We start from the raw sequence: 112,783 nt of genomic DNA on the forward strand, positions 1-112,783 counted from the left end.
CCGGCGAGAGCCGGGTGACCGGCACGGTGGCCACGGTGTCCGGCGCGCAGCTCGTCGTCACCAAGAAGGACGGCAGCACTGAGACGTTGACCACTGACTCGGCGACGAGGATCCAGGGCGGTCCGCTGCAGCAGGGCCAGCGCGTGACCGCCGTGGTCAAGGGCGCGCAGGCATTGAGCGTGCGCGTCGCGCAGCCGCGGAGCACCAGCGCCGCGCCGACGACGACGCCGACTTCCTGACGGCCTGGGTGCCTCACGGCCGCGTGTCTGGGACGATGGTCGCGTGGCGGCTCGGCAGACCCAGGTGCGATGGGTGCTGATCCTGCTGGTCATCGGGCTGGTCGGGATCGGTGCGGCGGTGCTCGTGTGGTGGCCGACGCTCGGCTTCCCGAACACCGACGCTCCGTCGGCCGTGCACACCAAGGCGACGGTGGTGACCTCGGCGCAGTGTGGCAGCGCGAACGCGCACGACACGGTCGAGGTCACCGTCGACGGCGGCAAGAAACAGGTGCCGCTGGACGGCTGCGGGCAGGCCAAGGGCACATCGCTGGACGTCGTCATCACGGGCGAGAACGGCCAGCTCAGCGCCCATCCGGCCGACGCGGCGCAGGTCGGCGGCAACCGCGACGGCCGGTTGACGGCGGTGCTGCTGTGCCTGAGCGCCGTGGCCGGCGCGCTGTACGCCTACTTAATCCGGTACCAGCCAGTTCCGAAAACCGCTACGGCAGCGCCCGCGCCCGTGATCGGGGCGGACGAGCCGGAGGTCCTGCCCGAGGCGCCCGCCGAACCGGCGGCCGTGACCGACGAGGAGCCGGCCGGCGAGGACGACAAGGTCGAGGAGAACGCGGAGCCGAGCAACACGCCGGCCAGCTGATCACGACCAGCGGACCTGGACCTTGTCGGACCAGAGCGACGCGAGCCCCTCGTCCCCGGTGAGGCCGTGCCAGGGACGGCGGTTCCAGAGCGACAGGTACAGCTCCTCGGCGGTGCCCGCGACGGTGCTATCAGCGTCGACGGGTGCCGGAACACGTGAGGCGACCGGGCGCTCGGGGCCGTAGCGGACGAGCCAGTTGTCGCCGGTGTCGGTGGCGCTGACCAGCACAGACCGTTCCTCGTCGGCGTGCAGCCGGCGGTTGCGGGGCAGGAAGCCGCACAGCATCTCGTCGACTCCGTCGGCGGCCAGCGGGGACGGGATCGGCGAGCGCAGCCCAGCGGCGGCCTCGGCGTCGACGCTGTGGATGGTGGTCTCGTGCGCCTGTCGACGGGCCCAGAAGGACGATCCCGACGGCGCGGTCCGCATGAACTTCCAGCAGTCGAGGTCGGCGGGCGCCGCGGTCAGGACGTCCACCAACCCGGTCACGCCGTCACGGAACCAGGCGATCAGGCCGCCGTCGTCGGGCAGCTCGTCGGCGATGTCGTGCGGCTCGGCGAGATCGATGGGCTCGGTCCGGGCCTGCCCGACGATCGTGGCGGCCCAGCGGTGCACGCCACCGAGGTGCAGCAGCAGGTCCCGAACGACCCAGTCCGGGCAGGTCGGCACGGGTGCGGCCAGGCCGGCCCGCTCCGCGGCGGCGGCGAGCCGCTCGCCCTGGCCGCCGACGGCGGCGATCCACTCACGCGTGTCCATGACCGCGAGCCTGCCACTCAGGCGACGTCGGCGGAGCTGGCCAACCAGGTGTTGCACTGGGCGAGGCTGTTGCGCTGGAAGCCCGAATTCCACCAGCCGCTGGCGTGCTCGTCGGTTCCGTGGTCGCGCGGCGGGCCGTTGTGGTCGCCGCGGTCCTGCGTGGTCTGCGCCTCGTGCGTGATGTTGCCGTCCACGTCGCCACGGCCGGACGTGGACGCCAGGAACATGCCGGAGAAGCACTGCGCCTCGAGTTCGAACCGGCGGGACATCTCCTGGCGGTCGTCGTCGGTGCGCGCGTTGTTGGCCTCCCGCCCGTATGCGGTGTCGATGCCGGACATGTCCTGCACGTGATGCCCGTACTCGTGCGCGAACAACGCGAGGTAGACGCCGGGGTGGGCACCGTACAGATCGGTCTGGATGGCGGCGAAGGGCATGTAGATGGTGTTGTTCGTCGGGCAGTAGAACGCGGCGACCCGGCCGCTGGCGGCGGACTCGGAGCCGCAGGGGCTGTTCCAGGTGGCGCCACCGGGGAAGGCCAGGTTCGCCTCGAAGAACGGCAGGCCGGCGGCCTTCATCACGGGTGCCCACGCGGCGTCCAGGCAGGGCAGCGCGCTGCGGAAGAACCGCTCGGCACCAGCCGGATCGGTCGTCCACCGCGCGAGCTTGCAGGTTGTCGCCGGCAGGCCGCCGACGTCGAACAGCGGATTGTCGGCCAGCCTGGCCACCGGCTGCGGCCCGGCCGGCTGGGTGCTGGTGGCCGGCGGTCGGGACGTCTGCCGGCTGGTCGTCGGCAAGGGCGTGGTCGTGGTCCGGTGCGTGGTGGTCCGCTTCGGCGACGTGGTGGCTGTCGTCGGTTCGGGCGTCCACGTCGTGGTCGCCGAGGCGCCGGAGTTGGCCGCGGGCTGGGAGCCGCCGAAGTGGCTCAGGCCGATCGCCGCAATGACGACCAGGACGACCGCCACCAGCACGATCGCCACGATGGGGCCGCGCGAAGGCCGCCTTGGTGGCGGCTGGCCGTGCCAAGCGCTCGTTGGTGGCGGCATCACTGGTGCTACGACGGGCGGCCGCGACCAGTTCACCGGCGGCGGTGCGACCGGCGGAGGCGGTGGGTAGCCCGGCGCGTACGGACTGCCGGGCGGATACGGACTGGGCACCGGCGGCGGCAGCGGGCGAGCCGACGGGACCTGTGGCGGCACGCCGCCGTAGCCGGGTTGCCAGCCGGGCGGCTGGGTCACTGACGTTCTCCCCCTGGATGAGTCACTGCACGTCGGCGCTGCTGGCCACCCAGGTGTTGCACTGGGCGACCGTCTTCTTCACGAAGCCCTGGGTCCACCACGCCGACGCGTGCTCGCTGGTGCCGTGGTCGCGGCGCTCGCCGGGCTGGTCGCCGCGGTCCTGCGTGTTCTGGGCGTCGCGCGCGACGGTGTTGTCGACGGAGCCGCGGCCGGCAGCGGCGGCGAGGAACAGCCCGGAGAAGCACTGCGCCTGCAGCTCGATCCGGCGGGACACCTCGAGGCTGGCGGGGCTGTCGGGGTCGACGCCGTCGTATTCCTGTTTGTGGGCGGCCGTCAGCACGCCGCTGAGGTCCTGCACGAAGTGGCCGTACTCGTGCGCGAACACGGCGAGGTAGGCGCCGGGCCGGTTGCCGATCTCGTCGGTCTGCAGCCCAGACATCGGCATGTACAGCGTCTGGTCGCCGTTGCAGTAGAACGCCGCGGCCTCTTCCTGCGACACGGAGCCGCAGGGGCTGCTCCACGTCTTGCCGCTGGGGAACGCCAGCTTCGGCTCGTGGAACGGCAGGTTCACGGACTGCAGCACGGGCTGCCACGCCCGGTCCAGGCACGGCAGCGCCGCGGTGAAGTACGCGTTCGACGCGGCCGGCACGGACTGCCAGCGTGGCAGCGTGCAGGTCACCGGTCCGGGCCCGGCGGCGGTGAACAGCGGGTTGTCGCCGAGCTTGTCGACGCCGCCGTCGGTGCTGCCGGCGCCGGGCGAGTTCGTCGGCACGGAGGTCGGCAGGTTGGTCGGTGTCGGCGCGGTGCGCTGCCGGCTGCGGCCGTGCCCGCTCAGGCCGATCACGGCGACGCCGAGTACCACGAGTCCGATCAGGAACAGCGTGACGAACGGGCGCCGCGAAGGCCGCCTTGGTGGCGGAGGCGGCGGGTAGGGCGACAGTCGCTGCGGCGGACCCAGCGGACCGTGGGCGTGTACCGGCGGCGGCATGACGGGCCGTGCCGGCGGCATCGGATAGGGGTTGTAGCTGGGCGGCGGCTGCTGGCCGTAGTACGGGTTGGGCGGGGGCGGCGGCTGCATTCGCGGCGGGTACGGGCTTGGGAGCGGCGGCGGCAACGGGCCCTGCGGCACGTTGCCGGAGTTCCACGGATTCAACTGACGTCCCCCTGCGGCGCCGACCACGTGTTGCACGCGGCGGTCTTGTTCTCCTGGTACCCGATCTGCGCCCACCGACCCTGGTGCGCCGCGGTGCCGTGGTCCTTCTCGCCGCCACCGTCGGCGAACGCGGCGGCGCCGTCGCCGGCCATCGACCGGCTGATCGAGCCACGGCCGGCAACGCTGGCGAGGAACATACCGGCGAAGCAGTTCGCCTGCAGCTCTAACCGGCGAGAAAGCTCCAGCCCGGCCTCGGTGTCGCGGCCGGCGCTCTGCTCGCGGCGAGATTCGGCGAGCAGGATGCCGCTCATGTCCTGCACGTGGTGCCCGTACTCGTGGGCGAGCACACCGAGCACCACCGCCGGGATGCCGTCGGTGCCGTCGAGCACGGACTCCACGGGCATGTGCAGCTCGTTGTCGGCGCCGCAGTAGAACGCGACCGGGGTGCCGTCGCCACGTGAGCGGCACGAGCCGGAGTTGTCGTCCATGGTCAGCTTCGTCGGCTCGAACGGCATGTTCAGCTCGGTGATGACCGGCTTCCACGCGGCGTCGAGACAGGTGAGCTCCGCCGTCAGGTACGCGCGTAACTGCTCCACCGCGCGGCCGAACTTGGGGAGCGTGCACGTGTTCTGCGCGAGCGACGTGGAGTAGGTCAGCAGCGGGTTGGTCGCCAGGGCCACGACCTGTCGCGGCGCCTCCGGCTGCGCGACACCGGCGACCGCCTCGGTCGGACGGAAGTAGTCGACGCCGAACACAAGCGCCAGCACGAGTCCCAGAGCACCGAGCGAGACGAACCGTTCCACGGGTGTCCGCTGTGGAATCCGTTTCGGAGTGGCACTCGGAAGATGACCGGGTTCCCGCAGTGGATCGTCGAACGCGCCCCGGTTGTCCATCTACGCCCTCTGCTCGTGGGCCGCATTCGCCCCGATCGTGGATATCGCCGCAAGGATAGGCGGGCTGCACTATTGTCCGCTCCCGTGTTCACCAACTGGGGCCTGGCCGTGGCCACCCTCACGTTCTCCGCAGGCGCGCTGTTCGCCCCGCACGCCGCGGCGCCGGCCGACGGCGGCGTGCAGTCGCAGGTCGCGCTGAAGGTCGAGCGGGACGGCAAGCTCACGGTCAGCGAGAAGGTCACCGTGCCGGCCGGCAGGTCCGCGAACCGGACCGCGCCGCTGCGGCTGACCGCAGGCCCCGACACCGAACGCGTGTACACCGTCGCGCAGGCGAAGGTGACCGGGAACGGCAGCGTGTCGGCGGACGACCAGAACCTGACGGTGCACCTGGGCGCGGGCGAGTCGACCGTCAGCTACGTGGTCGACGGCGCCGTCGCGGACCAGGGGTCGCACGAGGACGTGCGCTGGCAGGTGGCCAGCGGTTGGGACGTGACGATCGATCGGCTCACGGTGTCCGTGGTGACGCCGGCTGAGCCACAGTCCATCACCTGCCTGGCGGGCGATCCGGACTCGACGACCGCGTGCGGGCTGTCGCAGATCGGCGAGGGCGGCGTGCCGACCGCCGAGCAGGACACGCTGACGCCCGGCCAGCGTGTCGACTTCGCGGTCGGCCTGCCGAACGGCACGGTGCCGGTGAACGAGCGCGTGGAGGCGACCAACGCGCTGGCGTCGGCGTTCGCGCTGACCCCGGAGACCGGCATCGGCCTGCTGGTGCTGGTCGTGCTGCTGCTGGCGGGCCTCGGTCTGCTCTGGTATGCCCGCGGCCGCGACGCGAAGGCGCTCGCCGGTGACGTGGGTGCGGTGGAGGTGCTGGCCAAGGACACGGGCGGCCGCGTGGCGTTCGCCTCCCCCGACGGCGTGCTGCCGGGCCAGGTCGGCACCGTGATCGACGAGCACGTGGACGTCGTGGACGTGACGGCGACCGTCATCGACCTGGCCGTGCGCAACTACCTGTGGATCGACGAGGTGCCCGGCGACGGCGTGCTCGACTGGCGCATCGTGCGCCGCAACCCGGCCGACGACTCGCTCACGGCGTACGAGAAGGCGGTGTACTCGTCGCTGCTCGGTGACGCCGACCAGGTGCAGCTGTCGCAGCTGCGCGGCAAGGGCGTGGACCTCACGGCGGTGCGCAACGCGCTGTACTCGGACGTCGTGGCCAAGGAGTGGTTCGCGCGCCGGCCCGACACCGAGCGCAGCCGCTGGTGGTGGGGCGGCATCGGCATCGTGGCGCTCGGCATCGTGCTCACGGTGGTGCTGGCGTTGACGATCGGCCACGCGCTGCTCGGCCTCGCCGTGGTCATCGCGGGCGCGGCGCTCGCCGCGGGCTCGCGGTCCATGCCGGCGCGCACCCGGCGCGGCAGCGCGTTGCTGCACCAGGTGCGCGGTCTGCTGACGTACCTGACGACCGTGTCGCCCACGGACATCCCGGACAGCGACCGGGAGATGGTGTTCTCCCGGTCGCTGCCGTACGCGGTCGTGCTGGGCGAGACCGACCGGTGGCTGGCGGCGTTCCGCGGCCTCGACCCGGACGCCGACGGCACACCCGGCCTGTACTGGTTCGGCGAGGCGGAGCAGGCCCGCGACCTGGACCGCTTCGCGACCCGGTTCCCGGCGTTCCTCAGCTCCCTGGACGGGGTGCTGGCGCAGAGCGGTCACCTTCGCTCGTTGAAGGCTTAGGCGTCCAGTCCGGGTGGCCCGGCATCGGCGGCGTGGTGCTGCCGTACAGCCAGTCCCGCAGGAACGGGCCCAGGTCCTTGCCGCCGACGCTCGTCGCCACCCTGATGAAGTCGGCGCTGGTGGCGGAGCCGTCGCGGTAGCGGTCCAGGTAGGTGTCGACGATGCGGTGGAACACCTGGTCGCCGACCTTCTCGTGCAGCGCGTAGACCACCAGCGAGCCCTCGCCGCGGCCGACCCCCAGCAGCACGTCCGGCCGGGTCGGGTTCGCCGGCGTGATGCCCAGGGACCGCGCCTTGGGATCCAGCACCTCGTACGCCCACCTGAACGCGTCCGCGAGGGACTGGCCGCCGTGCTCGGCGCTGTAGAGGTGGTCGAAGTAGCTCGCGAAGCCCTCGCTGAGCCAGATGTCGTTCCAGTCGGCGATGCCGGCGGAGTCGCCGAACCACTGGTGCGCCAACTCGTGCACGACCACGTAGCCGTTCTCCGGCCTGGTGAGCGCGTCCGCCTCGAACACGGGCAGTGTCTGCGTCTCCAGGGCGTCCGTCTGCATCGGCCGGGTCGCGGCGCCGAGCACGCCGACCGTCTCGAACGGGAAGGGGCGGCCGATGCGCTCCTGGAGCCAGTCCAGGAAGCTCGGCAGCTGGTCCAGCATCGGCTTGGCGGCGGCCGGATCCGGCACCGCGCTGCGAAGTGGGAGGCCGTTCGGTCCGGTTCCCGCAACCAAGGCGTACTTGCCGGCGGCCACCTGTGCGAGCTGGGGCGCGAAGGGATGCGACGAGGCGTAGGTGAAAGTAGATGCGGTTTTCGTGTCGTGACGTGAGACAAGGGGGCCATTCGCCACAGCGGTCCAGCCGGCCGGGACCGTCACGTGGAACGTGAAGTACGCCTTGTCTTCGACGGCGTCGTTGCAGGGGAAGAAGAGGTGGGCGCGGTCGGGCTGCCCGAACCACGCGAAGCCGCCGTCGGGGCTGTTCGCCCAGCCCGCGGTGTCGTCCACGGGCGAGGGCACCTTGGCGGCGCGGTCGGCGGTGAAGTCGACGGTCACGGTGAACGGGCCCCGGATCGCCGCCGCCGGTTCGACGACCAGCTTCTGCTTGTCCAGGTGATACGCGGCGTCGCGGCCGTCGACCTGGACCTTGCCGACCGTGCCGCCGGCGTAGTCGAGCCGGAACTCGGACAGTCGCCGATCGGCGACGGCGGTGATCCGGGCGATGCCGGGCAGTAGCGAGGTGCTCGGGTCGACGTCGTAGGTGAGGTCGTAGGCGGCGACCTGGTAGCCGTCGTTGCCGAGATCGGGCAGCACCGGGACGGGAGTCGGTGTGACCGCGGACACAGCGAGTGCGGTCACCGCGGCCATGCTTGACAAGCTCATGCGGCAACAATCGCCAGTTCAGCCGTAGGCGGACATCGCACCAGGGGTTGATCACCACGGTACGACCGGGGGCTGACCTCGCGAGGTCGTAGTCTCTTCTCATGGCCGCACCGGAACTGCACAGGTTCACTCTCCCCAACGGCCTGCGCGTGGTGCTCGCCCCCGACCGCACAGCCCCCGTGGTCGGCGTGAGCGTGCATTACGACGTGGGCTTCCGCTCCGAGCCCGAGGGCCGGACGGGGTTCGCGCACCTCTTCGAGCACCTGATGTTCCAGGGCAGCGAGAGCCTGGAGAAGCTGGCGCACTTCCGGCACGTGCAGTCGTCGGGCGGCACATTCAACGGCTCCACGCACCCGGACTACACCGACTACTTCGAGACGCTGCCGTCGGCGGCGCTGGAGCGGGCGCTGTTCCTGGAGGCGGACCGGATGCGGGCGCCGCGGATCACCCAGGAGAACCTGAACAACCAGATCGACGTGGTCAAGGAGGAGATCCGGCTGCGGGTGCTGAACACCCCGTACGGCGGATTCCCGTGGATCTGGCTGCCGCCGGTGCTCTACTCGACCTTCCCCAACGCGCACAACGGCTACGGCGACTTCACCGAGCTGGAGCAGGCCAATCTGGACGACTGCGCCCAGTTCTTCGACACGTACTACGCGCCGGGCAACGCGGTGCTGACGGTGGCCGGTGACTTCGCCGTCGCGCACGCGACCGAGCTGGTGAACAAGCACTTCGGCGACGTGCCGGCGCGGCCGACGCCGGCGCGGCCGTCGTTCGCGGAGCCGCACCCGCAGGGCGAGCAGCGTGCCGTGCACGAGGACCCGCACGCGCCGCTGCCGGCCCTCGCGGTGGGCTACCGCCTGCCGGACCCGGGCACGGACCTGGACGGCTACCTGGCGAACGTGGTGCTGGCGGCGGTGCTGTCCGACGGCGACGCCTCGCGGCTGCAGCAGCGCATGGTGCACCGCGAGCCGCTGGTCACCGACATCTCGGTCGGCGCCGGCCTGTTCGGGCCGCTGGACGCGCGTGACCCCGACACGTTCACGGTGACCGCCATGCACTCCCCCGAGGTGTCCGAGGACCGGATCCTCGGCGTGCTCGACGACGAGCTGGAGAAGCTGGCCGCGACGGGGCCGCAGGAGGACGAGCTGGCGCGCGTGGCCGCGCGGTGGGCGGCGTCGATGCACCGCGAGCACGACCGCATCACCTCCCGCACGCTCTCGTTCGGCGCCTCGGAACTGCTGCACGGCCGCGCCGAGCTGGCCTCGGAGCTGCCGGAGCGGATCCGTGCCGTCACCACGGAGCAGGTGGCGGCCGCCGCCAAGGCCCTGCGGCCGGATTCCCGGGCCGTGCTCGTCGTTCCCGCCGCCGGAGGCAACAAGTGACCACCACCAGCTACCGCACGGCCGAGCAGATCGGCCACACCGAGCAGGGGCCGCGCCCGCTGCCGGCGCTCGGCGAGCAGACCGCGGCCGCGCAACCGTCCCTTGTGGACACCGTGCTGCCCAACGGGCTGCGGGTCATCGCCGTGCGCAAGGAATCCGTGCCGATGGTGGAGGTGCGGCTGCGCATCCCGTTCGCCGGCACAGAGCGGCTGCACTCGGCGCGCGCCGAGGTGCTGGCCAACACGCTGCTGACCGGCACCGAGCGCCGTGACCGCGCGCAGTTCGACACCGACCTCGCAGCGGTGGGCGGTGACCTGTCCTCCGTGGTCGACCCGGAGCGGCTCAGCGTCGGCGGCAGCGCCCTGGCCAGCGGCCTGGACGTGCTGTTGGACGTCCTCGCGGACGCGCTGACCGGTGCGGTGTACCGGGACGAGGAGGTGGCCCGCGAGTCGGAGCGCCTGGTCGAGCGCATCACCATGGCGCGGTCGCAGCCCAGCGTGATCGCGCGGGAGGCGCTGCAGAAGCACCGCTACGGCGACCACCCGTTCGCCAAGGAGATGCCGGAGGCGGCGGAGATCGGCGAGGTGACGCCGGAGCAGGTGCGTGCCCTGCACAAGGCGTCCGTGCTGCCGCGGGGCTCGCTGCTGGTGCTCGTCGGCGACATCGACCCGGACGCCGCCGTGGCGACCGTGGGCACCGTGCTGTCCGGCTGGCAGTCCGACGCGAGCGCCGTGGAACTGCCGGCGCTGCCGGTGTTGACGCCCGGCGACGTGCGGCTGGTGCACCGCCCCGGCGCCGTGCAGTCGCAGATCCGGCTGTCCGCGCAGACCTTGCCGCGCACGGACCCCGGGTACTCGGCGCTGCAGGTGGCGAACCTGGTGTACGGCGGCTACTTCTCCTCGCGGCTGGTGGAGAACATCCGTGAGGACAAGGGCTACACCTACGGCGCGCACTCGTACTTCGAGTTCACCAAGGACAACGCGACCGTGCTGGTCGAGGCCGACACCGCCAGCGGCGTGACGCCGGCGGCGTTCTGGGAGACCCGGTACGAGCTGGGCCGACTGGTGCTGTCGCCGCCGAGCGCGTCCGAAGTGGACAACGCGCGGCAGTACGCGATCGGTTCGCTGCTCACCTCCACCTCGTCGCAGGCGGGGCTGTGCGCGACGCTGGCCGCGCTCGGCGCGCTGGGCCTGTCCTACGAGTGGCTGCGCGACCAGCCGATGCGGATCGCCGACGTGACCGTGGAACAGGTGACCGAGGCGGCCGAGAAGTACTTCGCGCCGACGAAGTTCACCGGCATCGTGGTCGGCGACGCGGACGTGCTGGCGCCGCAGTTCCGGGCGATCGGCGGCGTGGTGCTCCCGTGACCGCCTGCACCACGTCGGCCGGGTTCCAGCTCGACGAACTGCCGGCGCTGTCTCGCACTGCCGTGCCCCGCAACGATGTGCTGCGGGACGACGCCGAGCAGCTGGCGCGACTGTGGCCGACGGCGCGTTTGCTGCCCGTCGACCGCCGCGGCCGGGCGCCGATGCGGCGCTCCGGCGACGTGCCGGTGCTGGAGTTCCGGTCCACGGAGCCGCTCGGCCCGGTGCCGCCCGTGGATGCCGTGTTGCTCGGCGAGCAGGACGGCGTCTGCTACTGGGCCGTGCGCGCCGAGCCCGACGGCCCCGTGCAGGAGGGCATGGGCTGGGACGCGACACTGCCGGACACCGACGAGCCGGTGTGGCAGGACCTGCGGTTGGCCGGTGGCCTGCTCAGCGCCGAGGACGCCGGGCTGCTCACCACCGCCGTGGCCGTGCTCAGTTGGCACGACAATGCCGGGTTCTGCGCGAAGTGCGGTTCACGGACGGAGTCGAAGCGGGCCGGGTGGGCGACGCACTGCACCGGCTGCGGGCGTGAGGAATACCCGCGCACCGACCCCGCCGTGATCTGCCTCGTGCACGACGGCGGCGACCAGGTTTTGCTGGCGCGCCAACCGATCTGGCCGCCCGACCGGTACTCAGTGCTCGCCGGCTTCGTCGAGGGCGGCGAGTCGCTCGAGGCGTGCGTCGTACGGGAGATCTGCGAGGAAGTCGGCATCACCGTCGAGTCCGTGCGCTATCTCGGCAGCCAGCCGTGGCCGTTCCCACGGTCGCTCATGGTCGGCTTCAGCGCCATCGGCGACCCGAGCAAGCCCCTGGTGCTCGCCGACGGCGAGATCGAGAACGCCCGCTGGGTCCACCGCGACGAGGTCACCGCCGCTCTCGCCGCCGGTGGCACCGGCCCCGGCCTGATCCTGCCCGGAGTCACGTCCATCGCCCGCCGCATGCTGGAGTCCTGGGCCAAGGGCTGACAGCTCGACAGGCCATGGGCAGCCCGGGCCGAGGGGCCGGTTGTCCGGCCTGTCAGCGACAAATCGGATCGAATGGCCGGTTCCACCGTCGGAACCGGCCATTCGGCCGAGTCGGGCACTGTCCGTTGTGGAATATCGTCCTTCAGTCTGAACAGCTCCCGACTTTCGTTGGTTGACCCCGCAACGCCCGCCACAAAGAGTGGTCTGGCACGGGATTACAGCGATGTTCGGAGTTGTCGGAGATGCGTTCGAGCCCACTGGCCGCGGTCGTGCCCCACCTGGGCGACTTCACCCGGTTCGCCAACGCCGGCGACTCGCTGCAGGCGTTCCCGTACAGCCACACCGTCAGGTGATGCCCGGCGCGGGCGGCGCCTACCTGCCGCTGGGGTTCAGGTAGGGCCGCCCGCGCCGCTTGTCGGACAAGGAAAGAAGGGGGGCCGGCGGACCACCCGCACCGGCCGCCGGCAGGAAGATGCGGGCGGGGTTCGGCCCGTGAACACGAAGAAGGGGCGGAGGCCGCTCGGCTTCCGCCCCTTCTTCTCGCCGGTTGGTATCAGTGGTTCTGGTACGGCGCCTTCGCCTGCTGCGCGGCGTAGACGAGAGCGGGGCGCATCTTGGGCCAGAAGAAGCTGTCCTGGCAGGAGTACTTCGGCAGGAAGCCGCTGCAGCCGCGGCCGGCGTTGTCGCCGACCTCGATGGTGAAGCTGGCCACGCCGAGCTTGTCGTAGGACCAGTCGTCGGTGCTGCCGGACGCGTTGTAGAGCACCTGCCCGGCCTGGCCGTACGGGTAGCCGGTGATCGCGCCGAGCTGCTTGCCGATCGCCCGCAGCGAGGCGTCGTTGCCGGTGTGCACCGAGGAGCTGTAGTCCCACGGGAAGATGACCACGCTGCCGTCGCTGTGCATCGTCATCATGATGCCCTTGGTGTCGGCGGGCGCCGGGTCGGTGACGCCGGTGCCGGTGCGGCGGGCCGGCCACAGCTCGCGGAACAGCTTCTCCATCGAGGTGTTCTCGATCTCGGAGTCGGCCGACGGTCCCTTGTAGACCTCGCTGCACGGATCGGTGGACGTGCTCGCCCCGCCGAAGTGGGTGTTGTAGTTGCGGTTGAGGTCGACGCCGATCTGGCCGCTGAAGCCGCAGTTGCTGCCGTGGCTGTTGTCGGCGTTCTTGCGCTGGAGCTTGGGCGAGTTGCCGCCCTGCTGCACGATGTCGACGCCGTCAGGGTTGGCGATCGGCACCACCCACATCTCGGTGGAGTCGAGCAGAGCGGTCACCGTGCTGTCGGTGCCGTAGCTGTTGACCAGGTAGTCGATCCAGCGGTACGCGACGTCGCCGGTGGTGATCTCACGGGCGTGGATCTGCGCCATCAGGAAGAACCGGGGCTTGGCCGAGTTCGGGTTGAGCGCGCAGTCGCCGGCCTGCTTCTTGGTGATGCAGATGCCCTTGAGGTCGTAGCCGCCCTGGCCCTTGGACTTCAGCCACGACTGGCCGTAGGTGAACGCCGTGGCGAGGTCGGGGTGCTGCTGGGCGACCTGGTCCATGTGCGCGTACTGGCCGTTGACCGTGTGGTAGCCGCCGTAGTACGTCTCGCCGGCGTCGGCGGCGGTGGGGCTGTTCGTCGCCCGCGGCTTGGGCGGCGTCCAGCTCGGCGGGTTCATCGCGCTCTCGGTGCTGACGGTGAAGCCGGCCGCGCGCAGCCGGTCGCCCTCGGCGGCGGCGCCGAGCACGAACAGGTCGTTGCCGTCGCGCTCCTCGAGCACGTCGAAGCCGTAGGAGAACAGCTTCTCCGCGGTCGCGGCGGCGCCGGAGACCCGGTAGACGAAGGTGGGCTGGGCGGACTGCGTGCTCTCGGTGGCGGCCACGGTGCTCGTGGCGGCGGCCTGGGGCAGCAGCAGTACGGCCGCGGCGGCGAAGGCCGCCGCGACGCCGCTGATGGGCAGGGGCAAGCGCCGTGCCATGTGTCCTCCCGCAGGGTGAAGGGGCCAGCACGGACGGTAGCGCCGCCGTCTGACGGACATAACCCAACGAAGGGCGGGAATCAGGCGTGGTCGCGTCAGAGGCAGGAACCAGACGCCGGCGGGTCAGGCCGGGGTGACCTTCTTGACGTAGAGCAGGCGGTCGCCGGTCTCGATGGCGTCGGCCTCCGGGGCGTCGACCCGGTGGAGCACGCCGTTGCGGACGACGCCGAGCACGATGTCGGACAGGTGCCGCGGCGAGCCGCCGACCTCGCCGTCCTCGACCTCGCGCTCGGCAATGGCCAGGCCGACGTCCGGGGTGAGCAGGTCCTCGACCATGGCGACGACACTCGGCGTGCTGGTGGCCATGCCGAGCAGCCGGCCGGCCGTCTCGCTGGACACCACGACCTGGTCGGCGCCGGACTGGCGGAGCAGGTGTTCGTTCTCGGCTTCACGCACCGAGACCACGATCTGCGCCTTGGGCGCGAGCTCGCGGGCGGTGAGCGTGACGAGCACGGCGGTGTCGTCGCGGTTGGTGGCCACCACGATCGCGCGGGCCTTCGGCACGCCGGCGACCCGCAGCACGTCGGAGCGGGTGCCCGAGCCGGTGACGGTGACCAGGCCGCGCGACCCCGCGGCCTCCAGCGCCGCCTTGGTGGTGTCGACGACGACGATCTGGCTCGGCTCGACGCCCTCGCCGAGCAGGGTGACGACCGCGGCGCGGCCCTTGGTGCCGTACCCGACGACGACCACGTGGTCGCGCACCTTCGACCTCCAGCGTTGGATCTTGAACGACTGCCGGGAGCGCTCGGTGAGCAGCTCGAGCGTGGTGCCGACCAGCAGGATGAGGAACAGCACGCGAATCGGCGTGACGACCAGGACATTGACCAGGCGGGCCGCGGTGGTGACCGGCACGATGTCGCCGTAGCCCGTGGCGGTCAGCGAGACCGTCGCGTAGTAGAGGCAGTCCACCAGGCTCAGGCCCTGGGCGGCGCCGTTGGCGTCCCGGTAGCCCTCGCGGCCGAGGTAGACGACCACGACCGTGACGACCAGCGCCAGCAGTGCGAACAGCACGCGGCGGGTGATCGTCCGGACCGGGCTGCCGCCGGACGCCGGCATCCGCACCACGCCGACGAGGGCGTGCCCCGGGCGGTCCGCGAGCCCGTCGACGCTGCTGCTCATGCTGCCGCAGGGTAATGGGCGGCCCACTCCGTGATCACCTCCCCCGGATAGGTAAGTTTTCCACCGATCATGGGCACACCGTGGTAACTTCCCCACCATATCGCGTTCGACCTGCTAGGACCCGCATTGTCTCGCCGCGAAGGGACCCTTCGTGTCACTCTCGGTCCATGACTTCCCGCCGTCCGGCGCTCGCACTGTCCACCCTGTTGGCGATCGCGGGCGTGACCCACTTCGCCTGCCCGAAGCCGTACGACCGGATCGTGCCGACCGTGCTGCCGGGCGAGGCTCGGACCTGGACGTATCTCTCCGGCGTCGCCGAGCTGGCGGTGGCCGTCGCGGTCGCCGCGCCGCGCACCCGGCGGCTGGGCGGACTGGCGGCGGCCGCCCTGTTCACGGCCGTCTTCCCGGCCAACATCAAGATGGCCCTGGACGCCCGTGGCCTGTCCAAGGGCGAGCAGCTGGCCACTGTCGCCCGCCTTCTGCTCCAGGTTCCATTGGTGATTTGGGCCCTTCGGGTGAGCCGTTCGGCCGCCTGAGCCGTATGTTTCCTGCAATTGGCTATCTGCAAGACCCTGTCGCCGCGGCGACCCTGACCATAGGATGATCGCGTGCAGTCGCGAACCCAGCACGCTGTGTCCGCCCTCGGGTGGCAGGGCACGGTGATCTCGGATGTGGCCGTGCTCGGTCAACGAGTGTCGGCGGTGGTTCGGCTGCGCGCGGACGTGCACCGCTGGCGCACCGAGAACGGCTGGCCACCCGCGCCGGACCCGTCCTGGTTCCACTCCTGGTTCGAGCCCGCGTTCCACGACGTGGTGCCGGTGTCGGCCATCGAGCTGATCGGCATCCTGGTCACCGAGTCGACGGTGGAGCAGGCGCTTGAGGCCTGCGGCACGCTCATGACGCTCGCGCCGTGCGCGGTGGTGGTGCCCGAGAGCCCCGACTACGACCCGTGGCCGCTGATCGAGCTCGACTACTACGGCGTCGGCCTCGTCCGCGCCGGCGACGACGGCCCCGCCCGGGTCGAGGTGGCGCCGGAGGACCGGGCCAGCGAGTTCGGCCCCTCGCCGTTCAGCCGGTGGCTGCTCGAGGTGCTGTACGCGCACGTCACCGCCCCGGGCGCGATGCTGCTCCAGCACTGGGACGGCGCCGAGCAGCTGCCGTAACCGGGCGCCGGGATCGGCGGGCCCGGCGTGCGACGAGTTCGGCCTCAGGCGCGGGGCACCGGCTTGACGGCACCGCCGAGACCGACGGGCTCACCGTACGGCGAGTTCGACCTCAGGCGCGGGGCACCGTGCTCAGCAGGAGCTTGAGGCCGTCGGCGTCCAGAAGGTCGGCGGGTCGCAGGGTGTGGTCGTGCCGCACGTAGTGGAACGCTGCGCGGACCCGGTCCACCGGCACGTTCTTCAGCGCCGCCCACGCCAGGCGGTAGGCGGCCAACTGGACGGACAGCGCCGGCAGCTTGTCCTCGTCCGGAACGGCGCCGGTCTTCCAGTCGACGACGGTCCAACCACCGTCGGGGTCGGCGTAGACGGCGTCCATCCGGCCACGCACGGAAACGCCGTCGACCTCGGTCTCGAAGGCGACCTCGACGTCCACGGGGACACGGTCGGCCCACTGGCTGGACAGGAACGCCGAGCGGAGGCGAGCGAGGTCGGCGTCGGTCTCCTGACCGACGACGTCATCAGCGGCGCCGGGTAGCTCGTCGAGGTCGAACAGCCGGTTGGACTTGAAGCGCTGCTCCAGCCAGGCGTGGAACGCGGTTCCCCGGCGAGCCAACGGATTCGGGGGGAACGGGAGCGGTCGGCGCAGGCGTCGGGCGAGCGCGTCGGGGTCGTCGGCCAACTCGACGAGCTGGCTGACGGTGAGCTGGTCGGGCAGCGCCACGAGTTCACGCCGGCTGCGCGCGGCTTCCCGTTCCGCGAGCAACACGTCGACGTCGGCGGCCCAGCCCTCGGGGTCGTCTTCCTCCTCTGTGTCCTCCTCACGTTCGGCATCGGGATTGGAGAGATCAGCGAGCGCAGCGAGGACCATTGTGGCCCCTTCGGCGACCGCTTCGCGGCGAGCGGCCAGCGGATCGACCGGCCAGCGCGCGGTACGCACGTCGGCGGTCAACGGGTTGGACTCGTCCTCGGCCGGCGCGGGGGCCCAGTGATCGATCATGCCGGGCGGCCGGTCGCCGGTGCTGAGCACGGCGTGGACCTCGTCGAGGAAGTCCGACGGGCCGCGCGGCTTCTCCCCCGTCTCCCCCCACCAGTGCCCGGAAACGAGCAACACTCGCTCCGACCGGGTCAGCGCCACATAGCACAGTCGCCGCTCCTCGACCAGGCGCCGCTCCTCGAACTCCTCGTTGTGGATGGCGATGGCCTCCTCGACCTCCTTGCGGTTCGAGGCGCCGTCGAGGTTGAGCCGAGGCAGGTCCTGGCTGTCGCCGCGAAGGTCGGCCGGCAGCTCGGTGACGTTCTTCAGCCACGACGACGACTTCCGCGGCCCGGGAAAGACGTTGCGCACCACGTGCGGCACCACGACGATCTCCCACTCCAGGCCCTTCGCGGCGTGCATGGTGAGGATCTGCACGCGGTCCTCGGCGACCTCGACCTCGCCGGGTTCCAGCCCGTCCTCGGCGTTCTCGGCGGTGCGCAGATAGTCCAGCAGGGACGGCAAGGTCGCGGACGGGCTGGCCGAGGCGTAGTCGGCGACCACGTCGGCGAACGCGTCGAGGTGGGCGCGGCCGACGCGGCCGGGCCGGGCGGTGGCCTCGATGTCGAGCAGCAGCGTGCGTTCCACGTCGGCGACGAGGTCGGGCAGCGGCTGGTCCTGCCGGCGGCGCAGCGTCGCCAACTCGTTGCCCAGGCGGCGGATCCGCTTGTAGCCGGCCTCCGAGTAGTTCTCGGGATCGCCGGGATCGTCGATGGCGTCGACCAGCCCGGCCTGCTCGGCGTGCTCACCGGGCAACGCGTCGGTGATCGCCGCCAACGGGTCGTCGCCGCTGCTGGGACGCTGCCGGCCGGCCAGCTCGCCGGCACGCTCCCACAACGCGGCGATGTCCGCCGCGCCGAGCCGCCAGCGAGATCCCGTGAGCAGTCGTGCGGCGGCGGTGCCGGCAAGGGGTTCGATGAGCACGCGCAGTGCACTGACGAGGTCGCGCACCTCGGGCTCGTCGAGCAGCCCGCCGAGGCCGACGACTTCCACCGGCAGCCCACGCTCGCGTAGGGCATGGGCGATGGCGCCCATGTCGGCCCGGCGGCGCACCAGCACGGCGGCGGTCGGCGGCTTGCCGGTGGCGTCGTACTGCGCCTCCCAACGCGCGGCGAGCTCGTCGGCGAGCCAGGTGACCTCAGTGCGCACGTCGGGCAGCAGCGCGCAGTGCACATCGCCGGGGTTCGCGCCGGGTCGAGCGCGAAGCTCGTCCACGTCGAGACCGGCGGCGCGCAGCGGCCCGGACAGCGCGTTGGCCACGGCCAACACCTCGGGCGGGTTGCGGAAGCTGGTGAGCAGCCCGTACTTCGCGGCGGGCCGCTTGTCCGCCAGCGGGAAGTCGGTGGTGAACCGGGGCAGGTTGGCCGCGCTGGCGCCGCGCCAGCCGTAGATCGCTTGTGCGGGATCGCCAACGGCCGTCACCGGCATCGGGTCGCCGGTGCCGAACAGCGAGCGCAGCAGCACGCGCTGGGCGTGGCCGGTGTCCTGGTACTCGTCGAGCAGCACCGCCCCGTACCGGTTGCGCTCGCCCTCGGCGACCTCCGGGTAGCCGCTGGCCAACTGCGCGGCGAGCGCCATCTGGTCGGCGAAGTCGAGCGCCGCCTCCTTGCGCTTGCGCAGTTGATACGCGTCGAGCAGCGGCAGCATCGCGACCCGGAACCGCTGCGCGGCGATGATCTCCCGCAGCGTCGTGGACAACTCGGCCCGCTGCCGGGGGCCCTTCGGGGCGGACTCGATCGTGCGCTGCAGCCACTCGGCGTGCCGCCTGATCTTGTCCGGGTCGACGAGGTGCTCGGCCAGCTCGCCGGCCAGCGCCAGCAGGTAGCCGGTGATGGTGGCCGGCACCTTGTCGGTGTCGAGGTCCTCGGTCCACGTCGACACCACGCGGTGCGCGAGTTGCCACGACGCCGTGCCGGTGAGCAGCCGCGCTCCGGGTTCGACCGGCAGCCGCAGGCCGTGCTCGCCGACCAACCGACCCGCGTAGGCGTGATAGGTGAGGACGGTCGGTTCGGTCGCCAGGACCAGCGCACGCCGGTCACCGCCGGGGTCGAGCCGGTCCAGCAGGGGTGAGCCGGCCAGCCGCCGCAGCCGGGCCCGGACGCGCTCGCCGAGCTGGCGGGCAGCCTTGCGGGTGAAGGTCAGTCCGAGCACGCGATCGGGCGTGACCAGGCCGTTTGCCACCAGCCACACCACGCGGGCGGCCATCGTCTCGGTCTTGCCCGCGCCGGCGCCGGCGACGACGAGCGCCGGCTGCGCCGGGGCCGCGATCACCGCGGCCTGCTCGTCCGTCGGCGGTGGCAGGCCGAGCGCGGCCGCCACCTCCTGCGGGCTGACCAGTTGCACGTGCACCACGCTAGGTCGTCGCACCTCAGGGACCGAAACGGACCCGCCGTGCGGCCGATCGGCGCAGCCATTGTCCGCGACCGACAATGAAGAAGTTTCACATTGGTCCGGTCGCGGCTATCCGGGTCACACCGATTTAACCCAAACTAGGCCGATGCCGACCGTGCGCATCCTCCTGGCCGCCGCGGTAGCCGCGGCTTCCGTCGCCGCCCCCGCGGCCTCCGCCAGCCCTGCAACGCCGCACGTCACCGGGCTCAAGAACGTGTTGCTCGTGGGCAACAGCCAGACGGGCTCGGTGAGCTTCATCGACGAGAACGGCTTCGCCAACCTGGGCAGCTTCAACGTCATCCCCGACCTGCAGCAGCGCATCAACGAGATGGACCCGATCCAGCGGATCGGCTACGAGACCGTGAAGGGCATCGAGGGCGGCGACCGCTTCGTCGACGACGCCGCGCTGTCCCCCGACGGTCGCCGGCTCTACGTCTCCCGCGGCAACCTCGACGACGTCGCCGCCTTCGACCTGGCCACCAAGCAGGAGCTGTGGCACACCCGACTGGAGGGCTTCCACGCCGACCACGCGGCGCTGTCCCCGGACGGCACCAGGTTCGTGGTGTCCGCGACCACGGCAAACAAGGCGCAGTTCATCGACACCGCCAACGGCAAGATCGTCAGCTCCGCCCCGACCGGCAACTACCCACACCAGAACGACTACACGCCCGACGGCAAGTACGTCTACAACTCCAGCATCGGCAACATCTCGCTGCCGCAGTCGATGGAGTGGGCCAAGGGCGCGTTCCAGCTGACCAAGATCGACGCGTCGACCATGCAGGTCGTCAAGACCTGGACGTTCCCGCACGGCATCCGGCCCAACCTGGTCGCGCCGGACGGCAACACCTTCTACGCGCAGCTGTCCTACCTCAACGGCTTCGTGAAGTACGACCTGAACGCCGGCAAGATCGTCGCCACGGTGAACCAGCCGTTCAGCGAGCACGCCAAGTCGCTCAAGCCGGACGACTACCCGAAGAACTCGGCGCACCACGGCCTCGCGCTGTCCGGTGACGGCAGCACGCTGTGCGACGTCGGCACCATCGACGACTACGTGGCGCTGGTGAGCACCGACGGCCTGGTGGACAAGGCGTTCGTCAACTACCCGACCAACAGCCTGCCCTACTGGGGCCAGACCAGCACCGACGGCAACTACTGCTACGTGTCGCTGAGCCAGGCCAACGCCGTGTCGGTCGTCGACTACCGCTCCGGGACCGAGGTCGCACGGGTGCCCGTCGGCACGTTCCCGCAGCGCGAGCGCGTGGCCAAGGTCGACCCGAGCGTGCTCGGCTCGCTGTCCTGAGGCGGCCATGACCGAGGAGACGACTGGGCGCGCCACGCTGCGCCGCATCATGGAGCAGATGCGGGCGGACCCGGACGTGCTCGACGGCGTGGTGACGGAGGTGCGGGCGCAGTCGCCGCAGGTGGCTGCGCTCCCCGTCGCCGAGGTGCGGCGGCACATCGCCGCGCTGCTCGGTGTCGCGTCGGCGGCCTTCATCGACTCCACCGGACTGGGCGTGGAGGTCGCCGACCGGCTCGCCACCGACCGGGCACTGCAGGGCGTTCCGCTGTCGGCGCTGCTCGCCGGCTTCCAGACCGGGCGCGCGCATGTGCTGCGCGAGCTCGGCGGCCGGCTGCGCCAGCACGAGATGCTCGCCGACGACTTCGTGGCGGCATTGCTCGAACTCGACGGCTACGCCAACAAGCTGCAGAACCGGCTTGTCGAGGCGTACCGGGAGACCGAGCTGCGGCTGGCCCGCACCGCCCAGGCGGCCCGTGTGCAGGCGCTGCGCGAGCTGCTCAAGGGCGGGCCGGTGACCGGCGTGGTCAACACCGGCCTGGCCGAGGACCGGCACTACCACGTGGTGCTGGCCGACGTGAGCGACCCGCGCCAGGCCCGCCGCGCGGAGGCGGCGCTGGCGGAGACATTCTGCGTCACCGTGGACGGTCTGGTGTGCGGCGTCGCCGTGCAGCTGCCGGACCTGGCGTCCGTGGCCGACGTGCTGGCCGTGGTGACGCCGCCGGTGTTGCCCAAGGACTTCGGCGCGGCGTACCAGGCGTGCCGAGCCGCCCTGCAGACCGGACGCTGCCGCGGCCTGGTCGGGCCGGTGCGCCTGGCCGAGCTGGCCGTCGATCTCGTCACCGACGGCTTCCCGGCGCTGGGCCGGATGCTCGCCGACGAGCTGCTGGCGGGCCTCGCCGGCACCGACGAGTTCCACCGGCTGCTGGCGTCGACCGCGTTGACCTACCTCGACCACGGCGGCCGGGTGGACGCCACGGCGCTGGCACTGCACGTGCACCCCAACACCGTGAAGCACCGCCTGCGCCGGCTCGGCGAGCTGACCGGCTTCACCCCGCCGGAGGGCTCGCTGGCCGAGGCGCTGCGCTGGCGCTGGGCCGTGGACACCTGGCTGCGGTCGACCGGGGCCTGGCCGACACCCGAGGCGGCGTCGTCGCCGCAGTCGTCACGTCATCGAGTCACCTCCTCTCACTCCCCGACCTGACGACCGGACTCCTGCAGCGGGCACGAGGTCCGCGCCGGGCAGCGCGGGCAGTCGGGGCTCTCGGTCGCGGTGTACTCGGGCCCGACGCAGGAGGACGCCGCCTCCTGCACCGTGGCCAGCCACACCTTGGACGAGTCCGGGTCCAGCGGCGCCTGGACCCGTTCCGCCGCACCGGTCTTCTTGTCCTCCTTGGACACGTAGAGCAGCCGGGCGCCGCCCGGCTCCTCGCTCAGCCCCAGCTCCTCGAACGCCCCCAGCTGGGTGGCCAGCTGGTACACCGCCAGCTGCGGGTGTTCCTGGGCGTCGTCCTTGCTGACCGGCTGCTTGCCGGTCTTGATGTCGACGACGACGGGCCGGCCCTGGTCGTCGACCTCCAGCCGGTCGACCCGGCCGCGCACCCGCAGCCACGGGCCGTCGGCCTGCTTGGGCACCTGCACCGACAGGTCCCGCTCGACCGCCACCTGGGTCAGCTCGGCGCGGCTGCGCTCGAACCAGGCCATGAACGTGTCCAGCATCTTCTGCACCCGGTTGCGCTCCCGGCGGGAGAACCAGGGCGCGCCGGCATCCACCGCCGCCCACGCCTGGTCCAGCCGGACCTGCAGTTCGAGCCGGTCCACGCCGCTGGCCGCGGCCTGAGCGAGCGCGTGCACGAGAGTGCCGGTGATCGAGGCGAGCTGCGCCGGGTCCTCGCCGCCGTGCCGCTCAACCATCCACCGCAGCGGGCACTTGCTCAACACCTCGATGGTGGACGGGGAGACGCTGACCGTCTCCTCATCCGTCCACAACGGACTGTCAGTGGAGACTTCCGGCAGCCCGTACCAGGACCCGGGGTGCGCTCCGGGCACCCCGGCCGCCGCCAGCCGGGCCAGCTGCTTGGCGGCGCGGCGGCGCCTTTCGGGCTCCGCCTCGCCGTCGCAGCAGACTCGGCGCAACTCCCCGACCAGCTCGGACAGCACCAGCCCACGCGGCGGCGTGAACACCGGGCGGACCGCCGCCTCGGGGTCGGCGGCGGTGCCCTCCAACTCGTCGAGGAACCGTGACGGCTGCTCGTCCTCGCCTCGCACGGCGCTCACCAGCAGCGTTCGCTTCGCCCGGCTGGCGGCGACGATCAGCAGCCGGCGTTCCTCGGCGAGCAGCGGCGCGGTCGCCGACACCACGTCACCGGGGACGACGCCGTCGAGCAGGTCCCGCATCCGTTCCACGCCGAGCAAAGTGCCGCGCATACGCAGGTCCGGCCAGCTGCCCTCCTGCACGCCCGGCACCGCTACGACCGTCCACTCGCGACCGGCCGCCGCATGCGCCGTGATCACGGTGACGGCCTCGCCCAGCGGCGCCGTCGGCGCCAACGAGTCACCGACGATCTGTTGCGCCGTAAGGTAATCGGTGAAGCCGGCGACGCTCGCGGCGGGCAATCGGTCGACGTATCGGGCAGCCGCGTCGAACAGGCCGACGATCGCGTCCAGGTCGCGGTCGGCCTGCGCGCCGGTCGGGCCGCCGCGGGTGGCCTGCGCGACCCAGCGCTGTTCGAGGCCGCTGTCCTTCCACAGCTGCCACAGCACCTGTTCCACGCTCGCGCCGGCCTCGATCGCGTCCCGGGCCGTCCTGATCAGCGTGCCGATCCGGCGGACCGGCGCCGCCTCGCTGTCCTCCAACGCGATCAACAGGTCGTTGTCGTTGATCACGTCGACGAGCAGCTCGCCGCTGGACCTATCGCCTCCGGCGGCCAGTTCCAGCCGGCGCAGACCACGGCGCAGTCGCCGCAGTGCCAACGTGTCCGCGCCGCCGAGCTGAGATTCGAGCAGGTACGCGGCGGTGTCCTGATCAAGCATGGAGGGGTCGTCCGCGCACCGGAGCAGCACCAGGAACTGCCGCACCGCCGGGAGTTGCGCCAGCGGCAGTTCGTCGACCGGAACGGCCAGCGGCACGCCGGCGGCGAGAAGTGCCCTGCGCAGCACGGGAAGCGAGTGCACGGTTGACCGGACCAGCACCGCCATCTCCGACCACGGCACCTCGTCCAGCAGGTGGGCGCGGCGGAGTTGATCGCCGATCCAGGTCGCTTCCTGCGCCGCCGAGGCGAGCAGCCGGATCTGCACGCTGCCGCGTTCCTCGTGCTCCCGGGGAAGAAGCTCCCGCTGCGGGCCCGCGCCCGGCAACCGTGCCTGCAAGCGGCCGACGGCCTTGCGGATCTCCGGCGCCATCCGGTGATCCACCTTCAGCACCTCGACCGGGCCGTCGCCACGGTCGGTGAACAGTGTGGGATCCGCGCCGCGGAAGGAGAAGATCGCCTGGTCCGGGTCGCCGGCGACGATGAACTCGTGCGCCGCCGCTCCCAGCGCCCTGACCAGCGCGAACTGCTGATGATCGAGGTGCTGGGCGTCGTCGACGAGCAGGTACCGGACCCGCGCGCGCTCGTCGGCCAGCAGGTCGGGATCCAGGTCGAACGCCAGCAACGCGCCGGCCACCAGCTCCGCCGCGTCGTAGGCCGGGGCGGCCGACTCCTGCGCCTCGCTGCCGGCAAGGAGCGTGACCTGTTCGTACTGGTGCCAGAAGGTGCCGGCCGCGGTCCACTCCGGCACGCCCTGTTCACGTCCTAGCCGCACCAGGTCCTCGGGGCCCTGACCCCGTTCGGCCGCGCGCAGGATGAGGTCGCGCAGCTCCGCCGCGAAGCCGGGAATGCCCAGCGCCGGCCGCAGGCTCTCCGGCCAGTACCCCGCGCCCATCTCGATGTCGCCGACGAGAAGGTCACGGACCATCGCGTCCTGATCCGGGCCGGCGAGCAGGCGTGGCGGCGGCAGACCCTCCTTTGTGGACACGAGGCGGAGCACCGCGAAGGCGTAGGAGTGGACGGTGCGAACCAGGGGCTCACGGGCCGTGCGGGACGGGCCGCGGTCCTTGAGCAGGCGGGTGATCTGCGACCGCAGCGCCACCGCCGACTTCCGGCTGGACGCCAGCACCAGAACGCTCTCCGGGTCCACGCCCGTGTTCAGGACGCGATCCGCCGCGACGCCGGCCAGCAGCGTCGTCTTGCCCGTTCCCGGGCCGCCGAGCACGCGCAGCGGGCCACCCTCGTGGTCGATGACCCGACGCGCGGTCGCGTCCCACCGCGGCCGGGGCGGCGGCTGCGCCGGCCGGCGGACCAGCGCGAGTGGAGTGCTTCTGCGTGCCACGCGTCGATAGAACCACGCGCCCCCGACAGTCTCTTTGCCGCCCGTTCCGGGCGGGGGCTCGGCCGCTCTGAGCCTCGCACCTCCGCATCATCGGGCCCTTCGCAGCAGTTGTAGGTAAAGAATAAGTAATGACATACTCAAGGCGAGGCCCCTTCTACACCTTGAGGAGGCGACCCCATGTCCGTCATCACGAAGCCCGCCCTGGGCAGCCCGTGCTGGCTTGAGATCGCCACACCCGACCCCGACGCCACCGCCCGCTTCTACGGCCGACTGTTCGGCTGGGAATTCGACGACACCACCGCCACCTTGTTCGGCGAGCCGGTCGCCGGCGTGCGCCGCGCCGCCGAACCGGCACTGGGCTGGACGCCGTACCTGGCCACGCCCGACATCGACACGACCGCGCGACTGGCCACTCGATACGGAGGTCGAATAGCGGAACGCCTGGGAGACAAGGCGATCCTGCTCGACCCGACCGGCACCGCGGTGGGACTGTGCCAATGCGACGAGGGCCACCACTTCACCGCCGGCGTGCCCGGATCGCTGGTGTGGGCCGAGCTCGTCACGTGGCGGGCGACGCTCGCCGACCGGTTCTTCGGGGCCGTCTTCGACTACGGCCAGAAGCAGTTCGGCGACGGCCGGCGCTTCGACCACATGGTGTGGTACGCGGGCGAGGATTCGGTCCTCGCCCGCGTACGGATGGCGCTGGACACGCCGGAGGACGTGCCGGCCCGGTGGATCGCGCAGTTCGCGGTCGACCCGGACCTGGGCTTCGAGGCCACGGTCGCGCTGGCCCGGCGACTCGGGGCGCGGCTGCGGTTCAAGCCGTACCGCTCGACGCTCGGGCGGGTCGCCGTGCTGGCCGACCCGCTCGGCACCCGGTTCGCGTTGATCGACCCGGACGACACCGACGAGTCCGAGTACGGCTCGGTCGCGGACGACCCGTACGACGACTAACCTTTGAAGCCGGCGAACACCTTGGCGAAGTCGAACGCCTTCTGCGGGACGTTGGTGCACTGGAAGAGCGCGCCGGTGCAGGCGTTCGCGTCCCGGCTCTGCTCCCAGTAGCCGAGGTAGCCGACGTGCTGGGAGTTGGCGAAGTTCACCACGGCCTTGGCGTCGGCCAGGCTGAACACCTCGGTCTGGGTGTCGTTGACGCCGAGCATGGGCGTGATGCCGAGCATCTTGAACGCCTGCGCGTCGGACAGGCCGGTGAAGATCGTCTTGAGCTGCTTCTCCGTGCTCTGGGCGGACTGGATCACCTGCGCGCCCATGTCCTTCTCGGCGGTGCCGAAGTCCATCGCCATGATGTTGACGACGTCCAGGCCCACGCCGGCGGCCTTGGCCGACTTGACCACGTTGAGGCCGTCGGCGGTGAGGCCGGTGGGCAGCACCGGCAGCGTCAGCGACACCTTCACGCCCGGATTCTGCTTCTGCACCAGTGCAAGCGCCTTGGACCGCCGGTCGACGGAGGCCTTGTCGGCGACTGCCGCGCCCTCCACGTCCATGTCGATGTGGGTGAGCTTGTACTCCTTCACCACCGACGTGTACTGCGCGGCGAGCTGGTTGACGTCCGTGCAGGCCTGGGCCAGTTCGATGCCGGTCGCGCCGCCGAAGGACACCTTCACGTCGCCGCCAGCGGCCCGGATCTTGTTGACCTGGTCGAGGCCGAAGCCCTCGGCGATGGTGTGCGCGTTGAACCAGCTGGCCTGGCAGCCGGCCGACGTGACGAAGGCGAGGCTGAACGACTTGATCCCGCTGGCGCTGGCGAACTGGGACAGCTTGTCCGCGGACAGGCCCATGTCCACGTACGGGGCGACGGCGATGGTCGTCGCCGCGGCCGGGCGGGCGACCTTGTTGTTCGAGGCGGCGTTCGCGTCGTTCGAGCTGGCGCCGAACACCGTTGCCATGCCGATCGTGACGGCCGCCGCCATCACACCGCCGACCATCAGCGCCTTGCGGCGGGCAGGGGGAATGGTCATCGGGGGTCCTCCAGGAGCAGTCGAACCGGGTCGAATATTGGTACGCACCAATTTCCGACCCGGTTCACCGCTGGGCCTCACCCGACAGGGTTGGGCGAGGCCCAGCCGGCTCAGCCGGTGTAACCGGCGAAGATCTTGGAGAACTGGTAGGGCGACTGCGGCACGTTGGTGCAGCGGTAGAGCGCACCCGTGCAGGCGTTGGCGTCCCGGCCGACCTCCCAGAAGGCCAGCATGCCCAGGTGCACCGACTTGGCGAAGTTGACCACCTTGGTCGCGTCGGCCGGGTAGAAGATCTCGTTCTGCGAGTCGTTCACGCCGAGCATCGGGGTGACGCCGACCTTCTTCCACGCCGCCGCGTCGGACAGGCCGTACAGCGACTTGAGCTGAGCCTGCGTCGCCTTGGCCGCCGAGACGGCACGGTCGCCCTGGTTGGCCGAGCCCATGTAGTAGTCCATGGCCATGATGTTGACCATGTCGAGGTTGACGCCCGCACTCTTGGCCGCCTTGACCACGTTGAGGCCGTTGGTGTCCAGGCCAGACGGCAGCACCGGCAGGGTCAGCGAGATCTTGATGCCGGGGTTGGCCGACTGCACCTGGGCCAGCGCCTGGGAGCGGCGGGTGATCGAGGTCGGGTCGGCCACGGCCGCGCCCTCGATGTCGAAGTCGACGTACTTCAGGCCGTAGGCCTTGATCACAGCGTTGTACTCGGCGGCCAGGGAGCTGACGCTGCTGCAGGCCTGGGCCAGTTCGATGCCGCTGGCGCCGCCGAAGGACACCTTCACGTCGCCGCCGGCGGACCGGATCTTGGCGATTTCGTCGCTCTGCCAGGCGGCTCGCGGGTCGTAGGCGTTGAACCAGCTGGCCTTGCAGCCGGCCGAGGTGACGAAGCCGAGCGTGAATCCCTTGAGGTTGCCGGACTTCGCCATCGTGGACAGGACGGGCGTCGGCCACTCGCCCATGTCGACGTAGGGCGCGACGGGGATGGGGGAACCGGCCGCCTGCGGCAGGGCCGCGGACTGCGGTGCGGAGGCGGCCGTGGCCGCGACTGGCGCGACGAATGCGCCCATGAGAGCGATCGCGGCGACGGTGAGGGAACGCAAGCGCATGACGGACCTCCAGAGGCGGGCAGGGAACCACGCGGCGGCCGGAAGAGCGTTCCCAATTGGTATAGACCAGATTGGGCAAGCGCCGCCATCAACCGTTCGGAGCAACAGGTTCAGGGCCGACCGGCGTAGAAATGCCTTCTGGACCGATCCCGATCGTCTACCTTCTTGACGGTTTCAACTGGTCTAGTCCAGTGTGGAAAGCGCTTCACCGAAGTGACCTGACTCACCCTGCGGAGGACGTCGATGAAGCTGACCCGACGCGGCCTGGCGGCCCTGCTCACCGCCGGCCTCGTGGGCACCGGGGCCCTGACCAGCACGGTTGCCGACGCGGCGCCGGCCGCGGTCAACCCGGTGACCGCATCTCCGTACATCTACCTCGGCGCCGGCTGGCAGCCGAACGTCGCGTCGACGATGTCCGCGACCGGCCTCAAGGCCTTCACCATCGCCTTCGTGCTGTCCAACGGCGGTTGCACGCCGGTGTTCGACGGCGGCGCGTCCGCCGCGTCGAACACGATCAACGCGGTCCGCAAGGCCGGCGGCGACGTGATCGTCTCCTTCGGCGGCTGGGGCGGCGCGAAGCTCGGTGAGCACTGCTCGAGCGTGTCCGCGCTGGCCGGCGCCTACCAGAAGGTGATCACGCAGTACTCGTTGAAGGCCATCGACATCGACATCGAGGCCACCGAGATGAGCACCCACTCGGTGCAGGACCGGGTGCTCGGCGCGCTCAAGACCGTCAAGCAGAACAACCCCGGTCTCAAGGTCGTGGTGACCATGGGCACCACCACCTCCGGGCCGGACGCGGACGGGCAGCGGCTCATCCAGCAGGGCAAGGCGCTCGGCGCCAACGTCGACGTCTGGTCGATCATGCCGTTCGACTTCAGCAGCGGCGGCGACATGTGGGCGCACACCAAGTCCGCCGCCGAGGGGCTGAAGGGCCGGCTCAAGAGCGCCTTCGGCTGGACCGACGCGCAGGCGTACACGCACATGGGCATCTCGTCGATGAACGGCAAGACCGACAACGCGGGCGAGACCGTGACGCTGGGCAACTTCAACAGCATCCTGTCCTACGCGCAGACCAACCACCTGGCCCGGCTGACCTACTGGTCGGCCAACCGGGACCGCGCCTGCGGCTCCGGTGGGGACGGCGACACCTGCAGCGGTGTTGCGCAGAACGCAGGAGATTTCAGCAAGGTGATCGGCAAGTTCACCGGCTGACCACGAGTTGCGGGGCCCCCGTCGAGCTGGCGGCGGATCGACGGTGGCCCCGCATCCCCCTTTATCGGTGGGAAGAAGGCGCTCCGCGCCGCATAATCCGCCCATGACACTTCACGTCCACGAGTTCGGGCCTGCCGACGGCAGGCCCGTCGTGTTTCTGCACGGGTTGACCGGCCACGGCGGCCGGTGGCGGTTGCTGGCCGAGCGTGAACTGGCGGATTTCCGTGTAGTGGCACCGGATCTGCGTGGTCACGGCGATTCGACACGGCTGCCGCCGTGGACGTTGGAGCAGCACGCCGCGGACGTGATCGATCTCCTCGACGCATTGGAGCTGGACCGGGTGCCGCTCGTCGGGCATTCGTACGGCGGGGCGACCGCGCTGCACGTGACCACCAGGGCGCCCGAGAGGGTGGAGCGGCTGGCGCTGTTGGACCCGTCGACCGGGCTGTCCCCGCTGAGGTGCCAGGAAGTCGCCGAGGAGGAGCTGGAGCCGGAGTTCTGGCCCGATCTCGACGCCGCTCGGGCCGAGTTCGCCGAGATGTGGCCGGCGGAGGGCGTCGACCTTGAGGTGCCGGCCAACTTCGTGCAGACGCCGGACGGCCGGTGGCGCCGGCGGTACTCCACCGTGATGGCCGTGACGGCGTGGAGCGAGATGGCTCGGCGGCCGATGCTGCCGCCGCGAGGTACGCGAACACTGCTGCTTCCCGCAACCAAGGCGGACTTCGTGTCACCGGAACTCGTGGCCGCGCTGCAGGACCGGCTCGGCGACGACCTGACCGTGCGCGAGGTGGACAGCGGGCACGTGCTGTACCTGGAACGGCCGGCGGAAGTCGGTGCGCTGCTGCGCGAGTTCCTCTGCGAGGCTTGACCGATGGATGCCGAGATCCTCGACCCGGTGATCGTCGAACAGGTGCGGGCGGTGATCGCCCGGATCCCCGCCGGGCGCGTCGCCACCTACGGCGATGTCGCCGACATCTCGCGGGCGCCGTCCGCCCGAATGGTCGGGCGGGTGCTGCAGAACGGGCACGACCTGCCGTGGCAGCGGGTGCTGCGCGCCAACGGGACCTGCGCCCCGCACCTGGCCGACGAGCAGCTCAGCCTGCTCGCCGCCGAGGGCGTTCCGTCCGTGGAAGGCAAGGTTGACCTGCGGAAGTACCGTTGGGAGGAGGCTGTGCCCGAGCAGCCGGACGAACCGCAGTTGGGACTGTTCTGATGTACGTGCCCGCGCACTTCGCCGCCACCGACGAGGACGTTCGTGAGCTGCTGGCCCATCACGGCGCCGCCGACCTGATCACCTCGACCCCCGACGGTCTCGTCGCCACCCTGCTGCCGTTCGTCTACGACGCTTCGCGGCACGCGTTGCTCGGGCACGTCGCCCGTAACAACGACCAGTGGAAGCAGCCAGTGCTCGGCGAAGCCCTTGTCATCGTGCGTGGGCCCGACGCCTACATCTCGCCCAGCTGGTACGCCAGCAAGGCCGAGCACGGCCGTGTCGTGCCGACGTGGAACTACGTCACCGCACACGTGTACGGGACGCTCACCGTGCACGACGATCCGGAGTGGGTCGACGATGTCGTGCGGCGGCTCACCTCCCGGCACGACAGCACCTGGTCCGTCGACGACGCTCCCCCGGCCTTCGTGGCCGGGCAGCTGCGGGCCATCGTCGGCGTCGAAGTGGCGATCAGTCGGGTGGAGGCCAAGCTCAAGCTGAGTCAGAACCGGCCTTCGGCCGACATCGACGGGGTTGTCGCCGGCCTGCGGGAACGCGGCGACGAGGCCAGTGCCGACGCGGTCGAACGGCATCGCCCCTGAGCCCGTGACACAGCAGGCCCCCGAACCAATCCAAGCAGATCAACCTGGCAGCGCCGGAGCGGCGACCGTCGGCGAACGGAAATCCAATGCTCCGGGTGCAGTTGGACCGATACATCGCAGCGGCCGCGACGACGTTCAACTCCAGTACCGTCATGGGTATGCCCGCACCGCCGCCCTGGACCATCCGTCCGGCGACGCGCGAGGACGGCGACTTTCTGGTCGACATGCTCGTCGAAGTGGTGAACTGGTCGCCGGAATGGAAGCGGAAGAGCCGACGGCGGGTGCTGTCGGCACCGGGCACCGCACAGTACATAGCCGATTGGCCGAGGGAAAACGACCTCGGCGTAGTCGGCCAGGTCGGTGACGAACGGATCGGCACGGCCTGGCTACGGTTCTTCCCCACGGCGGAGCCCGGCTACGGATTCATCGCCGCCGACGTCCCCGAGCTCACGATCGGCGTGGTCGCGCGGTGGCGTGGTCGGGGCGTCGGACGGGCATTGCTGCGGGCCGTCGAAAACGAGGCCCAAGTGGCGGGAATCCGGCAGGTCAGCCTCAGCGTCGAGCGGAAGAACCTCGCGCAGCAGCTGTACCGCGCCGAGGGCTACCGCGTCGTGCGCCCGGGATACGCGGGGTCGGACGTCATGCTCAAGGACCTCGTCCAGACCTGAGGCCGGCTCAGAGATCGGTGTCGGCGGAGCTGCGGTGCGCGAGGTGCTGGGGCTGCACGGTCGCCAGCCGGCCGGCCTGGAAGTCGTCCATGGCCTGGTAGATCTCTTCCTTGGTGTTCATCACGAACGGCCCGTAGCGGGCGACGGGCTCGCGGATGGGACGGCCGCCGAGGACGAGGACGTCCATGGCGTTGGCGGCGGCCTGGGGCTGGGTGTCGGCGGCACGGAGGGTGACGGCCTCGCCGTAGCCGAAGTCGGCGAGCTGCCCCTCTTCGATGGGCCGGCCTTCGCGGCCGACGGTGCCACGGCCGGACAGGACGTAGACCATGGCGTTGAAGTTGGTGGGCCAGCGCATGTCGAGCTGCGCGCCGGCGGCGACGGTGGCGTGCAGGTAGATGATCGGTGTGTAGGTGTCGCCGGGGCCATGGTGCCCGTCGAGGTCGCCGGCGATGACCCGCACGAGCGCCCCGCCGTCGGTGCTGGAGACGAGGGCGGCGTCGCGGGCGCCGATGTCCTGGTACCGGGGCGGGGTCCACTTGGCGGCGCGGGGCAGGTTGACCCACAGCTGCACGCCGTGGAACAGCCCGCCCTTGGCGATGAGCTCCTGGGACGGCAGCTCGCTGTGCAGCACGCCGGCGCCGGCCGTCATCCACTGCGTGGAGCCGTCGGTGATCACGCCGCCGCCACCGGTGGAGTCCTGGTGCTCGAAGACACCGTCGATCATGTACGTGACGGTCTCGAATCCCCGGTGCGGATGCCACGGCGCGCCCTTGGCCTCGCCGGGGCCGTACTCGACGGCCCCCATGTGGTCGAGCAGCAGGAACGGGTCGGCCAGCGGCATCTCGGCGCTGGGGAAGGGCCGGCGGACCTGGAAGCCCTCGCCCTCCAGGAACTTGCCGGCGGTGACAACCTTCAGCACCGGTCGCCACTCGATGGTGGCGGCGGGCAGCTCGGGCAGCCGCGGCAGGGTCAGCGTGTCGGCGGTGACGGCAGGCATGGGGGCCTCCTCGACGGGATGTGCCTACTGTCCCACCAACATGATTGAGCGGTCAACTATTCCGGCGGCCAGGGCGCGGCGGACCACCAGCTCGACCACGCGAGGGTGCGCGCCGATGGGCTCGGACACCAGGTCAGCTCCCATGTCGGCGAGCCGCTGGTGGAAGAGACCGGGCGCGAGCAGCCACGACGCGATGGCGACCCGGCCTCGGCACGAAGCCACCGCTTCCGGCACCGAGGGCCGGGCGGAGGTGATGAAACCGACCTGCACCGCCGAGCGGGTCAGCACCGACAGCCGGCGCGCCGCGCGGTGGACGTCGGCGACGGCCCGGGTATCCGACGAGCCGGCGGCGGCCAGAACCACCGGGGTGCCGTACCCCCAGCCGGCGGCGACGAGACGGTCGTACACGGCGTCGAGCACCAGGTCATCGGGCCCCAAAGCCGGGGTGACGGTGACCGACGGGCAGCCGGACAGGAGGATCTGCTGGGGCACGTCGACCCGCACGTGGTAGCCGGCGGCGAGGAAGGCGGGCACGACGACGGCGGGCCCGACAACCGACCGGAGCACCTCGGTCAGGGACGGGGAGCGGACGTCGACGTAGGCGACCTCGACGTCCACCCCGGGCAACCGGAGCCGCACGGCGGCGGCGATCTGTTCGACGGCGACGGCGCCGGCCGGGTCTCGGGTGCCGTGAGCGGCTAGCACCAGCGTCATCAAGCCTCCAGGGCCAACCGGTAACCGCGTTTCACCACGGTCTGCACGAGCTTGGGCTGCCCGAGCGCAGTCCGCAGCCGGCCGATGGCGGTCTCGACGGCGTGCTCCTGCACGGGCGTGTTGTCCCGCTGCAGCACGGACATCAGCCGCTGCCGGGACACGACGTGGCCGGGCTGCTCGGCCAGCGCGCGCAGCACGGCCATGGGGGCCGGCGCGATGGGCCGCAGGTCGCCGTCGATGACAACGGCCTGCCCCCGCACCTGGACTTCGGCCGTGGCGAACCGAATCCGCTGCGCCCGGGCCGGCAGCTCGACGGCGATGGACCGGGCCAGGGCTCCGATGCGGGCGCGGTCGGGAATGAGGCACGGCACGCCGTACGGAGCGAACGGCCCGGCGCAGATCTTCCCCACGCACGCAACGAGAATGTCGTCGCGCAGTGCGGAGACGACGGCCTCGCGCCGGCCGGTGGCCTTGGCCCGGGCCAGCGTCGAGGCCACCGCGGGCGCGCTGGTGAAGGCCAGGGCGTCGACCTGACGGCCGACGATGGCGTCCAGCAGCCGATCCAACGGGTTGGTGTCGGCGGGCGCGGTCCACCGGTAGACGGACACCTCGGTCACGTCGGCGCCGGCGTCACGCAGGGCGTTCACGAAGTCGGGCAGCGGCTCGCCGTGCAGCTGCACCACGACCCGCTTGCCGGCAACGCCCCGGTCCAGCAGGTACGCCAGCAGCTCGGCGTTGCTCTCCGACTCCGGCGCCCACGTCTCGCTCAGCCCGGCGGCCCGCACGGCGCCGCGGACCTTGGGCCCCCGCGCCAGCACCTCGGCGCCTTCGAGGTGCTTGAGCAGGTCCTCGCCGAGCCCCCATCCGTCGGCGGCCTCGATCCAGCCGCGGAAGCCGATCGCGGTGGTGATCACGGCGACGTCCACCGGCCCGGTCATCAGCTGCTCGGTGCTGGCCCGCAGCTGCGCGTCGTCCAGCAGCGGCACGATCCGGATCGCCGGCGCGTGCTGCACGGACGCGCCGCGCCGGACCAGCAGCGCGGCCAGTTCGTCGGCCCGTCTCGCGGCGGTGACGCCAATGGTGTAACCGGCGAGCGGGTCGACCTCAGTCACGGTGAGCCCACCCGGACGTACCCGTCCCACACCTCGACCGGGTAAGTCGCGACGGCGACGGCGGCATCGTCGACACAGCGGCCGGTGGCCAGCTCGAACGCCTGCTTGTAGACGGGCGAGACGACGACCGGAACACCGCCCCGGTCCCCGACGATGCCCCGGGAGAGCACCGCGGCACAGCTGAACGGGTCATGGTTGGACAATACGTGGAGGCCGTCGTGGGTGCGGAACACCGCGACCTGCTCGCCATCGGGCAGCAGCGCGGCCACGCCGCGCCCGGGCAGCAGCTCCTCCAGGCGGCACACGGTGGTCCAGGTGCGTTCCTGTACGGCGGTCATCGGGCCATCACCTCCGGAATACCCAGCTGAACGGGGACGCGCTGGCCGCGCTCCTCGCGGAACGAGATCGTCGGATCGGGCACTCCCGGCGCGTTCACGAAGGAGCTGAACCGCGCCAGCTTGACCGGGTCCTCCAGGACGCCACGCCACTCGTCCGCGTAGTCGCGCACGTGGTCGGCCATGGCGGCCTCGAGGTCGGCGCAGATGCCGAGGCTGTCCTCGACGATCACGTCCCGCAGGTGGTCGAGGCCGCCCTCCATGGCCTCGATCCACGCGGACGTGCGCTGCAGTCGGTCCGCGGTGCGGACGTAGAACATGACGAACCGGTCGATCATCCGAATCAGGGTCTCGGTGTCCACATCGGACACCAGCAGGTCGGCGTGCCGAGGCGTGAAGCCGCCGTTGCCGCCCACGTACAGGTTCCAGCCTTGTTCGGTGGCGATCACGCCGAAGTCCTTGCCGCGCGCCTCGGCGCACTCCCGGGCGCAGCCGGAGACGCCGGCCTTGAGCTTGTGCGGCGACCGCAGCCCGCGGTAGCGCAGCTCCAGCTCGATGGCCAGGCCGACGGAGTCCTGCACGCCGTAGCGGCACCAGGTGCTGCCGACGCAGGACTTGACCGTGCGCAGGGCCTTTCCGTACGCGTGGCCGGACTCGAAGCCGGCGTCGACGAGCCGGCGCCAGATCAGCGGCAACTGGTCCACGGTCGCGCCGAACAGGTCGATGCGCTGCCCGCCGGTGATCTTCGTGTACAGCCCGAAGTCCTGCGCCACCTCGGCGATCACCATCAGCTTCTGCGGGGTGATCTCGCCGCCGGGGATGCGCGGCACCACCGAGTAGGTGCCGTTGCGCTGCAGGTTGGCCAGGAAGTGGTCGTTGGTGTCCTGCAGCGCGGCCTGCTCGCCCTCCAGCACGTGCCCGCTGTTCAGCGAGGCCAGGATGGACGCGACGGCCGGCTTGCACAGGTCGCAGCCGCTGCCGCTGCCGTGCTCGGCGACCAGCCGGCTGAAGGTGCGGATGCCGGTCGCCCGGATGATCTCGAACAGCTCGGCGCGGGACTGGGTGAAGTGCTCGCACAGCGCCTTGGACTGCTCGACGCCGCAACTGGTGAGCAGCTGCTTGAGCGTCGGCACGCAGGAACCGCAGCCGGTGCCGGCCTTGGTGCACGCCTTCAGGGACGGAACGTCGGCGCACCCGGTCCCGATGGCCGCGACGATGTCCGCCTTGGTGACGGCGTGGCAGGAGCAGACCTGGGCGTCGTCGGGCAGCGCGGTGTTGGTGGCGGCGGCCGGGGCGATCAGCGAGCCGGGGTCGGCCGGCAGCGGGCGGCCGACGAAGGCGCGCAGCGTGGCGTACGCGCTGGCGTCGCCGACCAGGACGCCGCCGAGCAGCGTGCCAGCGTCGTCGGAGACCACGATCTTCTTGTACGAGCCGGAGACCGGGTCGTTGTGCACGACCTCGAGGGCGCCCGGCGAGGTGGCGTGCGCGTCGCCGAAGCTGGCCACGTCGACGCCGAGAAGCTTCAGCTTGGTCGAGGTGTCCGCACCGGGGAACTCCTTGCTGCCGCCGGAAAGCCGGTCCGCGACGACCTCGGCCATCGCGTAGCCGGGGGCGACCAGGCCGTACACACGGCCGTCGATGCAGGCGCACTCACCGATGGCGTAGATCGACTCGTCCGAGGTGCGGCAGCCCGCGTCGACGACGATGCCGCCGCGCTCGCCGATCTCCAGCCCGAACCGGCGGGCGAGTTCGTCCTGGGGCCGCACACCGGCGGAGAAGACCACGATGTCGGCGGGAAGTTCGCTGCCGTCGGACAGCACGACGCGATCGTCCTCGACCGACGCGACCGACACTCCACAGTGGACGTCGAGGCCGAGCCGGAGCACTTCCCGGCGCAGCAGCGCACCGCCGCCCTCGTCGACCTGCAACGGCATCAGCCGGGGCGCCAGCTCGACGACCTGGGGGCGAACGCCCATGAGCCGTAACGCGTTCGCGGCTTCGAGCCCGAGCAGGCCGCCGCCGATCACGACGCCGTTCACGCCCCCGTGGGCACGAATCGCGTCCAGGTCCTCGATGGTGCGGTAGACATAGCAGTTGGCGCGGTCATGCCCGGGCACCGGCGGCACGAACGGATACGAGCCGGTGGCCAGCACCAGGGCGTCGTAGTCCTGCACGAAACCCTGCTCGGTCACCACTTTCCGGGCCGCGCGGTCGATCTCGACGACCTTGTCACCCAGCCGGGTCTCCACGTCCACCGGCGGGAGCGACAGCTTGTCGGCGTCCCAGCCGTCCACGTACGAGGACAGCGCCACCCGGTCGTAGGCCGGACGCGGCTCCTCGGCCAGCACGACGATCCGCCAGTCGCCGCCGCGCTCGGTGAGCGTGCGCACGAGGTGGTGCCCGACCATCCCGTTGCCGATCACGACCAGTGTCCGCGTCATGAGGGCAATGCTGTGCAAGATCCGTGACCCCGCCGGGTCACCGGCGTTGCCTACGAGTTACGTGGTGCTCCCACCGCAGGTCAGAAACTGGTGCGCGTCACACGATGTCGAGGATCTGGGTCGTCGCCCGCTCCAGGCCGCGCAGCGACTGCGTGGTCGAACGCGGGTGCAGAGCGTGCACGGCCAGCCGGAACAGCAGGGCCCGCACCAGCGCCTGCGGCCACTCGGCCAGGTGCGCCCAGCGCTTGAGAATGCCCTGGTCGGCGCCGCCCCAGGCCAGCGCGTCCACCACGATCACCGCGGCCGCCCACTCCGGCGGCCGCCAGAACGGCGAGAAGTCGATCAATGCCGGCGCCGCGCCGCCGTCGAACAGCACGTTGCCGAACAGGTCGCCGTGCACCACCTGGGACTTCAGCCCGATCGGCACCCGGGAGGCGGTCACCAGCTCGAACAGCCGGCCGCCCTTGTCGTGGTCCAGGTCCACGAGCTCCTCGCCCCAGGCCGCCCGGTCGGCGGTGGCGAAGACGTCCTTGCGGGCGTCCAGGAAACGCGGCCGCGGGAGCGTGTCCGTGGCGCCGTGCAGGCGTACCGACACCGCGACGACCTCGTCGTGGCGGGGCTCCGCGCGGCCGGACAGGTAACGGGTGGCGGACCAGCCGCCGACGACCCAGCGGCCGTCCGTCGAACGCAGCGGGCGGCCCAGCCGGAGGTTGTCCACGGCCAGCCCGTCCAGCGTCTGCGCCACCCAGGCCGCCTCCGCCGGGTTGGGCGCCGGACGGATCGCCGCGTCGCCGCAGCGCCACACCGGTCCGCCGTCGATCAGCTCCGGCTCGCTGCCCCGAGCACCGAACGCCGCACACACGTGTGGCGGCGGAGGCTGGGGGGAGGTCGTCACAAAGCGCGACGCTACCTTGTGCGGCGGCCGAATTGGGGGACCGCCACAGGTGTCTTCATGTTGTGAAGGGGGCATTCCTGGCGTTGGACGCCAGGAATGCCCCCTTCCGAACGACTACTGTCAGTACGTGGGCAGGCTCGGGTCGACCTCGCGGGCCCAGGCCAGCACGCCTCCGCCGACGTGCACAGCGTCGGAGAAACCGGCCTGGTGCAGGGCAGCCAGCGCCTCCGCGGACCGGGCGCCGGACTTGCAGTGCAGCACCAGCGGCTTGTCCTGCGGCAGCTCGGCGAACGCCTCGCCGGACAGGATCCGGTCCTTGGGGATCAGCACCGAGCCCGGGATCTTGACGATCTCGTACTCGTGCGGCTCCCGCACGTCGACCAGCAGGAAGTCGTCACCCGCGTCGATCTTCTGCTTGAGCTCCAGCGGGGTGATGGTGTGGCCGGCCGCGGCGGACCGGGCGTCGTCGGAGACGACACCGCAGAACGCCTCGTAGTCGATCAGCTCGGTGATCGGCTTGGCCTCCGGATCCTTGCGGATCTTGATGGTGCGGTAGGTCATCTCCAGCGCGTCGTACACCATCAGGCGGCCGAGCAGCGTCTCGCCGATGCCGGTGATCAGCTTGATCGCCTCGTTCACCATGATCGAGCCGATGGACGCGCAGAGCACACCCAGCACGCCACCCTCCGCGCAGGAGGGGACCATGCCGGGCGGCGGCGGCTCGGGGTAGAGGTCGCGGTAGTTCAGGCCCTGGCCGTTCGGCGCGTCGTCCCAGAACACGCTGGCCTGGCCCTCGAACCGGAAGATCGAGCCCCACACGTAGGGCTTGCCCAGCAGCACCGCGGCGTCGTTGACCAGGTACCGGGTGGCGAAGTTGTCGGTGCCGTCCAGGATCAGGTCGTACTCGCGGAAGATGTCGAGCGCGTTCTCCGAGCTCAGGTGGGTCTGGTGCAGGTTCACCTTGACGAACGGGTTGATCTCGGCGATCGAGTCCCGGGCCGACTCGGCCTTGGGCCGGCCGACGTCGGACTGCCCGTGGATCACCTGGCGCTGCAGGTTGGACTCGTCGACGACGTCGAACTCCACGATGCCGAGCGTGCCGACCCCGGCGGCGGCCAGGTACAGCAGCGCCGGGCTGCCGAGGCCGCCGGCGCCGACGACCAGCACCTTGGCGTTCTTCAGCCGCTTCTGCCCGTCCACCCCGACATCCGGGATGATCAGGTGGCGGCTGTAGCGCTCGACCTCTTGTTTGGTCAGCTCCGCGGCTGGCTCAACGAGCGGCGGAAGCGGCATCTGCTCCTCCTCGACGCAGGGGGAATTCATCCTGCCCCCACTTCAACGTCCAGCCTGCCCCACTGTCTTCCCGGTGGGAAAGTCGTCTCACTGGTTGGACTGGCCGCCCGGCGCGCCCTGCGGGTTCGGCCACGCGTTCGGCCGGCAGACCTTGCCGTCCTTGGCCACCGCCGTCCTGTTGGACGGGTCGGCCTGGTTGAGCTGCCACACGTAGTCGTCGGACACGCCGAAGGTCTGCTGCATCATCACCGGCGCCAGCCCGCCCTCGGTGCCGCAGCCCACGTGCGGGTTGCCGAACACGTGGCCGACCTCGTGGTTGATGGCGTACTCGCGGTACAGCCCGATGTCGCCGTTGAACGCCATCGCACCCCGGATCCAGCGGGCCAGGTTGATCACCACACGCTTGTAGTTCGGGTTCCAGCAGGACGCCTCGAACTGGATCTGGTAGCCGCACATGTCCGGCCGGTGGTCGGTGTTCGGCGTGGTCAGGCTGACGATGAAGTCCGGGTTCTTGAACTCCGGCCCGACCCGCTGCAGCGACAGCGTGCCGCTGCCGATCCAACTGCGCGGATCGGACAGGATGTTCTCGACCGTCTTGGCGTACGCGTCGTCGCCGCCGTAGGCGGACTGGTCGATGCCGTCCTCGACGGCGATCGCGTAGTGGTACAGGTGCGGGCCGCTGCCGACCTTCTGCCCGCTGCCCGGCACCAAGTGCCAGGTGCCGCTGCCGGCCTGCGGGAACGGGTCGCCCTGCGGCAGCACGGCGGTGCCCGTCTTCGGGTCGACCGGCACGGCGGAGTTCTCCGTGGCCACCGGCGGGCCGGTGGTGGTGGAGACGGGGTTCTGCGCGGCCAGCCCATCCACGCCGCTGGTGTCGGACGACGGCGTGCGGGCGACGTTGAACACCACCAGCGCCGTCACCACGACCAGCACCGGCAGGGCGTACACCCGCCAGCCGTAGGTCGCGGCGAAGCCCTTCACGCCCTTGCGTGGCTTGCCCGCCTTGTCGCCCTTGTCCTCGCCGGACCGCTCCGGACGCCACGAGGCCGTCAGCGGCTGCGCCGCGGTGCGGCGGCCGCCGGCGCGGTAGCGCTCCTCCGGGGGGCGGCGGGTCACCGCGGGCCGGATCGGCGACACGTTGCTGGGCGTGGGCTTCGCGGGGCTGTCCTCGCTGCCACGGCCTTCCTGTGTCGTCCGGGTCACGGACTCAGAGTGCCACATCCGTGACGGCCCGCCACGCAGGCGGGGCTCACCACTGGTCCCGCTCCAGGGCCTCCCACATGCCCAGCACGGCCCGCGCGACCGTGACCGGGCGTTCGATCTGGGCACAGTGCCCCACCCGGGGCAGCACCAGCAGCCGACCGCGTTGCAGCAGCTGAGCGGTCCGTGGCGCCTTGCGCACGCTGACCAGACGGTCCTGTGTGCCCCACACCACCAGGGAGGGGGCCGTGACCTTCGGCACGACCCGCCACATCGACTTGTGGGCCGGCGCCAACCAAGATCGAATCAACCCGATCGTGGTGGCCGCCAGCGCCGCCCGGTAGTACGGCAGGCCGTTGCGCTCGATCGTCTCGCGGACGCCCTCGTCGACACGGTGATCCGGGACCACCGACGGCCGGGCGAAGCACAGGCGCAGGATCTGCAGCGACTGCTCACGCGGTGTCATCGAGGCCAGCCGGCGGCGCACCCCGTTGCCGATCAGCGGCACGAAGGCCAGCGGCATCATCGGGTTGGCGCAGCGCCGCGGGTCCGGGCGCAGGTCAGGGACCGCGGGCGAGACCAGCGTCAGGGAGCGCACCAGGTCCGGCCGCTGGGCCGCGACCGCCAGCGCGATCGCGCCGCCCATCGAGTTGCCGAACAGGTGCACCGGGCCGTCGAGGCCGGCCAGGAAGCGGACCACCGTGTCGGTGTGCGTGGCCATGCTGAAGTCGTAGCCGTCCGGGGGTGGCGTGCGGCCGAATCCGGGCAGGTCGACGGCGATGCCGTTGACCCGGCCGGCCAGCTGGCCCATCAGGTCCGTCCAGTTCGTGGACGAGCCGCCGAGGCCGTGTACGAAGACCGCGGTCGGGGCCGTCGGGCTCGGGCCGGGGGTGCGGCGGACGTGCAGCGTGACGTCGCCGGAGGTCATCATCTCGCCCGGCCAGGGCGGGATCGTCAGGTCGAGCGGGGGCAGCGCCGCGGTGGACAGCGGCACGCTGGTCAGGGCGTGTGTCCGGGGGCGCGTGGGCAGGGTCAGCGGGATGCCGGCTCCGAGTGGCGCGGCCGAGGACACGGTCGTCATGTCGTCAAGGATGCCTCTTGTTCACCTGGATAGCGAAGTCCCGACACCTTCCGTACACGTCAGGGCGTAGGAGGCTCACCACAGGCCGCTACCGGCGAGTAAGGTTTGTTGACCCGCCCGTCTGACTCGATCAGGACGGGCCGGGCGACGCTGGCGGGAGGCGAGATGACGGAGACGGCACAACAGGGCATCGGGCGAGGCGTGCGGCTGCCCAGGTCGGCACGACGCGCCCAGCTGCTGGCCGCCGCGCAGGACGTGTTCGTGGCGAACGGCTACCACGCCGCCGCCATGGACGAGATCGCCGAACGGGCGGGCGTCAGCAAGCCCGTGCTGTACCAGCACTTCCCCGGCAAGCTCGAGCTCTACCTCGCGCTGCTGGAGAGCCATGTCGACGCCCTGGTCGCCGCCGTGCGCGGGGCCATGGAGTCCACCACCGACAACAAGCAGCGCGTGGTCGCCGCCGTCAGCGCCTTCTACGACTTCGTCGACAACGAGGGCCAGGCCTACCGGATGGTCTTCGAGTCCGACCTGCGCGGCGAGCCCGCCGTGCAGCAGGCCATCGAGCGGGCCACCTCCGCCAGCGTCGACGCCATCACCGAGACCATCATGGCCGACGCCGCCCTCGACCGGGACCGCGCTCGGCTGCTGGCCGTCGGCCTCACCGGCCTCAGCCAGGTCACCGCCCGCTTCTGGCTCGACACCGAGCGGCGGGTGTCCAAAGAGGAAGCCGTCGCGCTGATCTCCACCCTGGCATGGCGCGGCATCGGCGGCGGCTTCCCACTCCAGCACTGAATCTCTGCCGCGCGTTCCGCGCGGGGCTCGGCCCCTTTGGGGCCTCGCGCATGCCCCCCTAGTCCGGCGATCGCGGCAGGTCAGACCAGGTGCACGGCCTGCCACACCCGTTTGCTGGGGCCGCCGATGAGGTCGTTCTCGGTGAGGAACGTGGTCAGCTTGGAGCCGGCCCAGCGGAGGGTCTCCCGGTAGTGCGGGTTGGCCCACGCCACCCGGCGAGCCTCATACGGATCGAGGCCGACGGAGCGGTAGACGCGCGGGTGCACGAGGGACCGCGTGACGACGAAGGCGGTCCGGGCGAGCATGGCGCGGTGGTACGCGAGGCCGGCGCGGGAGAGGCGAGGAGTGTCGCGAAGGACCTCCTCCCGGGCGTAGCGGACGTGCCGGGCCTCCTCGATGACGTGGATGCGGTTGACCATCCGCACCAGGGGCTGGACCGAGGAGTCGGCCATGGACTCGCGCTGGAGGGCGTCGGTGATCTCCTCGGCGACGAGGATGCCGGCGAACATGGAGGGCCCGAAGGCGATGGTCTTGAAGATCCGGCCCAGGCGCATGGCAGTCTGCCCGGGGCCGTACGCGGGGCAGCCGACCTTCTCGATGAGACGGGCGAACATCACCGAGTGCCGGCACTCGTCGGCGACCTCGGTGAGGGCGTACTGGGTGTGCCGGGTCAGCGGATCGGCGTCGTAGGAGTGCCGGACGAGCAACTCCATGAGGATGACCTCGAACCAGATGCCGACGCTGGCGATGCTGGCGAGTTCGTGCCGGGTGAGCTCGATCCGCTGCTCGACGGTGAGTCGCTCCCACAGCGCGGTGCCGTAGAGACTGCACCGGTGCGCGGGCAGGAAGTACTTGTCCGGCAACAGATCGGCGTCCCAGTCGATGTCGACGTGGGGATCGTAGGACCGGTCGGCGGACGAGTTGAGCAAGCGCTCGGCGGTCTTCTCCCGGTCGGCGATCATGCGAGTCCTCCGATCCTGGCGGTCACTTCCAGCCCCCGTTCGAACGGCAGCATGTGCCCGGCGCCGGGATAGATCACGAGCTCCGACGACGGCAGTTCGGCGGCGATGACGCGGGAATGCCGCAACGGGGTGAGGCGGTCGGCGCCGCCGGCGAGCACAACGGTTGGGATGTCACGGAAAACGGCCAGCGCGGCGCGACGGTCGTGATCACTCAGCGACGCCCGGAAGCCGACCATGGACGCGGGATGCACGCGGGCGACCTGCTCGGCCGCGGCGGCGACGTCCTCCCTGCGCGGCCGAGGACCGAACAGCAGCCAGCGCAGGCCGGGCTCGGCCAGCCGGGGCTTGGCCAGCAGCGCCCGGTGCTCCATCTTGGTCAGTCGGGAGTTCACGACGCGTTCGCCGCGCATGACGATCCGCGCGACTGGAGCCGGCAAGCCGAGTGTCAGCGCGTCCAGGCCGCCAGACGACGTCGCCACGAAGGCGGCCCCGGTCACCCGAGACGCAACCAGGGCGGGGTTTCGCTCCGCCAACGCCATCATCGTCATGCCGCCGATGGAGTGCCCGGCCAGCACGATCGGACCGGTCGGCACGCGGTCCGCGATCAACTCCGCCAGATCGTCGGCCAGCTGGCCGATCGTGGCCGTGCCGAACGGCGCCGGCGACGAACCGCCGTGCCCACGGTGGTCGAACCGCAGCACACGGACGGTTCGCGACAGCGTCGAGGCGACGCGGTCCCACGACGTGTGGTCCAGGGTCCACGCGTGCACGAGGACAACGGTTGTCGGCGCATCCACGGGACCTTCGTCGACCACGTGCAGCGCGGTGCCGTCGGAGGTGACGAACCGGCCGCGCGCGGCCGTGTCCCACGGCGTCACCGGACGAGGAACGACTTGCGCCACAACGACATCCCCGGATTGCCGACGAGACCCATCTCGCCGAGGAAGCTCATGATCCGCTCGCCCGCCCAGTGAATGGTGTCCCGGTAGTGCGGGTTGTTCAGCGCCGCCTGCTCGCCGACCTTCGGGTCGATGCCGACCGCGGCGTACACGCGCGGGTTGATGATGCTGCGGCAGATGAAAAAGCCGACCAGCGCGATCAGCTCCCGCTGGTACGCCAGTTCGGTGCGACCCACACGCTCCATGCCCCGCACGACTTCCTCACGGGCGAACCGCACATGCCGCGCCTCCTCCAGCACGTGGATGCGGTTGACCATGCGGACCAGCGGCTGCACCGACTCGTCCTGCATGGCCTCGCGCTGCATCCGGTCCAGCACCTCCTCGGCGATGAGGATGGAGCCGTACATGGCCGGTCCGTAGCCGATGGTCGGCAGCAGCTTGGCCAGCTGGTGCACGTAGCGCTTGGGCCCGTAGGCCGGGCAGCCGATGCGCTCCACCATGCGCGCGAACATCGTCGAGTGCCGGCACTCGTCGGCGACCTCGGTGAGGGCGTACTGTGCGTGCCTCGTGGTGGGATCCGCGTTGTAGACGGCCTTGACCAGCATCTGCATCAGGATGACCTCGAACCACAGGCCGACGCTGGCCACGCTGGCGACCTCGTGCCTGGTCAGCTCGATGCGCTGGGGTTCGGTCAGGCCGTCCCACAGCGCGGTGCCGTAGAGCGAACTGCGGTGCTGCGGGATGAAGTACTTGTCCTCGGCCAGCGGCGCCGCCCAGTCGATGTCCACCTCGGGGTCGTAGAACCGGTCGGCCGAGGAGTTGAGCAGCCGTTCGGCGGTCTTCTCCCGGTCGGCGACCTTCAACGATCGAGCCATCGCTCCTCCGCTCGGTCCAGCCGGATTTAGTGTTACCGGAAGTAACGGTAACTCTGGTAGCGTGGGTCACATGGGTCGAGCTGTCAAGAGGTCGCCGGACGGTGGGGACGCACGCCGCGAGCGGTGGCGGGCGCACCGCGAGGCCCGGCGCGAGGAGTTCGTGGACGCCACCATCCGGGCGCTGACCAAGCACGGCCCCGAGGTCGGCATGGACGAGATCGCGGCCGAGGCCGGCGTGACCAAGCCGGTGCTCTACCGGCACTTCGCCGACAAGTCCGACCTGTACCTGGCCGTCGGGCAGCGGGGCACCGACCTGCTGATGAACCGGCTCAAACCGGCGCTGGTCGACGAGGGCACGCCGTACGAGCGGATCTACCGCGCGGTGGACTCCTACCTGGCCACCATCGAGGAGTTCCCCGAGCTGTACCACTTCGTGGTGCGGCGGTCGTTCACCGACAAGCCGGTCGAGACCGACATCGCCACCGAGGACAAGCGGATCATCGCCAACACGCTGGCCCGGCTGCTCGGCGACTACCTGCGGGCGTTCGACATGGACTCCGGCGGCGCCGAGCCGTGGGCGCACGCGGCCGTCGGCATGGTGCAGAGCGCGGGCGACTGGTGGCTGGAGCGGCAGTCGATGACCAGGCAGAGCCTGAGCGACTACCTCACCAAGATCATCTGGTTCGCGGTGGACGGCCTGCTCCGCTCCGGCGGCATCACCATCGACCCGCAGGTGCCGCTGAGCCTGCAACCGAACCCGCCGCTGCGCCTCGTGCAGCCCAAGACGCCGGAGGAGACCGGGGATGACCGACGAGCACGCGGATGAGGGCTACACCGGCGACGCCGTGCTCCTGGACGGCGACCGCGAGGTGAAGGTCCGCGCGGTACTGCGCGGCTACTTCCAGCCCATCGACGGCCGCTACCACTGGTACGGCCGCCTCGACGCCGACCAGGCGGTGACCGACCTGGTCGAGGGCGGGCGACGGGAGCTGCTGCTGCGCACGCCCGAGGGCGAGGCGACGGCGACGCTGTCCGACCCGGACCCGTGGCAGCGTTACCGCGTCACCGGCACGTCCAGGCCGCCGTTCGCGGTGGAGACGGTCCCCGCGGGCGACTGAGACACGACAACGGCCCGGCCGGCAGTGATGCCGACCGGGCCGTACGCCGTTGTCGACCTAGGCGAAGCCGACCTTGCGCGAGTCGGACGCGCCGATCTCGACGTAGGAGATCCGCGCCGACGGGATGACGAAGCGGCGGCCCTTGTCGTCGGACAGCGTCAGCACCGGCTGCTTGCCGTCCAGCGCGCCGGCGACGAGCGCCTCGACCTCGTCCGGCGACAGGTCGCTGTTGACGAGGAGCTCCCGGGGGCTCTCGACGACGCCGATCTTGATCTCCACGCTGACCTCCGGATCCGTGCATGCTCTCGTCGACCAGGCTAGTAGAGCCGGCGACACCCCCGCCGCACCGACCCATCCGCCCACGGCGAAATGTGGCAGGACCGGCAACCGCGCGAGGCCGCGCCGGTGCTTCGCACGGTTGCTGGATTTCGATCGCCGCCACCCGACGCAACCCACGACCGAGCCGATGCGGCGTTCGAAATCCAGCAAGGGCGAGGCACCGGTCACGAGCGGCCTCGCCCCGCGCGGAACGCGCGGCAAAGACACTGTTCAGCCGAGGCCGAGGGCGGACATGCGCTTGGTGTGGGACTGCTGGAGGCGCCGGAACAGGGCGCCGATGCCGGCCAGGTCGCCGGAGCCGCGGATGATCAGCTCGGCCAGCTCGTCCCGCTCCGCCGCCACGTGCTGGGCCTGGGTGAGGGCCTCGCCCAACAGCCGCCGGCCCCACAGGGTGAGCCGGTCGCGCACCTTGCGGTCGTCCTCGCAGGCGGCCTTGACCTCGCGCTCGGCGAACGCGGAGTGCCCGGTGTCGGCGAGCACCTCCAGCACCAGCTTCTGCGTCGGCTCGTCCAGCCAGCCGGCGACCTCGCGGTAGAAGTCGGCGGCCAGCCCGTCGCCGACGTAGGCCTTGACCAGTGATTCGTGCCACGATCGCGGCGCGGTCGACGCGTTGAAGGCGTCGAAGGCGGCCGCGAACGGCGCCATCGCGTCCGCGACGGCCACGCCGTGCTCCCCCAGGTACCGCTCGAGCAGCTGGTAGTGGCCGATCTCGGCGGCCGCCATGCTCGACAGCGCCGCCCGCCCCGCCAGCGTCGGCGCGCTGCGGGCGTCCTCGGCGAGCCGGTCGAACGCCGACAGCTCGCCGTATGCCAACACCCCCAACAGATCCGCGACGCCGTCAGCCAGAACCTCGTCCGCCTCGCTCATGTCCGCAGAGCGTAGCCGCCGCCGAACGAGCCAAAACCACGTCCGGGCAGGTAGACTCCGGGGCTGACGCCTGGTAATGGCGGCGGCGCGACCTGGGCAGCCCCCACGAGTCCCACTGCTGGACCGGGCTGAACGAGCACGGCGGCCGGATGAGCCGCCATGCGGAACAGGGTGCGCGCACGACACCTCGTCGTCGCTCCCGCGGCCCGCCGGGCGACAGCCGTCCCGGGCGTGGTCGAGCGGCCAAGCCAGGCCGGTGCGCGCTGGTACGAGAGAGGCGATCACTCTGACCGTCAGCAACAACACCCGGCTGGACCCGGTGACGCTGGAGCACAGCGAGGCCGGCCTGCCCGAGGTCGACACGTCCCATCCGCTCACCGCCGGCGCGCCCGTGCGCACCGAGGCGCCGACCTTCACCGAGCTCGGTGTGCGCGAGGAGATCGTGCGCGCACTGGCCGAGGCCGGCATCGAACGCACGTTCGCCATCCAGGAGTTGACCCTGCCGATCGCGCTCGCCGGTGACGACGTCATCGGCCAGGCGCGCACCGGCACCGGCAAGACCCTGGGCTTCGGCGTGCCGCTGCTCCAGCGCATCGTCACGCCGGCCGACGGCGTGCCGCAGGCGCTGGTCGTGGTGCCGACCCGCGAGCTGTGCCTGCAGGTCACGCACGACATCACCGACGCCGGCAAGCACCTCGGCGTGCGGGTCGAGGCCATCTACGGCGGCCGCCCGTACGAGCCGCAGATCGCCGCCCTGCGCAAGGGCGTCGACGTGGTGGTCGGCACGCCCGGCCGGCTGCTGGACCTGGCCGAGCAGCGCCACCTGGTGCTGGGCAAGGTCCGCAACCTGGTGCTGGACGAGGCCGACGAGATGCTCGACCTGGGCTTCCTGCCCGACATCGAGCGCATCCTGCGGATGGTGCCCGAGCAGCGGCAGACGATGCTGTTCTCGGCGACGATGCCCGGCCCGATCATCAAGCTGGCCCGGACCTTCCTGAACCAGCCCACGCACATCCGGGCCGAGGAGAACGACGCCGGCGCGATCCACGAGCGCACCAAGCAGTTCGTCTACCGGGCGCACTCGCTGGACAAGGGCGAGCTGATCGCCCGCGCGCTGCAGGCCCGCGACCGCGGCCTGACGATGATCTTCACGAAGACCAAGCGGACCGCCCAGAAGATCTCCGACGACCTGGTCGAGCGCGGGTTCGCCAGCGCGGCCGTGCACGGCGACCTGGGCCAGGGCGCGCGTGAGCAGGCGCTGCGGGCGTTCCGCTCCGGCAAGGTGGACGTGCTGGTCGCCACCGACGTCGCCGCCCGCGGCATCGACGTCGAAGGTGTGACGCACGTCATCAACTACCAGTGCCCCGAGGACGAGAAGACCTACGTGCACCGGATCGGCCGGACCGGCCGCGCGGGCCGCGAGGGCGTGGCCATCACGCTGGTCGACTGGGACGAGGAAACACGCTGGAAGAGCATCTCCGACGCGCTCGGCCTGGACATCCCGGAGCCGGTGGAGACCTACTCCACCTCCGACCACCTGTTCACCGACCTGGACATCCCGACCGACACGACCGGCCGGCTGCCGATGAGCCAGCGCACCCGCGCCGGGTTGTCCGCCGAGGTCGAGGAGGACCTGTCCGGCGGCAAGAAGACCCGTAACCGTCGCCGCAGCGGTCGCGGTGGCGCGTCGGCGTCCACGTCGTCCCGCCCGGCCGGGCAGAGCCAGGCCAGCGGTGACGGCGAGCAGGGCGAGACGAAGCCGCGCCGCACGCGCACGCGCCGCCGTGCCGGCGTGGAGCAGGGCGAGGCCGCGCCGGCCGACGAGGCGCAGAGCAGCGCGAACGAGGACGCTCCCAAGGCGGACCGGCCGCGCCGGGTGCGCCGCCGACGCCGTTCGGGCGTCGAGGTGAGCGCGGGCGAGCAGGCCAACACGGGCGACACGGAGCGTTCGGCAGACTAGGGCCCGTGGAGAGCCCCGAGGAGAGCGCCCCCGTGGCCGCCGAGGTCGACGAAGACGTGCTCGACGAGTCCGCCGAGCACGTCCCGCCGCCCGCGCCCGTGGGCCCGCGCACGCGGTTCCGACGCAAGCGCGACTACGCCGTGGTCGTGCTGATCGTGCTGCTGGTCGCCGGTGTCGCCACGGTCTGGTGGCGGGGCAGCGACGCGGCCGCGACGGTGTCGGTGACCGGCTCCAGCAACGTCACCGTGCCGCCGAAGCCGGCGGCGGTGCCGGCCGAGTTCAAGCAGCTGTGGCAGGCCCGCAGCGGCGCGACGCCGGACCCGGTGGTGGTCGGCCCGACCGTCGTCACGGGCGACAAGCACACGGTGACCGGGCACGACCCGGTCACCGGCGCGACCCGGTGGAGCTACGACCGCGGCAACCTCGACCTGTGCACGGTCACCGCGGCCTGGGGCAAGGCGCTCACCGTCTACCACAAGACGCACAACTGCAGCGAGGTCACCGAGCTGGACGGGGTGACCGGCAAGCGGGGCGCGCAGCGCAACGGCGACGCCGAGCTGAACACCCAGCTCATGTACGACGGCACGTACGTCTCCACCAGCGGCACCAAGCTGATCGACACGTGGCGGTCCGACCTGGTGCAGACCCAGCAGTACGGCACCGTGACCGCGATGGTCAACCACGACAAGCAGCCCCGGCTGAACTGCGTGTACAGCTCGGAGCTGTCGGGGCCGAACCTGCTGGCCGTGCTGGAGCGCTGCCCGGACGAGCAGTTCAACCGGCTGACCGTGCTGCGCCCGGGCGGCACCGAGGGCGACGGCGAGAAGCCGAACGTGGTGTTCAGCGTGCAGGTGCCCGGCGACGGCGGCCGCATCGTGGCGCTCACGGACCAGCGGGCGGCGGTCGCGCTGCCCAACCCGAGCCGGCTGGTGATCTGGAACAGCACCGGTTCCCAGGTGGAGACGGTGCCGCTGGAGGGCATGGACCTGTCCGCGACCCCGAACTCGCTGGTCCAGCCGGCGGTGGCGTTCACCTGCATCCAGACGCCCGACCAGACCGGCGCCTGCGAGCCGAACAGCTGGACCACCACCAACTCCATCGGCGCGCGGGTCGTCACCTGGTTCACCGGCACCAAGACGATCGCGCTGTCCGGGTCCACCCTTGATCCACTGTGGACCGTGGACGGCTCGTTCGGCCCCGGAACGGTCTACGCCGACCGGATCCTGGTGCCCGTCCCGGGCGGACTGGCCGTTGTGGACCCGGCCAACGGCAACCGCGGCCCGGACGTGAAGGTGGACCGCAAGGGCTACCAAGGGCAGGTGCGGCTGGCCACGCTCGGCGACGTGCTGCTGGAGCAGCGTGGCGACACTCTCGTCGCCATGCGCTGATCCGGTACTACACGCTGCGTGCGGGGTGAGGCAGACTCCCAGCCATGAGCGCCGCGTCCCAGCTGACCCCCAACCGCGCCGGCCGGGTGGACCTGCCCGGCCGCTACGGCCCGATCGCCGCGCTGAGGGCCCCCGCCGCCGGCACGGATCTCGGCGCGACGGCGCTGCTGGTGCCCGGCTACACCGGGTCCAAGGAGGACTTCGCACCGCTGGTCGACCCGATCGCCGACGCCGGCATCGAGGTGCTGGCGATCGACCTGCCCGGCCAGTACGAGTCGCCGGGGCCGGACCAGGAGTCGGCGTACCGGCCGTCCGCGCTGGGCACGGTGCTGGCCGACCTGGTGGCCAAGATCGCCGCCGACGGCCGGCGGGTGCTGCTGCTCGGCCACTCCTACGGCGGCCTGGTGGTGCGGGCGGCGGTGCTGGCCCACGCTCCCGTCACCGGTCTGACGCTGATGGACTCCGGCCCGGCGGAGCTGCCGCCCGGTGACCGCCGTAGCGCCCTGGACGCCGGCGAGACGGTGCTGCGGGAGCACGGCATCGAGGCGGCCCACCAGGTGTTGGAGTCCCGTGCCGCGGAGGACCCGGCCTGGGCGGAGACGCCGATCGAGCTGAGGGAGTTCAAGCGCACGCGGTTCCTGCGCTCGGCCCCGGCCGGCCTGCTGGGTATGGCCGACGGCCTGCGTTACGAGCCGGACCTGGTGACCAAGCTGGCCGCCGCCCTGCGCACCGCCGGCGCGTCCGCGCTGGTGATCTGCGGCGAGCAGGACGACGCGTGGTCGGTGGCCTCGCAGCGGGACATGGCCGACCGGCTCGACGCCGACTTCGCCGTGGTCGTCGGGGCCAAGCACTCCCCCAACACGGAAAACCCGGACGGCCTGCTCGGCACGATCCTGCCGACCTGGCGCGCCTGGCTCGCCGACGCCGTCTGACTCAGGACCACCAGAACAGCCACAGGGTGACGGCGGCGTCGACGAGCACGGCCATTGAGGCCAGCGCGGAGACGACGCCGGCACGGCGGTCGGCGGCGCGCTGCAGCAGCACGCCGATCGCGGCGGCGAGCGCGTGACCGCCGACCGCGGCCCAGCCGAACCCGGGATATCCCTGTAGCTGGAAGAAGATCTGCGACCCCAGCACGACGAGCAGCAGGATCACCAGGCACGCGGCAACCGCGCCGCTGGCGCCGCGCAGGACGCTGCGCCGCGGCGTCGCCTTCTCGGGCTCGGTCATCGTCTCGGTCACGTCACCTCCTGAAGTACCCGTGGCTACGGCGCGAGCATCGACCACGGCTCGAGTTCCTCGGCCACCGCGGAGCCCTCGGGGCAGCTCCGCCGGAAGTCGCACCACGAGCACTGCCGGCCCGGCCGCGGTGGGAACAGGATGTCGGGGTCGCCGCCCGCGGCCAACGTGTCGCCGGCCACCGTGAGTTCGTCGGCGCTCTCCTCGGCGCGGGCCACGTGCCGGGCGAGCGAGTCGTCGGTGTGCTCCCATGCTGCCACCGACCGCGTCGGCAGGTGGTGAAGCTCCACCCGATGGCATGGTTTGCGCAACGTCCGCCGGGCCGCGATCGCATACAGGGCAAGGGCTTGCGAGCCGCGGGCGTCGTCGGTGGTGAGGGCGTGCCGGCCGGTCTTGTAGTCGACGATGACCAGTTCGCCGTCCCGCACGTCGATCCGGTCGACCCGGCCCTCGGCGATGATTCGCCCGGCCGGCGCGGAAACCCAGCGCTCCAGGCCGATCGGGTCGTCGCTGACGTCGGTGTCCTCGACGTAGTGCGCGACCCAGTCCCGGGCCCGGTCCCGGTATTCGGCCTGCTGGTCGACGTCGCGGAAGCCGTCACCCTTCCAGTTGCGGGTGACCAGCGCGGCCGCCTGTTCGGGGGTGCGCCGATCGACCGGTAGGTCGAAGAAGGCGCGCAAGGCGTTGTGCACCACCGCGCCCAGCGTGTTGTGCGCCCACGCGCCGGCCCGCGGCGGCATGGGCCGGTCGAGGTAGTTCATCCGGTAGCGGCGTCGGCAGTCCGTCCAGGTGGCGAGCTTGGCGGGCGTGACGCGCACCAGTTTGGGCGGCATGCTCTCGAACAGTCCGAGCTGATCTGGCACCGATCCACCGTAGCGGTCACGCCGCGCCCGTGATGAACCCCTTCACCGACTCGGCCACCAGCTGCACGGCGATCGCGGCCAGCAGCAGGCCGGCGATCTTGGCCACGAGCACGATGCCGCTGTCCTTGATCAGCCGGATGACCAGGCCGGAGTAGCGCAGCACCAGGTAGTTGATCAGGTGCACGGTCAGGATCGCCGCGGCCAGCGCCAGATAGCTGGCGACCTGCCCGTTGGCCTGCCGGACGAACACGATCGTCGCCGCGATCGCGCCGGGGCCGGCCAGCAGCGGCGTGCCCAGCGGCACCAGCGCGATGTTGACGTCCTCGACGGCCTCCGGCTGGGTGGTGCCCTTGCCCGTCAACAGGTCCAGCGCGATCAGCAACAGCAGCAGCCCGCCCGCGCCCTGCAGCGCCGGGATGCCGATGCCGAGGTAGGACAGGATCGCCTCGCCGCCGATGGCGAACGCCGAGATCACGCCCAGCGAGACCAGCACGCCCTGCCGGGCCGCCTTGTTGCGGGACTCGCGGCTGCGCCGGCCGACCAGGCTCAGGAACACCGGGATGTTGCCGGTGGGGTCCATGATCACGGTCAGCGTGATGGTCGCCGTGAGGTACAGCGTGACGTTGAAGATCACCCGATGACCACCTGGCTCCCGCTCGCCTTGTCGACCAGCGCGTCCAGCATCTCCGGCGCGGTCGTCTCCTGACCGAGCCTGACGACCTTGTTGGTGCCGTGGTAGTCGCTCGACCCGGTGACGACCAGCGACAGGTCGGCGGCCAGCGCCCGCAGCCGGGCCCGGGTCGGCTCGTCGTGGTCGGGATGGTCGACCTCGACGCCGGACAGGCCGCGGTCGGCCAGGTCGGCGATCACCTCGGCCGTCACGATCGGGCCCCTCGAGCGGGCGAACGGGTGCGCCAGCACGGTCACGCCACCGGCGTCGGCGATCATGTCGATCGCCGTCTCGACCGGGGTGTCCGTGCGGGGCATGTGGTAACTGCTGCCGGTGGCCAGGTACTTGGCGAACGCCTCGTCCACGGTCCGCACGACACCGGCCCGGATCAGCGCGCGGGCCAGGTGCGGCCGGCCGCCGGGCGAGTCGGCGGGCAGCCGGCCCATCACGTCGTCGGCGTCGACCGGGAAGCCGTCGGCCGCCATCCGCTCCGCCATCCGCCGCAGCCGGTCCCGGCGCTCCGCCCGCAGCCGGCTCTGCTCGGCCTTGAGCGCCGGCGACTCCGGGTCGAACAGGTAGGCCAGCAGGTGCACGGTCACGTGCCCGCCGACGCCGTCCGGTGACTTGCAGGACAGTTCGGCGCCGGGGACGAGCCGCATGCCCGGCGACACCGCCGCCGCGGCCTCCGCCCAGCCGGCGGTCGTGTCGTGGTCGGTGATGGCCACGGCATCGAGGCCGGCGGCGGCCGCGGCCGCCATCAGTTCGGCAGGAGAGTCCGTCCCGTCGGAACGGGACGTGTGAGCATGCAGGTCGATAACCACCCGGACAGTCTCGCCGACATCGCGACAACCGCGAAATCAGTGATGGGCCGGCGTGACCTGGGCCAATGAGACAGCCGATCGCGAGGCCCCGCCGATGCTTGGCCCGGTTGGCGCGTTTCGAGCGCCGCCGCACCACGCGCCCCACCACTCAGCCGACGCGGCGCTCGAAACGCGCCAAGGGCCAGGCATCGGCCCCCGAAGGGGCCGAGCCCCGCGCGGAACGCGCGGCGTGTTACGGCACCATCTTCTTGCCGCGGGCGGCCCGCTGCGCCTTGATCATGGAGAAGCGCTCGGCCTGCGCCTTCTTGTCACCGAAGACCAGCTCGGAGATGGCGTCGTAGACCTCCTCCGGGCGAGGCAGGTACTCGATCTTGTTGAGTGCCTGGATCTGGCCCGCCGACTCCACGATGAGCGTGCCGTAGCCGAACATCCGCCCACCGAGACTGCGCTCGTAGGTGAGGTCGGTGACCTTGGTGACCGGCATCATCGCCACCTTGGTCACGAAGACGCCGCTGGTGATCATGAACCGTTTGTCGGTCACCACGATCCGCTCCACCCACCACTCGATGACGAAGTAGGCGAACCGCAGCAGCACCAGCAGCGCCGCGTACCACAGGATGTTCTGCACGACCGCCGCGTCCGACGGCAGCAGGTGCGAGATCAGGACGGCGCCGGTGAGCAGCGCCGCCGCCTCGAAGATGTCCCAGAGCAGTGTGGCCCAGTGCCGACGCACCCGGATGACCCTGCGCTCGGTCCCGAGCAGGTACTCGTCTGGATCCCTGGGTGCGAACACGTAGGCGTTCTCCCCTCCCGCCGGGTGCTAGAACAGGTTCTGCACGAAACTGATCAGCGCCTCGGCCCCACCACGAAGTGTGCCAAGGACATTGTGCACCAGGGTAGCGGCCTGTGCGGGAGCGCTCACCAGGAAAAAGAGCACCAACGCAACGCCGGCCCAGATCAGGATCTTCTTCAGGTTCACGGCGACCAACCCCGTCCAAGTACTTTCCGCAGCCTTCACACCCTCGCTGCAAGGTTGTACCGCACCGAGGTTCGCTTCGGGAGGTTTGTACTGCGCTCGGGTCAGCGCTGGCCGCACAGAGCGGAAAGTCGCTACGCTCCGTGTTCATGGTCTCGGACGACGCTCAGCGTACTCGCTGCGTTGGCGGAATCGCACACGACTCGCGCGGCCGACTTTTGCTCGTTAAGCGCGGCAAACCGCCAGGTCAGGGCTTGTGGTCGATTCCGGGCGGCCGAGTGGAGCAGGGCGAGTCGGACGAGCGGGCGGTCGAGCGCGAGCTACTGGAGGAAACCGGACTCAGAGTTATCGTCGGTCACCTGATCGGATCGGTGGTCCGTCCGGCCCCCGTGGGCGTTTTTGACATCAGTGACTACTCCTGCCAGGCAATAGGCGGCGCGCTGCGACCCGGTGACGACGCGGCCGACGCCGCCTGGGTGGACGCCGAGACCTTCGCCACACTCGAACGCCGCAATCTCCTCACGGAGGGTCTCGTCGAGGCTCTGACCTCGTGGAACGTCCTACCTAGATGATCACTGCTTGATCGACTGCACGAGGGTGTGCACCAACCCCGAGAACTGCCCGAAAGCACCAACATCCACTACCGCGATCACGCTGCGGGTGTCACCCGGTGGGTGGCAACCACTCCAGCCGCTGCCCGTGTCGCCCCGTCCGGGCGAGCGCCTGGGCCTGGGGATGCCCGTCCGACCAACGGACCAAACCGAGCACGCCCTCCCCCGGTTCACCCGGAAGATCATCCCGGCCGGGCATCAGCACGTGCAGCGCCGAGTCGTACGGCTCGTCGCTGGCCCACCACAGCGGCCGGCCCGCGGCCAGCTTGCCGAGCGCCGCCACGTAGTCGCCGGCCCGCTCCCCCAGCCGCAGCCCGCTGTTCACCACGACCAGCGGCAGCTCCTCGGGCAGCCGCCCGGCGGCCTCGGCCAGCCCGTCCACGGGATCGCCCGCGACCAGCTCCGGCGCCTCCTTGGCCAGCATCGTGGCGGCCACGCCCAGCCAGCGCACCCGCTCCGGCTGGTCGGCCCACACGCACGCCTCCAGCCAGGCGAACTCGTCCGGGTCGTCGGCGTCCACCGGAGCCCGGTCCAGGCCGACCTTCGCCTTGACGGCGAGCTTCTTCGGCAGCGCGGGCGGGTCGCCGCCGAGCACGCAGTGCAGGCCGAGCGGCGTCTTGGCCGGGCCGGCGACGAACTGCCCGGCGGCGCCGGTCTGATAGCGGTAGCCGAACTTGTCCATCAGCAGCAGGAAGCCGGCGCACGAACCGACCGTCAGCAGCGCGACGGGCCCACGGGCCTGCTTGGCCGCCAGCGCCACCGCCGGGTACAGCAAGGCCGCCTTGCGTACGTCATCCGTGCGCAGGGAGCGGTTCGCCACCAACTCCCGCACCCGATCGGCCCGCTCCAGCACGAACTGCCGCCACAGCGGCCACGTGCCGTCGTCCGGGCCGGAGGCGCCGCCGAGGGTGGCGTAGTAGGCCGACAGCGGATGGATCGGGTCGGCCTGCACCAGCCGGTGCGCCGCAGCGAACAGCAGCTCCGGGTCGCGGTCGCCGAGCAGCCCCGCCACCTCGGCGTCCTCGGCCGCCCGCCCGGCCAGCAGCTGGTAGAGCGGGGACACCGCGGCGGCGTCCCCGTCGGCGAACTCACGCAGCCGGGCCGCTGCCCGCTCGGCGCTCACGGCGTCAGAGCTTCGGCTCGGGGCGGCCGGGCTGCTCGCCGCCGCGACTGTCGCCGTAGGAGCGCTTGGGCACCATCACCTTGCGCCGGTACACGCACACCACCGTCCCGTCCTGCTTGTAGCCGCGGGTCTCCACGTACACGATGCCGCGGTCGTCCTTGGACTTCGACGGAGTCTTGTCCAGCACCTCGGACTCGCCGTAGATGGTGTCGCCGTGGAAGGTCGGCGCGATGTGCCGCAGCGACTCGACCTCCAGGTTGGCGATCGCCTTGCCGGAGATGTCCGGCACCGACATGCCCAGCAGCAGCGAGTAGATGTAGTTGCCCACCACCACGTTCTTGCCGAAGTCGGTGGTCTCGCCCGCGTAGTGGGCGTCCATGTGCAGCGGGTGGTGGTTCATGGTCAGCAGGCAGAACAGGTGATCGTCGTACTCCGTGACCGTTTTGCCCGGCCAGTGCTTGTAGACCGCGCCGACCTCGAACTCCTCGAAATAACGCCCGAACTGCACGTCCACCTCCAGGTGTGGCCCGGACCTCGGCGGCCGGGGACGACAGTGTGGCCCCGCGAGGAGTAGTCTCTGCAACGGTGTGTGAGCGACTCCACCGCCGCACCGTCGACCTTAGGAGGTGAGGGACGCCAGATGTCCAGTGCCAGTAGTAGGTACCGCGTCCCCACCGACCAGGTTCAGTCTTTCGTGTAACGGCCTGGCCCGGCCCGGACGCGTTCGCCCTGGTTGAACCGTCCATCCCTGGAGGCCGTATGCCCAGCCTGCCCTCGTTCAGCGGTCTGCGCGGACGGTCCGCCCGCACCAACGGGCGGGTCGCGCCGCCCGTCCCCGTGCCCCTGTCGGCGTACGTCGTGGACTGCGGCGTGTACCTCGACGGAAAGCGCCTGCCCGGGCGCTGGACGCACACCGACGCGGTGCGCGAGGTGCGCAAGCGGCGCGAGGGTTTCGTCTGGATCGGCCTGTACGAGCCGGACGAGGAGCAGATCCAGGGCGTGGCCGAGACCTTCGGGCTGCACGAGCTGGCCGTGGAGGACGCGGTGCAGGCGCACCAGCGGCCCAAGCTGGAGCGCTACGACGACACGCTGTTCATGGTGCTCAAGACGGTGCACTACATCGAGCACGACTCCCCGGACACGGCCAACGAGATCGTCGAGACCGGCGAGCTGATGGTGTTCCTGGGCAAGGACTTCGTGGTCACCGTGCGGCACGGCAAGCACGCCGGCGTCGGCACGTTGCGCCGGCAGCTGGAGGCCGATCCGGAGCGGCTGGCCATGGGCCCGGCCGCGGTGCTGCACGCGCTCGCGGACATGGCCGTCGACTCCTATCTCGCGGTCACCGAGGCCATCGAGGACGACATCGACGAGATGGAGGCGCGCGTGTTCGCGCCGCGCACCACCGTCGACGCCGAGCAGATCTACCTGATGAAGCGGGAGGTGCTGGAGCTGCGGCGCGCGGTGATGCCGCTCGCGGTGCCGCTGCGCCGGCTGTCCGAGGGCTACATCACGCTGGTGCCCGAGGACGTCCGCTCCTACTTCCGGGACGTCGAGGACCACCTGACCACGGTGTCCGAGCACGTCGCCGGCTTCGACGAACTGCTCACCACGCTGATCGACGCGGCCCTGGCCAAGATCACGCTGCAGCAGAACATGGACATGCGCAAGATCACCGCCTGGGCCGCGATCATCTCGGTGCCGACCATGATCGCCGGCATCTACGGCATGAACTTCGACGACATGCCGGAGCTGCACTGGCGATTCGGCTATCCGATCGTGGTCGGCGTCATCGTGCTCAGTTGTCTGCTGCTCTACCGAATACTCCGCCGCAACCGCTGGCTGTGACCTCACCCATCTGAGCGACCGGAGACCCCGTCATGTCCAAGATCTTGAGCAACCCGCTGTTCTGGGTCCTCACCGCGGTTCTGCTGTGGCTGGCGACCATCACCCTGATCATCGCCCGCCAGGGCTGACCACTTTCCCTTGGCGCTCAACGATTTCCCGCCGGACCGGCGGGAAATAGTCGAGCCGTACTCGGTGCATCCAGCGCGCCGCCGGCACGTCTTCTCTCATGTCGGACCAACCGGGTCCGAACATTGAGGGGGAAACCCGATGCTGCGCAACAAGTTCCGCATGGTCCTGCCGGTCGCGCTCGCCGCCGCCACCGCGGCGCTGACCATGGCCTCGCCCGCACAGGCCGCCGGCGACAACCCCGGTGACATGCAGCTGATCACCTCCGACGGCGTCGACCTCTCGCACACCATCCGCGACTTCTGGGGGAACTGGCAGCAGTTCGGCCACCTCGGTGGGTACACGGCCGTGCACGAGTTGACCTCGACCTACCACTTCGGTGAGGAGAACGCGTTCTTCCTGCACGACAACAACCAGCTGGCGCACCTGATCCGGCACAACAACGGTCAGTGGAACACGCTCGCCTCGGCGCCCGACGGCGCCGGCGTGATCCAGCTCACCAGCACCGACGTCGACGGCCACCTGACGCTGGTCGCGGTGCGCAACGGGACCGTGCAGACGACGCGCGAGAACACCGACGGCACCTGGGCCGCTTGGACGGACGTCCCCACCGATGGCCACGGCGTGGTCGACGTCGCGGCCGTCGCGGAGGGCGGCACGCTCAAGGTTGTCGAACTCGATCAGGACTTCCGCCACATCGGCGAGTTCGAACGCTCCCCGAACGGCACGTGGACGTCCGACGGCTGGACGTGGATCGCCCCTGACTCGGGCATGTCGGCCCTCTCGATCGCCGCGGCCCAGGTCGACAACACGCTGCACGTCGCCGCAGTGGAGACCGACGGCTTCACCAACGCCGTCTACCACACGGTCCGGCCCGACAACGGCCAGTGGCAGACGCTGCCCGGGAACCTCACCGGCCCGATCAGCGACCACACCGCCGGCGCTCCCTGGTATGTCGCCGTCGCGCCGTGGGAAGGCGCACTACAGCTGGTCTACAGCGCGAACAACGGCGACCTGAAGCACACCATTCGCCACACGGACGGCACCTGGCAGAGCTGGGGCTTGGTGCAGGCCGCGGCCGGCAACGTCACCGCCGGTCCGGTGACCATGGCCACCAACCCGCTCGGCTGACGCGGTCCGTGACGCCTGCCGTCCGCCGGCTCGGCCCCGCCGTCCCGGTGGGAAAAAAATGGACCAGACCAGCTGGCAACCGAACGAGTCCCGATCACGTCTCCTTTCCGTCAGACCACCACACAAGGGGGAAGAAAGTCATGCAGCGCAACGGAATCCGACTGCTCGCACCGGTCGCACTGGCAGCGGTCGCCACGGTCGGCCTGTCCGTTCTGGGGGGCGCGTCCGCACAGGCCGACACGCCGGGAACCGCCCAGCTGGTGACCATCGACCAGCAGGGCGACCTGGAGCACACCGTCCGCTCCGCGAACGGCGCCTGGCAGCCGCAGCTCGGCCAGCTTTCCGGCTACCACAACGTTTCCGCGCTCACGTCGGTGATTCGGGCCGGTGAGGACAACATCTTCGTGCAGTACGACAACGGCTCCGGGCCGCAGCTGGGCCACCTGGTCCGGCACGCCGACGGCACGTGGGACACCGCGGCGCAGACGCCGCCCACCCGCGCCGCGGCCCAGGAACTGAGCGTGACGAGCATCAACGGCCGGCTGGCCCTGGTGCGCCTGGACGCGTCGGGCACCCCCGAGGCCGCCGAGGAGAACGACGCCTACGGGAACTTCGGGCAGTGGTACCCGGTGCCGACCGACGGCCACAAGCTCCGGTCGATCGCTGCCGCCGGCGTCGGCGCCAGCACCACGCTGCGCGTGGTGGAGCTGACCGACGACGGCAAGTCCATCGGCGTGGCCGACGGCTCGCTCGGCGGCTGGACCACCGGCCGCTGGACGCCGAGCACGTCGAACCCGAACCTCAGCGCCACCCGGGTGGCCGCGGCCCAGGTCGCCGGGCAGCTCCAGGTCGCCGACGTGGTCAAGTCCGACACCAACGCGGACGCGATTCCGTCGGTCTGGCACGGGATTCTCGGCGACGCCGGCTGGTCCGGCTTCAACTCCGTGCCCGGCGTGTACGGCCGGCCGTACCACGTCGCGATGACCGCTGCCGGCAACGACATGCAGCTGGCCTACACCACCGAGGACGGCGGCCTGTTCCACACCGTCCGGCACACCGCCGACGGCAGCTGGCAGCAGGACGCGGCCATGGTGCCGGGCTCCGCGAACAAGGCGCTCGGCGGCTGGGTGTCCATCGCCGGCGTCTGATCAACAAACCGAGTACTGCTCCACAGAACCATCCGACAAGGGGAGGGATCGGAAGTGTTCACCACCAAGATTCGTGCGGCGGCCACCATGGCACTCGCCGCGACGGCGGCACTGGCCGTCGCGGGCTTCGCCCAGGCGGCGCCGCTCCAGCCGCACGCGGCGGACCCGAACGACGTGCAGGTCGTCACCACCGACGGCAACAGCAGCCTGGTGCACACCATCCGCCACGGCGACGGCACCTGGCAGAGCTTCGGTCGGATCGGCAACTACGACGGTGTCAGCGGCCTGACCTCCACGCTGGTCAACGGCGAGGAGAACATCTTCTTCCAGCACAGCACCGCCAAGGGCAAGATGCTGGCGCACCTCGTGCGGCACGCCGACGGCACCTGGAACATGGACGCGTCCACCCCGGCGCTGCCGGCCGGGACGACCGTGGACAACCTCGCGGTCACTACCGTCAGCAACCAGATCAACCTGGTCCGCCGCAGCGGCAACGACGTGCAGCTGTCCACGCTGGGCGCCGACGGCGTGTGGTCGGCGTGGTCGGCCGTGCCCACCGACGGTCGGGCGCTGCGCGGCCTGTCCGCCGCCGCCTCGCAGGAGAACGACTACCTCAACGTCGTCGAGCTCACCGCCGACGGCAAAACCGTCGTGGAGTACGTCCGCAACGGCGACGGCACCTGGACGGCCGGCAACGCGACGCCGTCCGACCCCAACGGGTACGGCGTGGCCACCGAGGTCAGCGCCGCGATGGTGGGCCAGGACCTCCAGGTCGCGGCCGTCGAGATCGACCGCACCTTCCCGGAGGTCTTCCACACGGTCCTGCACCACAACACCAACGCCTGGGACCCGTTCCGCCAACTCGTCGGCGCGGTGGGCGTCAGCTACGGCAGCCCGGCGCACGTGGCCATCACCAACGCCCCGAACGCCTTCCTGCCCACGCTCCAGCTCGTCTACACCACGAGCGACGGCGACATGTACCACACCATCCGCGACTACAACGGCAACTGGCAGCCGCTGGGCAACGTGGAGAACGCGGCCGGCAACGTGACCGCCGGCCAGGTCAGCATCGCCGGTCAGAACTTCTGATCCGCCACAAACTCAGCAGGGGGGAACGAACCATCATGAAGACCACGAAGCTGGTGCTGCCGCTGGTGCTGGCCGCGACGGCGGCGCTGGGCCTCATGCAGGCGGCGCAAGCCACGCCGGCGCCCGAGGGGGAGGTGCAGCTGCTGACCACGGACGGCAACAGCGGCCTGGCCCACACCGTCCGCGGTTTCTGGGGGAACTGGCAGCAGTTCGGCCACATCGACGGCTACAACGGCGTGACGGCCATGGCCTCGATCTACCACTTCGGCGAGGAGCACGCGTTCGTCCAGCACGACGGCGGGCAGCTCTCACACCTCGTCCGGCACCAGGACGGCAACTGGGACTACCAGGCCTCGACGCCGGCCGGTGACAAGCTGGACGGCCTGTCCGCCACCGACTACCAGAACCACCTCACGTTGGTGGGGCTGCGGGGCGGGAACGTCCAGATGACGAGCCAGCAGGACGACGGCTCCTGGGCGCCGTGGACCGCCGTGCCCTCCGACGGCAGGAGCATCCGCAGCGTCGCCGTGGTCAACGACGGCGTCGAGCTCAAGGTCGTCGAGCTGGCCGCCGACGGCAAGGCCGTGGGCGAGTTCGAGCGGTCGGAGGGCAACCAGTGGTCGAAGGGCAACTGGCAGGCGGCCAACCAGGATCCGGGGGCGGTCGCCTCCGAGATCTCCGCGGCCTACGTGGCCGGCCAGCTCCAGGTCGCCGCGGTGGAGACCCGCGGCGGCTTCACCGAGGTGGACCACGCCACGATGACGGACAGCGGCGGCTGGAGCATCTTCCGGTCCCTCACCTACGCGATCGGAGTCTTCTACGGCAACGCCGTGCACGTCGCGGTGGTGCCGTGGGTGGGCGCCCTGCAGCTGGCCTACAGCACCAGCGACGGCCGGCTGTACCACACCGTCCGGTACGAGAACGGCAACTGGCAGAGCTGGGGTGACGTGGAAGGCGCCGCCGGCAACATCACCGCCGGCCCATTGACCATGGCCTCGGCCACCTCCTGACCCGGGGGGGAGGAGGAACGCCCGTCGTCACGGTGACGGCGGGCGTTTCGCCGCTTTCGGGCAACCTGAGCCGCCTCGGCGGCGTGTAGAGGGAGATCACACCGAATCGGGGAGGGAAACGGAGTGAGAACCAGGATGACCGCCGGCGCGGTGCTCGTGGCGGCAACGGCGCTGGCATTCGGCCCGGCAGCCCAGGCGGCACCGGCCAAGCCGAACGCCGCGAACCCGCTCGACGTGCAGATCGTGACCACGGACGGCTACAACAGCCTGGCGCACACGATCCGGCACGGCGACGGCAGCTGGCAGAGCTTCGGCCGGCTCGACGGCCGCACCGGTGTCACCGCCTTGACATCCACGCTGGTCAACGGCGAGGAGAACGTGTTCTTCCAGGAGAGCGGCGGGCCGAACCCGCCGCGGCTGACCCATCTCGTCCGGCACGCGGACGGCACCTGGAACCTCGACGCCTCGGTGCCGGCGTGGCCGGACGGCGTGTCGTCGGCGGAGAGCCTGGCGGCAACCACGGGCCAGGGCCGGCTGAGCCTGGTGCTGCTGCAGGGTGGCGTGCCGCAACTGTCCACATTGGGCAGTGACGGCGTGTGGTCGGCGTGGTCGCCGGTGCCCACCGGCGGCCGCTGGGTGCACCGCATCGCCGCCACCGGCGACAGCAACACGACGACCGTCGTCGAGCTCAACATGGACAGCCAGACCGTGACCTCCTTCGTCCGGGGCTTCAAGGACCAGTGGTCGGGCGGCAGCAGCACGCCGGCCAACCCGAACCCGAACGCCTACGCGGTCGAGATCAGCGCCGCCCAGGTGGGAGCCGATCTGCAGGTGGCGGCCATCGAGTGGGAAGGCGGATTCCCGTCGGTCTACCACTCGGTCAAGCACCGGGACACCGGCTGGGACCCGTTCCGCAACCTGACCGGCGCGCTGCCGGCGGTCTACGGCGAGCCGTTGCACGTGGCCATCACCTACTACCCGGCGCCCTTCGACGACGAGCTGCAACTCGTCTACACGACGGCCACGGACGGGATGTACCACACCATCCGGCACGCCAACGGCAGCTGGCAGCCGCTGGGTGACGTGGAGGGCGCGGCCGGCAACGTGACCGCCGGCCAGGTCACCATCGCCGGCTACACCCGCTGAGGCAACCTCGGACGGCGGCCGGGCGTGAACGATTCGAGGCAGTTTTTCGGGGAGGGGAAACACAGTCATGTCACGCATCGTTCGCGCCCTGGTTCCGCTGACGGCCGGCGCCATGCTGGCCGCGGGTACGGCAGTTCCGGCGCAGGCCGCGCCACAGGCGGTCGGTGACGTCCAGCTCGTCACCGGCGCCGGTTGGCGGGACCTGCACCACACCATCCGCTACGCCGACGGCAACTGGCAGCGGTGGGGCTCGTTCGCCAGCTACAACGACGAGAACCAGCAGCTGGCGTCGGTAGTGATCAACGGTGTCGAGCACGTCGTCTCGTACGGCACCTACGTGCACATGCCCCCGCAGTCCACGTATGACCACGTCATGCGGGACGCGGCCGGCAACTGGTCCGAGGGCACGTTGCCGACCGGGATGGACGGCTCCGCGGAGGCCGTCGCGAACCTGAACGGCCACCTCGCGTTGGTGCGTAAGGTGGGCGACGGCCTCAAGCTGTCCGTCCAGCAGGACGACAACACGTGGTCGGCGGTGGAGACCGTGCCCACCACCGACGGGATCGGCAGCTTCTCCGTCACCGCCAACGGGGACGTGCTGCGGGTCGTGGTGTCCACTTCGGACGGAACGCGGATCGGCGACTACGAGCGGGCCGCCAACGGCACGTGGGCGCAGCCCAGCTGGGTTCCGTTCAACGGCGGCACTGCGACGCAGGTTGCGGTCGCGCAGGTCGGCACGGACCTACAGGTGGCCGCGGTGGCGCACAACGGGGACCGGTCCGAGGTGTGGCACGGCATCCGCCACGCCAACGGCTCCTGGGACCAGTTCGGCTACGTCGAGGGTGCGGCCGGCGACATCCCGGCGGTCAAGCAGATCGCCGTGACGAACTCGCGTGGCACGCTGCAGCTCGTCGCCTCGACCACGGACGGCGGGCTGTTCCACACGATCCGGTTCGCCAACCGCACCTGGCAGCGCTTCGGCGACGTCAAGGCCGCGGCCGGCCCGACGTCGGTCGGCGAGATCTCGCTGGCCGGGGAGTGACTAGCCCCAGGGCCGTTCCTCCCAGGTGAACGGCAGGCCGTGGCCCCGGCCATGGCCCAGCCGCAGCGACAGGCCCGCGGGCCACAGCTTCAGCAGCAGCTCGAAGTTCCCGTGGGCCCGCCGCGGCTCGTAGACGAGGAGCGCTAGCGGGGCGCTCCCGGTGGCGCGGGCCGCCGCCCCGGCAAGGGCGGCGCGCCCGCGTTCGCGTTCGGCGGGGGACGCGTACTGCCACATCACCGAGTGCCACACGACCGTCAGCACACCTTCGGGCAGTTCGGCCAGCTGCCGCTCCAGCCACTCGGCCCCGGGTGCCCGCTCGACCTGGACCGGATCGCTCTGGGCGAGGCGCATCGCCGCCCGCAGCCGTTCCAGCCGCTGTGTCATGTCCGCCCAGACGAACGAGGCGAGGTGCAGCTGCCCCGCCTTCGTCGACACGTCGACCGGGTTCACGTCGCAGCCGGCCCGGCTGTGCAGCACCAGCGGCCGGCTCAGGTCCGCCGGCGGCAGCCCCGTCCACTCCGGGTCCAGCTGCAGCTCGCTGTCGGGGTCGCCGAGCACGGTGCCGTCGGCCAGCCGGTAGGCGACCTTGTGCGGCCGCAGGTTCAGGCCGCCGCTGGCGCCGACCTCCAGCAGCCGCACCGGCAGCCCGCCGACCCGCTCCGACGCCACCAGCAGCCCGCCGTACAGCGGCCCGCTGCGGCCGGGCTCGTTGGTCTGCACGGCGTTCGCGCGCACCAGCTGGCGCACCTCGACCTCGTGCTCCTTCAACGTCGCCTCGGCGGCCGGCCACAGCGTCGCCAGCCGGGGCTCGCCGCCCACGCTCGGGTAGTGCGTGGCCAGTTCCGGGGCGCGGCCGTCGAGCACGACGTGGTGCAGCGCGGCGGCGAAGCGCAGCCCCGGCACGGTGCCCGGACGGTCCCGTTCCGAGCCGGCCATCGCGCGACCGGTGATGCCGCCCGCGTCCAGGTCGTCGGCGGCGGAGTTCAGCAGTGTGTAGGTCAGGGGGCTGCCGATGCGGCAGGAGGCCGAGATGTCGCGGAACAGCTTCGCCAGCACACCGTGCACGCTAGCCGCTCGTACGCTTGGCGGTCATGGCCAAACTGCTCGCTGTATCCGACGAGGTCGTCGAGAAGCTGTGGACCGACCAGGTCCGGCGGCTCGACGTCGACCTCGTGCTCGGCGCGGGCGACCTGCCGTTCGACTATCTGGAGTACCTGGCGAGCGCGCTGGACCGGCCGTGCGTGTTCGTGCCCGGCAATCACGACCCGGACCTCGGCGGCTACACGAACGTGCGCGGGCTGTGGACCCGGGCCGGCATGCCGGCGGACTGGCCGGGGCCGGCCGGCGGGGTGAACGTGGACGGGGCCGTGGTCGACGTGGCCGGGCTGCGGATCGCCGGCCTGGGCGGCTCGGTCCGCTACCGCGGCGGCCCCAACCAGTGGACCGAGCGGCAGCAGGCGCGGCGGGCCCGGCGGATGGCCCGGCTGGCGGGCTGGCGCCGGCTGCGGGACGGTCGCGGCGTGGACGTGCTCCTGACGCACTCGCCGCCGGCCGGCTGCGGCGACCTGCCGGACGACCCGCCGCACCGGGGCTTCGCCTGCCTGCACGACACCGTGCGGCGGCTGCGGCCGAAGTTGCTGCTGCACGGCCACATCCACCCGCACGGCGCCGCGACGCCGGACCGGCGGCTCGGCGACACGCGGGTGGTCAACGTGGTCGGCTACCAGGTGTTCGAGGTGGTGCCCGATGGCCCGTGACACCGGATTTCCCCGCGCCGACGCGGAGAACGACTTCCTGCGGGCCCGGCGCGGGCAGGTGCTGTCCCGCCTGGCGGCGTGGCTGCGGCGGGAACCCGACGACGTCAACATCATGCTGCCCTACGGCGAGGTCGTCGACGCCCTCGGCTATCTCGGTGAGCGGCGGCTGGGGATGCGGGTGATCCCGCTGGACTCGATCGTCGGCAGCGTGGACCGCACCCGCGACTTCGACCGCCGGTTCCGGCCGACCTCGGCGCGGGTGCGGGAGCGCTGGGAACGGCTGGCGCTGGCCCAGCGGCGCGGCGAGGCGGTGCCGCCGATCGAGGTGTACCGGGTCGGCGAGCTGCATTTCGTGCAGGACGGGCATCACCGGGTGTCGGTGGCGCACGCCCTCGGGCTGGACGTGATCGAGGCGTACGTGACGGAAGTGCGCACCCGGTTGTCGGCGCACGGAATTCGCTATCGCGGCGATCTGATCGTGAAGGACCACCGGCGATTGTTCCTGGAACGCGTTCCACTGGCCGGCGCGGCCCGCGCGGCGATAGTCGTCGGTGATCCGCTCGACTACGCGCGGCTCGGCGAACACGTCGAGGCATGGGGATTCCGGCTGATGCAGGACGAGAACACATTCCTCGACCGTTCGGTGATAGCTCGGCGCTGGTATGCCGAGGAGTACCTGCCGGTTGTCGCCATGCTCCGCGCCGCCGACCTGCTCGACGGCCGCACCGAGACGGAGACCTACCTGCGGGTGGCCGGCGAGCGGTATCGGCTCATGCGCACCCACCGCTGGGACGACGACGTGATCGCCGCCCTCCGGTCAGCGCGAGACCTCGGGTAGCGGGCGGACGTGGTCCATCACCCGATCCGCGTAGTTGTCGAGCAGCCGCGTGCCCACCTGCTGCGAGTAGCCGAGCAGCGCCGCCCACAGCAGCAGCGCCGCCTGCGACGTGATGCAGGTCAGGCCCTCGGCGACGCCGGCGCTGAGCGCGAGCACGCCGATCACCGCGAACGCGGCGCCGAGCAGCACCTTGATGGCGGCCTGGTAGCCGATCAGCACGTACGGGGACAGGCTCGGCCTTCGTCGCAGCAGTAGGACAACGGCCGCGACCATCGCCCCGAACGCCCCGAGCAGCTGCACCAGCCAGACGTCCAGTGGCCCCGGCGTCTTCGCGCCGGCGGCGCAGGCCTGGATGTGCTCGTTCGACGGCAGGTGGGCGCACATCGGCAGGAACTCCGGCCGCAGCAGGCCGACAATGCCCAGCGCGGTGTTGACCACGAACAACAGCACTGCCGCCGCGACCATCTTGTTCCGCAAAGCCCGCGCCGCCGCGTGGGCGTCGTCGGAGGCGTCGAACGCCGCCCGCAGCGCGTCCACCACGATCGCCCGGTCCGCCGTGTCGGCCGGCCGTCCTGGTTGCAGCATGTCCAACGCCTGCCGGCGCAGGTCGTCCTCGGGCAGGTAGGCCGCCACCCGCTGGCGCAGGCTCGGCATGCGGCCGGCCAGGTCCGGCAGCGCCGCCTCCGTGCAGACCTCGGCCTCGTGCAGGGCCCGCCAGGCCCGCTCGATGTGCCAGCCCGACCACCACGCGGCCGGCAGCCGCCACCACCGCTCCTGCAGCTCCAGCACGCGGTCCACCACCGCCAGCGACTCGGCCGCCGACCGGCGCTCCCGCTCCGTGCCGGCGATGCCGTCCAGCTCGGCCAGGTCCGCCCGGGTCCGCCGGGCCCTGGCCTCCACCGTGAGCTGCCAGTCCGTGAGCCGGGCCCGGTCGCCGATCGCCATGTGGATCACCCCGGTTCGATGGTCGCACCGGGACGGACCGGAAATCAGCGGCCAACCGGGGCTTTCCTCGCGGGAAAGCCCCGGTCAGCGCGGCTCAATCCGCCGAATAGGTGAGGTTCGCTCCAGAAGCCGGGTCGAACAGCTGCACCTTGTCGGTGTCGAACCAGACCTTCGCCGGCTGGCCCTCGGCCACGTTCGAGGCCGCGGAGAGCCGGGTGACCACCTGGTTGCCGCTGTCCGGCACGCCCGCGGAGCCGGCGTCGGCGGCCAGGTCGGCGAGGTCGCCGGCCTGTGCCCCCTCCCCCTCGACCGAGAAGTACGCGTACTTCTCCGAGCCCATCGACTCCAGGACCTCGATCTGCGCGTCGAACACCGCGCCCCGCGCCTGCGCCGCGGGGTCGAGCAGGGCGGCGTCCTCGAAGTGCTCAGGCCGCACGCCCATGATCACCTCACGCGGCGCGTTGGCGGCCTCGGCCGCTCGCCGCACCCGGTCGGTCAGCGCGACCTTGCCCAGCGGGGTGGACAGCGCCCCGTCCTCCAGCGTGGCCGGCAGGAAGTTCATCGACGGCGCGCCGATGAAGCCGGCCACGAACAGGTTCGCCGGGTGGTCGTAGAGGAACTGCGGGGCTCCGATCTGCTGCACGACCCCGCCGCGCAGCACCACGACCCGATCGCCGAGCGTCATCGCCTCGGTCTGGTCGTGCGTGACGTACACGGTGGTGGTGCCCAACTGCTTCTGCAGCCGCGACACCGACGTCCGCATCTGCCCACGCAGCTTGGCGTCCAAGTTGGACAGCGGCTCGTCCATCAGGAACGCCTTGGGGCTGCGCACGATCGCCCGCCCCATCGCGACCCGCTGCCGCTGCCCGCCGGACAGGTTGGACGGCTTGCGGTCCAGGTGCGCGGTCAGGTCGAGGATGCGCGCCGCCTCCTCCACCTTGCTCTTGACCGTCGCACTGTCCACTTTGGCCAGCCGCAGCGGGAAGGCCATGTTCTCCCGCACGGTCATGTGCGGGTACAGGGCATAGGACTGGAACACCATGGCGATGTCCCGGTCCTTCGGCGCCCGCTCGTTCATCCGCTGGCCGCCGATGCGCAGCTCGCCGCCGGTGATGTCCTCCAGCCCGGCGATCATGTTGAGCGTGGTGGACTTGCCGCAGCCCGAGGGCCCGACCAGGATGATGAACTCGCCGTCGGCGATCTCGATGTTCACCTCGGAGACGGCCAGCGCGCCGTCCGGGTACCGCTTGGTCACCTTGTCCAGAACGATCTCGGCCATCGCGGCCTCACCCCTTCACGGCGCCGGAGGTCAGCCCCGCGACGATGCGGCGCTGGAAGAACAGCACGAACAGCACGATGGGAATCGTGATCACCACGGCCGCCGCGCAGATCTGCCCGGTCGGGTCCTCGAACTGGGAGGCGCCGGTGAAGAACTGGAGCGCGGCGGGCACCGTGCGGGAACGGGTGGTCGCCGTCAGCGAGATGGCGAACAGGAAGTCGTTCCAGCAGAAGATGAACACCAGGATCGCGGTGGTGAACACGCCCGGCGCGGCCAGCGGCGCGATCACCCGCCGGAACGCCTGCCCCGGTGTCGCCCCGTCCATCTTGGCCGCCTTCTCCAGCTCCCACGGGATCTCCCGGAAGAACGCGGACAGCGTGTAGATGGCCAGCGGAAGCGCGAACGTGATGTACGGCAGGATCAGGCCCGGCCAGGTGTCGAACAAGCTCAGCGACCGCTCGATGGAGAACAGCGGCGACACCAGCGACACCTGCGGGAACATGGCCACCAGCAAGGAGAAGCCGACCAGTGCCGTCTTGCCGGGGAAGTCGAGCCGGGCGATGGCGTAGGCGGCCATCGTGCCCAGCACCACGGCGATCGCGGTGGCGATCAGCGCGATGCCGATGGAGTTCACCAGCGCCAGCAGGAAGTCGTTGGTCTGGAAGATGTCGAGGTAGCTCTGGAAGGACCATTCCTGGGGGATGAAGTAGCCGTCGCCGATCGTCGCCTTGGACTTGAACGACAGCGACAGCGTCCACAGCACCGGCACCAGCGCGTAGACGACCACGATGACGTCGATGACGGTCCACTGGACGCGCTTGCCGGTCGTGATGACTGCCATCATCGCCTCCCCGTGTCGGAGCCGGGCGCGGCCGTGCCGAACACCTTGATGAACACGAACGCGATGATCGCCACCGCGATGAAGATCAGCACCGACATGGTGGAGCCGATGCCCAGGTTCAGGCCGCGGATCAGGTTGTCGTAGGTCTGCATGGACACCGAGCCGGTGCCCTGCGAGCCGCCGGTGAGGATGAAGATGTTGTCGAAGATGCGGAACGCGTCCAGGGTGCGGAACAGCAGCGCCACCAGGATCGCCGGCTTCATCACCGGCAGCATCACCTTGGTGAACCGCTGCCACGCCCCGGCGCCGTCCATCGACGCCGCCTTGAGCAGGTCGTCCGGCACCAGCGCCAGCCCGGCCATCAGCAGCAACGCCATGAACGGCGTCGTCTTCCACACCTCGGCCAGCACGATGGCGCTCAGCGCCGACGCCTTCTCGGTCAGCACGGCGGTGTTCGGCCCGACCAGCGTGGCCAGGTAGCCGGTGCTCGGCGTCCAGGCGAACTTCCAGCTGAACGCGGCGACGACGGTCACGATGCCGTACGGGATGAGGGAAACCGTTCGCACCAGGCCGCGGCCGACCAGCGTGCGGTGCATGATCAGCGCCAGCGCCATGCCCAGGAACAGCTCGATCACCACGGAGATCACGGTGATCAGCGCGGTGGTGCCGAACGCGGTCCACCAGTAGCCGTTGGACAGCACGGTGGCGTAGTTGTCCAGCCCGACGAACTCCTGCTTGGCCGGGAACCTCAGGTCGTAGCGCTGCAGCGACAGCCAGACCGAGTAGATGATCGGCCAGCCGGTGACCGCCAGCATCACGATCGCCGCCGGCGCGCACAGCAGCAGGCCCAGCCGCCGCTCGGCCCGCTTTCCCTCACTCAGCACCGGTTTCGTCTTCGCGCGGTGGGTCGTCGCGGCGGGCCGCGGCGCCTCGGTGGTCTGACTCACGGGAGCACCCCCTTGGAGTCCAACGCGTCCTGGATCGCCTGGCGCATCTTGTCGGCGGTCGACTGCGGGTCGATGGCCGACGGCGGCGAGAGCAGGTTCTGCATGATGGTGGAGACGTTCTGGTAGGCGGGCGTGATCGGCCGGCTCGCCGCGGTGGCCAGCTCCGCCTTGATGTCGTCCTTCATCGGGTACGCCTTGGCCATGTCCGGCGCGTCGTAGACGCTCGCGACGGTCGGCGGCACGCCGTCGTTGACCGCCGAGTAGTCCTGCATCTTCGGGCTGCGCAGGCACAGCGCCGCCTTGAACGCCTCGTCCTTGTGTTGGGAGTAGGCGCTGATCGCGAGGTTCTCGCCGCCGATGGTGACCCTGGCCTGCCCGCCCGGCGTCATGCTCGGGTAGCGGGTCCACTTGAAGTGCGGGAACAGGTCCGGCTTGTCCTGCTGCATGGCCGCGTAGACGTACGGCCAGTTCAGCTCGAACGCCGCGTCGCCGTTCTCCATCAGCAGCGCGGTCTGCTGCTCCTGCGCGCTGGACAGGCCGGCGTCGGTGACGCCCGCGGTGGCGAACTTCTTCAGCATCGCCAGCGCCTGCACCGCGCCGTCGTCCACGACCGCCTTCGTGCCGTCGTCGGAGACGAGCTTGCCGCCGGCCGAGGCCGTCAGCGTGTTGAAGCCGACCACGAGGCCCTCGTACTGCGCGCCGGTGAAGCCGATCTTGTAGGGCTTCTTCTGGGCCTTGAGCTGCTGCGCGTCGGCGATCATCTCGTCCCAGGTGGACGGTGGCTTGGTCACCAGATCGTCGCGGTACCACAGCAACTGCACGTTGGTGTGCTTGGTGGCGGCATACAGCTTGCCGTCGTAGGTGGCCGAGGCCAACGGCCCGGCCAGCACGTCCTTTTTCGCCTCCGCCTCGTTCGCGCCGGTCCACGGCACGATCCAGCCGGCGCCGGCGAACTCCGGCGTCCAGGTCACGTCGACGCCGAGGATGTCCAGGCTGGTGTCCCCGGCGGCCAGTCTTCGCACCATCTGCTCGCGCTGGCCGTCCGCGTCACGGGGAGCCGTGAGGTTGACGATGTGGTAGGCGCCGCCGGCCTGCTCGTTGCACTGGTCGACGACGTTCTGGAAGTGCTGTTCCGGCGGGTAGTAGACGGTGAGCGTGACGCCCCCGCCGGCACCCGTCCCGCAGGCGGCCACCAGCGGTGCGGCCAGTGCCGCGGCCGCTGTCGCCACCGCGCCCCGACGCCACCACGGGCGTCGGGCGGTCGGCTGTGCCATCGGTCCTGCCTCCCTTCGATTCAGGGGGCCGAACCCGCGCGCCTACCGGCGGGCACCAGGAAGCCCGCCGATCAGTCCCGGCACCCCGATGTGCCCCGGCCCGTCGGTATGACCCGACGGGCCGGTGCAGGCAACCTAAGACCGGCGGTTTGCAGCCGCAAGCGATTGGGGCAACGATTCAGACACCGGGCGTGCCTATTCCCCGGATGTACCAATGCCCGGCTAGGCGGCGCCTCCCGCGGGCCGCATCGCCAGCTTGGCCAGCAGGTCACGGCCCTGCTCGGCGTTGCGTGGCTGGCAGAGCACGTCGTAGCGGCCGGCCACCAGCTGGCTGGAGGACTGGAAGTCCCGCCGGCCGCGGGTGGAGGCGTAGCCGACGGCGGCGAACACCATGAAGAACAGCACACCCAGCACCAGGCACACGGCGATCTGCAGCAGGCCGCCGGTCTGCTGGCCGCCGGTGAACAGGCTCAGCATCACGCCGACGAACAGACCGAACCAGGCGCCCGACGCCGCGCCGGCGCCGAGCACGCGACGCCACGACAGCCGGCCGGTGACCCGCTCGACCAGCATCAGGTCCACGCCGACGATGGTCACGTCCTGCACCGGGAACTCGCTCTCGGCCAGGAAGTCGACGGCCCGCTGCGCCTGCCCGTACTCCTCGTAGGAGCCGATCGGCCAGCCGGTCGGCTTGGTGGGCAGTCGCGGTGGGCCGGCCGGCCTGTCCTGCGATGAGAACGAACTCGTCACCGATATCACCCCGTTCGCGGTCGGTGGCCTCCCATTGTCCTCACCACCGATGAACCACGCGAACCGGGCGCGCCGGATCAGCCCCGGGATTGGTACTCCCGGAGCAGTCCCCGGCTGATGATGGTCTTCTGGATCTCGCTGGTGCCCTCGCCGATCAGCAGGAAGGGGGCCTCCCGCATGAGGCGCTCGATCTCGTACTCCTTGGAGTAGCCGTAGCCGCCGTGGATGCGGAAGGACTCCTGCGTCACCTCGGCGCAGTACTCGGAGGCGATCAGCTTGGCCATGCCGGCCTCGACGTCGTTGCGCTGGCCGGAGTCCTTGAGCCGGGCCGCGTTCACCATCATCAGGTGCGCGGCCTCCACCTTGGTCGCCATCTCGGCCAGCTTGAAGGCGATGGCCTGGTGGTCGGCGATCTGGTGGCCGAAGGTCTTGCGCTGCTGGGCGTACTCGATGGCCAGCTCGAAGGCGCGGATGGAGATGCCACAGGCGCGAGCGGCCACGTTGACCCGGCCGACCTCGACGCCGTCCATCATGTGCGCGAAGCCCTTGCCGGTGACGCCACCGAGCACCTGGTCGGCCGCGATCTCGTAGCCGCTGAACACCATCTCGGTGGTGTCGACGCCCTTGTAGCCCATCTTGGCGATCTTGCCCGGGATGGTCAGGCCGGGCGTCACCTCGCCGTAGCCGACCGGCTTGTCCACCAGGAAGGTGGTCAGGTTCTTGTGCGGCTTGTCCGCGCCCTCGTCGGTGCGGACCAGCACCGCGGTCAGGTTGGACGTGCCGCCGTTGGTCAGCCACATCTTCTGGCCGTCGATGACGTAGGAGTCGCCGTCCCTGCGGGCCCGCGTCTTGATCGCGGCCACGTCCGAGCCCAGGTCCGGCTCCGACATCGAGAAGGAGCCCCGGATCTCGCCGGTGGCCATCTTCGGCAGGTAGTGCGCCTTCTGCGCGTCCGTGCCGTGACGGGAGATCATGTGGGCGACGATGAAGTGCGTGTTGATCACGCCGGAGACGCTCATCCAGCCGCGGGCGATCTGCTCCACGACAAGGGCGTAGGTGAGCAGCGACTCGCCGAGTCCGCCGAACTCCTCGGGGATGGTGAGGCCGAACAGCCCCATCTCCTTCATCCCCTCGACGATGTCGGCGGGGTAGGCGTCGTCGTGCTCCAGGGCCTGGGCGTGCGGGATGATCTCCTTGTTCACGAAGTCGCGAACCGTGTTCAGGATCTCCTGCTGCACCTCGGTGAGACCGGCGGTCTGGGCGAGCCGGGCCATGGTGGTCCCCTTGTCGTCGCTGACTGGTTACCGGTGAGTATCCCCAACCCCGCGACGTCTCACCCTGTGAAGGTGCTCACCCGATCGGTTCAGCTGGCGCGCACCTGCACCGCGTCACCGCAGGACCGGCACTGCTCCGCGAACACGTAGACCGACTGGCCGCATCCCGTGCAGGACACGAAGCTGCGCTCCAGCAGATCGTCACGACGACGCCGGCGGAACAGGTGGATCCCCTTCGAGTGCTTGGACATGGCACCAGCCTGAACCGATACCGGGGGTCCGACGCAAACCAAGGTTGCCTTCTGTGTGTTATCTCACCGTGATCAAACACGTCCGGTAACCGAATACCGCGATTTCCGTAGTCTGATCTTTGATCCGGCTCACAAACGGTAACACGTTCCTAGCGGCGCGCCGAATGCCCGGCCCCGCTCGGAACGCGTTACACAACCGCCCATGCGGCACCGAAAGGCTGCCCCGAACACCATTGCGCAAACAAGATTCGAGGCATACGGGTGCCGTTGCCCCGGCGCGGGAAGGCGCCGGGGCACGACCGCCCGCCGGGGCATTCGGGTGTCGTTGCCCGGCGCGGGGAGGCGCCGGGGCATGGCCGTCCCGTCAGGGCCTCCGGTCATTCCGCCGGCGGCGTCCACTTGTCCGTGCGGGTCATGCCCGCCGCCCGGCCCTTTCCGGCGATCACCAGCGCCATCTTCCGGGACGCCTCGTCGATCATTTCGTCGCCGAGCATCACGGCGCCGCGCTTGCCGCCCTTGTCGGACGTGTAGAACTCGTAGGCGTCGAGGATGTTCTCGGCGTGGTCGTAGTCGGCCTGGCCCGGGCTGAACACCTCGTTGGCGGCCTCGATCTGGCCGGGGTGCAGCACCCACTTGCCGTCGTAGCCGAGCGCGGCGGCCCGGCCGGCGACGCGGCGGAAGCCGTCGACGTCGCGGATCTGCAGGTACGGCCCGTCGATCGCCTGCACGTCGTTGGCACGCGCGGCCATCAGGATGCGCATCAGGATGTAGTGGTAGGCGTCGCCGACGTCGTAGCCGGGCGGCTGCTCGCCGACGACCAGGGACTTCATGTTGATGGAGGCCATGAAGTCGGCCGGGCCGAAGATGATCGTCTCGACCCGGGGCGACGCGGTGGCGATGGCGTCCACCTCGACGAGACCGCGGGCGTTCTCGATCTGGGCCTCGATGCCGATGCGGCCGACCTCGTAGCCCATGGTCTTCTCGATCTGGGTGAGCAGCAGGTCCAGCGCCTGCACCTGCTGCGCGGTCTGCACCTTGGGCAGCATCAGACAGTCCAGGTTCGCGCCGGCGCCCTCGACGACCTCGACGACGTCCCGGTAGGTCCACTCGGTGGTCCAGTCGTTGACCCGCACCACTCGCGTCCGCTCGCCCCAACCGCCCTCGTTGAGCGCGGCCACGATCGTCTTGCGGGCGTCCGGCTTGGCCAGCGGCGCGCAGGCGTCCTCCAGGTCCAGGAACACCTGGTCGGCCGGCAGCGTCCGGGCCTTGTCGATCATCTTCTGGCTGGAGCCGGGGACGGCGAGACAGGATCGGCGGGGACGCGGCACGGCGGTACCTCCTCGTACTGACCGGTAACTTACGGCGATGCTGGCACGGCCGCGGGATGCCCGCCATTCGCTGAGTCACCCGTCACAGCCCCGTGCGAAGCTGAACCGGTGGAGATGACCCGCCTGCTCGACAACGCCCTACGCAAGGCCGCCGCCGTCTGGATCACCGTCGACGACCGCCCCCGGCTGGTCTGGGCGCTGTGGCGGGACGGCGCGCTCTGGGTCGCCGTCGGCGGCGACGAGCAGCAGGTCCCGGGCCTTCGTGACGGCGTGACCTGCACGATCACCGTTCGCTCCCCCACCACGCACTCGCACCTCGCCGACGTGCCCGCCACCGCCTCGCTGGTCGAGCGGGAAAAGGAGGTGACGGACGCGCTCCGGGCCGCCAGACTCAATGCCGAGCCGGCCTGGACTGAGGTGTACCGACTTGATCCGGATTCCCAAGGACTTCGCGGAGACGGTGCTGAGCTGGGGTGACGATCACGCCACCCGCTGGCTGCTCGGATTGCCCGAGCTGGCCGCCGAATACCTCGACCGCTGGGACCTGACCCCCGACGGCGCCCCGCTCAACGGCTTCGTCAGCGTCGTGCAACCCGTCCGCCGGGCCGACGGCACCCCCGCCATGCTCAAACTCGGCCTGACACATGAGGAATCCGAGCACGAGTGGTACGCGCTGTCCATCTGGGACGGTGACGGCGCCGTCCGCCTGCTCGACCACGATGCCGACGACGGCGTCCTGCTCCTGGAGCGGCTTCGCCCGGAAACCCTTGCCACGCAGCCGATTTCCGACGCGCTCACCATCGCCGGCACCCTGCGTTCACGCCTGCTTCGGCCGGCCCCTTCCCCCATGCGCACCCTTCGAGCCAACGCCGCCCGCTGGGCCGAGGAGCTGCCCCAGGCCACCGGAATCCCCTCGCGCATCCTCGACGAGGCCGTCGACATCTGCCGTTCCCTCGGCCCGCACGCCCAGCGCCAGATGGTCAACGAGGACCAGCACTTCCACAACATCCTCGCCAGTGACCGCGAGCCGTGGCTCGTCATCGACCCCAAGGTCATCGCCGCCGACCCCGAGTTCGGGCTGGCCACGCTGCTGTGGAACCGGTTCGAGCCGGACCGGATCGAGCACCGGCTGGACATGCTGGTGGAGATCGAGGGCCTGGACGCGGACAAGGCCCGGGCCTGGACGTTCGTCTCGGCCGTGGTGAACTGGGCCGACGCCGACAACGACAGCTGGACCGCCGAACGCTGCCAGGTGATCGCCACCACCCTGGCCACCACCTGACCCCCGCGAGTCCCGCTCAGCGGCACACCGAAATGTATGAATCGTGCAGAACTGAGCCTCGGGCCTCACTTCTGCACGAAACCGCATTTCGGTGTGCCTGAGAGCGGGACTCGCGGGGGTGTGTCAGCCGGTCCAGTTCAGCTGGCCGCTGGCGACGTGCACGACGTCGCCGCGGACCGTGGCGGCTTCCGGGGTGATCGAGCAGTACAGAGTGGACGGTCGGCCCATCTCCACGCCCTGACGCACCACGATGTCCGCCGTCTCACCGATCAACCCACGGTCGTTGGCGAACACACACAGGCCCAGCGCGGCGGACCCCGTTGCCGCGTCCTCGCCACCGTCGACGAAGACCCGAACGTGCGCGTGGTTGTCGACGAGCGAGAAGATCTGCAGACCGTGGTCGGCGCCAGCCGCGATCATGGCCCGGCGGTCGGGCACGGCCCGGCTCACGGCGTCCGGTTCGACCCCCAAATAGGCGAATTCGAGGCCGCAACCCGCGACACCGGAGTCCACATCGGACAGATCGTCGACGGTGAGGCCGACGGCGGCGGCCAGGGCGGCCCGGTCCAGCCGATGGCCGACGGTCCGCGCGCCGCCGCTGATCCGGGAGCCGCGCTCGTCGACCACCACCGGCAGCAGGCCGGCGCCACACTCCTGGACGGCCGGCCCAAGGCCGATCACGCCGTCGCGGGCCAGCAGCCACGAGGTTCCGACGCTGGGATGGCCGGCGAACGGCAGTTCCTCGGCGACGGTGAAGATCCGGACCCGGTAGTCGGCGCCGGGCTGCGTGGGCGGCAGCGGGAAGGTCGTCTCCGAGTAGCCGAACTCGGCGGCGATGGTGCGCATCGCCTCCGCCGACAGGTCGTCGGCTCCGTGCACGACGGCGAGCTGATTGCCGGTGAACGGAGTGTCGGTGAACACGTCGAGGACGTCGAAACGCAGCGTCGGCACGGGACAACGTTAGCCTTTGCGTGTGGCAGCCACAGACCGGATTTTTGTCGCCCAACTGGCCGGATTGCCGGTATTCGGCCCGGACGGTGAGCCGATCGGCAAGGTTCGCGACGTCGTGGCCAGCCTGCGGACGGACCGTCAGCCGCCCCGGGTGCTGGGCATCGTCGTGGAACTGGTGACCCGGCGGCGCATCTTCGTGCCGATGCTGCGGGTGGCCGGCATCGAGCCGCACGCGGTCGTGCTCTCCACCGGCTCGGTGAACATGCGACATTTCCACCAGCGTCCCAACGAGGTTGTTGTCGTCGGGCAACTGTTGGACGCCCGCGTCGGCATCGAGGGCGGCGGGGTCAGCGCGGTCGTGGTGGACGCCGCCATGGAGCCGACCAGGACCCGGGACTGGGAGATCAGCCGGGTCGCCGTGCGCGAGCGCACGGGCCGGCTCGGCCGCCGCGGTCCGGTGCAGGTGCTGCGCTGGGAGGACGTCGTCGGTCTCGGCATGGCCGAGCTGTCCTCACAACCGCAGGGCGCGCAGCAACTACTCGCCCAGTTCGACCAGATGCGCGCCGCGGACGTCGCCAACGCGCTGCGCGACCTGCCGGCCAAGCGCCGCTACGAGGTCGCCGACGCGCTCGACGACGAGCGGCTCGCCGACGTGATCGAGGAACTGCCCGAGGACGACCAGAAGGACCTGCTGGCCCACCTGGACGACGAGCGCGCCGCCGACATCCTCGAGGCGATGAACCCGGACGACGCCGCCGACCTGCTGGCCGAGCTGTCCGAGCCGGACAAGAACCGGCTGCTGGAGCTGATGGAGCCGGAGGAGTCCGCGCCGGTCAAGCGGCTGCTGGAGTACTCGTTCGACACCGCAGGCGGTCTCATGACGCCCGAGCCCGTCGCGCTCACCCCCGACGCCACCATCGCCGAGGCGCTGGCCCGGGCCCGCAACCCCGAGCTCACGCCGGCGTTGTCGAGCATGGTCTTCGTCTGCCGGCCGCCCACGGCCACACCCACCGGCCGCTATCTCGGCTGCGTCCACCTGCAGCGCCTGCTGCGCGAGCCGCCGTCCGATCTTGTCGCCGGGGCCCTGGACACCGACCTGCCCCGGCTGCGACCGACCGCGTCACTCCTCGAGGTGACCAAGTTCTTCGCGACCTACAACCTGGTGTGCGCGCCCGTGGTGGACGACGAGGACCACCTGCTCGGCGCCGTCACCGTTGACGACGTGCTGGACCATCTGCTGCCGGAGGACTGGCGGGAGACCCTGCACCACGAGGAGGAGGGCGTCGCCAATGCCTGAGCTGACCTCACGACGGCGGCTCGACCAGCCCCGGGCGCCGCGCCGGTGGGCCATCGAGGTGGATCCCGAGGCGTTCGGCCGGTTCTCCGAACGGCTGGCCCGGTTCCTGGGGACCGGGAAGTTCCTGTTCTGGCAGACGCTCGTCGTGGTCGTCTGGATCGCGCTGAACCTGTTCGCCGTCAGCCTGCAGTGGGATCCGTACCCGTTCATCCTGCTCAACCTGGCCTTCTCCACCCAGGCCGCCTACGCCGCCCCGCTCATCCTGCTCGCGCAGAACCGGCAGGACGACCGGGACCGGATCTCGCTGGAGGAGGACCGGGCCCGGGCGGCCCAGACCAAGGCCGACACCGAGTTCATGGCCCGGGAGCTGGCCGCCCTGCGGCTGGCCGTCGGCGAGGTCGCCACCCGCGACTACCTGCGCAGCGAGCTCGACCGCCTGCGCGCCGAGCTCGCCGGCACCAAGAAGCGCGAGCGGACCCGCAAGTCCTCCAACCCCTCCGCCGAGCAGATCCGCGACGATCCGAGGTGGGACGACGAGGAGTCCGTCGCCCACAAGAGTTGACCTTCGATCGGAGCCGCGATGCAGGCGTCGGAGTTCCGGCGGGCGGTGGCGGTGGCCACGTCGACCGCCTCCGCACTCGGCCTGGCCGCCGATGACGCAGTCGTACTCAACAACTCGAACAAGCTCAGTCTGCGGCTGCTGCCCGGTGACGTCCTGGCCCGGGTGGCGCCGGTGGCGCAGCAGGTCGCCCAGTTCGAGATCGAGCTGGCGCAGCGGCTCGGCGGGAGTCCGGTGGCGGCGCTCGACCCGCGCGTGCCGGCAAGGGCCTATGAGCGTGATGGCTTCGTGGTCACGTTCTGGAGCTACTACGAGCCGGGATCGCCGGCCTCGCCGGAGGAGTACGCGGATGCGCTACGGAGGCTGCATGAGGGCATGCGCCGACTGGACATCCCGGCGCCGCACTTCACGGAACGGGTGGAGCAGGCCCGACGGCTCCTGGCCGACCGCGAGCGCACACCGGAACTGGCGGACGCGGATCGGGCGCTGCTCGGAGAGGTCCTCGACAACCAGGGCCGTGTGAACGGCCCTGAGCAGCTGCTGCACGGCGAGCCGCACCCCGGCAACCTGCTGACCACGGACAACGGACCGCTGTTCATCGACTTCGAGACGTGCTGTCGCGGGCCGGTGGAATTCGATCTGGCTCATGCGCCCGAAGACATGAGCCAGCACTACCCGGGCGTCGATCACGAGCTGCTGCGGCGGTGCCGGCTGCTCGTGCTGGCGATGATCACCACCTGGCGCTGGGATCGCGACGACCAGCTCCCGGACGGGCGACGGCTGGCCGCGCAGTGGCTCGGTGAGATCCGCACGGTTCTGACCGGCCGGGACTGAACCGGCCGGTCAGAGCCGGGTCAGCGGCCGGCGGGGCTCACCGACAGCAGCCGGCCGGCCAGGCCGCGGGAACGGACCGTGAGCTTGGCGGCCACGTCGGACAGGACCTTCGACGCCGGGGCCTCGGGATCGGCGAGGACCAGGGGCGTGCCGGCGTCGCCGCACTCCCGCAGGCGCGGGTCGAGGGGGACCTGGCCGAGCAGCGGCACCTCGGAGCCCACGGCCTTGGTCAGCGAGTCGGCGACGGTCTTGCCACCGCCGGAGCCGAACAGCTCCATCCGGCTGCCGTCGGGCATGTCCATCCACGACATGTTCTCGATGACGCCGGCCACCCGCTGCCGGGTCTGCATGGCGATGGCGCCGGCCCGCTCGGCGACCTCGGCTGCGGCCTGCTGCGGCGTCGTGACGACGAGGATCTCGGCGTTGGGGATGAGCTGGGCGACGGAGATGGCGATGTCGCCGGTGCCGGGGGGCAGGTCGAGCAGCAGCACGTCCAGGTCGCCCCAGAAGACGTCGGCGAGGAACTGCTGGAGCGCCCGGTGCAGCATCGGCCCGCGCCACACGACGGGGGCGTTGTTCTGCACGAACATGCCGATGGAGATCACCTTCACGCCGTTGGCCTGCGGCGGCATGATCATCTTCTCGACCTGGGTGGGCCGGGTGGTGGCGCCGAGCATCCGCGGCACGGAGTGGCCGTAGATGTCGGCGTCGACGATGCCGACGGACAGGCCCCGGGCGGCCATGGCGGACGCCAGGTTGACGGTCATGCTCGACTTGCCGACGCCGCCCTTGCCGGACGCGACGCAGTAGACCCTGGTCAGCGAGCCGGGCTGGGCGAACGGGATGACCGGCTCGGCCGCGTCGCCGCGCAGCGACTTGCGCAGTTCGGAGCGCTGCTGGTCGCTCATCACGTCCAGCTCGACCAAGACGGCGGTGACGCCGTCGACCTGGCCGACGGCGGCGGTCACGTCCGCGGTGATCTTGTCGCGCAGCGGACAGCCGGCCACGGTGAGGTACACCGCGACGGTCACCACGCCGTCTTCGCCGATGGTGACGTCCTTCACCATGCCAAGCTCGGTGATCGGGCGGCGGATTTCTGGATCCTGGACGCCGCCGAGGGCGGCCCGCACGGCGTCGGCACTCGGGAGAGAAGTCACGAGTCCCATGCTACGAGCCGTTGTTACCGGTCGGTCAGCCGGCGTTCGCCGGCAGCACGATAGGGGCACTGCGCGATCATCTGGACGCGTTCCGTAACATGGTGGGTCGTGCTGGACACAGGTAGGACCCGACTTCCCACCCGGACCGAGTTAGCCGTGTGGCGGTCATTCCTGCGGGCGCACGCCCGCATCGTCCGACATCTGGAGACCGAGCTGGTCGCCGAGCAGAGTCTGTCGCTGGCGTCCTATGACGTCCTGGTGCAGCTCGCCGAGGCGCCCGGGCGTCGGATGCGGATGACGGAACTCGCCGACGCCGTGCTGCTGTCCCGCTCCGGCGTCACCCGGCTGGTCGACCGCCTCGAGCGGACCGGCCTCGTCAGCCGCGAGCGGGCCGACGGCGACGGCCGCGGCGTCGTGGCCGTGCTCACCCAGACGGGACTGGACCGGTTACGCAGCGCGTCCGGCGTCCATCTGGCCGGCGTGGTCCGCCACTTCGTCGAGGCCCTGGACGAGACCGCCATCGCCGCCTTCGGCCGCACCTGCGAGCAGCTCGCGGCCGCGTCGCCGCCGCTGCCCGAAGGTCCCTGACGGGCCGTTCGCCGGGCTCCGCCCCCGGCCTCGCCCGCCACGAAGGCGTGCCTCCTGGCCGTCAACGCCAGCAGAGCCGCCTCGCCGGGCCCCGTCCCCGGGTGGTCGAAGTCCGCCAAGCAATCGTTCGCATCAGCCCAGGTCCGAGCACAGCACGTCAACCGAACAGAAGGGGCCTTCCCGCCGGGAAGGCCCCTTCTGTCATGTGGGGATCAGGTGGCGTCCGGGTCGAACGGGGGGCGCTCCCCCGGCGACAGGGGGCGCTGCTCCCGCTGGTTCGTCGGCGGGGTCGTCGCCGCCGGGAAGCCGTTGGGCTTGTAGCTGTTGTCCTCGGGATAGTCGTCCAGCAGGTGCCGGGTGATGGCGCGCTTGGGGTTGAACTCGCGCAGCTGGCGCAGGTCCTCCAGCGGCTTGCGCAGCTCGTCGAACTCGGGCCCGAGCTCGGAGCGGAGCTGGTCGCGGGCCCCGTTGGCGTAGTCCCGCACCTGACGAATGCCCTTGGCCAGCCAGGCGGCAGCGCCGGGCAGTCGCTCGGGCCCGAGGATGAACAGGCCGGCGACGATCAGGACGAGGAGCTCGCCCCCGCTGATTCCGAACACGTCTCCAGCCTAATCCGACTGCGTGGTGACCTGTAGCACCATCTGCCGCCCTTGCCTGACGATCTCCACCGGCACCGTCTCGCCGATGGCGCGTTCGATGATGGCGACGTTGAGCTCGTCGGCGGTCCGGATGGGCCGGCCGGCGAACTTGGTGATGACGTCGCCCTCGGCGATGCCGGCCTTGGCCGCGGCCCCGCCCTGCTTGACGTTCTGGACCTGGGCGCCGTCGGTGGAGACGGCGGACACCGAGCGGGCGTTGAGGCCGATGTCGGCGTGCTTGACCTGGCCGTCCCGGATCAGGCCCTCGGCGATCCGTCGGGCGAAGTCGATGGGGATGGCGAAGCCGATGCCGATGGAGCCGGTGTCGCTGGGCGACAGGATGGCGCTGTTGATGCCGACCAGCGCCCCCGTGCTGTCCAGCAGCGCGCCGCCGGAGTTGCCGTGGTTGATGGCGGCGTCGGTCTGGATGGCGTCGTAGGTGACGGGCGGGTCGCCGCCCTCGCCGGCGGCCTGCAGCGGCCGGTTGACGGCGCTGACGATGCCGCTGGTCACGCTGCTGGACAGGCCGAGCGGCGAGCCGATGGCGATGACCTGGTCGCCGACGGACAGCGAGCTGGACTTGCCGAGCTGGATCACGGTCGGGTTGGTCACCGACACCTTGATCACGGCGAGGTCGGTCTTGGGGTCCCGGCCGACGATCTTGGCGTCGGTCTTGGTGCCGTCGGCGAACACGACCCGCAGCGTGGCCGACGGGTCGGACGCGGCGGCGGACACCACGTGGTTGTTGGTCAGGATGTAGCCGCCGCTGTCGATCATGACGCCGGAGCCGAGGCCGCCGCCGTTGCCGACCTGCACCTCGATCTGCACGACGGCGGCCTGCGCCCGCTTGACGATGTCGGCGACCGAGCCGGGCACCTGCTCCTTGCCCGGCTCGACCTGGCTGAGGGTGACGGAGCTGGTCAGCGGGTTGCCGGACTGCGCGATGGCCCAGCCGGCGACACCGCCGCCGACGCCGATGAGCAGCGCGACACCGGCCAGGGTGGCCAGCGCGACGGGCTTGACCCGGCGGCCGAACAGCAGCTCGGGCACGGACAGCAGCGGGCCGGGGCTGCCGGCCGGCTTGCCCTCATCGTCGCCGTCCTTCTCGGACTCGCCGGCGGGCGGGCCGAGGATCGCGCCGGCGCCGGGGTCGCGCCACGGGTCGCGGTCGGCGGAGTCCTGCCAGAACACGGGCTCGACCGCCGGCTCCGAGCCGTACGGAAGCGAACCGGGCGCGCGCTGCAGCACCACGTCGCCGGCGCTGTCGGGGCGGCCGAAGGCCATGCTCAGGGCCTCGGGCGGCGGCGGGGCGAGCGCGATGGAGCCGTTGGTGGCGGGAGTGGTGGCGCGCGGCGCGAAGGCGCTGTCCACGCCCTGGGGGCGACCGAACTCGGCGGCCAGCGACGGATCGACGGCCGGCCGGTCCAGCGGCCGGGGACCGATGCGGCGGCCCTGACCGTCGTCGACACCCGAGACCGGTGTGGCCGGCGGCTGCTCGGGACTGGGCTGCTGCTCGTTCATCACCGCGAAGCGTGCCCCACCAGCGGTGAACTCACCGTGTGGGCAGCTGGGTGACGGTCGTCGGCGTGGTGGAGGTGGTCGGCTGCACCTGGGCGATCGAGTTGGCGTCCACCGGCACGCTGGAGGTGTCGTTGGCGGCCGGGGTGTCCCCGTGCATGGTCACGATGGCGATCGCGCCGAGCACGAGCCCGGACACGACCACGCCCGCGCCCTGCTTGGTCCGGCGGGACACCCGGTTGCCGAGCACGTTGTGGCCGCTACCGAGGGGCTGCGACGACCCGAACGCGGGAGCGCTGCCGAAAGGGCGGAGCTTCTCGCCGGCCTTGCCGGGGCGCTGCACGGTGACCAGCTGGCCGTCCTCGGTGACGGCGAGGTTGTCGGGGCCGCTGGGCAGCTCCACGTCCTGCGGGATGGACATCAGGGACGCGAGCAGGCCGGCGGGCGCGGACGGCGTGGGCGCGGCCTTCATCGCGGTCCGGGCGTGCCGCTGGGTGGCGGCCTCGGCGGCGCAGTAGGGGCAGCGAGCCAGGTGCGCGGCGGCGCGGTCGTGGGCGGTCGGCGACAGCTCACCGTCGACGAAGGCCACCACCGCGTCGGGCAGCAGATGCTGCTCCGGCAGGCTCGGCAGACTCCACCCGCGCAGCTCGGTCATCCAACGTCCTTCCGTGCGAGCTCGGCGCGGCGCTCCAGGCTCGCGCGCAGGGCCTGCCGGCCCCGGTGGATGCGGCTGCGGACGGTGCCCAGCTTCACCCCGAGCGTGGCGCCGATCTCATCGTAGGACAGGCCCTCGACGTCACAAAGCACGACAGCGGCACGGAATTCCGGCGGCAGCTCGTCCAGCGCGGCCTGCAGGTCCGGGTCCAGGTGGGTGTCCGAGTAGACCTGCTCGGGGCTCGGGTCGTCGCCCACGATGCGATCGGTGTCGTCGGGCAGGCCCTCCATGCGCAGCCGCGAGCGGCGGCGCGCCATGTCCAGGAACAGGTTGGTGGTGATGCGGTGCAGCCAGCCCTCGAACGTGCCCGGCTTGTACGAGGCCAGCGACCGGAACACCCGGATGAACGTCTCCTGGGTGAGGTCCTCGGCGTCGTGCTGGTTGCCGGACAGTCGGTAGGCCAGCCGGTAGACGCGGTCGGCGTGCTCGCGCACGACCTCGTCCCACGACGGCGGTGTCCAGGCGGCCTCCACCGGCGCAATCGCGACGGGAGCGGCGGCGACCGGCTCCGTGGCCGGTTCAGTCGTCTGCGTGCGCATCGGTGTAGCGGCACCTCCAGCGGGCGGCTGCCCTTCGGTGGGGACAACGTGGCGGACGTCCCCGTTGTTCCCCATAACTGTCGCGGCCACGCTTATAACCATCGTGAGAGACGCCTGAGAGCAGTCTGAGAATGCTCCGATGCGGGTTGTTCACCCAGAACGGCCCTCCACGCCGCTAACCTCGCACCTTGTGACGCTCCGGGAGTACGTGGACGGCTACGCCGTCGAGGACGAGGTCACCTCGGCCGCGCGGGCCCGGGGGCTCGAGCTGGGCTGTGTGCCCATCGGCGTCACCGGCGGGGCCGCGCTGCGCTTCCTCGCCGCGTCCCTGCAGGCCAAGGCGGTCGTGGAGATCGGGACCGGGGCCGGCGTGAGCGGCCTGTGGCTGCTCGGCGGGATGGCCCGCGACGGCGTCCTGACCTCGATCGACGTGGAGCCGGAGCACCAGCGGGTGGCCCGGCGGGCCTTCACCGACGCCCGGATCGGCCCCGGCCGCACCCGGCTGATCATGGGGCAGGCCCTGGACGTGCTGCCCCGGCTCACCGACGGCGGCTACGACCTGGTGTTCGTGGACGCCGCCAAGCAGGAGTACCCGAGCTACCTGGAGCACGGGGTGCGGATGCTGCGGCCCGGCGGCGTCATCGCGTTCGACAACGTCTTCTGGAAGGGCAAGGTCGCCGATCCCGCGGAGCGGGACGCGGAGACGCAGGCCATCCGGGAGACCAACCGGGCCGTCCGGGAGGACGACCGGCTGGTGTCGATCATGCTCCCGGTCGGCGACGGCCTGCTCGTGGCGGCCAAGCGCTGACCTGGCGGTTGCCCTACTCCGCCCGAGCGCCCTTGCCCAGCACCACGACGCCGCTGGCGCTGACGGTGTAGTGCTCGAGGTCGTGCCCGCGGTCCACGCCGATCATCGCCCCGTCGGCGACGACCACGTTCTTGTCCAGGATCGCCCGCCGCACCACGGCACCCTTGCCGACCCGCACGCCCGGCAGCAGCACGCTGCCCTCGACGGTCGCGCCGGACTCCACCACCACGTCCGAGCTGACCACGGACTCCCGCACCGAGGCGCCGGAGATGATCGACCCGGGGCCGACGATGGACTCCTGCGCCATGCCGGCGTTGACGAACTTGGCCGGCGGCAGCGGCGGCGTCGCGGTCCGGATCGGCCACGCCTGGTTGTAGAGGTTGAACACCGGGTGCACGGACACCAGGTCCATGTGCGCGTCGTAGTAGGCGTCCAGGGTTCCGACGTCCCGCCAGTAGCCGCGGTCCCGCTCGGTGGCGCCGGGCACGACGTTGTCGTCGAAGTCGTAGACGTAGGCGCTGCCGGCGTCGACCAGCATGGGGATGATGTTGCCGCCCATGTCGTGGTCGGAGTCGGGGTCGGCGGCGTCGGTGCGCAGCGCGTCCAGCAGGGCCTCGGTGGTGAACACGTAGTTGCCCATGGACGCGAACGTGACGTCCGGGTCGTCGGGCACGTGCGGCGGGTCGGCCGGCTTCTCCAGGAACCGGGTGATCCGGCCCTCGGCGTTGGAGTCGATGCAGCCGAACGCCTTGGCCTCGGCCCGCGGCACCCGGATGCCGGCGACGGTGACCCCGCAGCCGGACTCGATGTGCTGCTCGACCATCTGGCCGGGGTCCATCCGGTACACGTGGTCGGCGCCGAACACGACGATGTAGTCGGGCTTCTCGTCGTGCACGAGGTTGAGCGACTGGAAGATCGCGTCGGCGCTGCCGGTGTACCAGCGCGGCCCGAGCCGCTGCTGCGCCGGCACCGGCGTGATGTATTGACCGAGCACGCTGGACAGCCGCCAGGTGGTCGAGATGTGCCGGTCGAGCGAGTGCGACTTGTACTGGGTCAGCACGCACAGCTTGGACATGCCGGCGTTGACCAGGTTGGACAGCACGAAGTCGATAAGTCTGTAGTTGCCGCCGAACGGCACCGCAGGCTTGGCGCGGTCCGCGGTCAGGGGCCACAACCTTTTGCCCTCGCCGCCGGCCAGCACGATTCCCAGAACGTGGGGCTGCCCCTTCACGATCAGTGACCCTATCCGCCGGGCACTAGGTTGTCAGCTGTGCGGATCGGATTACTGACACGCGAGTACCCGCCCGAGGTGTACGGCGGGGCGGGCGTCCACGTCGGATTCCTCGTGCCACGGCTGCGCGAGCTGGTCGACGTCGACGTGCACTGTTTCGGTGGTGACCGGCCGGATGCGGTCGCGCACCAGCCGGCGCCGAACCTCAGGGACGCCAATCCGGCGCTGTCCACGCTGTCGGTCGACCTGGAGATCACGGCCGCGGTGGCGGGCGTGGACCTCGTGCATTCACATACGTGGTACGCCAACTTCGCCGGTCATCTGGCGAAGGTGCTGCACGGCGTGCCGCACGTGATCACCGCGCACTCGCTGGAGCCGCGGCGGCCGTGGAAGGCCGAGCAGCTCGGCGGCGGCTACCGGTTGTCCTCGTGGGTGGAGCGCACGGCGTACGAGGCGGCGGACGCGATCATCGCGGTCAGCGACGGCATGCGGGCCGACGTCCTCGACTGCTACCCGGCGCTGGATCCGGCCCGAGTGCACGTTGTCCGCAACGGAATCGACACAACGCTCTACGAATCCGTGACCGGCACGGACGCGCTGACCAAGCACGGCATCGACCCGTCGAAGCCGATCGTGGCGTTCGTCGGCCGGATCACCCGGCAGAAGGGTGTCGGGCACCTGGTCGCGGCGGCGCACCGGATCACCGAGGACGCGCAGCTGGTGCTGTGCGCGGGCGCGCCGGACACGCCGGAGATCGCGGCGGAGACGGAGGCGGCCGTCGCCGAGCTGGCCAAGGCGCGGCCGGGCGTGTTCTGGATCCAGGAGATGCTGCCGACCGAAGAGGTCAAGCAGGTGCTCAGCCACGCCACGGTGTTCGTCTGCCCGTCGGTGTACGAGCCGCTGGGCATCGTGAACCTGGAGGCGATGGCCTGCGGCACCGCCGTGGTCGCGTCCGACGTGGGCGGCATCCCGGAGGTCGTGGACGACGGCGTGACCGGGCTGCTGGTGCACTACGACGAGGCCGACGTGGAGACGTACCGGAGCGAGCTGGCGGCGGCGATCTCGCGGCTGCTGGCCGATCCGACCCGGGCGGCGGCGATGGGGCAGGCCGGTCGGGAGCGCGCGGTGCGGGAGTTCTCCTGGGGCGGCGTGGCGGCGCAGACGGTCGAGGTGTACCGCAGTGTGATCTAGGTCACACTTGGTCACGGCAACCCGGGACCCCGGCCGGCCACCTATCCCGATAGAGCGACTTTGATCGAGCTATCGGAGGACCGGTGTCACTCACGGTGCACGGGCCTGGGGGCCGTGCCGCGCTCCTGCTGTCGGTTGCCGCGCTGCTGCTGGGCGTGGCCGGTTGTTCGACGTCCCACGCGGGCAGCGCGAACGAGCCGACCCTGACCGTCGAGGGCAAGCAGGTCATCGACCCGGCGCGGCTGCAGGCCGAAGGGGAACGCGAGTTGGCCTACACGGTCGGCTTCGGCTACGTGTCGCCGTCCGGCACCGGGCTGCCCCGCTGCTGGTTCGCCGCGGTCGGACTCTCCGGCCAGGTGGACGGGCGGCTGTGGTGCGGCCCGGTGCAGGTGCCGGGCAGCCCGCCGACCAACGCGTGGGTGCCGATCGCGATGAAGAAGACCGGCGAGAACGCGAGCCAGATCCAGCTGGCGGTGCAGCCGCCCGACGTGCCGATCCCGGGCAACCGCAGCACGCCGGTCAGCGACACGCTGATCCGCGCCGACGGCACGACCACGAACCCGAAGGCCGTGGTCAACCGCACCGCGAGCGCCAACTTCGTCGCGGTGCTGGCCGACACCGAGCACAAGTCGAACGCCGAGCTGGGCCTCACCGACCAGGTGTCCGTCCGGGTGCACGACGACCTGCTCGCGGTGACCGCCACCGGCTACGGCCGGCCGAGCAGCTTCCCGATCGGCGACGGCGCGACCCTCGTCCCGGGCAAGGACATCGAGCTGCGGGTGCTGCGCCTGCACGTGGACCGTCCCGGCAAGACCGATCCGGCGTTCGGCGCGCAGCAGTGGGCCGGCTGGCGGCCGCAGCAGTCGACGTTGTCGCTGGTGGTCGAGGGCCGGCGGACCGTGCTGTCGCCGGACCGGCTGCCCGATTCCGGCGACGTGTTCCTGATCTACGCCGTGCCGGTGAAGCCGGATCCGGCGAAGTCGCTGGTCCTCGGCAGCGTCGGCGCGAACTCGCTGGAGCAGCAGGTGGACGTGCCCAGCGGCAAGCGGACCAGCCAGGCGCCGGACGCGCTGCTGACGGCGAGCGGCGTGAGCAAGGTGCCGGCCAACGCCAGCCAGAAGATCACCGTCAAGACGGCCGTGCCGTACGGCGGCGTGGCCGCCGGCGACCACGCCGCCGAGCTGGCCGTCACCGGCGTGCGGCTGGGCCGGCAGCGGCCGATCAAGCTGGACAGCGGCGACTACCAGCTCGTCACCGAGGCGGCCAAGGACAAGGCGCTGCTGGAGGTGGCGATCAAGGCCACCGGTCAGCTCCCGGCGATCATGGGCGGGCCGGTCACCAGGAACTCCTTCGCGCTGACGCTGCCGGACAACTCCAAGGCCAAGCTGGTCGGCGTCCGCTACGACGGCGATCTGCTGCCGGCCGCGCTGGTGTTCGAGGTGCCGGCGACCGTGAAGTCGGTGAAGATCGGGGTGAGCACCGGTTCCGTACAGGTCTCCGCCCTCGGCCGGGTGGACCTGACCGCCACCGGCGCGCCGATCGACCTGCCCCTGGACTTCGGATGACGCACGAGCAGCTGGCCGCGGGCCTGGCCCCCAGGCTCGCGCTGCTGCGGGCGCTCGCCGCCGAACAGCACGTCACCAGGGCCGCCGACCGGCTCGGCGTGCCGCAGCCGACGGTCAGCCGCTGGCTGGCCGCGCTGAGCGCGGAACTGGGCACGCCGGTGATCGTGCGCAACGGGCGCGGCGTGCGGCTGACCCGGGCCGGGCAGATCCTCGCCGAGGCCGCCGAGCAGGCGCTGGGCGTGCTGGAGACGGGCTGCCGGCGGGCCATCGGCGAGGCGGATCCGGAGCGTGGGCAGGTGGTGCTGGCGTTCCTGCACACCATGGGCGGCGTGCGGGTGCCCGAGTTGCTACGGGCGTTCCGCGCCCAGCATCCCGAGGTGCGCTTCGCCCTCGAACAGGCCGCGCACGAGGAGATGCTGGCCCGGGTCCGGGCCGGGGACGTCGATCTCGCGCTGACCGCGCCGCTGCCCGTCGACCAGCCCGACCTGGAGTGCCAGCCGCTGTACGAGCAGCCGCTGCTGCTGACCGTGCCCACCGGGCACCCACTCGCCGGCCGCCGCCGGGTGCGGCTGGCGGAGCTGGCCGACGAGCAGTTCGTCGGCATGAAGGCCGGCTACGGGCTGCGCCGCATCACCGACGGCCTGTGCGAGCAGGCCGGCTTCCTGCCCGTGCTGGCGTTCGAGGGCGAGGAGGTCGACACGGTGCGCGGGCTCGTCGCCGCCGGCCTCGGCGTCGCCCTGCTGCCACAGTCCGACACGGCGTTGAACGGCGTGGTCGAGCTCGCGCTCTCCCCTTCGGCCAGTCGCACCATCGGCCTCGTCTGGTCGGCGGCCGCGCCCCTGCCACCGGCGGCGGAGCTGTTCCGAGCTTTCGTCAGCGGTAGTTCTGAGCGAACCTGACCAAGGTTCGTGCCGCGAAGCCGGTGGCGCCGGGGACGACCTCGTCGTAGGTGGTCTCCGAGCGGGCCGGGCCGGCGATGTCGAGGTGCGCCCACGGCACGTCGCCCCGGAACTCCCGCAGGAACAGTGCGGCGGCGATCGCGCCGGGACCGCCGGGGGTCTGCTTGACGTCGGCGATCTCGCTGCGCACGGAGTCGGCGAGGTCCTCCAGCAGCGGCATCCGCCAGTGCGCCTCGCCGACCTGCTCGCCGGCGGTGATCAGCTGGGCGGCGAGCTCGTCGGAGGTGGCGAACAGGCCGCCGGTGCGCACGCCGAGGGAGACCTTCATCGCGCCGGTGAGGGTGGCGACGTCGACGAGCACGTCCGGGGAGTGCTTGCGCACGGCCCAGGTCATGGCGTCGGCCAGCACCATGCGGCCCTCGGCGTCGGTGTTGGCGACCTCGGTGGTCTTGCCGCCGTAGTGCCGCACGACGTCACCGGGCCGGTAGGCGGAGCCGGACACGTGGTTCTCCGCACACGGCACGAGACCGGTGACCCGAAGGGGCAGTTTCAGCGCGGCCACCGCAAGCAAGGCGGCGATGACGGCGGCCCCGCCGGCCATGTCGGTGCGCATGAGGTGCATGCCGTCGGCGGGCTTGATCGAGATACCGCCGGTGTCAAATGTGATGCCCTTGCCCACGAAAACCAGGTGTGGGGCTTTCGCGGAGCCACGTGGACGCCACGTCAACTCCACGAAGCGCGGCGGCCGGGAGGAACCGCCGCCGACGGCGAGCACGCCGCCGAAGCCCTGCTCGGCCAGCCACGCCTCGTCCCGCACCTCGGCGGTCAGCCCGGTGACGCCGGCGGCCAGCCGTGCGGCGGTGCCGACGAGCCAGGCCGGGTCCTTCACGTTGGACGGGGTGTTGGCGAGGTCACGGGTGAGCGCGGTCGCGGCGGCGAGCGTGACGGCCTCCGCGACGGCGTCGGCGACGGAAGCCGGTGTGACGAGCAGCACGGATTTGGTTCGGGCGGCCGGCGTGTCGCCGGTGACCTTGAACTTGTAGCCGCCCAGCGCCAGGCCCAGCGCGAAGGCGCCGGCCTGCTCGGCGGTCACGTTCTCGGGCAGCAGCACCTGGTAGCGGCCGACCTCACGCTCGTCGGCCGCCCGGACCAGCGCGGCGCCGGCGGACCGCCAGTCCCTCGCGGCGCCGTCGCCGACACCGACGAGCCAGTTGCGGCCGATCTGCCGCACCTCGCCGGTCTTGCCGGTCGGCTCGAACGTGGCCAGCGCGGCGTCGTCGAGACGGTCACGCCCCGGCCCGTAGTCGGGGCCGTCGGCGACCACCACCACGGCGGGGAGGCTGCGGTGCGGGGTCGCGGCGACCTCGATCGCGGGCAGCGGGGTGGGCACGGCAGGCGCCGTCGAGCGCACGGGAACCTCCAGCAGGGAAACGAATTCTGCCCCGGCTCCACGTGGGAAACCGGGGCTGGGAACACACGGGGCGGCAGCGTCAGTTCACGACGCCCTTGAGGGCATCGCCCAGTTCGCTCGCCTCCTCCGCCGACATCTCGACGACGAGGCGCCCACCACCTTCGAGGGGCACCCGCATCACGATGCCTCGCCCCTCCTTGGTGACCTCAAGGGGACCGTCGCCGGTCCTGGGCTTCATGGCCGCCATAGCGTGCTCCCTCCATCTGTCCAGCTCGGCCCGACCGCCTCCCAGCCTGTCGGGTCCCGTCCATTCTCCCCCATCCGTCATCGGGCGTGAAACCGAACCGATCTTTTCGGCCCCACGTCACCGACACCATCTTGGCAAGTCAGGCCCCCTGCCGCCGAGTCGGCACGCCGGTCGGCGGCGGGACGGTCCCGCGCCGGTCCCCTGTGGACGGTCAGCGGCGGGCCCGCCAGCAGGTGGCGACGTGGTCGTCGACCATGCCGGTCGCCTGCATCAGGGCATAGCAGGTGGTCGGGCCGATGAACACGAAGCCGAGCTTGCGCAACGCCTTGGCCATCGCCGTCGACTCGGGCGTGACCGCCGGCACGTCGGCCACGGTGCGCGGGCGGCGGCGCCGGCCGGTCGGCGCGAACGACCACAGCAGCTCGTCCAGCGGCTGGTCCAGACCGGTCACCACACCGGCGTTGCGGACCGCCGCGGTGATCTTCTGCCGGTTGCGCACGATGCCGGTGTCGGCCATCAGCCGCTCGACGTCGGCCTCGTCGAACGCGGCGACCTTCTTCGGGTCGAAGTGCTCGAACGCGGCCCGGAACGCCTCGCGCTTGCGCAGGATGGTCAGCCAGGACAGGCCCGACTGGAAGCCCTCCAGGGTGAGCCGCTCGAACATCTCGGGCACACCGCGCAGTTCGACGCCCCACTCCTCGTCGTGGTAGCGCTGGTAGTCCTCTGTGGAGTCACCCCACGGGCAGCGGACCAGCTCGGTCACCGCGCGTTCTCCTCCACCGACAGCCGCTCCTCCAGCTCGGCCACCCGGGCGCGCAGCTCGGTCACCTCGCGGCCGAGCCGGTCCAGTGCCCAGTCGACCTCGGACATCTTGTAGCCGCGGAACACCTGCTGGAACCGCAGGTCCTGGATGTCCTGCTCGGTGACCGCGTCGGCGGGCAGCCGCGTCGGCGACGCGCCCGGCGGCAGCGGGGCCAGTTCCTCGCCGCGGCCGAAGACCAGCGACGCGACCAGGAACACCACGCCGGCCACCACGGCCATCACGACGAGGTAGATGAGTACGGTGGTCACGGCATCGATCGTGGCACGTCCGGGGCCACCCGTGCACGGGGGTCGTCCGAAACCCGCCCGCCGGGCCCGCGCAGCGTCCGCATCGGCGGCCGGTCGGCGGTCGACACGGTGGTCGAATCCGGCAGCCATTCGCCGTCCACCTGCACGAACTGGGTCAGCACGGTGGCGTCGCCGACGTCCGTACCACATCTGGCCAGGGCCGTGCCGAGGATCTGGCTGGCCATCGCGCCCAGCTGCAGCAGTGATCGGTTCCGGTGCTTGCGCACGCCCAGATTCACCTGTGCCAGGCCGTCCAGCCCGTACGCCGCGTGCGTGTCGATCAACAACCCGATCTCCACGCCGTAGCCGGCGGCGAACGGCACCGACTCCAGAAGTTCGCGCGTGGCGGCGTACTCGCCGCCGAGCGGTTGCACCACGCCGGACAATTCCGGCCGTAGCGCGGCCAGCACCGGACGGGCCAGCAGCTCGGTCACGCGGCCGCCGCCGGTGCTCTCCAGCCGCAGCGGCCGCCGGTAGAAACCCTTGACCAGCTGCACTCCCGGCGCCGTCAGCAGCGGGCCGAGCAGTGCCGGCACGAACGCCGGGTCGGGGTCGACGAGGTCCGAGTCGAGGAAGACGACCACATCCCCGGCGGTCGCGGCGAGCGAGCGCCAGAGGACTTCTCCCTTGCCCGGTAACGGTTCCAGCTCGGGCAGCACGTCGGTGCGCAGCACCACCCGGGCGCCGGCGGCCCGGGCCGCCTCGACGGTCCGGTCGGTGGAACCGGAGTCGATCACGACGAGTTCGTCCACGAGCGAGCCCAGCAGCGGCCGAACGGCGGCCACCACACCGCCGACCGTCGCCTCCTCGTCGAGGGCCGGAAGCACCACGCTGACGGTGCGATCCCCCTTGGCGCGCACCAGTTCCGGCACCGTCCACGCGGGTTCCTGCCAGGTGCGGTCACGGAACCACCGCTCGGTGACAGGCAACATCAGGCGAGCGCCCGCAGCACCGCCGCCGGCGGTCGGGTGCCGGCGATGCTGGCGACCATCTCCAGCACCCGCCGGGTCTGCTTGACCTGGTGCGCGCGGAACACCCGCGCGCCGCCCCAGGCCGCGACGGCCGTGGCCGCAAGCGTGCCGTCGACCCGCTCCTCCAGCCCGACGCCGAGCGTCTCGCCGACGAAGTCCTTGTTGGACAACGCCATCAGCACCGGCCATCCGGTGCCGACGAGTTCGTCCACCCGGCGCAGCAGTTCCAGTCCGTGCCAGGTGTTCTTGCCGAAGTCGTGGGTGGGGTCGATGAGCACGCCGTCGGCCGGCACGCCCAGCGACACCATGCGCTCCGCGGCCGTGACGAGTTCCTCGACCACCGCGGCGACGACGTCTCGGTAGCGCGGGCGGAACGGGTCGGTGCGCGGCGGCAAGCCCCCGGTGTGCGAGCAGACGATGCCGACCTGGTGTTCCGCGGCGACCTCGGCCAGCTTCGGATCCGCGCCGGCCCAGGTGTCGTTGATCAGGTCCGCGCCCTCGCGGCAGACCTGCGCGGCGACCTCGTGCCGCCAGGTGTCCACACTGATCACGATGTCCGGGTGGCGCTCGCGGACCGCGGCGACGAACGGGACCACGCGGCGGGACTCCTCGGCCGCGTCCACGGTCTCGCCCTGGGAGCCGGCGCGCACGCCGCCGATGTCGATGATGTCCGCGCCGTCCGCGACGGCGGCGTCCACCGCGGCCATGGCGGCGTCCTCGGCGAAGGTGGCGCCGCGGTCGTAGAAGGAGTCGCGCGTCCGGTTGACGATGGCCATGACCAGCGCGCGGTCCGCGCCGACCTGCCTTGTTCCGAATCGCAACGGTCGCACAGCGGTCATCGTGCCACGACGCGCGGGCTCCACCTGTTCGGAGTAATGTCCATCACTGTTGCGGAAACAAACAAACGGGGTCGGCAACGCCGCAACCCTCCTGTATGCCACAGGCTCCCAAGGGCGGGCAAATCACGGCCGGATGATCATGATCCAGGAGGTCCCCCGGCCGGGTATTCCGTCCGAGTCCCTCACCCGCGCTTTTACCCGTTCGGTCTAGCAAATCGCCACCAGCGGGTGACACCGAGGACCGATTATTTGTCCACCCGAACGAGGGCACACCCCGTGACAGCGCCGTTTCCGGGGCTAGCCTCGGTCCGGCCGAGACGATCGACGAGCTGAAGGGGGCGCACCGTGGCCAGGAAGGCACTTGTCCTGACGGTGACCGCCACCGGAATGCCGACCATCGGGACATCGACATTCGCGGCGGCAGCGCCGGCGGACAAACCACTTTTCCACACGCCACTCGTTTCCAACGTGAATGTCCCCAGGCAGAACGTGGCGCCGACCGGCAATGTCAACGTCGGAAACGGAAACAACGCCGACCAGGGCAATGTCGACAGCAACGGAAACAGCAACGACGGTTCCGGGAACACGGTCGACGGAGGCAACTCCGGCGGCGTCGGAAATCGCCGAGGGATGACCTTCGGGGCATGACAAAGGGCGGTGTCACCGGCGCGGGCGGCGACACCGCCGTTCGGCCGTGACGCGCGTCACAGCCCATTGCTACTCCAGAGTAGGTCCAAGTTAACTGCCGAGTAGCCAAGTCGTGACCGAGGTCACTCTGGAGGGCAAGTGCGCAGGTCAATGGCGACTCTGCTGCTGGTGACGGCAACGATCCTGGGGCCGGCGGGCACGGCCGCCGCAGCCCCGACCGCCGGCTTCAGCACGAGCTATCAGGCGATCACCGGCGACGGCGGCACCACGCTGCACGCGTTCGTGGTCCGCCCGACCGGCCGCGGCGACGGGCCGTTCCCGCTCGTCGTGCTGCCGAGCAGCTGGGGCATCAACGACATCGAGTACGTGGGCGCCGCCGCGAAACTCGCGTACCAGTCGGGTTACGTGGTGGTCAGCTACACCGCCCGCGGCTTCTGGGACTCCGGCGGCCAGATCGAGGTGGCCGGCCCGGAGGACGTGGCCGACGCCAGCAAGGTGATCGACTGGGCGCTGGCCAACACGAACGCCGACCCGTCCCGCATCGGCATGGGCGGCATCTCCTACGGCGCCGGCATCAGCCTGCTCACGGCCGCCGCCGACCCGCGGATCCGGGCCGTGGTGTCGATGAGCGGCTGGACCGATCTGGCGGCATCGCTGTACCCGAACGAGACCGTCAGCTCGCAGGGCGTCGACCTGCTGCTGGCGGCCGGGCACCTGACCGGCCGCCCCGGCAAGGACCTCCAGGAGGCGGAGCGCGACTACCTGGCCGGCGACTTCGCCGACGTGCTGCCGATCGCGCCGCCGCGCTCGGCCGCAACCAAGATCGACGCCATCAACCGGCACGGCACCGCCGTGATGATGGCGAACGCCTGGGAGGACTCGCTGTTCCCGCCCAGCCAGCTCGTCGACTTCTACGGCAAGCTGACAGGCCCCAAGCGGCTCATGCTCACGCCCGGCGACCACGCGACGCCCGAGGTGTTCGGCGCGGCCGGACTGCCCAACGAGGTGTGGGACGCGACGGACCGCTGGTTCGACCACTACCTGCTCGGCGTGGACAACGGAATCGACCGCGAGCAGCCGATCCAGGTGAAGGCGGCCAACGGCGGCGGCTGGCAGGGCTCCGACGCTTGGCCCTGGCAGCAGCAGACGATTCCCTTGCCGGAGAACAGTTTTCACGCCGGCGTCGACACGGTCGCGAACAGCGGCACCGTGTTCGTGAGCGGCATCCTGCAGGGCTATCTGGGCATTCCCACCGGCGTCTCGGTCCCGCTGGTGTCCCGGTCCGCGGCGGCCGTGTGGTCGGGTCCGGTGGCGGGCAAGGGTTTTGAGGTGGACGGCGCGCCGCACGCCCGGCTGGCCGTCACGCCGAGCGCCGCCGACACGACGCTGTTCGCGTACCTCTACGACGTGGGGCCGCTCGGTCTCGGGTCGCTGATCACGCACAAGCCGTACTCGCTGCTCGGCGCGACTCCGGGCGTGGCAAGGACAATCGACCTCGGGCTGGAGCCCATCGCCTGGAACGTCCCGGCGGGGCACCATCTCGCGCTGGTCGTCGACACCGTCGACCCGCGCTACCTGACGTCCAGCAAGCCCGGCAGCACGGTCGCGCTGTCCGGCACGCTGACGGTTCCGGTGAACTAGGAACTCGGAAGGCGGGGGCCCCGGCGCGGGAGCCCCCGCCTTCTGGCCTACCTGAGCGCCTTCACCAGCGCCGGCACGAACTTCGAGGCGTCGAGCGTGCCCCAGCCGGACACGATGTCGAAGCCGGCCGCCGCGGTGTAGCCGGGGACGGCGCCGTAGCTGTTGTCACCGCTGGTCACGTCGACGATGCCGGACTTGGCCGCCTTCGGGCCGAGCTTGCCGTACAGCACCGGGTTGATCTGGCCGAGCCGGTGGCCGCCGTTGGCCTGCACGGCCAGCGCCAGCACGCCCGCGAACAGCGGCGCGGACTCGGAGGTGCCGGAGATGCCCTCCATGCTGATGTCCGGGAAGGAACGGAACTTGCTGCCGGTGATGGACTTCACCGAGTTCTGCCAGCTCGGGCGGGCGTAGGTCTTGGAGACGCCACCGCCGGACCGCGGCCACAGCACGTCGGGCGAGGTGCGGTTGCCGTTGGCGTCCATGCTGAGGATCGTGCCGCCGAGCGAGGTCACGTTCGGGTCCGACGCCGGCCAGCTGGCCACCCGGTACGGGAACGTGCCGTCGCCGATGAGCACCGGGTTGGTGGCGCCGTAGTCGCCGGAGGAGGCGACCAGCGTGATGCCGGCCTTGCTGGCCCGCTCCAGCGCCGGGTCGAGGGTCTTCACCGAGTCGATCGACGGGAAGGTGTCCTCGGCCGTGCCGAAGCTCATCGAGATGACGTCGGCGAGCTTGTGCTTGGCCACGTAGTCGACCGCGGCCATCATCTCCGGCAGGCCGGTGAAGCCCTGGGTCTCGGCGATCGGGGTCGCGATGATCACGATCTTGGCGGCCGGCGCCATGGTGTGGAACATGGCCACGTCCAGGTCGGTCTCGCCGCCCCAGCTCTGGCAGGTCGCGGTGTCCACGCCCGAGTCGGTGCAGCCCGGCACCGCGCCGGCCGGCGTGATCACCGAGATGTCGGCCGGCGGCAGGCCGTAGCGCTGGTCGTAGGCGTCCATCACGGCCTTGATGTCGGCGTCCCCGTAGGACACCAGCGTGGCCACCGTCGAACCGGCGCCGGTCAGGCCCTGGTTCCACAGCGCCGGCGTGTTGTACGCCTTGGCCAGTCGCGGCAGCGACGCCGTCGCCGCGGCCAGGCGGTCCACCTTCTGCTGGACCGTCGCCGCGCCGACGAAGGACGACGCCGCCGCGCTGAACACGTGATGCGCCTGCTGAGCAGCCTTCGGCTGCGTGCTCGCCGCCGCCGGCACCGCCGCCACGGCGGTCGCGGCTAACGCCGCCCCCACCACCACAGCCGCCAGAGATCTACCGCTCATCATCACTCCTAGTCACCATTTTGAGACGCGGAACGGACCATTCCTCAACTCCGAGTAGAGGAATGGTCCGTTCCCAAACTGTGCGGTTACGTTCAGCGAAGGGCCGCCACGAGGGACGGGACGAACTTGGCGGCGTCGATGGTGCCCCAGCCGGACACGATGTCGAAGCCCTTGGCCGCGGCGAAGCCGGTGACCCCGTTGAAGGTGTTGTTGCCGCTGGTCACGTCCACGACACCGGCCAGCTTGCCGGTGTAGAGGGCGGTGTTGACCTGCCCCAGCCGGCCGCCCTTGGCCTGCGCGGCCAGCGCCAGCACGGCGGCGAACAGCGGCGAGGACTCGGAGGTGCCGCTGGTGCCCTCCATGGTGATGTCGGGGAAGGACCGCTTGGTGCTCTTGGTGATCCCCGAGACGCTGTCCTGCCAGCTCGGCCGGTTGTACACCTTGGACAGGCCGCCGCCGGAGTCCGGCCACAGCGTGGTGTTCGGCACGTTGCGCACCGAGTTCGTCCCGCCGACGGCGGTCACGTTCGGGTCGGACGCCGGCCAGCTCGCGGTGCGAGTCGTGAAGTAGCCGCCGGACTTCTTGTGGTTGGTGGCGCCGGAGTCGCCGGAGGAGGCCAGCAGCGTGACGCCGGCGGCGCTGGCGCGCTCGAACGCCGGGTCGAGGCCGGTGATCTGGCTGTTGGAGTCGAAGTTGTCCTCGGCCGTGCCGAAGCTCATCGAGATGATGTCGGCGACCTTGTTGGTGGTCATGTAGTCGACGGCCCGCATCATCTCGGGCAGGCCGTCGATGCCCTCGGTCTCGGCGACCGGCGTGGCCGCCACGACGATCTTCGCGCCCGGCGCCAGGGTGTGGATCATCTCCACGTCCAGGTCGGTCTCGCCGCCCCAGGCCTGGCAGGTCGCGGTGTCCACACCGGCGTCGTGGCAGCCGGGCACGTGCCCGACCGGGGCGATCACCTGCACGTTGGCCTTGGGCAGGCCGTTGCGCTGGTCGTAGTCGTCGATGACGGCCTGGATGTCGGCGTCGCCGTAGGACACCAGCGTCGCCACCGTGATGCCGGCGCCGTTGGTTCCCTTGTCCCACAAGGGCTTCACGTCGTACGCGGCGGCCAGCCGGGGCAGCGCGGCGAGCGCCGTCTCCATCCGCTGGACCTTCTGCGCCACGGTGTCGGCGCCGACGAAGGACGCCGCCGCGGCACTGAACGTGTGGTGGCTGGGCGCGGGCGCGGCACCGGCGGGCGCGGCGGCGACGCCGCCCAGCGCCAGCGCGGCCCCGACCACCAGCACGCCCGCGGACTTGACCGTTCGTCGCCCCATGACTTTCCTCCTGCTCAGCCGACCCCGCCCATTCAAGGGGGTGGCGCGTGCCGGCCGTCAGGTCCGAAAGTTGGGAATTAGTGGACCTGTTCCCATGCCCGATAGGCGTCCTGGACCACCCGAACGGCGTCATCGATGTCGTCCGTCAGATGTAGCAGCTCCATGTCCTTGGCCCCCACCTTTCCACCGCCTTCCACCGAATCGTGTAGCCAGTCGTAGAGACCCTGCCAGTAGGACCGTCCGAACAGGACGACCGGGAACTTGGTGACCTTCTTGGTCTGCACCAGGGTCAGCGCCTCGAACAGCTCGTCCAGCGTGCCGAAGCCGCCGGGCAGGCAGATGAAGGCCTGGGCGTACTTGATGAACATGGTCTTGCGGGCGAAGAAGTAGCGGAAGTTCACCCCGAGGTCCACCCACGGGTTCAGGCCCTGCTCGAACGGAAGCTCGATGCCCAGCCCGACGGAGTAGCCGCCCGCCTCGGACGCGCCGCGGTTGACCGCCTCCATCGCGCCCGGCCCGCCGCCGGTGATCACCGCGAAGCCGGCCTCGGCCAGCGCGCCGCCGAGCTTGCGGCCGATCTCGTACTCGGGGTGGTCCTGCTTGGTGCGGGCGGAGCCGAACACCGTGACCGCCTTGGGCAGCTCGGCCAGCGCGCCGAAGCCCTCCACGAACTCGGCCTGGATGCGTAGCACCCGCCACGGGTCGGTGTGCACCCAGTCGGACGGGCCGCGGGAGTCCAGCAGCCGCTGGTCGGTGGTGGTGGACTCGCTGGAGCGGTCCCGGCGCAGCGTCACGGGGCCGCGCTGCCGTTCCTTCGGCGGCTGCTCCTGGTTCTCGTTCATCATGAAACCCTACTCAGGAAGCGACGCAGCACCTGCTCGCACCGCACGATGTGGGCCGCGGGCACGTTCTCCTGCTGGGTGTGGGCCAGGGTGGGGTCGCCGGGTCCGAAGTTGACGGCCGGAATGCCCAGCGCCGCGAACCGGGCCACGTCCGTCCAGCCCAGCTTGGCCACCGGCGTGCCGCCCGCGGCCTCGACGAGCTCACGGGCCGTCGGCGCGGACAGACCCGGCAACGCGCCCTCGGCCGAGTCGACAACCGTCAGGTCGTAGCCCTCGAAAAGCACCCGGAGGTGATCGGCCGCCTGCTCGGCCGTGCGGTCCGGGGCGAAGCGGTGGTTGATCGTCAGCACGCACTCGTCCGGCACCACGTTGCCCGCGACGCCGCCGGTGATCTTCACGGCCTGCAGGCCCTCGCGGTAGTGGCAGCCGTCGATGTCCACGTGGCGCGGCTCGTACTGGTCCAGCTTGTGCAGGGCTCCCGCCATCGCGTGGATCGCGTTCTCCCCCATCCACGCGCGGGCCGTGTGCGCGCGGATTCCCTTGGTACGCAACTCGATCCGCAGCGTCCCCTGGCAGCCGGCCTCGATCACCCCGTTCGACGGCTCGCCGACGATCGCCAGGTCGCCCTGGAGCCACTCGGGAAGCTCCCGCTCGATCCGCCCCAGCCCGTTGCGGGCGGCGTCGATCTCCTCGCAGTCGTAGAAGATGAAGGTGAGGTCGTGCACCGGCTCGGCGATGGTCGCGGCCAGGTGCAGGAAGACGGCGTCGCCGCCCTTCATGTCGACGGTGCCGCAGCCGTGCAGCACGAGGTCGTCCCGTGTTCCCGTACGGCGCAGCGGCAGGTTGTCGTTGATCGGCACGGTGTCGAGGTGGCCGGCCAGCACCACCCGGGACGGGCGGCCGAGGTTCGTGCGGGCCAGAACCGTGTTCCCGGACACGGCGAGCTCCAGGTGCGGCGCCTGCTCGGCCAGCGCCGCTTTGACGGCCCTGGCCAGCGCTTCCTCGTCGCCGGAGACGCTCGGCACGTCCACCAGCGCGGCGGTCAGCTCGACGGGATCGGCGGTCAGGTCCAGGCTTGTCGTCACGACCGGCACGTTACCGTTGTGCCGTGACCACCAGCGCTTACGGCACCGGCCTCGCCACCATCGCCGCCGACGGAACCGTCCTGGACACCTGGTACCCGTCGCCGACCCTCGGGTCCCCCGCCGCGGACAAGCCCGACTTCGCCGACCTCGTCGGCGAGGACAAGGCCCGTGGCGTGCAGGTCGTCGTGGTCGACACCGCGATCGAGGACCTGTCCGCCGCGCCGGTCGACACCCACGACGTGTACCTGCGGCTACACCTGCTCTCGCACCGGCTGGTCCAGCCGCACGGGCTCAACCTGGACGGCATCTTCGGCAAGCTGGCCAACGTCGTGTGGACCAACTTCGGGCCGTGCGCCGTCGCCGACTTCGAGGCCACGCGCCTGCGGCTGCGTTCGCGCGGCCCCGTCACCGTGTACGGCGTGGACAAGTTCCCGCGCATGGTCGACTACGTGCTGCCCGCCGGCGTTCGCATCGCCGACGCCGACCGGGTCCGGCTCGGCGCGCACCTGGCCGCCGGCACCACCGTCATGCACGAGGGTTTCGTCAACTACAACGCCGGCACCCTCGGCACCTCCATGGTCGAGGGCCGGATCTCCGCCGGTGTTGTCGTCGGCGACGGCTCGGACGTCGGCGGCGGCGCGTCGATCATGGGCACGCTGTCCGGCGGCGGCAAGGAGGTCGTCAGCCTCGGCGAGCGCTGCCTGATCGGCGCCAACGCCGGCATCGGCATCCCGCTCGGCGACGACTGCGTGGTGGAGGCGGGCCTCTACGTCACCGCCGGCACCAAGGTCACGCTGCCGGACGGCACCGTCGTCAAGGCCCTTGAGCTGTCGGGTCAGTCGAATCTGCTGTTCATCCGCAACTCGGCCAACGGCGTCGTCGAGGTTCGGCCCCGCAAGGGCCAGGGCATCGAGCTCAACGCCGCCCTCCACGCCAACTGACCTTGTCACTTTCCTCGTTAGGAACGGACCATTCCTAAACTCCGAGTAGAGGAATGGTCCGTTCCGAACGCTGGGGCCGGCCCATGGTCAGCCCACGGAGATGGCCGCCAGCTTCTCCTTCAGGTACGAGCCCCAGTTCGTCGGCGGGTAACTGCGGCGGCCGATCGGCGGTGCCAGCGACTCCACCACGGCGTCGTGGTTGGCCTCGTAGAAGAAGACCAGTGACACCAGGTCCTCGGCCGGGGCCTCGGCCGGCGGCGGCAGCACGCGGTGCCGGGTGGAGCGCCAGCGGTCACCGGTCCAGCGGGCCATCAGGTCGCCGATGTTGACCGTGAACGCGGCCGGGTCGTACGGGGCGTCGACCCACTCGCCGTCCAACGTGTAGATCTGCAGCCCGCCGAGGCCGGGCTCCCGGTCCAGCACGGTGACGGTGCCGAAGTCGGTGTGCGGCCCGATCCGGAACTGCCCGTCCGCGGCCGGTCCGACGCGGGTCAGCGGCGGGTACCAGTTGATGTTGAAGCCGTAGGTGGGCTCGCTCAGGAACGGCTCGAAGTAGTCGACGTCCAGACCCAGCGCGACGGCGCAGAGGGCCATCAGCTCGTCGGACAGGGCGTGCATCTCGTCCAGGTACTCGCCGACGACCTCCCGCATCCGGGGCAGCTCGGCGTCCGGCCAGACGTTGGGCGCGAACCACTCGGCGTCGACGGCCGGATCGCCGGTCGGGGTGTCGCAGGCCGCGGTGAAGGACTCCTTCATGTCCGGCGGCGTGGGCGTGCCCTCGGCGTAGCCGTTGGCCTCGGCGCCGGGCGGCAGCCAGCCACGGCCGCCGACGGCGGTGGCGTAGCTCTGCTTGACGTCCTCGGGCAGCGCGAAGAACTCCCGCGCCACGGCCCGGGTGTTGTCGCGCAGCTCGGTGCTCACCTCGTGCCCGGTGATCAGCAGGAAACCGGCGGTCTGCAACGCCTCGTCGACGCGGGCGGCCACCTCGGCGCGGTCCCGGTCGTCGCCGTGGAACCACGGCTGGAGGTCGATGCTGGGCACTGATTGATGAGCCTTGGCGCTCACGGAGTCTCCCCGATGTCCTCGAACCACAGCTGCGGTTCGGCCGCGATGAACTCGGTCATCATGTCCACGCACTCGGCGTCGTCCAGCACCGTCACGGCGACGCCGTGCTCGGCCAGCCAGTCGTGGCCGCCGTGGAAGGTGCGGGCCTCGCCGATCACCACGCGGCCGATGTTGAACTGGCGGACCAGGCCGCTGCAATACCAGCACGGCGACAGCGTCGTCACCATGACCGTGTCGCGATAGGTGGGTCGCCGGCCGGCGTTGCGAAAGGCGGCGGTCTCCGCGTGCATCGACGGATCGCCGTCCTGCACGCGGCGGTTGTGGCCGCTGCCGAGCAGCGTGCCGTCCACGTGGAACAGCGCGGCCCCGATCGGGATGCCGCCCTCGGCACGGCCCGCGCGCGCCTCGCGCACGGCGACTTCGAGCAGTTCAGCGTCCATCCGCATGCATCCCTTCGGGGGAGCCATCCATCCGCACGTCACCTACCATGCATCGATGAGCACGTCCATCGCCCGAGCTCGCCGGCCGGTGACGCCGCAGCGGCTCGGCCTGGCGCCGCTCCCGGTCCCGGCCACCGCGAAGGACCCGGTCGCCCGCCACGTCCGAGCGGCCCTGCACACGCAGACGTTGGCCATGCTGCACTACGAGCCCGGCACCCGCACCGGCGAGGATCCCGAGGACCTGCACCAGATGCGCGTGTCGGTGCGGCGGCTGCGAGCCGTGCTCAAGTCCGCGCCCGAAAGTGTGCCCGAGAGTGCCACCCTGCGCGTCGAACTGGGCTGGCTCGGCGGCGCGCTCGGGCCCGTACGGGACCTCGACGTGCTCATCGACCGGCTGCGCGCCGAGTCCGACGACTTCCCGGATGACGAACGCGCCGTCGCCACCACACTGCTGGACGGTCTCGTCACCGAGCGCCTCGCCGCCCGCGAGCGTCTGACCTCGGCCCTGAACAGCTCGCGCTACCGGACCCTGCTGACCCACCTCGCGCAGGCCGCCAACTCCGAGGTGAACGAGACCGTCCAGCCGAAGCTGATGGACCTCGTGCGGGCCCCGTACCGGAAGCTGCGCCGGGCGGTCCGGGCCCTGCCCGCCGACCCGCCCGACGAGCAGCTGCACCGCCTCCGCATCCTCGGCAAGCGTTTGCGGTACGCCGCCGAGCTGGTCAGGCCCATCACCGGCAAGCGGCTCCGGGAGCTGGTGCGGGCGACCAAGGAGCTGCAGGAGGTGCTCGGCGAGCACCAGGACGCCTGCGTCGCCGAGCAGGAGGTCCGGCGACTGGTCGCGGCCCAGGGCGACGTCGTCGACTGGGACCTGGTCTTCGTCGCCGGCCGCCTGGTGGAACGCGAGCACATCCGCCGGATGGCGACGCGCGACCAGTGGCCCGACGCCTGGCTCGCCGTCGAACGCCACGCCAAGGCGGCGCTGCGCTGACGTCAGGCGGCCAACCGAGCGGCCGCCGCGGCGACGCGTTCGTCGGTGGCGGTGAGGGCGATCCGGACGTGCTTGCCGCCGGCCGGTCCGTAGAACGTGCCGGGGGCGACCAGGATGCCGAGCGACGCCAGCCAGGCGACGGTGTCCCACGCGTCCTCGTCCCGGGTGGCCCACAGGTACAGGCCGGCCTCGGAGTGGTCGATGCGGAAGCCGGCGCCGAGCAGCGCCTCCCGCAGGACCTTGCGCCGGGCCTCGTAGCGGGCCCGCTGCTCGGTGACGTGCTGGTCGTCGCGCAGGGCGGCGGTCATCGCCGACTGCACGGGCCGGGGCACGATCATGCCGGCGTGCTTGCGGATCTCCAGCAGGCGCTTGACCAGCGCGGGATCGCCCGTGACAAAACCGGCGCGGTAGCCGGCGAGGCTGGACGACTTGGACAGCGAGTGCACGGCCAGCAGGCCCTCGGTGCTGCCACCGCTGACCCGCGGATCCAGCACCGAGACGGCGTCCGATTCCCAGGTCAGGGACAGGTAGCACTCGTCGGAGGCGACGATGGTGCCCCGCTCCCGCGCCCAGTCGACGACCTTGCGCAGGTGGTCGATGGGCAGCACCCGACCCGTCGGGTTGGACGGCGAGTTCAGCCAGAGCAGCGCCGGCCGGCGCGGGCCGAGCTCGGTGAGCCCCTCCACCCGCGCCACCTCGGCGCCGGCGAGCAGGGCCCCGACCTCGTAGGTCGGGTACGCCAGCCGGGGAATGGCCACCAGGTCGCCGGCGCGCACGCCGAGCAGCGTCGGCAGCCAGGCCACCAGCTCCTTGGACCCGATGGTCGGCAGCACCGCGGCCGGGTCGAGCCCGGTCACGCCGAAACGCCGGGCCATCGCCTCGACGGCGGCCTGGCGCAGTTCGGGAGTGCCGTGCGTGGTCGGGTAGCCGGGCTGGTCGGAGACGGCCGCGAGGGCGTCCCGGATCAGTTCCGGCACCGGGTCGACCGGCGTGCCGACGGACAGGTCGACCACACCGTCAGGGTGCGACCGCGCGGTGGCGGTGTGGTCGGCCAGCGAGTCCCACGGGAAGTCCGGCAGCGCCGGCCCCGTCGTGAAACCGGTCACTCGTGCGCGGCCTGCTGCGGCAGCGCGGCGATGAACGCCGGGTCGTTGCTGGTCTTGCCGATCTTCGCCGCGCCGCCGGGCGAGCCCAGCTCGTCGAAGAAGTCCGCGTTCGCCTTGGTGTAGTCCTTCCACTGGTCGGGGACGTCGTCCTCGTAGTAGATGGCCTCCACCGGGCAGACCGGCTCACAGGCACCGCAGTCGACGCACTCGTCGGGGTGGATGTACAGCATCCGGTCACCCTCGTAGATGCAGTCGACGGGGCACTCCTCGATGCACGCCTTGTCGAGTACATCGACGCAGGGCTCGGCGATCACGTAGGTCACTGCGTTCTCCTGCTTCCCTCTTCGTCCATCCGCCGCGGCACAACCCCTCAAAGTCCCGCGCGCACGTGGTCAGTATCCCCCGGCTGGCAGGTCAGGTTCGCACCTGGTCACCTCAAGCGCCACGGTACGTCCCGAGTGCCGGGAAAAATGCTGGATCGGCCATGTGGCCCCGGGCACAGTCACGGGGTGGACTCGATCACGGAGCTGGAGCTGCTGTGCGCCGACGCCTGGCCGGCGCTGGTCGACGAGGGCCTCGGCCAGTGGCGCCTGCGAGCCGCCGGCGGCTTCACCGGACGGGCCAACAGCGCCCTGACCACCGGCGATCCCGGTGTGCCCATCCCCGAAGCCCTCGCCACCACGTCCGCCTTCGCGGCGCGACACGGCATCGAACCGGCCGCTCATGTCACCCAAGGGACCGAGACCGAACGGCGTATTCGGGAGGCCGGGTGGCAACCAGCCGCCGACCACCCCGGCGGCGTCGAGTCGATGGTGATGACCGGCCCGCTGCCCGACGGGGATCCGCTGGGCGAGGTCCTGGACAAGCCGACCCGGCAGTGGTGGGACCTGGCCGTCGGCGAGCCCACCGCCGCCCAGCGACACGTCCTCGGCACCGGTCCCCTGCTCGGCTTCGGCTACGTCGAGGCCGCGGCCGTCGTCCGGGGCTGCATCGTGGACTCGACGCTCCACATCTCACGGCTGTCGGTGCGGCCCGCGCTCCGCCGCCAGGGCACCGCCCGGCGGCTTCTGGCGACGCTGGGCGCCTGGGCCCGGGACTGCGGCGCGCAGGATGCCGTGCTCCAGGTCGCCACGCACAACACCGCCGCGATCCGGCTGTACGAGGGGCTCGGCTTCACCGAGCACCACCGGTACGGCTACTGGCGGCCGTGAACCCGCCTCGCCCGGCAGCGGGTGGGGCTAGCGGCCCTGCGGCTTCTTCTTGTCGGTGTGACGAAGATCACCGACGATACGGAACTGGGGCCCGCCGGTGCTGGGCTTGGCCTTCTCGTTCTCGCCGTCGACCAGGGCCTTGATGGCGTCGACCGGATCGTTGGAGTGCCGGTCGTCTTTGCGCTGCACACTCATGACTGCCTCCCCCGCGGGTCCCACCGGACCGCGCTCTGCTCCCGCATCCACCGCCGCGCCCGCTTGCGCAGCCGCCACAGCACCAGCCTGCCACTGATCAGGGGCCCGGTGCGCCCGTCGATGGTCGCCAACAGGTCGCCGAGGCGCTGCATGGTGACGGCGAGAGCCCGGACGGTGACCCGGCTGTGCCGCCGCAGAGCCTCGGTGAGCTCGGCGAGCAGCCAAGCAGTCTGGCCGTCCTCGTCGCCGCCGACGGAGGCGGCATTGACGTCACGGTCGTAGAGCACGGCGGCGAGCACCCGCACCCGAAGCTCGACGGTGTCGGCCTCGGCGGAGACGACGAGGCTCTGCGCGGCAAGGGCCAGGGGGCGGCGGTCGACGCCGGTGGAGGCGACCAGCAGCGGCACGAGGGCGGCGACGCGGCTGGGGAGGTCGGTGGGCAGTGCGCCGAGGCGGGCCAGGAACTTGGGGTCGACGCCGTCGATGTTGGCCACGGCGCCGATGGCCCGGCCGTGCAGCCGGAAGGGATCGGGCTCGGTGAGCACGGCGAGTACCAGCGCCGCGGCACGGGCGAACGGCCGTAGCGCGGCGACGACCTCGGCGTCATCCACCGGCGGCGGGCAGCTTGGCCCGACCGAGCGCATTGCCGAGAACCACGGCCGACGGCAGCGTGCCGGCGGCGAGCAGCGCGAGGATCCGCCAGTCCGGGTAGACGAGGAAGTTGCCGCCGGGCCCGCCGACGGTGAGCCACAGCGTCACGATGAGCCACGCGAAGGCGGGCATGCCGCCGATCAACGTCACCGGGCGCAGCCGGGCGGCGGCCCGCACCAGCAGGGGCGTGGTCAGCGCGGCGATGACGATGGTGATCGGGAACGGGAAGCCGCCCAGGTCCGGCAGCACGGTGCCGTCGAACCGGGCGGGCAGGAACACGAGGTCGACGACCGCGAGCAGGATCGCGTCGAGCACCAGCACGACGAGCACCACCCAGTCGCCGGGCCTCATCGCGCGCGTTCCACGTCGTTCAGGCCGCCGAACAGGTCGGTCTCCGCGCCGTCGGCAGGACCGGCGGCGAGCACGTAGTACTCGGTGCCGATGACGGGCTGGGTGATGCCGTTGGACAGGGCGTAGCAGGCGGCGCCCTCGCCGTTCTCCCAGACGCTGACCTGGGTGGCATGCGCCCGCAGCGCGCTCAGCTTGGCCGGCACGTGGTCCTCGATGGCGACACGGGTGGTGATGATCTCGTCGTCGACCACGGGGAGCTCGCCGGGCTCGGGCATCCGCCACGGCACGCCCTCGACGCCGCGAAGCTTCTTCAGGCCGGCGGCGACGGCGTCGCGCGAGGTGACGGAGTGGAAGACACGCAGCACGTCGGGCACCAGGGCGGCGGCGGCAGTGGTGATCTCGTGTGCGCGGATGTGGTCGGGGTGGCCGTAGCCGCCGTTGCTGTCGTAGCTGACGACAACCTGCGGCTTCACCTCGCGCAGGACCTCGGCGAGCTGCTCGGTCTGCACGGCGATGTCGCCGCCGACGAAGGCCCGCGGGTGGTTGTTGGCCTCGACGCCCACCATGCCCGAGTCCCGCCAGCGGCCGATGCCGCCGAGGAAGCGGTGATCGTTGACGCGCAGCCGCGCGCAGGCGGAGCGCAGCTCGCCCACGCGGTAGCCGCCGAGCTGGTCGGCGGCCTCGGCGCGCAGTTCGTTCAGGCTGGCGGGGATGATCTCGCCCTCCTCACCGAGCGTGCAGGTGACGACGGTGACGTGCACGCCGAGCGAGGCGTAATGGGCGATGGTTCCCCCGGTCCACAGGCTCTCGTCGTCGGGGTGCGCGTGCACCAGCGCGAGCCGTGGTGGGGCGGTCAGGGTCACTCGACAAGCGTAGAGCGCGGGCCTGACAGGCACCGGCGGTGGGGAGGCCGAGACCGCGTCCGAGGACTGGGGAATCAGCGGACGCGGCCTCGTTTCCCCCCTTGTGACGTCCACGGCAAAGCGCGCCGAGTTCCCCCCTGCCGCGAGGCCGGCAGCGACTCGGTGCGCCCTGTCGTCGACAAGTCACAGCTAACCAAGGGGGCGTGACGTCTCCGTGACGCGAAGGTGGCTCAGTGGTCCAGACCTGACGTCGCGGCGTCACGAAAATGTCA

115 protein-coding genes (1 of these 115 running past the window's edge) are annotated in these 112,783 nt (G+C 71.0%); 47 read left to right on the forward strand and 68 right to left on the reverse strand.

Annotated features, from left to right (window positions below; all coding sequences use genetic code 11):
- Together BJ998_RS13715 and BJ998_RS13720 are read left to right on the forward strand one after the other, a co-directional pair.
- Positions 1-239, forward strand: the 3' portion of a protein-coding gene (locus BJ998_RS13715) for a hypothetical protein (protein ID WP_184861760.1). The gene continues 151 nt to the left of window position 1, outside the view; only the last 239 of its 390 coding nucleotides appear in the window; its start codon lies off the left edge, out of view; it ends in the stop codon at positions 237-239.
- A 43-nt stretch (positions 240-282) separates the two neighbouring features.
- The gene (locus BJ998_RS13720) at positions 283-873 is read left to right on the forward strand and encodes a hypothetical protein (RefSeq protein WP_184861761.1); all 591 of its coding nucleotides are present in this window, start codon (positions 283-285) and stop codon (positions 871-873) included.
- Here the strand turns inward: BJ998_RS13720 and BJ998_RS13725 are convergent, their stop codons facing one another.
- From BJ998_RS13725 to BJ998_RS13740, 4 genes are all read right to left on the reverse strand, one after another.
- Entirely contained in the window at positions 874-1,626 is a 753-nt protein-coding gene (locus BJ998_RS13725; RefSeq protein WP_184861763.1) for a maleylpyruvate isomerase family mycothiol-dependent enzyme, read from the reverse strand.
- 17 nt (positions 1,627-1,643) lie between these two features.
- Positions 1,644-2,594: a neutral zinc metallopeptidase gene (locus BJ998_RS13730; RefSeq protein ID WP_184861765.1), complete on the reverse strand. Its 951-nt coding sequence runs from the start codon at positions 2,592-2,594 to the stop codon at positions 1,644-1,646.
- 289 nt (positions 2,595-2,883) lie between these two features.
- Complete coding sequence (locus BJ998_RS13735) at positions 2,884-3,939, reverse strand: neutral zinc metallopeptidase (protein WP_184861767.1); 1,056 nt, start codon at positions 3,937-3,939, stop codon at positions 2,884-2,886.
- 71 nt (positions 3,940-4,010) lie between these two features.
- A complete protein-coding gene (locus BJ998_RS13740) occupies positions 4,011-4,817 on the reverse strand; it encodes a neutral zinc metallopeptidase (protein WP_184861769.1) in 807 nt (268 codons plus the stop codon).
- Positions 4,818-4,991: 174 nt separating this feature from the next.
- On the opposite strand from BJ998_RS13740, the gene BJ998_RS13745 reads away from it, so the two are divergent.
- Positions 4,992-6,644, forward strand: a complete 1,653-nt coding sequence (locus tag BJ998_RS13745) for a DUF2207 domain-containing protein (RefSeq protein ID WP_184861771.1) — start codon at positions 4,992-4,994, stop codon at positions 6,642-6,644.
- Here the strand turns inward: BJ998_RS13745 and BJ998_RS49155 are convergent.
- Positions 6,586-7,992: a M1 family metallopeptidase gene (locus tag BJ998_RS49155; RefSeq protein ID WP_184861774.1), complete on the reverse strand. Its 1,407-nt coding sequence runs from the start codon at positions 7,990-7,992 to the stop codon at positions 6,586-6,588. The genes BJ998_RS13745 and BJ998_RS49155 overlap by 59 nt on opposite strands.
- A 125-nt stretch (positions 7,993-8,117) precedes the next feature.
- Between BJ998_RS49155 and BJ998_RS13755 the strand changes: the two genes are divergently transcribed.
- The 3 genes from BJ998_RS13755 to nudC are packed head-to-tail and all read left to right on the forward strand — an operon-like array spanning position 8,118 to position 11,733.
- A complete protein-coding gene (locus tag BJ998_RS13755; RefSeq protein ID WP_184861776.1) occupies positions 8,118-9,401 on the forward strand; it encodes a M16 family metallopeptidase in 1,284 nt (427 codons plus the stop codon).
- On the forward strand, positions 9,398-10,768 hold the full coding sequence (locus tag BJ998_RS13760; RefSeq protein ID WP_184861778.1) for a M16 family metallopeptidase: 1,371 nt from the start codon (positions 9,398-9,400) through the stop codon (positions 10,766-10,768). The genes BJ998_RS13755 and BJ998_RS13760 overlap by 4 nt, the downstream gene beginning before the upstream one ends.
- Positions 10,765-11,733: an NAD(+) diphosphatase gene (nudC, locus tag BJ998_RS13765; RefSeq protein WP_184861780.1), complete on the forward strand. Its 969-nt coding sequence runs from the start codon at positions 10,765-10,767 to the stop codon at positions 11,731-11,733. The genes BJ998_RS13760 and nudC overlap by 4 nt, the downstream gene beginning before the upstream one ends.
- A 553-nt stretch (positions 11,734-12,286) precedes the next feature.
- Here the strand turns inward: nudC and BJ998_RS13770 are convergent.
- Both BJ998_RS13770 and BJ998_RS13775 read right to left on the reverse strand, forming a co-directional pair.
- Positions 12,287-13,690 carry a M14 family zinc carboxypeptidase gene (locus tag BJ998_RS13770; RefSeq protein ID WP_184861782.1) on the reverse strand — a complete coding sequence of 468 codons (1,404 nt, stop codon included), beginning with the start codon at positions 13,688-13,690 and terminating at the stop codon, positions 12,287-12,289.
- A gap of 123 nt (positions 13,691-13,813) precedes the next feature.
- On the reverse strand, positions 13,814-14,869 hold the full coding sequence (locus BJ998_RS13775; RefSeq protein WP_184861784.1) for a potassium channel family protein: 1,056 nt from the start codon (positions 14,867-14,869) through the stop codon (positions 13,814-13,816).
- Positions 14,870-15,036: 167 nt separating this feature from the next.
- Here BJ998_RS13775 and BJ998_RS13780 point away from each other — a divergent pair, with 167 nt between their 5' ends.
- Together BJ998_RS13780 and BJ998_RS13785 are read left to right on the forward strand one after the other, a co-directional pair.
- Positions 15,037-15,405 carry a DoxX family protein gene (locus tag BJ998_RS13780; protein ID WP_184861786.1) on the forward strand — a complete coding sequence of 123 codons (369 nt, stop codon included), beginning with the start codon at positions 15,037-15,039 and terminating at the stop codon, positions 15,403-15,405.
- Between the two features lie 72 nt (positions 15,406-15,477).
- Positions 15,478-16,032 carry a hypothetical protein gene (locus tag BJ998_RS13785; RefSeq protein ID WP_184861788.1) on the forward strand — a complete coding sequence of 185 codons (555 nt, stop codon included), beginning with the start codon at positions 15,478-15,480 and terminating at the stop codon, positions 16,030-16,032.
- 112 nt (positions 16,033-16,144) lie between these two features.
- Here the strand turns inward: BJ998_RS13785 and BJ998_RS13790 are convergent, their stop codons facing one another.
- A complete protein-coding gene (locus BJ998_RS13790; RefSeq protein ID WP_312890098.1) occupies positions 16,145-19,432 on the reverse strand; it encodes an ATP-dependent helicase in 3,288 nt (1,095 codons plus the stop codon).
- Between the two features lie 130 nt (positions 19,433-19,562).
- On the opposite strand from BJ998_RS13790, the gene BJ998_RS13795 reads away from it, so the two are divergent.
- Both BJ998_RS13795 and BJ998_RS13800 read left to right on the forward strand, forming a co-directional pair.
- Positions 19,563-20,756 carry a YncE family protein gene (locus tag BJ998_RS13795; protein WP_184861790.1) on the forward strand — a complete coding sequence of 398 codons (1,194 nt, stop codon included), beginning with the start codon at positions 19,563-19,565 and terminating at the stop codon, positions 20,754-20,756.
- 7 nt (positions 20,757-20,763) lie between these two features.
- The gene (locus BJ998_RS13800; RefSeq protein ID WP_184861792.1) at positions 20,764-21,957 is read left to right on the forward strand and encodes a PucR family transcriptional regulator; all 1,194 of its coding nucleotides are present in this window, start codon (positions 20,764-20,766) and stop codon (positions 21,955-21,957) included.
- Here BJ998_RS13800 and BJ998_RS13805 read toward each other — a convergent pair.
- Positions 21,942-25,124, reverse strand: a complete 3,183-nt coding sequence (locus BJ998_RS13805) for an ATP-dependent helicase (protein ID WP_184861794.1) — start codon at positions 25,122-25,124, stop codon at positions 21,942-21,944. The two genes, BJ998_RS13800 and BJ998_RS13805, sit on opposite strands and share 16 nt — an antisense overlap.
- Positions 25,125-25,301: 177 nt before the next feature.
- Between BJ998_RS13805 and BJ998_RS13810 the strand changes: the two genes are divergently transcribed.
- On the forward strand, positions 25,302-26,078 hold the full coding sequence (locus tag BJ998_RS13810) for a VOC family protein (protein WP_184861796.1): 777 nt from the start codon (positions 25,302-25,304) through the stop codon (positions 26,076-26,078).
- Here the strand turns inward: BJ998_RS13810 and BJ998_RS13815 are convergent.
- Entirely contained in the window at positions 26,075-27,103 is a 1,029-nt protein-coding gene (locus BJ998_RS13815) for a chitinase (RefSeq protein ID WP_184861798.1), read from the reverse strand. The genes BJ998_RS13810 and BJ998_RS13815 overlap by 4 nt on opposite strands.
- A gap of 110 nt (positions 27,104-27,213) precedes the next feature.
- The gene (locus BJ998_RS13820) at positions 27,214-28,209 is read right to left on the reverse strand and encodes a chitinase (protein ID WP_184861800.1); all 996 of its coding nucleotides are present in this window, start codon (positions 28,207-28,209) and stop codon (positions 27,214-27,216) included.
- Between the two features lie 243 nt (positions 28,210-28,452).
- Here BJ998_RS13820 and BJ998_RS13825 point away from each other — a divergent pair, with 243 nt between their 5' ends.
- From BJ998_RS13825 to BJ998_RS13845, 5 genes are all read left to right on the forward strand, one after another.
- Positions 28,453-29,424: a chitinase gene (locus BJ998_RS13825; RefSeq protein ID WP_184861802.1), complete on the forward strand. Its 972-nt coding sequence runs from the start codon at positions 28,453-28,455 to the stop codon at positions 29,422-29,424.
- Between the two features lie 103 nt (positions 29,425-29,527).
- Positions 29,528-30,292: an alpha/beta fold hydrolase gene (locus tag BJ998_RS13830; RefSeq protein ID WP_184861804.1), complete on the forward strand. Its 765-nt coding sequence runs from the start codon at positions 29,528-29,530 to the stop codon at positions 30,290-30,292.
- A 3-nt stretch (positions 30,293-30,295) separates the two neighbouring features.
- Positions 30,296-30,637, forward strand: coding sequence for an MGMT family protein (locus tag BJ998_RS13835; RefSeq protein WP_184861806.1), 342 nt, complete (start codon positions 30,296-30,298; stop codon positions 30,635-30,637).
- A complete protein-coding gene (locus BJ998_RS13840; protein WP_184861808.1) occupies positions 30,637-31,236 on the forward strand; it encodes an FMN-binding negative transcriptional regulator in 600 nt (199 codons plus the stop codon). Before BJ998_RS13835 ends, BJ998_RS13840 begins: the two co-directional genes overlap by 1 nt.
- Positions 31,237-31,322: 86 nt before the next feature.
- Positions 31,323-31,904, forward strand: a complete 582-nt coding sequence (locus BJ998_RS13845; protein ID WP_221338003.1) for a GNAT family N-acetyltransferase — start codon at positions 31,323-31,325, stop codon at positions 31,902-31,904.
- A gap of 7 nt (positions 31,905-31,911) precedes the next feature.
- Here the strand turns inward: BJ998_RS13845 and BJ998_RS13850 are convergent, their stop codons facing one another.
- The 9 genes from BJ998_RS13850 to BJ998_RS13890 form a co-directional block, all read right to left on the reverse strand.
- Entirely contained in the window at positions 31,912-32,901 is a 990-nt protein-coding gene (locus BJ998_RS13850; protein ID WP_184861810.1) for a pirin family protein, read from the reverse strand.
- A 24-nt stretch (positions 32,902-32,925) separates the two neighbouring features.
- Positions 32,926-33,615, reverse strand: coding sequence for a sirohydrochlorin chelatase (locus tag BJ998_RS13855; RefSeq protein WP_184861812.1), 690 nt, complete (start codon positions 33,613-33,615; stop codon positions 32,926-32,928).
- On the reverse strand, positions 33,615-34,727 hold the full coding sequence (locus BJ998_RS13860) for a uroporphyrinogen-III synthase (protein WP_184861814.1): 1,113 nt from the start codon (positions 34,725-34,727) through the stop codon (positions 33,615-33,617). The genes BJ998_RS13855 and BJ998_RS13860 overlap by 1 nt, the downstream gene beginning before the upstream one ends.
- Positions 34,724-35,065 carry a nitrite reductase small subunit NirD gene (gene nirD / locus BJ998_RS13865; protein WP_184861816.1) on the reverse strand — a complete coding sequence of 114 codons (342 nt, stop codon included), beginning with the start codon at positions 35,063-35,065 and terminating at the stop codon, positions 34,724-34,726. Before nirD ends, BJ998_RS13860 begins: the two co-directional genes overlap by 4 nt.
- Positions 35,062-37,503 carry a nitrite reductase large subunit NirB gene (gene nirB, locus BJ998_RS13870; protein WP_184861818.1) on the reverse strand — a complete coding sequence of 814 codons (2,442 nt, stop codon included), beginning with the start codon at positions 37,501-37,503 and terminating at the stop codon, positions 35,062-35,064. Before nirB ends, nirD begins: the two co-directional genes overlap by 4 nt.
- A 97-nt stretch (positions 37,504-37,600) precedes the next feature.
- Entirely contained in the window at positions 37,601-38,398 is a 798-nt protein-coding gene (locus tag BJ998_RS13875; protein ID WP_312890099.1) for a TIGR02569 family protein, read from the reverse strand.
- 120 nt (positions 38,399-38,518) lie between these two features.
- Positions 38,519-39,691: an adenylyltransferase/sulfurtransferase MoeZ gene (gene moeZ, locus BJ998_RS13880; protein WP_184861822.1), complete on the reverse strand. Its 1,173-nt coding sequence runs from the start codon at positions 39,689-39,691 to the stop codon at positions 38,519-38,521.
- Between the two features lie 87 nt (positions 39,692-39,778).
- Entirely contained in the window at positions 39,779-40,894 is a 1,116-nt protein-coding gene (locus tag BJ998_RS13885) for a DUF3152 domain-containing protein (RefSeq protein WP_312890100.1), read from the reverse strand.
- A gap of 46 nt (positions 40,895-40,940) precedes the next feature.
- A complete protein-coding gene (locus tag BJ998_RS13890) occupies positions 40,941-41,972 on the reverse strand; it encodes an alpha/beta fold hydrolase (RefSeq protein ID WP_184861826.1) in 1,032 nt (343 codons plus the stop codon).
- A 165-nt stretch (positions 41,973-42,137) separates the two neighbouring features.
- Between BJ998_RS13890 and BJ998_RS13895 the strand changes: the two genes are divergently transcribed.
- Complete coding sequence (locus BJ998_RS13895) at positions 42,138-42,764, forward strand: TetR/AcrR family transcriptional regulator (RefSeq protein ID WP_184861828.1); 627 nt, start codon at positions 42,138-42,140, stop codon at positions 42,762-42,764.
- A gap of 80 nt (positions 42,765-42,844) precedes the next feature.
- Here the strand turns inward: BJ998_RS13895 and BJ998_RS13900 are convergent, their stop codons facing one another.
- The 3 genes from BJ998_RS13900 to BJ998_RS13910 are packed head-to-tail and all read right to left on the reverse strand — an operon-like array spanning position 42,845 to position 45,500.
- Complete coding sequence (locus tag BJ998_RS13900; protein ID WP_184861830.1) at positions 42,845-43,726, reverse strand: AurF N-oxygenase family protein; 882 nt, start codon at positions 43,724-43,726, stop codon at positions 42,845-42,847.
- Positions 43,723-44,628, reverse strand: coding sequence for an alpha/beta fold hydrolase (locus BJ998_RS13905; protein ID WP_184861832.1), 906 nt, complete (start codon positions 44,626-44,628; stop codon positions 43,723-43,725). Before BJ998_RS13905 ends, BJ998_RS13900 begins: the two co-directional genes overlap by 4 nt.
- On the reverse strand, positions 44,601-45,500 hold the full coding sequence (locus BJ998_RS13910) for an AurF N-oxygenase family protein (protein ID WP_184861834.1): 900 nt from the start codon (positions 45,498-45,500) through the stop codon (positions 44,601-44,603). Before BJ998_RS13910 ends, BJ998_RS13905 begins: the two co-directional genes overlap by 28 nt.
- Before the next feature lie 70 nt (positions 45,501-45,570).
- Between BJ998_RS13910 and BJ998_RS13915 the strand changes: the two genes are divergently transcribed.
- A complete protein-coding gene (locus BJ998_RS13915; protein WP_184861836.1) occupies positions 45,571-46,326 on the forward strand; it encodes a TetR/AcrR family transcriptional regulator in 756 nt (251 codons plus the stop codon).
- Entirely contained in the window at positions 46,304-46,618 is a 315-nt protein-coding gene (locus tag BJ998_RS13920; RefSeq protein WP_184861838.1) for a DUF4873 domain-containing protein, read from the forward strand. The genes BJ998_RS13915 and BJ998_RS13920 overlap by 23 nt, the downstream gene beginning before the upstream one ends.
- A 57-nt stretch (positions 46,619-46,675) precedes the next feature.
- Here BJ998_RS13920 and BJ998_RS47460 read toward each other — a convergent pair whose 3' ends face one another.
- Entirely contained in the window at positions 46,676-46,897 is a 222-nt protein-coding gene (locus tag BJ998_RS47460; protein ID WP_184861840.1) for a DUF3107 domain-containing protein, read from the reverse strand.
- Between the two features lie 270 nt (positions 46,898-47,167).
- Entirely contained in the window at positions 47,168-47,824 is a 657-nt protein-coding gene (locus BJ998_RS13930; RefSeq protein WP_184861842.1) for a ferritin-like fold-containing protein, read from the reverse strand.
- Positions 47,825-48,143: 319 nt separating this feature from the next.
- On the opposite strand from BJ998_RS13930, the gene BJ998_RS13935 reads away from it, so the two are divergent.
- From BJ998_RS13935 to BJ998_RS13945, 3 genes are read left to right on the forward strand one after another with little or no spacing between them, the layout of a single operon-like run.
- Positions 48,144-49,784 carry a DEAD/DEAH box helicase gene (locus tag BJ998_RS13935; protein ID WP_312890551.1) on the forward strand — a complete coding sequence of 547 codons (1,641 nt, stop codon included), beginning with the start codon at positions 48,144-48,146 and terminating at the stop codon, positions 49,782-49,784.
- Positions 49,785-49,789: 5 nt separating this feature from the next.
- Positions 49,790-51,172, forward strand: a complete 1,383-nt coding sequence (locus BJ998_RS13940) for an Rv3212 family protein (RefSeq protein WP_184861845.1) — start codon at positions 49,790-49,792, stop codon at positions 51,170-51,172.
- A 44-nt stretch (positions 51,173-51,216) separates the two neighbouring features.
- Positions 51,217-52,104 (forward strand): alpha/beta fold hydrolase, encoded by an 888-nt coding sequence (locus tag BJ998_RS13945; protein WP_184861847.1) that lies wholly within the window; start codon positions 51,217-51,219, stop codon positions 52,102-52,104.
- Between the two features lies 1 nt (position 52,105).
- Here BJ998_RS13945 and BJ998_RS13950 read toward each other — a convergent pair whose 3' ends face one another.
- The 6 genes from BJ998_RS13950 to BJ998_RS13975 form a co-directional block, all read right to left on the reverse strand.
- Positions 52,106-52,414, reverse strand: a complete 309-nt coding sequence (locus BJ998_RS13950) for a hypothetical protein (protein WP_184861849.1) — start codon at positions 52,412-52,414, stop codon at positions 52,106-52,108.
- Positions 52,415-52,437: 23 nt separating this feature from the next.
- Entirely contained in the window at positions 52,438-53,244 is an 807-nt protein-coding gene (locus BJ998_RS13955; protein ID WP_184868646.1) for a RecB family exonuclease, read from the reverse strand.
- A gap of 46 nt (positions 53,245-53,290) precedes the next feature.
- Positions 53,291-53,908 (reverse strand): MarC family protein, encoded by a 618-nt coding sequence (locus BJ998_RS13960; RefSeq protein ID WP_312890101.1) that lies wholly within the window; start codon positions 53,906-53,908, stop codon positions 53,291-53,293.
- Entirely contained in the window at positions 53,905-54,765 is an 861-nt protein-coding gene (locus BJ998_RS13965) for a PHP domain-containing protein (RefSeq protein WP_184861851.1), read from the reverse strand. Before BJ998_RS13965 ends, BJ998_RS13960 begins: the two co-directional genes overlap by 4 nt.
- Before the next feature lie 232 nt (positions 54,766-54,997).
- A complete protein-coding gene (locus BJ998_RS13970; protein ID WP_184861853.1) occupies positions 54,998-55,558 on the reverse strand; it encodes a PH domain-containing protein in 561 nt (186 codons plus the stop codon).
- A gap of 27 nt (positions 55,559-55,585) precedes the next feature.
- The gene (locus BJ998_RS13975; RefSeq protein WP_184861855.1) at positions 55,586-55,744 is read right to left on the reverse strand and encodes a hypothetical protein; all 159 of its coding nucleotides are present in this window, start codon (positions 55,742-55,744) and stop codon (positions 55,586-55,588) included.
- 146 nt (positions 55,745-55,890) lie between these two features.
- On the opposite strand from BJ998_RS13975, the gene BJ998_RS13980 reads away from it, so the two are divergent.
- Positions 55,891-56,313: an NUDIX hydrolase gene (locus BJ998_RS13980; protein ID WP_184861857.1), complete on the forward strand. Its 423-nt coding sequence runs from the start codon at positions 55,891-55,893 to the stop codon at positions 56,311-56,313.
- 91 nt (positions 56,314-56,404) lie between these two features.
- On the opposite strand, the gene BJ998_RS13985 is transcribed toward BJ998_RS13980, so the two are convergent.
- Positions 56,405-57,475, reverse strand: coding sequence for a DUF2332 domain-containing protein (locus BJ998_RS13985; protein ID WP_184861859.1), 1,071 nt, complete (start codon positions 57,473-57,475; stop codon positions 56,405-56,407).
- A 4-nt stretch (positions 57,476-57,479) separates the two neighbouring features.
- A complete protein-coding gene (locus BJ998_RS13990) occupies positions 57,480-57,983 on the reverse strand; it encodes a MaoC family dehydratase (protein ID WP_043730176.1) in 504 nt (167 codons plus the stop codon).
- Between the two features lie 251 nt (positions 57,984-58,234).
- On the opposite strand from BJ998_RS13990, the gene corA reads away from it, so the two are divergent.
- From corA to BJ998_RS14025, 7 genes are all read left to right on the forward strand, one after another.
- Complete coding sequence (gene corA / locus BJ998_RS13995) at positions 58,235-59,320, forward strand: magnesium/cobalt transporter CorA (protein ID WP_184861861.1); 1,086 nt, start codon at positions 58,235-58,237, stop codon at positions 59,318-59,320.
- Positions 59,321-59,587: 267 nt separating this feature from the next.
- Complete coding sequence (locus BJ998_RS14000) at positions 59,588-60,577, forward strand: hypothetical protein (RefSeq protein ID WP_184861863.1); 990 nt, start codon at positions 59,588-59,590, stop codon at positions 60,575-60,577.
- Positions 60,578-60,717: 140 nt separating this feature from the next.
- Positions 60,718-61,725 (forward strand): hypothetical protein, encoded by a 1,008-nt coding sequence (locus BJ998_RS14005; protein WP_184861865.1) that lies wholly within the window; start codon positions 60,718-60,720, stop codon positions 61,723-61,725.
- A gap of 54 nt (positions 61,726-61,779) precedes the next feature.
- On the forward strand, positions 61,780-62,814 hold the full coding sequence (locus BJ998_RS14010) for a hypothetical protein (protein WP_184861867.1): 1,035 nt from the start codon (positions 61,780-61,782) through the stop codon (positions 62,812-62,814).
- Positions 62,815-62,849: 35 nt separating this feature from the next.
- Entirely contained in the window at positions 62,850-63,824 is a 975-nt protein-coding gene (locus BJ998_RS14015) for a hypothetical protein (protein ID WP_184861869.1), read from the forward strand.
- A gap of 123 nt (positions 63,825-63,947) precedes the next feature.
- A complete protein-coding gene (locus tag BJ998_RS14020; RefSeq protein WP_184861871.1) occupies positions 63,948-64,970 on the forward strand; it encodes a hypothetical protein in 1,023 nt (340 codons plus the stop codon).
- Positions 64,971-65,037: 67 nt separating this feature from the next.
- On the forward strand, positions 65,038-66,012 hold the full coding sequence (locus BJ998_RS14025; protein WP_184861873.1) for a PLL family lectin: 975 nt from the start codon (positions 65,038-65,040) through the stop codon (positions 66,010-66,012).
- Here the strand turns inward: BJ998_RS14025 and BJ998_RS14030 are convergent, their stop codons facing one another.
- Positions 66,013-67,068, reverse strand: coding sequence for a DUF2332 domain-containing protein (locus BJ998_RS14030; protein WP_184861875.1), 1,056 nt, complete (start codon positions 67,066-67,068; stop codon positions 66,013-66,015).
- Between the two features lie 35 nt (positions 67,069-67,103).
- On the opposite strand from BJ998_RS14030, the gene BJ998_RS14035 reads away from it, so the two are divergent.
- A complete protein-coding gene (locus tag BJ998_RS14035) occupies positions 67,104-67,769 on the forward strand; it encodes a metallophosphoesterase family protein (RefSeq protein WP_184861877.1) in 666 nt (221 codons plus the stop codon).
- Entirely contained in the window at positions 67,759-68,607 is an 849-nt protein-coding gene (locus tag BJ998_RS14040; RefSeq protein WP_184861879.1) for a chromosome partitioning protein ParB, read from the forward strand. Before BJ998_RS14035 ends, BJ998_RS14040 begins: the two co-directional genes overlap by 11 nt.
- Here the strand turns inward: BJ998_RS14040 and BJ998_RS14045 are convergent.
- The 9 genes from BJ998_RS14045 to BJ998_RS14085 all read right to left on the reverse strand — a co-directional run bounded on the left by BJ998_RS14045 (position 68,587) and on the right by BJ998_RS14085 (position 77,496).
- Positions 68,587-69,552: a hypothetical protein gene (locus BJ998_RS14045; protein ID WP_184861881.1), complete on the reverse strand. Its 966-nt coding sequence runs from the start codon at positions 69,550-69,552 to the stop codon at positions 68,587-68,589. The genes BJ998_RS14040 and BJ998_RS14045 overlap by 21 nt on opposite strands.
- 94 nt (positions 69,553-69,646) lie before the next feature.
- The gene (locus BJ998_RS14050; RefSeq protein WP_184861883.1) at positions 69,647-70,831 is read right to left on the reverse strand and encodes an ABC transporter ATP-binding protein; all 1,185 of its coding nucleotides are present in this window, start codon (positions 70,829-70,831) and stop codon (positions 69,647-69,649) included.
- Between the two features lie 7 nt (positions 70,832-70,838).
- Complete coding sequence (locus BJ998_RS14055; protein WP_376775864.1) at positions 70,839-71,675, reverse strand: carbohydrate ABC transporter permease; 837 nt, start codon at positions 71,673-71,675, stop codon at positions 70,839-70,841.
- On the reverse strand, positions 71,672-72,619 hold the full coding sequence (locus tag BJ998_RS14060; RefSeq protein ID WP_376775865.1) for a carbohydrate ABC transporter permease: 948 nt from the start codon (positions 72,617-72,619) through the stop codon (positions 71,672-71,674). The genes BJ998_RS14055 and BJ998_RS14060 overlap by 4 nt, the downstream gene beginning before the upstream one ends.
- Positions 72,616-73,893 (reverse strand): ABC transporter substrate-binding protein, encoded by a 1,278-nt coding sequence (locus tag BJ998_RS14065; protein WP_184861887.1) that lies wholly within the window; start codon positions 73,891-73,893, stop codon positions 72,616-72,618. Before BJ998_RS14065 ends, BJ998_RS14060 begins: the two co-directional genes overlap by 4 nt.
- Positions 73,894-74,115: 222 nt before the next feature.
- Positions 74,116-74,643, reverse strand: a complete 528-nt coding sequence (locus tag BJ998_RS14070) for a YflT domain-containing protein (protein WP_184861888.1) — start codon at positions 74,641-74,643, stop codon at positions 74,116-74,118.
- Positions 74,644-74,720: 77 nt separating this feature from the next.
- Complete coding sequence (locus BJ998_RS14075) at positions 74,721-75,917, reverse strand: acyl-CoA dehydrogenase family protein (RefSeq protein ID WP_184861889.1); 1,197 nt, start codon at positions 75,915-75,917, stop codon at positions 74,721-74,723.
- An 89-nt stretch (positions 75,918-76,006) separates the two neighbouring features.
- Complete coding sequence (locus BJ998_RS14080) at positions 76,007-76,168, reverse strand: hypothetical protein (RefSeq protein ID WP_184861890.1); 162 nt, start codon at positions 76,166-76,168, stop codon at positions 76,007-76,009.
- 377 nt (positions 76,169-76,545) lie between these two features.
- On the reverse strand, positions 76,546-77,496 hold the full coding sequence (locus BJ998_RS14085; RefSeq protein WP_312890102.1) for an HpcH/HpaI aldolase/citrate lyase family protein: 951 nt from the start codon (positions 77,494-77,496) through the stop codon (positions 76,546-76,548).
- A gap of 114 nt (positions 77,497-77,610) precedes the next feature.
- Here BJ998_RS14085 and BJ998_RS14090 point away from each other — a divergent pair, with 114 nt between their 5' ends.
- Together BJ998_RS14090 and BJ998_RS14095 are read left to right on the forward strand one after the other, a co-directional pair.
- Positions 77,611-77,973, forward strand: a complete 363-nt coding sequence (locus tag BJ998_RS14090; RefSeq protein ID WP_246489204.1) for a hypothetical protein — start codon at positions 77,611-77,613, stop codon at positions 77,971-77,973.
- Complete coding sequence (locus BJ998_RS14095; RefSeq protein ID WP_184861891.1) at positions 77,924-78,778, forward strand: aminoglycoside phosphotransferase family protein; 855 nt, start codon at positions 77,924-77,926, stop codon at positions 78,776-78,778. The genes BJ998_RS14090 and BJ998_RS14095 overlap by 50 nt, the downstream gene beginning before the upstream one ends.
- A gap of 123 nt (positions 78,779-78,901) precedes the next feature.
- Here the strand turns inward: BJ998_RS14095 and BJ998_RS14100 are convergent, their stop codons facing one another.
- Entirely contained in the window at positions 78,902-79,729 is an 828-nt protein-coding gene (locus tag BJ998_RS14100; RefSeq protein WP_184861892.1) for a PhzF family protein, read from the reverse strand.
- A 22-nt stretch (positions 79,730-79,751) separates the two neighbouring features.
- Between BJ998_RS14100 and BJ998_RS14105 the strand changes: the two genes are divergently transcribed.
- Genes BJ998_RS14105 through BJ998_RS14115 form a run of 3 tightly spaced genes read left to right on the forward strand, consistent with a single transcriptional unit; the run spans position 79,752 to position 82,419 of the window.
- On the forward strand, positions 79,752-81,026 hold the full coding sequence (locus BJ998_RS14105; protein WP_184861900.1) for a magnesium transporter MgtE N-terminal domain-containing protein: 1,275 nt from the start codon (positions 79,752-79,754) through the stop codon (positions 81,024-81,026).
- Complete coding sequence (locus BJ998_RS14110; protein WP_184861902.1) at positions 81,019-81,588, forward strand: DUF1003 domain-containing protein; 570 nt, start codon at positions 81,019-81,021, stop codon at positions 81,586-81,588. Before BJ998_RS14105 ends, BJ998_RS14110 begins: the two co-directional genes overlap by 8 nt.
- A gap of 18 nt (positions 81,589-81,606) precedes the next feature.
- On the forward strand, positions 81,607-82,419 hold the full coding sequence (locus BJ998_RS14115; protein ID WP_184861904.1) for a phosphotransferase enzyme family protein: 813 nt from the start codon (positions 81,607-81,609) through the stop codon (positions 82,417-82,419).
- A 20-nt stretch (positions 82,420-82,439) separates the two neighbouring features.
- On the opposite strand, the gene BJ998_RS14120 is transcribed toward BJ998_RS14115, so the two are convergent.
- On the reverse strand, positions 82,440-83,585 hold the full coding sequence (locus BJ998_RS14120; RefSeq protein WP_184861906.1) for an Mrp/NBP35 family ATP-binding protein: 1,146 nt from the start codon (positions 83,583-83,585) through the stop codon (positions 82,440-82,442).
- Positions 83,586-83,684: 99 nt separating this feature from the next.
- Between BJ998_RS14120 and BJ998_RS14125 the strand changes: the two genes are divergently transcribed.
- On the forward strand, positions 83,685-84,164 hold the full coding sequence (locus BJ998_RS14125; protein ID WP_184861908.1) for a MarR family winged helix-turn-helix transcriptional regulator: 480 nt from the start codon (positions 83,685-83,687) through the stop codon (positions 84,162-84,164).
- A 212-nt stretch (positions 84,165-84,376) separates the two neighbouring features.
- On the opposite strand, the gene BJ998_RS14130 is transcribed toward BJ998_RS14125, so the two are convergent.
- The 4 genes from BJ998_RS14130 to sigE are packed head-to-tail and all read right to left on the reverse strand — an operon-like array spanning position 84,377 to position 87,574.
- Positions 84,377-84,763, reverse strand: a complete 387-nt coding sequence (locus BJ998_RS14130; RefSeq protein ID WP_184861910.1) for a sec-independent translocase — start codon at positions 84,761-84,763, stop codon at positions 84,377-84,379.
- A gap of 9 nt (positions 84,764-84,772) precedes the next feature.
- Positions 84,773-86,323 carry a S1C family serine protease gene (locus tag BJ998_RS14135; protein ID WP_184861912.1) on the reverse strand — a complete coding sequence of 517 codons (1,551 nt, stop codon included), beginning with the start codon at positions 86,321-86,323 and terminating at the stop codon, positions 84,773-84,775.
- 31 nt (positions 86,324-86,354) lie between these two features.
- Positions 86,355-86,975: an anti-sigma factor family protein gene (locus BJ998_RS14140; protein WP_184861914.1), complete on the reverse strand. Its 621-nt coding sequence runs from the start codon at positions 86,973-86,975 to the stop codon at positions 86,355-86,357.
- Positions 86,972-87,574, reverse strand: coding sequence for an RNA polymerase sigma factor SigE (gene sigE, locus BJ998_RS14145; protein WP_184861916.1), 603 nt, complete (start codon positions 87,572-87,574; stop codon positions 86,972-86,974). Before sigE ends, BJ998_RS14140 begins: the two co-directional genes overlap by 4 nt.
- Before the next feature lie 139 nt (positions 87,575-87,713).
- Here sigE and BJ998_RS14150 point away from each other — a divergent pair, with 139 nt between their 5' ends.
- On the forward strand, positions 87,714-88,382 hold the full coding sequence (locus tag BJ998_RS14150; RefSeq protein WP_184861919.1) for an O-methyltransferase: 669 nt from the start codon (positions 87,714-87,716) through the stop codon (positions 88,380-88,382).
- A gap of 13 nt (positions 88,383-88,395) precedes the next feature.
- Here the strand turns inward: BJ998_RS14150 and glgC are convergent, their stop codons facing one another.
- Positions 88,396-89,613, reverse strand: a complete 1,218-nt coding sequence (glgC, locus tag BJ998_RS14155; protein ID WP_116177982.1) for a glucose-1-phosphate adenylyltransferase — start codon at positions 89,611-89,613, stop codon at positions 88,396-88,398.
- A 39-nt stretch (positions 89,614-89,652) separates the two neighbouring features.
- Here glgC and glgA point away from each other — a divergent pair, with 39 nt between their 5' ends.
- The 3 genes from glgA to BJ998_RS14170 all read left to right on the forward strand — a co-directional run bounded on the left by glgA (position 89,653) and on the right by BJ998_RS14170 (position 93,268).
- Entirely contained in the window at positions 89,653-90,804 is a 1,152-nt protein-coding gene (gene glgA, locus BJ998_RS14160; protein WP_184861921.1) for a glycogen synthase, read from the forward strand.
- Between the two features lie 83 nt (positions 90,805-90,887).
- Entirely contained in the window at positions 90,888-92,369 is a 1,482-nt protein-coding gene (locus tag BJ998_RS14165; RefSeq protein WP_184861923.1) for a hypothetical protein, read from the forward strand.
- Positions 92,366-93,268, forward strand: coding sequence for a LysR family transcriptional regulator (locus BJ998_RS14170; RefSeq protein WP_184861925.1), 903 nt, complete (start codon positions 92,366-92,368; stop codon positions 93,266-93,268). The genes BJ998_RS14165 and BJ998_RS14170 overlap by 4 nt, the downstream gene beginning before the upstream one ends.
- Here the strand turns inward: BJ998_RS14170 and BJ998_RS14175 are convergent.
- The 6 genes from BJ998_RS14175 to folP form a co-directional block, all read right to left on the reverse strand.
- Positions 93,243-94,679 (reverse strand): leucyl aminopeptidase family protein, encoded by a 1,437-nt coding sequence (locus tag BJ998_RS14175; protein WP_184861927.1) that lies wholly within the window; start codon positions 94,677-94,679, stop codon positions 93,243-93,245. The genes BJ998_RS14170 and BJ998_RS14175 overlap by 26 nt on opposite strands.
- Positions 94,680-94,758: 79 nt before the next feature.
- Positions 94,759-94,926: a DUF3117 domain-containing protein gene (locus tag BJ998_RS14180; protein ID WP_184861929.1), complete on the reverse strand. Its 168-nt coding sequence runs from the start codon at positions 94,924-94,926 to the stop codon at positions 94,759-94,761.
- Between the two features lie 211 nt (positions 94,927-95,137).
- The gene (locus BJ998_RS14185; protein WP_184861931.1) at positions 95,138-95,689 is read right to left on the reverse strand and encodes a DNA-3-methyladenine glycosylase I; all 552 of its coding nucleotides are present in this window, start codon (positions 95,687-95,689) and stop codon (positions 95,138-95,140) included.
- Positions 95,686-95,997, reverse strand: coding sequence for a DivIVA domain-containing protein (locus BJ998_RS14190; RefSeq protein ID WP_184861933.1), 312 nt, complete (start codon positions 95,995-95,997; stop codon positions 95,686-95,688). Before BJ998_RS14190 ends, BJ998_RS14185 begins: the two co-directional genes overlap by 4 nt.
- Positions 95,994-96,968 carry a glucosyl-3-phosphoglycerate synthase gene (locus tag BJ998_RS14195; RefSeq protein WP_184861935.1) on the reverse strand — a complete coding sequence of 325 codons (975 nt, stop codon included), beginning with the start codon at positions 96,966-96,968 and terminating at the stop codon, positions 95,994-95,996. The genes BJ998_RS14190 and BJ998_RS14195 overlap by 4 nt, the downstream gene beginning before the upstream one ends.
- A complete protein-coding gene (gene folP, locus BJ998_RS14200; RefSeq protein WP_184861937.1) occupies positions 96,968-97,846 on the reverse strand; it encodes a dihydropteroate synthase in 879 nt (292 codons plus the stop codon). Before folP ends, BJ998_RS14195 begins: the two co-directional genes overlap by 1 nt.
- Before the next feature lie 345 nt (positions 97,847-98,191).
- Between folP and BJ998_RS14205 the strand changes: the two genes are divergently transcribed.
- Positions 98,192-98,494 (forward strand): hypothetical protein, encoded by a 303-nt coding sequence (locus BJ998_RS14205; RefSeq protein ID WP_184861939.1) that lies wholly within the window; start codon positions 98,192-98,194, stop codon positions 98,492-98,494.
- A gap of 138 nt (positions 98,495-98,632) precedes the next feature.
- Positions 98,633-100,135 carry a CocE/NonD family hydrolase gene (locus tag BJ998_RS14210; RefSeq protein ID WP_312890104.1) on the forward strand — a complete coding sequence of 501 codons (1,503 nt, stop codon included), beginning with the start codon at positions 98,633-98,635 and terminating at the stop codon, positions 100,133-100,135.
- A 47-nt stretch (positions 100,136-100,182) separates the two neighbouring features.
- Here BJ998_RS14210 and BJ998_RS14215 read toward each other — a convergent pair whose 3' ends face one another.
- The 4 genes from BJ998_RS14215 to dapE form a co-directional block, all read right to left on the reverse strand.
- Complete coding sequence (locus BJ998_RS14215) at positions 100,183-101,451, reverse strand: S53 family peptidase (RefSeq protein WP_221338006.1); 1,269 nt, start codon at positions 101,449-101,451, stop codon at positions 100,183-100,185.
- A gap of 92 nt (positions 101,452-101,543) precedes the next feature.
- A complete protein-coding gene (locus BJ998_RS14220) occupies positions 101,544-102,770 on the reverse strand; it encodes a S53 family peptidase (RefSeq protein ID WP_184861942.1) in 1,227 nt (408 codons plus the stop codon).
- Between the two features lie 77 nt (positions 102,771-102,847).
- The gene (locus BJ998_RS14225) at positions 102,848-103,612 is read right to left on the reverse strand and encodes an LOG family protein (RefSeq protein WP_376775866.1); all 765 of its coding nucleotides are present in this window, start codon (positions 103,610-103,612) and stop codon (positions 102,848-102,850) included.
- Positions 103,612-104,697 (reverse strand): succinyl-diaminopimelate desuccinylase, encoded by a 1,086-nt coding sequence (gene dapE / locus BJ998_RS14230; RefSeq protein ID WP_184861946.1) that lies wholly within the window; start codon positions 104,695-104,697, stop codon positions 103,612-103,614. The genes BJ998_RS14225 and dapE overlap by 1 nt, the downstream gene beginning before the upstream one ends.
- 23 nt (positions 104,698-104,720) lie before the next feature.
- On the opposite strand from dapE, the gene dapD reads away from it, so the two are divergent.
- Positions 104,721-105,638 carry a 2,3,4,5-tetrahydropyridine-2,6-dicarboxylate N-succinyltransferase gene (gene dapD, locus BJ998_RS14235; protein ID WP_184861948.1) on the forward strand — a complete coding sequence of 306 codons (918 nt, stop codon included), beginning with the start codon at positions 104,721-104,723 and terminating at the stop codon, positions 105,636-105,638.
- A gap of 87 nt (positions 105,639-105,725) precedes the next feature.
- Here dapD and BJ998_RS49160 read toward each other — a convergent pair whose 3' ends face one another.
- Both BJ998_RS49160 and BJ998_RS14245 read right to left on the reverse strand, forming a co-directional pair.
- On the reverse strand, positions 105,726-106,703 hold the full coding sequence (locus BJ998_RS49160; protein ID WP_221339535.1) for an isopenicillin N synthase family dioxygenase: 978 nt from the start codon (positions 106,701-106,703) through the stop codon (positions 105,726-105,728).
- A complete protein-coding gene (locus BJ998_RS14245; RefSeq protein ID WP_376775867.1) occupies positions 106,700-107,143 on the reverse strand; it encodes a nucleoside deaminase in 444 nt (147 codons plus the stop codon). Before BJ998_RS14245 ends, BJ998_RS49160 begins: the two co-directional genes overlap by 4 nt.
- 55 nt (positions 107,144-107,198) lie before the next feature.
- Here BJ998_RS14245 and BJ998_RS14250 point away from each other — a divergent pair, with 55 nt between their 5' ends.
- Positions 107,199-108,134, forward strand: a complete 936-nt coding sequence (locus BJ998_RS14250; RefSeq protein WP_184861952.1) for a CHAD domain-containing protein — start codon at positions 107,199-107,201, stop codon at positions 108,132-108,134.
- Positions 108,135-108,136: 2 nt separating this feature from the next.
- Here BJ998_RS14250 and dapC read toward each other — a convergent pair whose 3' ends face one another.
- Together dapC and fdxA are read right to left on the reverse strand one after the other, a co-directional pair.
- Positions 108,137-109,240, reverse strand: coding sequence for a succinyldiaminopimelate transaminase (gene dapC / locus BJ998_RS14255; protein WP_312890105.1), 1,104 nt, complete (start codon positions 109,238-109,240; stop codon positions 108,137-108,139).
- Positions 109,237-109,563, reverse strand: coding sequence for a ferredoxin (gene fdxA, locus BJ998_RS14260; RefSeq protein WP_184861954.1), 327 nt, complete (start codon positions 109,561-109,563; stop codon positions 109,237-109,239). The genes dapC and fdxA overlap by 4 nt, the downstream gene beginning before the upstream one ends.
- 186 nt (positions 109,564-109,749) lie before the next feature.
- Between fdxA and BJ998_RS14265 the strand changes: the two genes are divergently transcribed.
- Positions 109,750-110,451 (forward strand): GNAT family N-acetyltransferase, encoded by a 702-nt coding sequence (locus tag BJ998_RS14265; protein ID WP_312890106.1) that lies wholly within the window; start codon positions 109,750-109,752, stop codon positions 110,449-110,451.
- A gap of 27 nt (positions 110,452-110,478) precedes the next feature.
- On the opposite strand, the gene BJ998_RS14270 is transcribed toward BJ998_RS14265, so the two are convergent.
- From BJ998_RS14270 to mshB, 4 genes are read right to left on the reverse strand one after another with little or no spacing between them, the layout of a single operon-like run.
- Complete coding sequence (locus BJ998_RS14270; RefSeq protein WP_184861958.1) at positions 110,479-110,646, reverse strand: hypothetical protein; 168 nt, start codon at positions 110,644-110,646, stop codon at positions 110,479-110,481.
- Positions 110,643-111,257, reverse strand: coding sequence for a hypothetical protein (locus BJ998_RS14275; RefSeq protein ID WP_184861960.1), 615 nt, complete (start codon positions 111,255-111,257; stop codon positions 110,643-110,645). Before BJ998_RS14275 ends, BJ998_RS14270 begins: the two co-directional genes overlap by 4 nt.
- Positions 111,250-111,648, reverse strand: a complete 399-nt coding sequence (locus tag BJ998_RS14280) for a hypothetical protein (RefSeq protein ID WP_184861962.1) — start codon at positions 111,646-111,648, stop codon at positions 111,250-111,252. Before BJ998_RS14280 ends, BJ998_RS14275 begins: the two co-directional genes overlap by 8 nt.
- Positions 111,645-112,511, reverse strand: coding sequence for an N-acetyl-1-D-myo-inositol-2-amino-2-deoxy-alpha-D-glucopyranoside deacetylase (gene mshB / locus BJ998_RS14285; RefSeq protein ID WP_184861964.1), 867 nt, complete (start codon positions 112,509-112,511; stop codon positions 111,645-111,647). Before mshB ends, BJ998_RS14280 begins: the two co-directional genes overlap by 4 nt.
- Positions 112,512-112,783: the final 272 nt, after the last annotated feature.

This window comes from Kutzneria kofuensis (assembly GCF_014203355.1).
Classification (GTDB): domain Bacteria; phylum Actinomycetota; class Actinomycetes; order Mycobacteriales; family Pseudonocardiaceae; genus Kutzneria; species Kutzneria kofuensis.

Coding starts and splice junctions, on each gene's coding strand:
- BJ998_RS13800 (WP_184861792.1), top strand. CDS start 20,764: ATGACCGAGGAGACGACTGGGCGCGCCACGCTGCGCCGCATCATGGAG.
- BJ998_RS14015 (WP_184861869.1), top strand. CDS start 62,850: ATGAAGACCACGAAGCTGGTGCTGCCGCTGGTGCTGGCCGCGACGGCG.
- BJ998_RS14040 (WP_184861879.1), top strand. CDS start 67,759: ATGGCCCGTGACACCGGATTTCCCCGCGCCGACGCGGAGAACGACTTC.
- BJ998_RS13895 (WP_184861828.1), top strand. CDS start 42,138: ATGACGGAGACGGCACAACAGGGCATCGGGCGAGGCGTGCGGCTGCCC.
- BJ998_RS14180 (WP_184861929.1), bottom strand. CDS start 94,926: ATGGCGGCCATGAAGCCCAGGACCGGCGACGGTCCCCTTGAGGTCACC.
- BJ998_RS14005 (WP_184861865.1), top strand. CDS start 60,718: ATGCAGCGCAACGGAATCCGACTGCTCGCACCGGTCGCACTGGCAGCG.
- BJ998_RS13795 (WP_184861790.1), top strand. CDS start 19,563: ATGCCGACCGTGCGCATCCTCCTGGCCGCCGCGGTAGCCGCGGCTTCC.
- BJ998_RS13820 (WP_184861800.1), bottom strand. CDS start 28,209: ATGCGCTTGCGTTCCCTCACCGTCGCCGCGATCGCTCTCATGGGCGCA.
- BJ998_RS14195 (WP_184861935.1), bottom strand. CDS start 96,968: ATGTTGCCTGTCACCGAGCGGTGGTTCCGTGACCGCACCTGGCAGGAA.
- BJ998_RS14150 (WP_184861919.1), top strand. CDS start 87,714: ATGCGGGTTGTTCACCCAGAACGGCCCTCCACGCCGCTAACCTCGCAC.
- BJ998_RS13725 (WP_184861763.1), bottom strand. CDS start 1,626: ATGGACACGCGTGAGTGGATCGCCGCCGTCGGCGGCCAGGGCGAGCGG.
- BJ998_RS14035 (WP_184861877.1), top strand. CDS start 67,104: ATGGCCAAACTGCTCGCTGTATCCGACGAGGTCGTCGAGAAGCTGTGG.
- BJ998_RS14065 (WP_184861887.1), bottom strand. CDS start 73,893: ATGGCACAGCCGACCGCCCGACGCCCGTGGTGGCGTCGGGGCGCGGTG.
- BJ998_RS14225 (WP_376775866.1), bottom strand. CDS start 103,612: ATGAACGAGAACCAGGAGCAGCCGCCGAAGGAACGGCAGCGCGGCCCC.
- BJ998_RS13855 (WP_184861812.1), bottom strand. CDS start 33,615: ATGACGCTGGTGCTAGCCGCTCACGGCACCCGAGACCCGGCCGGCGCC.
- BJ998_RS13930 (WP_184861842.1), bottom strand. CDS start 47,824: ATGAGCGAGGCGGACGAGGTTCTGGCTGACGGCGTCGCGGATCTGTTG.
- BJ998_RS13900 (WP_184861830.1), bottom strand. CDS start 43,726: ATGATCGCCGACCGGGAGAAGACCGCCGAGCGCTTGCTCAACTCGTCC.
- BJ998_RS13830 (WP_184861804.1), top strand. CDS start 29,528: ATGACACTTCACGTCCACGAGTTCGGGCCTGCCGACGGCAGGCCCGTC.
- nirB (WP_184861818.1), bottom strand. CDS start 37,503: ATGACGCGGACACTGGTCGTGATCGGCAACGGGATGGTCGGGCACCAC.
- BJ998_RS14000 (WP_184861863.1), top strand. CDS start 59,588: ATGCTGCGCAACAAGTTCCGCATGGTCCTGCCGGTCGCGCTCGCCGCC.
- moeZ (WP_184861822.1), bottom strand. CDS start 39,691: ATGCCGCTTCCGCCGCTCGTTGAGCCAGCCGCGGAGCTGACCAAACAA.
- BJ998_RS14055 (WP_376775864.1), bottom strand. CDS start 71,675: ATGATGGCAGTCATCACGACCGGCAAGCGCGTCCAGTGGACCGTCATC.
- BJ998_RS14140 (WP_184861914.1), bottom strand. CDS start 86,975: ATGACCGAGCTGCGCGGGTGGAGTCTGCCGAGCCTGCCGGAGCAGCAT.
- corA (WP_184861861.1), top strand. CDS start 58,235: ATGCCCAGCCTGCCCTCGTTCAGCGGTCTGCGCGGACGGTCCGCCCGC.
- BJ998_RS14045 (WP_184861881.1), bottom strand. CDS start 69,552: ATGGCGATCGGCGACCGGGCCCGGCTCACGGACTGGCAGCTCACGGTG.
- BJ998_RS13735 (WP_184861767.1), bottom strand. CDS start 3,939: ATGCAGCCGCCGCCCCCGCCCAACCCGTACTACGGCCAGCAGCCGCCG.
- BJ998_RS14075 (WP_184861889.1), bottom strand. CDS start 75,917: ATGGCCCGGCTCGCCCAGACCGCCGGTCTCACCGAGGTGCAGCAGGAG.
- BJ998_RS13840 (WP_184861808.1), top strand. CDS start 30,637: ATGTACGTGCCCGCGCACTTCGCCGCCACCGACGAGGACGTTCGTGAG.
- BJ998_RS14090 (WP_246489204.1), top strand. CDS start 77,611: ATGACCCGCCTGCTCGACAACGCCCTACGCAAGGCCGCCGCCGTCTGG.
- BJ998_RS14270 (WP_184861958.1), bottom strand. CDS start 110,646: ATGAGTGTGCAGCGCAAAGACGACCGGCACTCCAACGATCCGGTCGAC.
- BJ998_RS13770 (WP_184861782.1), bottom strand. CDS start 13,690: ATGGCACGGCGCTTGCCCCTGCCCATCAGCGGCGTCGCGGCGGCCTTC.
- BJ998_RS14110 (WP_184861902.1), top strand. CDS start 81,019: ATGCCTGAGCTGACCTCACGACGGCGGCTCGACCAGCCCCGGGCGCCG.
- BJ998_RS13810 (WP_184861796.1), top strand. CDS start 25,302: ATGTCCGTCATCACGAAGCCCGCCCTGGGCAGCCCGTGCTGGCTTGAG.
- BJ998_RS14220 (WP_184861942.1), bottom strand. CDS start 102,770: ATGGGGCGACGAACGGTCAAGTCCGCGGGCGTGCTGGTGGTCGGGGCC.
- BJ998_RS13955 (WP_184868646.1), bottom strand. CDS start 53,244: ATGCCGCCCAAACTGGTGCGCGTCACGCCCGCCAAGCTCGCCACCTGG.
- BJ998_RS14050 (WP_184861883.1), bottom strand. CDS start 70,831: ATGGCCGAGATCGTTCTGGACAAGGTGACCAAGCGGTACCCGGACGGC.
- BJ998_RS13945 (WP_184861847.1), top strand. CDS start 51,217: ATGAGCGCCGCGTCCCAGCTGACCCCCAACCGCGCCGGCCGGGTGGAC.
- BJ998_RS13980 (WP_184861857.1), top strand. CDS start 55,891: ATGGTCTCGGACGACGCTCAGCGTACTCGCTGCGTTGGCGGAATCGCA.
- BJ998_RS13850 (WP_184861810.1), bottom strand. CDS start 32,901: ATGCCTGCCGTCACCGCCGACACGCTGACCCTGCCGCGGCTGCCCGAG.
- BJ998_RS14215 (WP_221338006.1), bottom strand. CDS start 101,451: ATGAGCGGTAGATCTCTGGCGGCTGTGGTGGTGGGGGCGGCGTTAGCC.
- BJ998_RS14280 (WP_184861962.1), bottom strand. CDS start 111,648: ATGAGGCCCGGCGACTGGGTGGTGCTCGTCGTGCTGGTGCTCGACGCG.
- BJ998_RS13835 (WP_184861806.1), top strand. CDS start 30,296: ATGGATGCCGAGATCCTCGACCCGGTGATCGTCGAACAGGTGCGGGCG.
- BJ998_RS13915 (WP_184861836.1), top strand. CDS start 45,571: ATGGGTCGAGCTGTCAAGAGGTCGCCGGACGGTGGGGACGCACGCCGC.
- BJ998_RS13775 (WP_184861784.1), bottom strand. CDS start 14,869: ATGAGCAGCAGCGTCGACGGGCTCGCGGACCGCCCGGGGCACGCCCTC.
- sigE (WP_184861916.1), bottom strand. CDS start 87,574: ATGCGCACGCAGACGACTGAACCGGCCACGGAGCCGGTCGCCGCCGCT.
- BJ998_RS14120 (WP_184861906.1), bottom strand. CDS start 83,585: ATGGGACTCGTGACTTCTCTCCCGAGTGCCGACGCCGTGCGGGCCGCC.
- BJ998_RS13825 (WP_184861802.1), top strand. CDS start 28,453: ATGAAGCTGACCCGACGCGGCCTGGCGGCCCTGCTCACCGCCGGCCTC.
- BJ998_RS14135 (WP_184861912.1), bottom strand. CDS start 86,323: ATGAACGAGCAGCAGCCCAGTCCCGAGCAGCCGCCGGCCACACCGGTC.
- BJ998_RS13815 (WP_184861798.1), bottom strand. CDS start 27,103: ATGACCATTCCCCCTGCCCGCCGCAAGGCGCTGATGGTCGGCGGTGTG.
- BJ998_RS14025 (WP_184861873.1), top strand. CDS start 65,038: ATGTCACGCATCGTTCGCGCCCTGGTTCCGCTGACGGCCGGCGCCATG.
- BJ998_RS13890 (WP_184861826.1), bottom strand. CDS start 41,972: ATGACGACCGTGTCCTCGGCCGCGCCACTCGGAGCCGGCATCCCGCTG.
- BJ998_RS13920 (WP_184861838.1), top strand. CDS start 46,304: ATGACCGACGAGCACGCGGATGAGGGCTACACCGGCGACGCCGTGCTC.
- BJ998_RS14250 (WP_184861952.1), top strand. CDS start 107,199: ATGAGCACGTCCATCGCCCGAGCTCGCCGGCCGGTGACGCCGCAGCGG.
- BJ998_RS14080 (WP_184861890.1), bottom strand. CDS start 76,168: ATGTCCAAGCACTCGAAGGGGATCCACCTGTTCCGCCGGCGTCGTCGT.
- BJ998_RS13845 (WP_221338003.1), top strand. CDS start 31,323: ATGCTCCGGGTGCAGTTGGACCGATACATCGCAGCGGCCGCGACGACG.
- nirD (WP_184861816.1), bottom strand. CDS start 35,065: ATGACCGCCGTACAGGAACGCACCTGGACCACCGTGTGCCGCCTGGAG.
- BJ998_RS13755 (WP_184861776.1), top strand. CDS start 8,118: ATGGCCGCACCGGAACTGCACAGGTTCACTCTCCCCAACGGCCTGCGC.
- BJ998_RS14245 (WP_376775867.1), bottom strand. CDS start 107,143: ATGGACGCTGAACTGCTCGAAGTCGCCGTGCGCGAGGCGCGCGCGGGC.
- folP (WP_184861937.1), bottom strand. CDS start 97,846: ATGACCGCTGTGCGACCGTTGCGATTCGGAACAAGGCAGGTCGGCGCG.
- BJ998_RS14115 (WP_184861904.1), top strand. CDS start 81,607: ATGCAGGCGTCGGAGTTCCGGCGGGCGGTGGCGGTGGCCACGTCGACC.
- BJ998_RS13910 (WP_184861834.1), bottom strand. CDS start 45,500: ATGGCTCGATCGTTGAAGGTCGCCGACCGGGAGAAGACCGCCGAACGG.
- BJ998_RS14170 (WP_184861925.1), top strand. CDS start 92,366: ATGACGCACGAGCAGCTGGCCGCGGGCCTGGCCCCCAGGCTCGCGCTG.
- BJ998_RS13780 (WP_184861786.1), top strand. CDS start 15,037: ATGACTTCCCGCCGTCCGGCGCTCGCACTGTCCACCCTGTTGGCGATC.